The sequence below is a fragment of the Streptomyces sp. NBC_01089 genome, from assembly GCF_045162975.1.
Classification (GTDB): Bacteria; Actinomycetota; Actinomycetes; order Streptomycetales; family Streptomycetaceae; genus Streptomyces.
In genome coordinates this window covers 5166474-5281816 of the sequence record NZ_CP108660.1, presented here as the reverse complement: position 1 = coordinate 5281816, position 115343 = coordinate 5166474, and the positions used below count along the sequence as shown (strand labels likewise).

General features: G+C 70.9%; 102 protein-coding genes, 1 tRNA gene, 1 pseudogene and 1 riboswitch (2 of these 105 cut by a window edge). Of the genes and pseudogenes, 49 read left to right on the top strand and 55 right to left on the bottom strand.

The window, feature by feature from the left end; all coding sequences use genetic code 11:
- The 3 genes in view from OG510_RS23780 to OG510_RS23770 are tightly spaced (at most 33 nt apart) and all read left to right on the top strand, a layout consistent with a single transcriptional unit that may run on beyond the window.
- Nucleotides 1-394, top strand: the 3' portion of a protein-coding gene (locus tag OG510_RS23780) for a cysteine dioxygenase (RefSeq protein WP_406139407.1). It extends 155 nt beyond the left edge of the window; 394 of the gene's 549 nt are visible here — the last part of the coding sequence; its start codon lies beyond the left edge, outside the window; its stop codon occupies nt 392-394.
- 33 nt (nt 395-427) lie between these two features.
- Nucleotides 428-1384 (top strand): 2-phospho-L-lactate transferase, encoded by a 957-nt coding sequence (gene cofD, locus OG510_RS23775; RefSeq protein WP_406139405.1) that lies wholly within the window; start codon nt 428-430, stop codon nt 1382-1384.
- Nucleotides 1381-2724 carry a coenzyme F420-0:L-glutamate ligase gene (locus OG510_RS23770; protein WP_406139403.1) on the top strand — a complete coding sequence of 448 codons (1344 nt, stop codon included), beginning with the start codon at nt 1381-1383 and terminating at the stop codon, nt 2722-2724. The genes cofD and OG510_RS23770 overlap by 4 nt, the downstream gene beginning before the upstream one ends.
- 160 nt (nt 2725-2884) lie before the next feature.
- On the opposite strand, the gene OG510_RS23765 is transcribed toward OG510_RS23770, so the two are convergent.
- The 3 genes from OG510_RS23765 to OG510_RS23755 form a co-directional block, all read right to left on the bottom strand.
- On the bottom strand, nt 2885-3790 hold the full coding sequence (locus tag OG510_RS23765; protein WP_406139401.1) for a DNA-3-methyladenine glycosylase family protein: 906 nt from the start codon (nt 3788-3790) through the stop codon (nt 2885-2887).
- 10 nt (nt 3791-3800) lie between these two features.
- A complete protein-coding gene (locus OG510_RS23760; protein ID WP_406139400.1) occupies nt 3801-4883 on the bottom strand; it encodes a sugar phosphate nucleotidyltransferase in 1083 nt (360 codons plus the stop codon).
- A 163-nt stretch (nt 4884-5046) separates the two neighbouring features.
- Entirely contained in the window at nt 5047-6513 is a 1467-nt protein-coding gene (locus tag OG510_RS23755) for an N-acetylmuramoyl-L-alanine amidase (protein WP_406139399.1), read from the bottom strand.
- 149 nt (nt 6514-6662) lie between these two features.
- Here OG510_RS23755 and OG510_RS23750 point away from each other — a divergent pair, with 149 nt between their 5' ends.
- The 5 genes from OG510_RS23750 (at nt 6663) to OG510_RS23730 (ending at nt 14260) form a co-directional block, all read left to right on the top strand.
- Nucleotides 6663-7418, top strand: a complete 756-nt coding sequence (locus tag OG510_RS23750) for a TIGR03089 family protein (protein ID WP_406139398.1) — start codon at nt 6663-6665, stop codon at nt 7416-7418.
- A gap of 149 nt (nt 7419-7567) precedes the next feature.
- Nucleotides 7568-8806 (top strand): LCP family protein, encoded by a 1239-nt coding sequence (locus OG510_RS23745; protein WP_406139397.1) that lies wholly within the window; start codon nt 7568-7570, stop codon nt 8804-8806.
- Nucleotides 8807-9024: 218 nt separating this feature from the next.
- On the top strand, nt 9025-10800 hold the full coding sequence (locus OG510_RS23740) for an LCP family protein (protein WP_406139396.1): 1776 nt from the start codon (nt 9025-9027) through the stop codon (nt 10798-10800).
- 48 nt (nt 10801-10848) lie between these two features.
- Nucleotides 10849-12531: an LCP family protein gene (locus OG510_RS23735; protein ID WP_406139395.1), complete on the top strand. Its 1683-nt coding sequence runs from the start codon at nt 10849-10851 to the stop codon at nt 12529-12531.
- Nucleotides 12532-12889: 358 nt separating this feature from the next.
- Complete coding sequence (locus tag OG510_RS23730; RefSeq protein WP_406139394.1) at nt 12890-14260, top strand: LCP family protein; 1371 nt, start codon at nt 12890-12892, stop codon at nt 14258-14260.
- A 15-nt stretch (nt 14261-14275) separates the two neighbouring features.
- On the opposite strand, the gene OG510_RS23725 is transcribed toward OG510_RS23730, so the two are convergent.
- On the bottom strand, nt 14276-14800 hold the full coding sequence (locus OG510_RS23725) for an acyl-CoA thioesterase (protein ID WP_164261483.1): 525 nt from the start codon (nt 14798-14800) through the stop codon (nt 14276-14278).
- Between the two features lie 118 nt (nt 14801-14918).
- On the opposite strand from OG510_RS23725, the gene OG510_RS23720 reads away from it, so the two are divergent.
- Complete coding sequence (locus OG510_RS23720; protein ID WP_406139392.1) at nt 14919-16172, top strand: LCP family protein; 1254 nt, start codon at nt 14919-14921, stop codon at nt 16170-16172.
- Nucleotides 16173-16274: 102 nt separating this feature from the next.
- Here the strand turns inward: OG510_RS23720 and OG510_RS23715 are convergent, their stop codons facing one another.
- Together OG510_RS23715 and OG510_RS23710 are read right to left on the bottom strand one after the other, a co-directional pair.
- Nucleotides 16275-17294, bottom strand: a complete 1020-nt coding sequence (locus OG510_RS23715) for a DUF5954 family protein (protein ID WP_406139391.1) — start codon at nt 17292-17294, stop codon at nt 16275-16277.
- A 186-nt stretch (nt 17295-17480) separates the two neighbouring features.
- Nucleotides 17481-18638, bottom strand: a complete 1158-nt coding sequence (locus tag OG510_RS23710) for an acyl-CoA dehydrogenase family protein (protein WP_164261492.1) — start codon at nt 18636-18638, stop codon at nt 17481-17483.
- A gap of 165 nt (nt 18639-18803) precedes the next feature.
- Here OG510_RS23710 and OG510_RS23705 point away from each other — a divergent pair, with 165 nt between their 5' ends.
- The gene (locus OG510_RS23705) at nt 18804-20147 is read left to right on the top strand and encodes a UDP-glucose dehydrogenase family protein (RefSeq protein ID WP_406139389.1); all 1344 of its coding nucleotides are present in this window, start codon (nt 18804-18806) and stop codon (nt 20145-20147) included.
- Here the strand turns inward: OG510_RS23705 and OG510_RS23700 are convergent.
- On the bottom strand, nt 20144-20683 hold the full coding sequence (locus OG510_RS23700; protein WP_406139387.1) for a CGNR zinc finger domain-containing protein: 540 nt from the start codon (nt 20681-20683) through the stop codon (nt 20144-20146). The genes OG510_RS23705 and OG510_RS23700 overlap by 4 nt on opposite strands.
- A gap of 92 nt (nt 20684-20775) precedes the next feature.
- On the opposite strand from OG510_RS23700, the gene OG510_RS23695 reads away from it, so the two are divergent.
- A complete protein-coding gene (locus OG510_RS23695; RefSeq protein ID WP_406139386.1) occupies nt 20776-21138 on the top strand; it encodes a VOC family protein in 363 nt (120 codons plus the stop codon).
- Nucleotides 21139-21199: 61 nt separating this feature from the next.
- Here OG510_RS23695 and OG510_RS23690 read toward each other — a convergent pair whose 3' ends face one another.
- The 3 genes from OG510_RS23690 to OG510_RS23680 are packed head-to-tail and all read right to left on the bottom strand — an operon-like array spanning nt 21200 to nt 24096.
- On the bottom strand, nt 21200-22387 hold the full coding sequence (locus OG510_RS23690) for a dipeptidase (protein WP_406139385.1): 1188 nt from the start codon (nt 22385-22387) through the stop codon (nt 21200-21202).
- 9 nt (nt 22388-22396) lie between these two features.
- The gene (gene purE / locus OG510_RS23685) at nt 22397-22948 is read right to left on the bottom strand and encodes a 5-(carboxyamino)imidazole ribonucleotide mutase (RefSeq protein ID WP_406139384.1); all 552 of its coding nucleotides are present in this window, start codon (nt 22946-22948) and stop codon (nt 22397-22399) included.
- Nucleotides 22945-24096: a 5-(carboxyamino)imidazole ribonucleotide synthase gene (locus tag OG510_RS23680; RefSeq protein ID WP_406139382.1), complete on the bottom strand. Its 1152-nt coding sequence runs from the start codon at nt 24094-24096 to the stop codon at nt 22945-22947. The genes purE and OG510_RS23680 overlap by 4 nt, the downstream gene beginning before the upstream one ends.
- Nucleotides 24097-24260: 164 nt before the next feature.
- On the opposite strand from OG510_RS23680, the gene OG510_RS23675 reads away from it, so the two are divergent.
- Nucleotides 24261-24743, top strand: coding sequence for a GtrA family protein (locus OG510_RS23675; protein ID WP_406139381.1), 483 nt, complete (start codon nt 24261-24263; stop codon nt 24741-24743).
- Nucleotides 24744-24777: 34 nt separating this feature from the next.
- On the opposite strand, the gene OG510_RS23670 is transcribed toward OG510_RS23675, so the two are convergent.
- Both OG510_RS23670 and OG510_RS23665 read right to left on the bottom strand, forming a co-directional pair.
- The gene (locus OG510_RS23670) at nt 24778-26073 is read right to left on the bottom strand and encodes an ATP-binding protein (protein WP_406139380.1); all 1296 of its coding nucleotides are present in this window, start codon (nt 26071-26073) and stop codon (nt 24778-24780) included.
- 30 nt (nt 26074-26103) lie between these two features.
- The gene (locus OG510_RS23665) at nt 26104-26781 is read right to left on the bottom strand and encodes a response regulator transcription factor (RefSeq protein ID WP_164261518.1); all 678 of its coding nucleotides are present in this window, start codon (nt 26779-26781) and stop codon (nt 26104-26106) included.
- A 463-nt stretch (nt 26782-27244) separates the two neighbouring features.
- On the opposite strand from OG510_RS23665, the gene OG510_RS23660 reads away from it, so the two are divergent.
- On the top strand, nt 27245-28726 hold the full coding sequence (locus OG510_RS23660) for a peptide MFS transporter (RefSeq protein ID WP_406139378.1): 1482 nt from the start codon (nt 27245-27247) through the stop codon (nt 28724-28726).
- A 146-nt stretch (nt 28727-28872) separates the two neighbouring features.
- Here OG510_RS23660 and OG510_RS23655 read toward each other — a convergent pair whose 3' ends face one another.
- The 6 genes from OG510_RS23655 to OG510_RS23630 all read right to left on the bottom strand — a co-directional run bounded on the left by OG510_RS23655 (nt 28873) and on the right by OG510_RS23630 (nt 34339).
- Nucleotides 28873-30261, bottom strand: coding sequence for a hypothetical protein (locus OG510_RS23655; protein WP_406139377.1), 1389 nt, complete (start codon nt 30259-30261; stop codon nt 28873-28875).
- Nucleotides 30262-30275: 14 nt separating this feature from the next.
- Nucleotides 30276-31394, bottom strand: a complete 1119-nt coding sequence (locus OG510_RS23650) for a hypothetical protein (RefSeq protein WP_406142512.1) — start codon at nt 31392-31394, stop codon at nt 30276-30278.
- A 2-nt stretch (nt 31395-31396) separates the two neighbouring features.
- Complete coding sequence (locus OG510_RS23645) at nt 31397-32392, bottom strand: hypothetical protein (protein WP_406139375.1); 996 nt, start codon at nt 32390-32392, stop codon at nt 31397-31399.
- A 63-nt stretch (nt 32393-32455) separates the two neighbouring features.
- Nucleotides 32456-33181, bottom strand: coding sequence for a peptidase (locus OG510_RS23640; RefSeq protein ID WP_406139374.1), 726 nt, complete (start codon nt 33179-33181; stop codon nt 32456-32458).
- Between the two features lie 180 nt (nt 33182-33361).
- Nucleotides 33362-33853, bottom strand: coding sequence for an ATP-binding protein (locus OG510_RS23635; protein ID WP_406139372.1), 492 nt, complete (start codon nt 33851-33853; stop codon nt 33362-33364).
- Between the two features lie 117 nt (nt 33854-33970).
- A complete protein-coding gene (locus OG510_RS23630) occupies nt 33971-34339 on the bottom strand; it encodes an STAS domain-containing protein (RefSeq protein ID WP_164261531.1) in 369 nt (122 codons plus the stop codon).
- A gap of 236 nt (nt 34340-34575) precedes the next feature.
- Here OG510_RS23630 and OG510_RS23625 point away from each other — a divergent pair, with 236 nt between their 5' ends.
- Nucleotides 34576-35469, top strand: coding sequence for an RNA polymerase sigma factor SigF (locus OG510_RS23625; protein WP_203599341.1), 894 nt, complete (start codon nt 34576-34578; stop codon nt 35467-35469).
- A 167-nt stretch (nt 35470-35636) separates the two neighbouring features.
- On the opposite strand, the gene hutI is transcribed toward OG510_RS23625, so the two are convergent.
- Genes hutI through hutU form a run of 4 tightly spaced genes read right to left on the bottom strand, consistent with a single transcriptional unit; the run spans nt 35637 to nt 41069 of the window.
- On the bottom strand, nt 35637-36815 hold the full coding sequence (gene hutI, locus OG510_RS23620; RefSeq protein ID WP_406139371.1) for an imidazolonepropionase: 1179 nt from the start codon (nt 36813-36815) through the stop codon (nt 35637-35639).
- 32 nt (nt 36816-36847) lie between these two features.
- Nucleotides 36848-38197, bottom strand: a complete 1350-nt coding sequence (locus OG510_RS23615) for a formimidoylglutamate deiminase (RefSeq protein ID WP_406139370.1) — start codon at nt 38195-38197, stop codon at nt 36848-36850.
- Nucleotides 38188-39387 carry an allantoate amidohydrolase gene (locus OG510_RS23610; protein WP_406142511.1) on the bottom strand — a complete coding sequence of 400 codons (1200 nt, stop codon included), beginning with the start codon at nt 39385-39387 and terminating at the stop codon, nt 38188-38190. The genes OG510_RS23615 and OG510_RS23610 overlap by 10 nt, the downstream gene beginning before the upstream one ends.
- A gap of 17 nt (nt 39388-39404) precedes the next feature.
- A complete protein-coding gene (gene hutU, locus OG510_RS23605) occupies nt 39405-41069 on the bottom strand; it encodes a urocanate hydratase (RefSeq protein ID WP_406139368.1) in 1665 nt (554 codons plus the stop codon).
- 305 nt (nt 41070-41374) lie between these two features.
- Here hutU and OG510_RS23600 point away from each other — a divergent pair, with 305 nt between their 5' ends.
- The 4 genes from OG510_RS23600 to OG510_RS23585 all read left to right on the top strand — a co-directional run bounded on the left by OG510_RS23600 (nt 41375) and on the right by OG510_RS23585 (nt 43663).
- On the top strand, nt 41375-41938 hold the full coding sequence (locus OG510_RS23600; RefSeq protein WP_406139367.1) for a hypothetical protein: 564 nt from the start codon (nt 41375-41377) through the stop codon (nt 41936-41938).
- Nucleotides 41938-42744, top strand: coding sequence for a transcriptional regulator (locus tag OG510_RS23595; protein ID WP_406139365.1), 807 nt, complete (start codon nt 41938-41940; stop codon nt 42742-42744). Before OG510_RS23600 ends, OG510_RS23595 begins: the two co-directional genes overlap by 1 nt.
- Nucleotides 42745-42782: 38 nt before the next feature.
- Complete coding sequence (locus tag OG510_RS23590) at nt 42783-43205, top strand: roadblock/LC7 domain-containing protein (protein WP_406139364.1); 423 nt, start codon at nt 42783-42785, stop codon at nt 43203-43205.
- 83 nt (nt 43206-43288) lie between these two features.
- Nucleotides 43289-43663 carry a hypothetical protein gene (locus OG510_RS23585; RefSeq protein ID WP_406139363.1) on the top strand — a complete coding sequence of 125 codons (375 nt, stop codon included), beginning with the start codon at nt 43289-43291 and terminating at the stop codon, nt 43661-43663.
- A gap of 10 nt (nt 43664-43673) precedes the next feature.
- Here the strand turns inward: OG510_RS23585 and OG510_RS23580 are convergent, their stop codons facing one another.
- The 3 genes from OG510_RS23580 to OG510_RS23570 form a co-directional block, all read right to left on the bottom strand.
- The gene (locus OG510_RS23580; RefSeq protein ID WP_406139362.1) at nt 43674-44213 is read right to left on the bottom strand and encodes a hypothetical protein; all 540 of its coding nucleotides are present in this window, start codon (nt 44211-44213) and stop codon (nt 43674-43676) included.
- 290 nt (nt 44214-44503) lie between these two features.
- The gene (locus tag OG510_RS23575; protein WP_406139360.1) at nt 44504-45340 is read right to left on the bottom strand and encodes a MurR/RpiR family transcriptional regulator; all 837 of its coding nucleotides are present in this window, start codon (nt 45338-45340) and stop codon (nt 44504-44506) included.
- A gap of 90 nt (nt 45341-45430) precedes the next feature.
- Entirely contained in the window at nt 45431-46909 is a 1479-nt protein-coding gene (locus OG510_RS23570) for an aromatic amino acid ammonia-lyase (RefSeq protein WP_406142509.1), read from the bottom strand.
- Nucleotides 46910-47050: 141 nt separating this feature from the next.
- On the opposite strand from OG510_RS23570, the gene OG510_RS23565 reads away from it, so the two are divergent.
- Genes OG510_RS23565 through OG510_RS23550 form a run of 4 tightly spaced genes read left to right on the top strand, consistent with a single transcriptional unit; the run spans nt 47051 to nt 50539 of the window.
- A complete protein-coding gene (locus tag OG510_RS23565; protein WP_406139359.1) occupies nt 47051-48262 on the top strand; it encodes an ABC transporter ATP-binding protein in 1212 nt (403 codons plus the stop codon).
- The gene (locus tag OG510_RS23560) at nt 48259-48918 is read left to right on the top strand and encodes an ABC transporter permease (protein ID WP_406139357.1); all 660 of its coding nucleotides are present in this window, start codon (nt 48259-48261) and stop codon (nt 48916-48918) included. The genes OG510_RS23565 and OG510_RS23560 overlap by 4 nt, the downstream gene beginning before the upstream one ends.
- Nucleotides 48919-48921: 3 nt before the next feature.
- Nucleotides 48922-49593 (top strand): ABC transporter permease, encoded by a 672-nt coding sequence (locus OG510_RS23555; RefSeq protein WP_406139355.1) that lies wholly within the window; start codon nt 48922-48924, stop codon nt 49591-49593.
- Nucleotides 49594-49609: 16 nt separating this feature from the next.
- Complete coding sequence (locus tag OG510_RS23550; RefSeq protein ID WP_406139354.1) at nt 49610-50539, top strand: ABC transporter substrate-binding protein; 930 nt, start codon at nt 49610-49612, stop codon at nt 50537-50539.
- Nucleotides 50540-50695: 156 nt separating this feature from the next.
- On the opposite strand, the gene OG510_RS23545 is transcribed toward OG510_RS23550, so the two are convergent.
- Entirely contained in the window at nt 50696-51712 is a 1017-nt protein-coding gene (locus OG510_RS23545; RefSeq protein ID WP_406139352.1) for a LacI family DNA-binding transcriptional regulator, read from the bottom strand.
- A gap of 258 nt (nt 51713-51970) precedes the next feature.
- On the opposite strand from OG510_RS23545, the gene OG510_RS23540 reads away from it, so the two are divergent.
- From OG510_RS23540 to OG510_RS23520, 5 genes are all read left to right on the top strand, one after another.
- Nucleotides 51971-52867, top strand: a complete 897-nt coding sequence (locus tag OG510_RS23540; RefSeq protein WP_406139351.1) for an amidohydrolase — start codon at nt 51971-51973, stop codon at nt 52865-52867.
- Nucleotides 52864-53367, top strand: a complete 504-nt coding sequence (locus OG510_RS23535) for a cysteine dioxygenase (protein WP_406139350.1) — start codon at nt 52864-52866, stop codon at nt 53365-53367. Before OG510_RS23540 ends, OG510_RS23535 begins: the two co-directional genes overlap by 4 nt.
- A 132-nt stretch (nt 53368-53499) precedes the next feature.
- Entirely contained in the window at nt 53500-54921 is a 1422-nt protein-coding gene (locus tag OG510_RS23530) for a purine-cytosine permease family protein (protein ID WP_406139349.1), read from the top strand.
- A gap of 175 nt (nt 54922-55096) precedes the next feature.
- Nucleotides 55097-55531 carry a hypothetical protein gene (locus tag OG510_RS23525; RefSeq protein ID WP_406139347.1) on the top strand — a complete coding sequence of 145 codons (435 nt, stop codon included), beginning with the start codon at nt 55097-55099 and terminating at the stop codon, nt 55529-55531.
- 424 nt (nt 55532-55955) lie between these two features.
- Nucleotides 55956-56522 (top strand): TetR/AcrR family transcriptional regulator, encoded by a 567-nt coding sequence (locus OG510_RS23520; protein ID WP_406139345.1) that lies wholly within the window; start codon nt 55956-55958, stop codon nt 56520-56522.
- Nucleotides 56523-56906: 384 nt separating this feature from the next.
- Here OG510_RS23520 and OG510_RS23515 read toward each other — a convergent pair whose 3' ends face one another.
- Nucleotides 56907-58298, bottom strand: a complete 1392-nt coding sequence (locus tag OG510_RS23515; RefSeq protein ID WP_406142507.1) for a cystathionine beta-synthase — start codon at nt 58296-58298, stop codon at nt 56907-56909.
- Between the two features lie 132 nt (nt 58299-58430).
- Between OG510_RS23515 and OG510_RS23510 the strand changes: the two are divergent.
- The 3 genes and pseudogenes from OG510_RS23510 to OG510_RS23500 all read left to right on the top strand — a co-directional run.
- Nucleotides 58431-59405: pseudogene (locus tag OG510_RS23510) on the top strand (SGNH/GDSL hydrolase family protein); the annotation flags it as partial.
- A 433-nt stretch (nt 59406-59838) separates the two neighbouring features.
- Nucleotides 59839-61059, top strand: coding sequence for an acetyl-CoA C-acetyltransferase (locus tag OG510_RS23505; RefSeq protein WP_406139343.1), 1221 nt, complete (start codon nt 59839-59841; stop codon nt 61057-61059).
- Nucleotides 61060-61490: 431 nt separating this feature from the next.
- The gene (locus OG510_RS23500; protein ID WP_406139342.1) at nt 61491-62342 is read left to right on the top strand and encodes a hypothetical protein; all 852 of its coding nucleotides are present in this window, start codon (nt 61491-61493) and stop codon (nt 62340-62342) included.
- A 149-nt stretch (nt 62343-62491) separates the two neighbouring features.
- On the opposite strand, the gene OG510_RS23495 is transcribed toward OG510_RS23500, so the two are convergent.
- Nucleotides 62492-62809 carry a hypothetical protein gene (locus tag OG510_RS23495; protein WP_406139341.1) on the bottom strand — a complete coding sequence of 106 codons (318 nt, stop codon included), beginning with the start codon at nt 62807-62809 and terminating at the stop codon, nt 62492-62494.
- 110 nt (nt 62810-62919) lie between these two features.
- Here OG510_RS23495 and OG510_RS23490 point away from each other — a divergent pair, with 110 nt between their 5' ends.
- A complete protein-coding gene (locus tag OG510_RS23490) occupies nt 62920-63150 on the top strand; it encodes a DUF4287 domain-containing protein (RefSeq protein ID WP_164260891.1) in 231 nt (76 codons plus the stop codon).
- Between the two features lie 274 nt (nt 63151-63424).
- Here the strand turns inward: OG510_RS23490 and OG510_RS23485 are convergent, their stop codons facing one another.
- Nucleotides 63425-64306, bottom strand: a complete 882-nt coding sequence (locus OG510_RS23485) for a Bax inhibitor-1/YccA family protein (protein ID WP_406139339.1) — start codon at nt 64304-64306, stop codon at nt 63425-63427.
- A 45-nt stretch (nt 64307-64351) separates the two neighbouring features.
- On the opposite strand from OG510_RS23485, the gene OG510_RS23480 reads away from it, so the two are divergent.
- Nucleotides 64352-65101, top strand: a complete 750-nt coding sequence (locus OG510_RS23480) for a hypothetical protein (RefSeq protein WP_406139337.1) — start codon at nt 64352-64354, stop codon at nt 65099-65101.
- On the opposite strand, the gene arsB is transcribed toward OG510_RS23480, so the two are convergent.
- On the bottom strand, nt 65059-66117 hold the full coding sequence (gene arsB / locus OG510_RS23475) for an ACR3 family arsenite efflux transporter (RefSeq protein ID WP_406139336.1): 1059 nt from the start codon (nt 66115-66117) through the stop codon (nt 65059-65061). The two genes, OG510_RS23480 and arsB, sit on opposite strands and share 43 nt — an antisense overlap.
- A 71-nt stretch (nt 66118-66188) precedes the next feature.
- Nucleotides 66189-66596 (bottom strand): ArsR/SmtB family transcription factor, encoded by a 408-nt coding sequence (locus OG510_RS23470; protein ID WP_406139334.1) that lies wholly within the window; start codon nt 66594-66596, stop codon nt 66189-66191.
- Between the two features lie 79 nt (nt 66597-66675).
- Here OG510_RS23470 and OG510_RS23465 point away from each other — a divergent pair, with 79 nt between their 5' ends.
- On the top strand, nt 66676-67152 hold the full coding sequence (locus tag OG510_RS23465) for an ArsI/CadI family heavy metal resistance metalloenzyme (RefSeq protein ID WP_406139332.1): 477 nt from the start codon (nt 66676-66678) through the stop codon (nt 67150-67152).
- Nucleotides 67153-67309: 157 nt separating this feature from the next.
- Here OG510_RS23465 and OG510_RS23460 read toward each other — a convergent pair.
- Nucleotides 67310-67395, bottom strand: a tRNA-Leu gene (locus tag OG510_RS23460).
- A 399-nt stretch (nt 67396-67794) separates the two neighbouring features.
- On the opposite strand from OG510_RS23460, the gene OG510_RS23455 reads away from it, so the two are divergent.
- Both OG510_RS23455 and OG510_RS23450 read left to right on the top strand, forming a co-directional pair.
- Entirely contained in the window at nt 67795-68565 is a 771-nt protein-coding gene (locus tag OG510_RS23455; protein ID WP_406139330.1) for an ABC transporter ATP-binding protein, read from the top strand.
- Between the two features lie 79 nt (nt 68566-68644).
- A complete protein-coding gene (locus OG510_RS23450) occupies nt 68645-71164 on the top strand; it encodes an ABC transporter permease (RefSeq protein WP_406139328.1) in 2520 nt (839 codons plus the stop codon).
- 95 nt (nt 71165-71259) lie between these two features.
- On the opposite strand, the gene OG510_RS23445 is transcribed toward OG510_RS23450, so the two are convergent.
- Entirely contained in the window at nt 71260-72555 is a 1296-nt protein-coding gene (locus tag OG510_RS23445) for a class I SAM-dependent methyltransferase (protein WP_406139326.1), read from the bottom strand.
- Nucleotides 72556-72757: 202 nt separating this feature from the next.
- The gene (locus OG510_RS23440; RefSeq protein WP_164260950.1) at nt 72758-74173 is read right to left on the bottom strand and encodes an NAD(P)/FAD-dependent oxidoreductase; all 1416 of its coding nucleotides are present in this window, start codon (nt 74171-74173) and stop codon (nt 72758-72760) included.
- 612 nt (nt 74174-74785) lie between these two features.
- Here OG510_RS23440 and OG510_RS23435 point away from each other — a divergent pair.
- Both OG510_RS23435 and OG510_RS23430 read left to right on the top strand, forming a co-directional pair.
- A complete protein-coding gene (locus OG510_RS23435; RefSeq protein WP_200692811.1) occupies nt 74786-75058 on the top strand; it encodes a type II toxin-antitoxin system Phd/YefM family antitoxin in 273 nt (90 codons plus the stop codon).
- Nucleotides 75055-75324 (top strand): type II toxin-antitoxin system RelE/ParE family toxin, encoded by a 270-nt coding sequence (locus OG510_RS23430; RefSeq protein WP_406139325.1) that lies wholly within the window; start codon nt 75055-75057, stop codon nt 75322-75324. The genes OG510_RS23435 and OG510_RS23430 overlap by 4 nt, the downstream gene beginning before the upstream one ends.
- A gap of 50 nt (nt 75325-75374) precedes the next feature.
- Here the strand turns inward: OG510_RS23430 and OG510_RS23425 are convergent, their stop codons facing one another.
- From OG510_RS23425 to OG510_RS23380, 10 genes are all read right to left on the bottom strand, one after another.
- On the bottom strand, nt 75375-76304 hold the full coding sequence (locus OG510_RS23425) for an exopolyphosphatase (protein ID WP_406139323.1): 930 nt from the start codon (nt 76302-76304) through the stop codon (nt 75375-75377).
- A 46-nt stretch (nt 76305-76350) separates the two neighbouring features.
- Complete coding sequence (locus OG510_RS23420; RefSeq protein WP_406139322.1) at nt 76351-76905, bottom strand: DUF501 domain-containing protein; 555 nt, start codon at nt 76903-76905, stop codon at nt 76351-76353.
- 103 nt (nt 76906-77008) lie between these two features.
- Nucleotides 77009-77485, bottom strand: coding sequence for a septum formation initiator family protein (locus OG510_RS23415; RefSeq protein ID WP_164260959.1), 477 nt, complete (start codon nt 77483-77485; stop codon nt 77009-77011).
- A 147-nt stretch (nt 77486-77632) separates the two neighbouring features.
- Nucleotides 77633-78922, bottom strand: coding sequence for a phosphopyruvate hydratase (gene eno / locus OG510_RS23410; RefSeq protein WP_164260962.1), 1290 nt, complete (start codon nt 78920-78922; stop codon nt 77633-77635).
- Nucleotides 78923-79167: 245 nt separating this feature from the next.
- Nucleotides 79168-79860, bottom strand: coding sequence for a transglycosylase family protein (locus OG510_RS23405; protein ID WP_406139320.1), 693 nt, complete (start codon nt 79858-79860; stop codon nt 79168-79170).
- Nucleotides 79861-79863: 3 nt separating this feature from the next.
- Nucleotides 79864-80050: riboswitch (cyclic di-AMP (ydaO/yuaA leader) on the bottom strand.
- A 257-nt stretch (nt 80051-80307) separates the two neighbouring features.
- Nucleotides 80308-81387, bottom strand: coding sequence for a transglycosylase family protein (locus OG510_RS23400; RefSeq protein ID WP_406139319.1), 1080 nt, complete (start codon nt 81385-81387; stop codon nt 80308-80310).
- A gap of 136 nt (nt 81388-81523) precedes the next feature.
- The gene (locus OG510_RS23395) at nt 81524-82789 is read right to left on the bottom strand and encodes a cytochrome P450 (RefSeq protein ID WP_406139318.1); all 1266 of its coding nucleotides are present in this window, start codon (nt 82787-82789) and stop codon (nt 81524-81526) included.
- Nucleotides 82786-83838, bottom strand: a complete 1053-nt coding sequence (locus tag OG510_RS23390) for a nucleoside triphosphate pyrophosphohydrolase (RefSeq protein WP_406139316.1) — start codon at nt 83836-83838, stop codon at nt 82786-82788. The genes OG510_RS23395 and OG510_RS23390 overlap by 4 nt, the downstream gene beginning before the upstream one ends.
- A 9-nt stretch (nt 83839-83847) precedes the next feature.
- Nucleotides 83848-84522, bottom strand: coding sequence for a SurA N-terminal domain-containing protein (locus OG510_RS23385; protein ID WP_406139314.1), 675 nt, complete (start codon nt 84520-84522; stop codon nt 83848-83850).
- An 84-nt stretch (nt 84523-84606) separates the two neighbouring features.
- Nucleotides 84607-85059, bottom strand: coding sequence for a GtrA family protein (locus tag OG510_RS23380; RefSeq protein WP_406139312.1), 453 nt, complete (start codon nt 85057-85059; stop codon nt 84607-84609).
- 106 nt (nt 85060-85165) lie between these two features.
- Here OG510_RS23380 and OG510_RS23375 point away from each other — a divergent pair, with 106 nt between their 5' ends.
- Complete coding sequence (locus tag OG510_RS23375) at nt 85166-87748, top strand: YfhO family protein (protein WP_406139311.1); 2583 nt, start codon at nt 85166-85168, stop codon at nt 87746-87748.
- Here OG510_RS23375 and OG510_RS23370 read toward each other — a convergent pair.
- Nucleotides 87711-89150, bottom strand: a complete 1440-nt coding sequence (locus tag OG510_RS23370; RefSeq protein ID WP_406139309.1) for an ATP-binding protein — start codon at nt 89148-89150, stop codon at nt 87711-87713. The genes OG510_RS23375 and OG510_RS23370 overlap by 38 nt on opposite strands.
- Nucleotides 89151-89440: 290 nt before the next feature.
- Between OG510_RS23370 and OG510_RS23365 the strand changes: the two genes are divergently transcribed.
- Nucleotides 89441-90376: a class I SAM-dependent methyltransferase gene (locus tag OG510_RS23365; RefSeq protein ID WP_406139308.1), complete on the top strand. Its 936-nt coding sequence runs from the start codon at nt 89441-89443 to the stop codon at nt 90374-90376.
- Nucleotides 90377-90419: 43 nt separating this feature from the next.
- Here OG510_RS23365 and OG510_RS23360 read toward each other — a convergent pair whose 3' ends face one another.
- The 6 genes from OG510_RS23360 to OG510_RS23335 all read right to left on the bottom strand — a co-directional run bounded on the left by OG510_RS23360 (nt 90420) and on the right by OG510_RS23335 (nt 95795).
- The gene (locus OG510_RS23360; protein ID WP_406139306.1) at nt 90420-90821 is read right to left on the bottom strand and encodes a winged helix-turn-helix domain-containing protein; all 402 of its coding nucleotides are present in this window, start codon (nt 90819-90821) and stop codon (nt 90420-90422) included.
- Nucleotides 90822-91435: 614 nt separating this feature from the next.
- The gene (locus OG510_RS23355) at nt 91436-92503 is read right to left on the bottom strand and encodes a serine hydrolase domain-containing protein (protein WP_406142505.1); all 1068 of its coding nucleotides are present in this window, start codon (nt 92501-92503) and stop codon (nt 91436-91438) included.
- Between the two features lie 266 nt (nt 92504-92769).
- Complete coding sequence (locus OG510_RS23350; protein ID WP_406142503.1) at nt 92770-93747, bottom strand: DUF6895 family protein; 978 nt, start codon at nt 93745-93747, stop codon at nt 92770-92772.
- Nucleotides 93748-93857: 110 nt separating this feature from the next.
- Nucleotides 93858-94865, bottom strand: coding sequence for a DUF6895 family protein (locus tag OG510_RS23345; protein ID WP_406139305.1), 1008 nt, complete (start codon nt 94863-94865; stop codon nt 93858-93860).
- A gap of 44 nt (nt 94866-94909) precedes the next feature.
- Nucleotides 94910-95596, bottom strand: coding sequence for a hypothetical protein (locus OG510_RS23340; protein ID WP_406139303.1), 687 nt, complete (start codon nt 95594-95596; stop codon nt 94910-94912).
- Between the two features lie 10 nt (nt 95597-95606).
- Nucleotides 95607-95795: a hypothetical protein gene (locus tag OG510_RS23335; RefSeq protein WP_164266621.1), complete on the bottom strand. Its 189-nt coding sequence runs from the start codon at nt 95793-95795 to the stop codon at nt 95607-95609.
- A gap of 178 nt (nt 95796-95973) precedes the next feature.
- On the opposite strand from OG510_RS23335, the gene OG510_RS23330 reads away from it, so the two are divergent.
- From OG510_RS23330 to OG510_RS23295, 8 genes are all read left to right on the top strand, one after another.
- Nucleotides 95974-97557, top strand: coding sequence for an FMN-binding glutamate synthase family protein (locus OG510_RS23330; RefSeq protein ID WP_406139302.1), 1584 nt, complete (start codon nt 95974-95976; stop codon nt 97555-97557).
- A gap of 69 nt (nt 97558-97626) precedes the next feature.
- Nucleotides 97627-99363 (top strand): thiamine pyrophosphate-dependent enzyme, encoded by a 1737-nt coding sequence (locus tag OG510_RS23325; protein ID WP_406139301.1) that lies wholly within the window; start codon nt 97627-97629, stop codon nt 99361-99363.
- A 193-nt stretch (nt 99364-99556) separates the two neighbouring features.
- The gene (locus tag OG510_RS23320; protein ID WP_406139299.1) at nt 99557-101059 is read left to right on the top strand and encodes a glycoside hydrolase family 3 protein; all 1503 of its coding nucleotides are present in this window, start codon (nt 99557-99559) and stop codon (nt 101057-101059) included.
- 399 nt (nt 101060-101458) lie between these two features.
- Nucleotides 101459-102523: a phytanoyl-CoA dioxygenase family protein gene (locus OG510_RS23315; RefSeq protein ID WP_406139298.1), complete on the top strand. Its 1065-nt coding sequence runs from the start codon at nt 101459-101461 to the stop codon at nt 102521-102523.
- Entirely contained in the window at nt 102505-103812 is a 1308-nt protein-coding gene (locus OG510_RS23310; RefSeq protein ID WP_406139296.1) for a DUF6271 family protein, read from the top strand. Before OG510_RS23315 ends, OG510_RS23310 begins: the two co-directional genes overlap by 19 nt.
- Complete coding sequence (locus tag OG510_RS23305; RefSeq protein ID WP_406139294.1) at nt 103802-105022, top strand: type III PLP-dependent enzyme; 1221 nt, start codon at nt 103802-103804, stop codon at nt 105020-105022. The genes OG510_RS23310 and OG510_RS23305 overlap by 11 nt, the downstream gene beginning before the upstream one ends.
- The gene (locus OG510_RS23300; RefSeq protein ID WP_406139292.1) at nt 105019-105513 is read left to right on the top strand and encodes a GNAT family N-acetyltransferase; all 495 of its coding nucleotides are present in this window, start codon (nt 105019-105021) and stop codon (nt 105511-105513) included. Before OG510_RS23305 ends, OG510_RS23300 begins: the two co-directional genes overlap by 4 nt.
- Nucleotides 105514-105598: 85 nt before the next feature.
- Nucleotides 105599-106801: an MFS transporter gene (locus tag OG510_RS23295; RefSeq protein ID WP_406142502.1), complete on the top strand. Its 1203-nt coding sequence runs from the start codon at nt 105599-105601 to the stop codon at nt 106799-106801.
- A gap of 39 nt (nt 106802-106840) precedes the next feature.
- Here OG510_RS23295 and OG510_RS23290 read toward each other — a convergent pair whose 3' ends face one another.
- On the bottom strand, nt 106841-107551 hold the full coding sequence (locus OG510_RS23290; RefSeq protein ID WP_406139290.1) for an HNH endonuclease family protein: 711 nt from the start codon (nt 107549-107551) through the stop codon (nt 106841-106843).
- A 160-nt stretch (nt 107552-107711) separates the two neighbouring features.
- Nucleotides 107712-111251, bottom strand: coding sequence for a transcription-repair coupling factor (gene mfd / locus OG510_RS23285; RefSeq protein ID WP_406139288.1), 3540 nt, complete (start codon nt 111249-111251; stop codon nt 107712-107714).
- A 248-nt stretch (nt 111252-111499) separates the two neighbouring features.
- On the opposite strand from mfd, the gene OG510_RS23280 reads away from it, so the two are divergent.
- Together OG510_RS23280 and OG510_RS23275 are read left to right on the top strand one after the other, a co-directional pair.
- On the top strand, nt 111500-111991 hold the full coding sequence (locus tag OG510_RS23280) for a SigE family RNA polymerase sigma factor (RefSeq protein ID WP_406139287.1): 492 nt from the start codon (nt 111500-111502) through the stop codon (nt 111989-111991).
- Entirely contained in the window at nt 111984-112529 is a 546-nt protein-coding gene (locus tag OG510_RS23275) for a hypothetical protein (RefSeq protein ID WP_406139285.1), read from the top strand. The genes OG510_RS23280 and OG510_RS23275 overlap by 8 nt, the downstream gene beginning before the upstream one ends.
- A gap of 180 nt (nt 112530-112709) precedes the next feature.
- Here the strand turns inward: OG510_RS23275 and OG510_RS23270 are convergent, their stop codons facing one another.
- A complete protein-coding gene (locus OG510_RS23270; protein WP_406139283.1) occupies nt 112710-115283 on the bottom strand; it encodes an ABC transporter permease in 2574 nt (857 codons plus the stop codon).
- A protein-coding gene (locus OG510_RS23265) for an ABC transporter ATP-binding protein (RefSeq protein WP_406139282.1) crosses the window boundary here: on the bottom strand, nt 115280-115343 show its end. Its footprint extends 725 nt past the window's final position; 64 of the gene's 789 nt are visible here — the last part of the coding sequence; the start codon falls outside the window, past its right edge; its stop codon occupies nt 115280-115282. The genes OG510_RS23270 and OG510_RS23265 overlap by 4 nt, the downstream gene beginning before the upstream one ends.

Sequence of the window (115343 nt, the reverse complement as noted above, 5' to 3'; positions counted from 1 at the left end):
GTACGACGCGGTGTCCCGCTGGTACCACCGGCTGCGCACCGTCCCCCAGGCCCCGGGCCCCGCCCGGGCAGGGCAGCCGCAGACCCCGGTCGGCTACGAGATCTGGCTGCTCAGCTGGGTCCCCGGGCAGGGCAGCGGGCCGCACGGCCACGGGCGTTCGTCCGGTGTCATGACCGTCCTCGACGGCAGGCTGACCGAACGTACGGAGCGGGGCGGGCGCGTACTGGAGGCGGGCGCCCAGCGGGTCTTCGCGCCGGGGTACGCCCACGAGGTCGTCAATGACTCACTGGAACCGGCCGTGAGCCTGCACGTCTACTACCCGGGTCTGACCGAGATGCCGATGCACAGCCCCCAGTGCGCGATCCCGGCAGTACAAGACCCCGTTCCCGCCTGACAGGATTCAGGCTTCGCCTGACAGACTGTCCGCATGCGCATTGTGGTTCTGGCCGGCGGCATCGGTGGTGCCCGATTCCTGCGTGGCCTCAAGCAGGCCGCGCCTGACGCGGACATCACTGTCATCGGCAACACCGGTGACGACATCCATCTGTTCGGGCTGAAGGTCTGCCCCGACCTCGACACGGTGATGTACACCCTCGGCGGTGGCATCAACGAGGAGCAGGGCTGGGGACGTACCGACGAGTCCTTCACCGTCAAGGAGGAACTCGCCGCGTACGGCGTGGGACCCGAGTGGTTCGGGCTCGGCGACCGTGACTTCGCGACGCACATCGTGCGGACCCAGATGCTCGGCGCGGGCTATCCGCTGAGCGCCGTCACCGAGGCGCTGTGCGAGCGGTGGCAGCCGGGGGTGCGGCTCATCCCGATGTCCGACGACCGTATCGAGACGCATGTCGCCGTCGACCTCGACGGCGAGCGCAAGGCCATTCACTTCCAGGAGTACTGGGTGCGGCTGCGCGCGTCCGTCGACGCCGCGGCCGTCGTGCCGGTGGGCGCCGACCGGGCGAAGCCCGCGCCTGGCGTGCTCGAAGCCATCGCCGCCGCCGACATCGTCATCTTCCCGCCGTCCAACCCGGTGGTCTCGGTCGGCACCATCCTCGCCGTGCCCGGCATCCGGGAGGCCATCGCCGACGCGGGTGTGCCGGTCGTCGGGCTCTCCCCCATCGTCGGGGACGCGCCTGTGCGCGGGATGGCCGACAAGGTCCTCGCCGCGGTCGGCGTCGAGTCGACAGCGGCAGCGGTCGCCGAGCACTACGGTTCGGGCCTGCTGGACGGCTGGCTGGTCGACACCGTCGACGCCGCGTCCGTGGCCGGGATCGAGGAGGCGGGGATCCGCTGCCGGGCCGTGCCGCTGATGATGACGGATCTGGACGCGACCACGGCGATGGCCCGTGAGGCGCTCACCCTGGCCGAAGAGGTCAGGGCGTGACGTCCTTCACCGTCCGGGCCGTGCCGGGACTGCCCGAAGTCGGCGAGGGCGACGACCTGGCCAAGCTGATCGCCACCGCAGCGCCCGACCTGGCGGACGGCGATGTCGTCCTCGTCACCTCCAAGATCGTCTCCAAGGCCGAGGGCCGGATCGTGCAGGCCGTCGACCGCGAGGCGGCGATCGACGCCGAGACGGTACGGGTGGTGGCGCGGCGCGGCACGCTCCGTATCGTCGAGAACCGGCAGGGCCTGGTGATGGCCGCCGCCGGGGTCGACGCCTCCAACACCCCTGCGGGGACCGTCCTGTTGCTCCCCGAGGACTCCGACAGGTCGGCGCGGGCGATCCGCGCGGGTCTGCGGGACGCGCTGGGCGTGGAGGTCGGCGTGATCGTCACGGACACCTTCGGGCGGCCGTGGCGCAACGGCCTCACCGATGTGGCGATCGGGGCCGCCGGGGTGCGGGTCCTCGACGATCTGCGCGGCGGCACGGACGCGTACGGCAACCCGCTGAGCGCCACGGTCGTCGCCACCGCCGACGAACTGGCCGCCGCCGGCGACCTGGTGAAGGGCAAGGCGGCGGGCCTGCCGGTCGCGGTGGTCCGCGGTCTGCCGCAGGTCGTGGTGGACCCGGCCGGTGGTGGTGGCGCTGACGGTGACGCCGACGGCGCGTCCGGGGGCGCTTCCGGGGGTGCGCGCGCCATGGTGCGCGTCGCCGCCGACGACATGTTCCGGCTCGGTACGTCCGAGGCGGTACGGGAAGCGGTCACCCAGCGGCGTACGGTCCGCGACTTCACCGATGAGCCGGTGGACCCGGGCGCGGTGCGCCGCGCGGTCGCCGCGGCGCTCACCGCGCCGGCCCCGCACCACACGGTGCCGTGGCGTTTCGTCCTCCTGGAGTCGGCGGCGGCGCGCACCGGGCTGCTGGACGCGATGCGGGACGCGTGGATCGCGGATCTGCGCCGCGACGGCAAGTCGGACGAGTCCATCGCCAAGCGGGTGCGCCGCGGTGAAGTGCTGCGGCGGGCGCCGTACTTGGCGGTGCCGTGCATGGTGCTCGACGGGGCGCACACGTACGGGGACGACCGGCGGGACGCGGCGGAGCGCGAGATGTTCACCGTCGCGGCCGGTGCGGGCGTACAGAACTTCCTGGTGGCGCTCGCGGGTGAGCGGCTGGGGTCGGCGTGGGTCTCATCGACGATGTTCTGCCGTGACGTGGTGCGGGAGGTGCTGGGGCTGCCCGCCGGGTGGGAGCCGATGGGGGCTGTGGCGGTCGGTCATCCGGCCGCTGCGGCGGGGCCTCGGCCGGGGCGTGCGGTGGAGGAGTTCATCACGGTGCGGTGAGGGGGCGGGTGCGTGTGGCTGCGCCGCTTTTCGGGGCTCCGCCCCGGACCCCGCTCCTCAATCTCCCCCAGCTACCGCTGGGAGGTGGCCCGTGGCCCCGATGGCGCTTGAAGGCGGCCTCACACGCCGGCCGGGCTGAAGGGACTTCGCGCTGGACGTGTCACAGCCGGGCGATGTCCGTGCGGGGCATCTTCGGGGTGCGGCGCTGCGGGACCCGGCCCGTCAGCAGGATCAGCCGGACCGCGCGGTGGCGCTGGCCCGCGTACGGCTCCAGGAGTTCCAGCATTCCGTCGTCGTCGACGCCCCGGCGGCCGGTCAGCGCGTAACCGACGATGCCCGGCAGGTGCAGGTCGCCGACCGTGACCGCGTCCGGGGCTCCGATGGCGCGCTGGAGTGTCTCAGCCGAGGTCCAGGGGCCGATGCCGGGGATCAGTTCCAGGCGGCGGGCCGCGTCGGCGGGCGCCATCCCGGCCGCCTCCTCCAGGCGGCGGGCCACCCGTACCGCGCGCAGGATCGTGGATGCGCGCTTGTTGTCGACGCCCGCGCGGTGCCACTCCCAGGACGGGATGAGCGACCAGCCACGCGGATCGGGCATCACATACATGTGCTCGGGCGCCGGGCCGGGTGCCGGTGTGCCGGACGCCCGGAGGAGGCGGCGCCAGGCGCGGTACGCCTCGTCCGCCGTCACCTTCTGCTCCAGGACCGACGGGATCAGCGACTCCAGGACCAGACCGGTGCGGCAGAGCCTGAGATGCGGGCGGCGGCGGTGCGCGTCGGCGACCACCCGGTGGCGCGGCACGAAGTCCGACGGGTCGTCCAGCTCGCCCAGCAGCCCCGGAAGCCCCGCGAGCAGCCAGTCGGCTCCGGGGCCCCACGCCTCCGCGCCGTCCGCCGCGATCCGGAGCGTGCCGGGCCCGTCCGGCGTGCGGCTGGCCCGCCACACCGCGCCGTCGGGCGTCGTCCGGTACGTGGGGTCCCAGGGGCCACGGCGGAGCACCCCGAGGACCAGACCGAGGTCGACGGGGCCGTGCGGGCCCGGGACCCGGGCGGTGAAACGTCCTGCCACTCCGTAGAGGCTACTGGTCGGACGAGAAGCGCACGGAACCGTCCGGCAGCACGGCACCGCACCAGATCCTTATCCCGGCGCGCAGCTCGTTGTCCGCGCCCACCCGTGCGCCGTCGCCGATCACCGCGCCGGTCAGTACCGAGCGGGCCCCGATCCGGGCCCCGGCCCCGATCAGCGAGTCGGTGACCACCGCGCCCGGCTCGACGACCGCGTGGTCGAGGACGGTGCTGCCGTTGATCCTGGCGCCCTCGCCGACGACCGCGCCCGCACCGATCACGGTGCCGCCGGTCACCTTGGCGCCGGGGGCCACCGTGGCGCTGTCCAGGATCAGCCGGTCGCCGCAGCGGCCCGGCACCGCGGGCGACGGGGCGTGGCCGAGTACGAGGTCGGCGGAGCCGCGTACGAACGCCTGCGGGGTGCCCAGGTCGAGCCAGTAGGTGGAGTCGACCATGCCCTGGAGGTGGGCGCCCGAGCCGAGCAGACCGGGGAAGGTCTCCCGCTCGACCGATACGGGGCGCCCGGCCGGGATGGTGTCGATGACCGAGCGCGTGAAGACGTACGCCCCGGCGTTGATCTGGTCGGTGACGATCTCCTCGGGCGTCTGCGGCTTCTCCAGGAAGGCCGTCACCCGGCCGGTGCCGTCGGTGGGGACGAGGCCGAACGCGCGTGGGTCGTCCACCCGCGTCAGATGCAGGGAGACGTCCGCGCCCGAGGTCTCGTGGGTGGTGACGAGGGCCTCGATGTCCAGTCCGGTGAGGATGTCGCCGTTGAAGATGAGGACCGGTTCGTCCGGCCCCGAGTGCAGGCGTTCCGCGACGTTGCGGATGGCGCCGCCGGTGCCCAGCGGCTCCTGCTCGGTGACGTACTCCAGGTGCAGGCCCAGGGCGGAACCGTCGCCGAAGTACGGCTCGAAGACCTCCGCGAGGTACGAGGTCGCGAGCACGATGTGGTCGACCCCGGCGGCCCGCGCGCGGACGAGCTGATGGGTGAGGAACGGGACTCCCGCCGCCGGGACCATCGGTTTGGGTGTGTTGACCGTGAGCGGCCGTAGCCGCGTGCCCTTGCCGCCGACCAGGAGAATCGCTTCTGTCACCTTGACGTCTCTGCTTCCTGCTGGGGCGGGCCTTCAGGGTCATCGGGCTATGGGTGTCCCGATGACCCCTTGAACGGGCTGGCCAGTGTATGCAGACGGTGCGGCACGGGGTGCGGGCAGGCCGTACGGGGGCCGTACGGACGGGCCGTACGGGCAGCCGGGGTCAGCGGCCCTGGTAGCGGGCGGCCGCGCTGCGGATCGCGCCGAGCTTGTCGTAGAGCTTGGCTCCCGGGCACTCGGTGGCGAATCCGTCGCGGTGTCCGGAGATGACGTTCAGCTTCGCCTCGGTGCCCTTCTCGTAGCGGTTGCCGCCGTCGGACACCAGGGTGGTCTTCCCCGCCGGGTCGGCGCCCGTCAGGCCGAGCTTCCACGCGGTGAAGCGGGAGAGCGCGGTGATGACGGGGGCGGGCGGTTCGGCCGATGTGAAGGTGCCGAGGACGGCGACGCCGGTGCTGTCGGTGTTGAACCCGAGGGTGTGGGCGCCCATCACGGGCTTGGTCACGCCGCCCGCGCGGCCCTCGTAGAGGGTGCCGCACTTGTCGATGACGAAGTTGTAGCCGATGTCACGCCAGCCCAGGCTCTTCACGTGGTAGCGGTAGATGCCGCGCAGCAGCGAGGGGGCCTCCGCGCAGGTGTAGTTGTTGCCCGTCGCGGTGTGGTGGACGAAGGCGACCTTCACGGTGTCCGTGTAGAGGAAGGCCGACTCGCGGACGCTCTCGTCGGCGCCCCAGCCCTTGCGGGTGACGATGCGCGGCCTGGGCGCGACGTAGGGGCCGGCCTTGGCTCCCGACTGCTCCAGCTCGGCCACCGTGGCTTCCTTGCTGAGGGCGGGCAGCTCGGTGGGGGCGGCCTGGGCGGCGGACCCGGACTCGGGGCCGGGGGTGCTCGGGTCGGCGGTGGTGGGGTCGGCCGCGGTGGGATCAGCTGCGGTCGGGTCAGCTGCCGTGGGGTCGGCCGCGGTGGGATCAGCTGCGGTCGGGTCGGCTGCGGTCGAGTCAGCTGCCGTGGGATCAGCGGACGTCGGATCAGCCGCCGTCGGGTCGGCAGAGGTCGGATCAGCCGCCGTCGGATCAGCCGGCTGTGGGTCCGGGTCGGGGCCCGGGTCGACGAGGTCCAGGCGCAGTCCCTTCGGGAGCGCGGGGGCCGCCGCGCGGGTGGATCCGGCGGGCGCCTTCGTACGTACGCGGACCTGGACCGCGTCCGAGTCGCCCACCCAGAGCGGGGCGGTGGACCCGCGTACCGCCGATGACTCGGCCTCCGCCGTACCGGGGTCGGGCGCGTGGTCGTCGTTGCGGGTCTCGACCGACTGCCAGCCGGTCCAGGCCGTCGAGCCCACCCGCCGGGTCCGCACCTGGACGGTGCCGTCGAGGTGGGCCTTCTTGTCGTTCCAGACCACGCCGACCAGTGAGAACGGCTTGACCTTCTGCCGGGACAGCCCGGCACCGGCCACATGGTCCGTGGAGCGGTCGGCGGACACCGCGTCGAGCCGCAGCGACTGGGTGGAGCCGGGGACCGGCGCGGCCGCCGGGCCGGCCAGGGGCGTGGCCGCGCCGGCCGGTGCGGCGAGCGGCAGGGTGAGCGCGGCGGCACACGCGACGGCGATCGAGGCGGAGAGCACAGAGGCAGTCATAGGAGCACGCATAGCTACGATTTGGACATACCCTCCGGTCCCTGTCCATCCCGGAACTGACGCCGCATCGGCCGGCCGGCACGGCCGTCCCGCCCGGGAATCCGCGGCGGCGTCCGTCCCCGGCCGGCCCCGCGACGTACGCTTCCCGCATGACTGCCAGCGACCACACCCCCGCCGACCTGCTGCTATCCGCACTCGCCCTGGAACCGGCGCGTCCCCTTGTCACGTTCTACGACGACGCGACCGGCGAGCGCGTCGAACTTTCCGTGGCGACCTTCGCCAATTGGGTGGCCAAGACCGCGAATCTGCTCCAGGGCGAGCTGTCGGCCGAGCCGGGCGACCGGCTCGCCCTGCTGCTCCCGGCGCACTGGCAGAGCGCCGTGTGGCTGCTCGCCTGTTCCTCGGTCGGCGTGGTCGCGGACGTCGGCGGCGACCCGGCCAAGGCGGACCTGGTGGTGAGCGGCCCCGACACCCTGGAGCAGGCGCGTGCCTGCGGCGGGGAGCGGGTGGCGCTGGCGCTGCGCCCGCTCGGCGGCCGCTTCCCGGAGCCGCCGGCCGGCTTCGCCGACTACGCGGTCGAGGTCCCGAGCCAGGGTGACCGCTTCGCGCCGTACGCGCCGGTCGACCCGGACGCGCCGGCGCTCGCGGTCGGCGGGACCGAGCTGTCCGGCGCGCAGGTGGTGGAGCGGGCCATGCACGACGCGGCGGGTGTCGGACTCGCCCCGGGCGCACGGCTGCTGTCGGGGCGGCCGTACGACAGCTGGGACGGTCTGTCGACCGGGCTGTACGCCCCGCTGGCGGCCGGTGCCTCGGTGGTGCTCTGCCGCAATCTCGGCCTGCTGGCCGACGGCGGTCTCGAAAAGCGCGTCGAGAGTGAGCGGGTCACCCACTCCGTCACGCACTGATGGGCCACTCGTCTGGCCCACCCCAGGACGAGCCCCCGGGAACAGGCGCGCTCCGAGGTACATGATCAGGAGAAAGCACCACCAAGCGCGCGGTTCAGTCGTCCATCCGTTTCGATCGGCGGCGCAGCGCGTCGCCGACTCCGTGAAGGATGGACGCAGACGTGACGGACAGTGCTGGCACGCCGGACGACGAGCCGCAGACGGGCGGCCCGGACGAGGATCCGTCGAAGTCCGCCCCCGAGCCGCCGGCCGGGCGCAAACGGCACTGGGTGCGATGGACCGCACTGGGCGTCGCGTTCGTCGTGCTCGTCGCCGCGGGCGTCGGCTGGTGGCTCTACAACAAGCTCGACCACAACATCAGGACGGACAACACGGCGACCGCCGAGCTGCGGGCGTACGAGAAGGAGCGCCCCCCGCCCGTCGCGAACGGCGCCGAGAACATCCTGCTCATCGGGTCGGACTCGCGGGCGGGCGACAACAAGAAGTACGGCAGGGACGAGGGTTCGCAGCGCTCCGACACCACGATCCTGCTGCATCTGTCCACCGACAAGAAGAGCGCGACGGCGGTCTCCCTGCCGCGTGACCTGATGTCGCACGTGCCGAGCTGTATCAAGGCGGACAAGACCCGTACGAAGAAGCAGTTCGTGCAGTTCAACTGGGCGTTCGAGTACGGCGGCACCGCCTGCACCGTCCGCACCGTGGAGAACATGACGGGCATCCGGATCGACCACTACATGGTGGTCGACTTCGAGGGCTTCAAGGGCATGGTCGACGCGGTCGACGGCGTCCAGGTGTGCCTCAAGAAGCCGGTGGACGACAAGGACGCCCATCTCAAGCTGCCCGCGGGCCGGCAGACACTCGACGGGGAGCAGGCGCTCGGTTACGTACGCGTCCGGCACTCCATCGGCAACGGCAGCGACACCGAACGCATGCAGCGCCAGCAGGAGTTCCTCGGTTCGCTGGTGAAGAAGGTGCAGAGCGACGGCGTCCTGCTGAACCCGACGCGGCTGTACCCGGTGCTGGACGCGGCGACCAAGTCGCTGACCACGGATCCCGGTCTTGACACGCTCAAGGACCTGTACAACCTGACGCGGCGGCTGCGGGGCATCCCCACGCACCGGGTCCAGTTCCTGACGGTGCCGCGTGAGCCGTACGTCAACAACCGCAACCGCGATCAGCTCGTGCAGCCGGCCGCCGACCGGCTCTTCAAACGGCTCCGTGACGACGACCCGGTCACCGTGACGAAGGGCGGCACCGGGACAGCCGCCGGGACCCAGGGCGGGCGGAGCGCGGGAGACACATCGGGCACCGGCGGGAAAGGCAAGCCGTCGCCGTCGCCGCAGGCCACTTTTCCGGGGACGAATGCGGCTTCGGCTGCCTGTGGGTAAAACAATTCTCAAACCCGTATCCGCAGGGCATGTGGATTGGGTGGTATGCCCAGTTGTAAGCGCCAAGGAATGTGTCCTGGACGTCGCTCGACATTGATCCGGGCAGATAGTGTGACGCGATCCGGTGCATCCGGCCATGCGGCCGTGCACCAGAGGACGAAAGACCGAGCGCTCGGGGGGAGAGCGCCTCGCGTGGCACCGACGGAGGACAGGCAACCGTGGACGCGCATAGCCGTGGGCGGGACGATATCGACCCCGCAGACCAGTGGGTGCTCAACCCGGAAACCGGCAATTACGAACTGCGACTGAACCCCTCCGGACCGCAGTCGGGAGACAGATCGCCTTCGGATTCCGCTTCCGCTCCCGGCCGCTCACGGCGCAGGGACACGGTGCCCGAACAGTCCGCCGGCAGGCGCTCGCAGCAGCAGTCGCCCCCGCAGTCGCCGCGCCGTGACGTACCGGGCCAGCGCAGCCGGCGGGCGTCGGGCAACGGCCAGGACGGCCGCGCCGGGGGCGGGCCGCAGACGCAGGCCGGCCGCCGCAAGCGCAAGCAGCAGAAGTCGCGCCGGAAGAAGGCGCTGATGTGGACCGGCGGTGCGGTGGCCTTCGTCCTGGTCGCCGGCTCCACCGGGGCGTATCTGCTGTACCAGCACTTCAACGGCAACATCAACAAGATCGATGTGGTCGGCGGCACCTCGGGATCCACCAAGGACCGGGCCGTGAACATCCTGTTGATCGGTACGGACAAGCGCACCGGCAAGGGCAACGAGGGCTACGGAGACAAGGGGAGTGTCGGCCATGCCGACACCAACATCCTCTTCCATGTCTCCAAGGACCGGACGAACGCGACCGCGCTCTCCATCCCCCGTGACCTGATCACCGACATCCCGGACTGCCAGGTCAAGGAGCCTGACGGGTCGACGAAGACGATCCCCGGCACCCAGCAGGTCCGCTTCAACACCAGCCTGGGGCAGGACTCGCGGGACCCGGGCTGCACCATGAAGACGGTCAAGGAGATCACCGGTCTGACGGTCGATCACTTCATGATGGCCGACTTCAACGCCATCAAGACGCTCAGTACCGCGGTGGGCGGCGTCGATGTCTGTGTGGCGCACCCGGTGGACGACCCCGAGTCCCATCTCAAGCTCCCGGCCGGGAAGTCGAAGGTCGAGGGCGAGCAGGCGCTGGCCTTCGTCAGGACCCGGCACAGCTTCGGCAACCAGGGCGACCTGGACCGCATCAAGGTGCAGCAGCAGTTCCTGGCCTCGCTGATACGCAAGATGACCTCGGGTGACACCCTCACCAGCCCCACCAAGCTCTACAGCCTGGCGAATTCGGCGACCAAGGCACTCACCGTCGACAGCGGCATCGGCAGCATCGACCGTCTCAAGAGCCTCGCGATGGACCTGAAGTCGGTGAACCCGAAGAACGTCACCTTCACCACACTGCCGGTCCTCGACAACCCGGCGGAGAAAATACACGCCACGGTCGTCGTGAACCCCACCCAGGCCGACCCGCTGTTCTCGATGATGCGCGACGACGTCTCGCTCACCGAGGTCAAGAAGAAGAAGAGCGAGGCCGCGAGCAAGCAGGAGGCGCTCCTCAAGGGGAAGCAGGCAAACGCCTCCGACGTGCGGGTGAAGGTGCTCAACGGCGGGGCCCAGGCAGGATCGGCGCAGACCACGCTGACCTGGCTGCAGAACACCGAGGGCGTACTGAAGTCGGAGAACGGCGGCAACTACAAGCCCGATCTGGCCAAGACGACCCTCACCTACGGGCCGAACCAGGCCGACCAGGCCCGCAAGCTCGCCGACATCATGGGCCTGCCCGCGTCGGCGCTCAAGCCGGGTACGAAGGACTCCGTCGGGCTCGCCCCGATGACCCTCGTCCTCGGTGCGGACTTCAAGGCCGCCGGCACACCCATCACGGCGCCGACCAAGGCGCCGGCCGATATCCAGAAGGTCGAAGCCGACAAGACCGTGTGCTCCAAGTGACACCAGGTCACCGGGGAATACGCATACCTGAGTAGCAGGGGGGACCTGGTGGGAAAGAGCAGCACGCGAGGGGAGGGGACTCGGCCTCGCGTTCCGGGGGCGGGGCAACCCGGCCGGCACGACAGCGCGTCCGCGTCCACGTCCACCGTGTCGCCGGGGGCCGGCCGGAGGGCCCCGGACAGCGCTCCGGGCGGGCGCGGGAAACGCAGACAGCAGACGTCGCGGCGGCGGGCCCGGCGCGGGAAACGCCGAATACTCGGCTGGGTGGCGGGAACCGTGGCACTGCTGATCGTCGGCACCGCGGGCGCGGGATATCTCTACTACCGCCACCTGAACGGAAATCTGCAGAAGAGCGCCCTCAACCTCGGCGCCCACCAGGCCCCGAAGCCGACGGCCAACGCGGCGGGCCAGACCCCGCTGAACATCCTGCTGATCGGCTCGGACGCGCGGGACTCCAAGGAGAACCAGAAGCTCGGCGGTGCCAAGAACACCTTCGGCGGCACTCCCCTGGCCGATGTGCAGATGCTGCTGCACGTCTCGGCCGACCGCACCAACATGTCGGTCGTCAGCCTGCCGCGCGACACCGTACTGAAGATCCCCCAGTGCACCGCCGAGGACGGCAAGACCTATCAGGCGACGGGCTGGACCCTGGCCAACGAGTCGCTCGGCCGCGGTGGCCCCGGCTGCACGGTGGCCACCTGGGAGTCGCTCACCGGCATCCACATCGACCACTTCATGAAGATCGATTTCTCCGGTGTGGTCTCCATGGCGGACGCGATCGGCGGGGTGCCGGTCTGTGTGGACGCCAATGTGTACTCGCACACGCATGACGGCCACGGCTCGGGGCTCAAGCTGAAGAAGGGCACCACGTCGGTCAAGGGGCAGCAGGCGCTCCAGTGGCTGCGGACGCGGTACGGATTCTGGCCGGACACCGACGTCATACGGACCAAGGCCCAGCACGAGTACATGAATTCGATGGTCCGCCGGCTGCGCGAGGGCACCAAGCTCACCGACCCCGGTGAGCTCATGGACCTCGCCGAGTCGGCCACCAGGGCGCTCAAGGTCGACGACGGGATCGACACGGTCAAGAAGCTGTACGACCTGGCCGGGGAGCTCAAGAAGGTCCCGACGTCGCGGATGACCATGACGACCATGCCGAACGTGAACTCCACCCGCCCCGGGTTCGAGGAGAAGGTCGACCCGAAGCCGGGCGACGCGGAGAAGCTGTTCGCGATGATCAGGAACGACACCCCGCTGGACGGCAAGGGGGCGAAGAAGAAGCCCGCCGAGAAGGTCTCCGACGACCCCGCCGCGCCCAAGGCCGACATCGGTGTCACGGTGCGGAACGGCACCGGGGGCGACGGCGGGCAGCCGGCGCCCGGCCGGGCCGGTTCGGTCGCGTCGCTGCTGACCGGGCAGGGCTTCACCCGGGCCGTCGCCGATCAGACCCTTGACCCGCAGAAGACGACCGAGGTGCTCTTCCCCAGCGCCGATCTGGAGGGCGACGCCCAGGCGGTGGCGAAGGCGCTGGGTGTGCCGCTGAAGTCCGTGAAGAAGTCCACCGATGTCAGCGGGGTCACGATGGTCGTGGGAAGCGACTGGCGCGAGGGCACGACGTACCCCAAGTCCACGGCGGACGACGGCAAGACACCGGACTCGGCCAACGCGCTGCACGGGGACGACAAGTCGGCGTGCATGCATGTCGACCCCGCCTACACCTGGACCTCGTAGGCGCGAGCGCACACCGGAAAGGGCCGGACCTGCTGCCTCGCGGCGGCGGGTCCGGCCCTTTCCCGGAGTTCGGGCGGTGACGCCGGCCGGGACCGGGAAGGCCCGGCGGGCGACACCATGACGGACCGGCATGATCACAGAGACAGCGGGCGCGGCGGCCGCAGGACGGTCACGTTAACGCGAACGAGGGACACCGGGCGCGGCGGCCGGACGGCCTGCCCGGGATGTTGATCACAGCGGCTTACCGTGGTCGCTTCCCCCGTCCGCCCCTCGCGGAGGTGTCCCAGTTTCCCCCGTGCCCCCGCCGCCCCGCCGCAGAAGGCCGCCGCCGCGCCGCCCGCCCCGCCCCCGCTGGGGCATGCGCCTCACCACCGCCCTGTCCGTCCTGGTGCTCGGCGCCGGCGGGATCGGCCATGCCCTCATCGGTGAGCTGGACGGGATCGGGCGCATCGACCCGTTCAAGGACATGAAGAACCGCCCGGCGCCCGGCCGCGGCATGAATGTGCTCCTCGTCGGCACCGACGGCCGCGACAAGATCACGCCCGCTGAGAAGAAGAAGTACCACCTGGGCGGCGCCCCCTGCCACTGCACCGACACGGTGATGCTCGTCCATGTCTCGGCGGACCGCTCCAGGGTGAGCGTCGTGAGCCTGCCCCGGGACAGCTACGCGGTGGTGCCCGAGCACACCGACCCGGCCACCAGGAAGCGCGTCACCGCCCATCCGGTCCGGCTCAACGCCGCGTACGCCCAGGGCGGGCCCCAGCTCACGGTGCAGACCGTGGAGAAGATGACCGGCGTGCAGATCAACCACTATCTGGAGGTCGACTTCACGAGCTTCATGAAGACGGTGGACGTGCTCGGCGGCGTCGACATCTGCACCGCACGCCCGCTGAAGGACTCCTACACCGGGCTCGACCTGCCGGTGGGGACCAGCAAGCTCAACGGCGGCGAGGCCCTCCAGTACGTACGCTCCCGCCATCTCGACGCGGCGTCCGACCTGGGCCGGATGCAGCGCCAGCAGCGTTTCATGGCCTCGCTCATCGCCAAGACGACCAGCAGCGGTGTGCTGCTGAACCCGGTGAAGTTCCGCGATGTGGCGTCCACGGTCTTCGGCTCGGTCCGGGCGGACAAGGGGTTCGGACCTGACGAGATGCTCTCGCTCGGGCAGGCGATGCGGGGCTTCAAGCCGTCATCGTCGGAGTTCACCTCCGTCCCCATCGGGCAGATGAACTACCGGGTCCCGGGCATCGGCTCGACGGTGAAGTGGGACCCGGCGAAGGCCGGGAAGCTCTTCAAGGAGATCCGCGAGGACGTACCGATCGCCGTGCACAAGGCGGCGGGGACGAAGGCCCGGAAGGTTGACGTGCCCCCGAACCAGATCAGGGTGCAGGTCGCCAACGGCACATCGACCACCGGTCTGGCGGCCCGCGCGGACAAGAGCCTGCGCGCCACCGGCTTCCTCTCGTCGGTCGCGGCCGCGGTTCCCGGCAAGCCGGTGCCGTCGGACACCAAACGCACGGTCATCGAGTACGACCCGCGCTGGAACCGGTCGGTGCGTTCGCTCGCCGCGGCGCTGCCGCACGCCCAGCTGCGCTCGGTCGCCGGGATCGGCTCCACGCTGAAGGTGACGCTCGGCTCGGACTTCACGTCGGTGACGCCGGTACGGGCCGACGAACCGGATCCGAGCAGCGCCGGGGCGGTCACGGGCGACCAGGTGGTCTGCAAGTAGGCGGCCGCCCGCTGCTCAGTCGTCGATGCCGTCGGCGACGCGCTGCTCGCGGAGCTCCTTGATCGCGCGGCGCCTGGCCAGCCGGTGGGTGCGGCGGATCTGTGCCTCCTCGTAACGGCGCTTGTCGCGCTCACTGCCGGGGACCACGGGCGGCACGGCGCGCGGCTTGCCGTCGGCGTCGACCGCGGCGAAGACGAGGTACGCGGTGCCGACCTGCTGGGCCGGCGACGACTCGTTCCACCGCTCGGCCAGGACCCGGACGCCGACCTCCATCGATGACCGGCCGGTCCAGTTCACCTGGGCCTTGACATGGACCAGGTCGCCGACGCGGACCGGCTCCAGGAAGACCATCTCGTCCATCGACGCGGTGACCGCGGGCCCGCCGGAGTGCCGCCCGGCCACGGCACCCGCCGCGTCGTCCACCAGCTTCATGATCACACCACCGTGCACGGTACCGAGGAGGTTGGTGTCGTTGCCCGTCATGATGTGACTCAGGGTGGTACGTGAGGCCGAGGTGGGCTTGCCCGGAAGATCAGTCATACGTGCCAGCTTAGAGCCGCTCCGCGGCACGGCACTTTGCATCAGGTCTGCAACAGCACTGCCCCGATTCCACACCCGCCCTGTAATACATACGCACCGTGACGGCACACTGGTCCACATGGACGACAGGGACCGCTACGGACGTGGCAGCGAGAACGCACAGCCCGAGGGCGCTCGGGTCATGCGGCACGTGCAGCGTCCGACGCCACCTGCCCAGCGGCAGTACGGCGGACAGCAGCAGGACCAGGGTTACGACGACGGCTACGGCGACGCGTACGACAGTGGCTACAACACCGGCCAGGTCTACGGGCAGGGCGGCCCCGGTGTGCCCGGCGCCCGCAGAGGCCAGGGCGGTCAGGGCACCGGAGGCCCGCGCCCCGCCACCCGCCCGGCGCCGAACTGGGGCCGCCGCATCAGGATCGGTGCGCTGGTCCTGGTCATCGCGATCCTGGGCGTCTCCATCGGTACGTACTTCTGGGCCGACGGAAAGCTGCGCCGTGAGGTCGACCTGTCCAAGGTCATCGACCGCCCCGCCGCGGGCAAGGGCACCAACTACCTGATCGTCGGCTCGGACAGCCGCGACGGCATGTCCGCGGCCGACAAGAAGAAGCTGCACACCGGCTCCGCCGAGGGCAAGCGCACCGACTCCATGATCATCCTGCATGTCGGTGACCACGGGGACACGATGGTCTCGCTGCCCCGCGACTCGAACGTGACGATCCCGTCGTACAAGGGCTCGGACTCCGGGAAGCTCTACCCGAACACCGGGCGGCAGACGAAGCTGAACGCCGCGTACGCGGAGGACGGCCCTGAGCTGCTGGTGCGCACCATCGAGTACAACACCGGGCTGCACATCGACCACTACGCGGAGATCGGCTTCGACGGCTTCGCGAGCATCGTGGACGCGGTCGGCGGGGTCCAGCTGGACATTCCGCAGGCGTTCAAGGACAAGGACTCGGGCGCCGACTTCCCGGCGGGCAAGCAGACACTCAACGGCAGCCAGGCCCTGGCCTTCGTCCGTACCCGGCACGCCTTCGCGGCCAGCGACCTGCAGCGTACGAAGAACCAGCAGAAGTTCCTGTCGGCCCTGGCCTCGCAGACGGCCACCCCGTCCACGGTCCTGAACCCCTTCAAGCTCTACCCGGTGATGGGCGCGGGCCTGGACACGGTGATCGTGGACAAGGACATGAGCCTGTGGAACCTGGCGTCCATGTTCTGGGCCATGAAGGGTGTGCAGGGCGGCGACGGCAAGCAGATGAACATGCCGATCTCGGGCTCCACCGGCGGCAACCTGGTCTGGGACAAGACCAAGGTCAAGCAGCTGGTGCAGGAGCTGAAGGACGACGACACGGTGACAGTCTCGGGCAACTGAGCCCCTGTCGTCCTGTCTCGTCCTGGACCGGAAGAGGCCCCCGGAGCCGCTGGGCTCCGGGGGCCTCCGCCTGTCCGCTGTCCCCTGCCGCTGCCCGCGGCGCTACTCCGCGTGCGTGATCGTGCCCCACTCGTCCATGGTGGGGCGGATCTTCATGGGCTCCTGGATGTCCGTGTCCGACCGCCGCGGCGGCTCGGGGCCGTCAGGGCCGATGCGCATCATGCGCTCCACCCGGACGATCTGGAAGCAGCGCCCCCGCACCCGCAGTTCATTGGGCCTGAGCTGCTGGGTGAACCGCTCGGCCGCCCGCGCGTACACCGCGGCGTCCCGTTCGCCGATGTCCTCGAACATCGGCAGCGACTCGGTCAGATAGCTGACGAGCCGGCGCCGCGCCTCCTGCGGGGTGTCGCACTGCACGCCCACCATCGACCAGGAGTGCTCCTTGTGCTCCATGATCCGGAAGGCGACGGGCAGCAGCACCAGACCGGGGTGGGTCGTCACCGCACGCCGGGAATCCGCCAGTACGTCGGGCGGGAAGCGCCGTGAGGTGTACGAGAGCGACAGCAGGCCGACCCGGTCCAGGCCCTCGGTCAGCCCGACCGCCGCGCTGTGGTCGATGACGAAGCCCCGGGTACGCGCCCCCTGACGTACGGGCGTCTCGTCCCAGCCGTCCGTGTCGACGTCGGTGGGCCGCGGCGGCTCCAGCCGGCCCCCGCCGATCCTGGCGAACTCGTCGGCGCGCACGATGCGGTAGCGGGTGCCGCAGGCGGACACGGCGTTCACCGGCTCGGTCTCCAACCGGGCCACGGCGGCGAGGAGTTCGCGCCGCTCCAGGTGGTCGTCGGTCTCGTCCTTCGCCTTGAGCCAGAGGTACGAGTTGAGCTCGTCCCTGGCGTCCTGCGGATACCCGGTGTCCATCCCGCCGAGCAGCCGCCACCGCGGCCGCTCACCGCGCCGCTGCTCGGCGAAGCCGAAGAGCGGCCCCCTGACCACGATCTCGCCGTAGGTGCGCGCCGCGGCCATCGCGTCCAGCTCGGTGACTTCGGAGACGGGGTCGTCCCGGCGCTGCACATTGATGAAGAACCGCCCCGGCGTCTGCGTCTCCTGCTCCTGCTCCTCCATGGCGACAGTCTGCAGGCGACCGGTCACACCGGGCGAGGGAAATGCGGAAATCGGTCCGCGCCGGTGCGTGCTGCCGTATATCTGTACGTTTCGCGGCAGCGGATGCCGGGGCAGCACCGGGGCAGCGCGGAGGGAGCCCCGGCGGCGGCCGGGGCTCCCTCGGTTCCGGGGTGGAACCGGTGGTGATTACGGCAGGTTGCGGGCCATCACGATCCGCTGGACCTGGTTGGTGCCCTCGTAGATCTGGGTGATCTTCGCGTCGCGCATCATGCGCTCCACCGGGTAGTCGCGCGTGTAGCCGTACCCGCCGAGGAGCTGGACCGCGTCGGTGGTGACCTCCATCGCGACGTCCGAAGCGAAGCACTTGGCGGCCGCGCCGAAGAACGTCAGGTCGCCGTCGAGGCGCTCGGACTTGGCGGCGGCCGAGTAGGTGAGCTGGCGGGCCGCCTCCAGCTTCATGGCCATGTCGGCGAGCATGAACTGGATGCCCTGGAAGTCGCCGATCGGCTTGCCGAACTGCTTGCGCTCCTGGACGTAGCCCTTGGCGTAGTCGAGTGCGCCCTGGGCGATGCCGATGGCCTGGGCGGCGATCGTGATGCGGGTGTGGTCCAGGGTCTTCATCGCCGTGGCGAAGCCGGTGCCCTCCTCGCCGATCATGCGGTCGGCGGGGATCCGGACGTTGTCCAGGTAGACCTCGCGGGTCGGGGAGCCCTTGATGCCGAGCTTCTTCTCGGGGGCGCCGAAGGAGACGCCCTCGTCGGACTTCTCGACCACGAAGGCGCTGATGCCCTTGGAGCGCTTGGTGGGGTCGGTGACCGCCATCACCGTGTAGTACTCGGAGACGCCCGCGTTGGTGATCCAGCGCTTCACCCCGTTGAGCACCCAGAAGTCGCCGTCGCGCACGGCCCTGGTCTTCATGCCCGCCGCGTCCGAACCGGCGTCGGGCTCGCTCAGGCAGTACGAGAACATGCCCTCACCCTTGGCGAGGCGGCTCATGTACTTCTTCTTGAGGTCTTCGGAGCCGGAGAGGATCACCGGGAGCGAGCCCAGCTTGTTCACGGCCGGGATCAGCGAGGAGGAGGCACAGACACGGGCGACCTCCTCGATGACGATGACCATGGCCAGCGCGTCGGCCCCGGCGCCGCCGTACTCCTCGGGCACATGGACGGCGTGCAGGTCGGCGGCGGTCAGCGCGTCCAGCGCCTCCTGCGGGAAGCGGGCCTCCTCATCGACCGCGGCGGCGAAGGGTGCGATCTTCGCCTCGGCCAGGGCACGGACCGAGTCGCGGAGCATGTCGTGCTCTTCGGCCGGGCGGTACAGGTCGAAATCGGGCGAACCTGCCAAGGTCACTCACTCCCCAAGATGCTAACTACCGTTAAGTAACCCAATTTTAGGGGCTGCCCGCCCCCAGGGATACGTGAGGTTGGCGACAGGGGCGGGGCAGGGTGTCGAACAGCCCGACTATGCTCGGGCGCGCACCCGATCCCGTAGGCACCCTGGAGCTCCCCGATGGCCCTGAAAATCACCGTGATCGGTACCGGCTACCTCGGTGCCACCCACGCCGCGGCCATGGCTGAGCTGGGATTCGACGTGCTCGGTCTTGACATCGTCCCCGAGAAGATCGAGATGCTCTCGCAGGGCCGCGTCCCCATGTACGAGCCCGGTCTCGAAGAGATCCTGCAGCGGCATGTCGCGGGGATCGAGGGGTCGACCGGGCGGCTGCGCTTCACCACGTCGTGGGAGGAGGCCGGCGAGTTCGGCGATGTGCACTTCGTGTGCTGCAACACCCCGCAGAAGCACGGTGAGTACGCCTGCGACATGTCGTACGTCGACAACGCGTTCCGCTGGCTCGCACCGCATCTGAAGCGGGACGCCCTGGTCGTCGGCAAGTCGACCGTGCCGGTCGGCAGCGCGGCCAGGCTCGCCGGGGTGCTCAGGGAGCTGGCCCCCGCGGGCGAGGGGGTGGAGCTGGCGTGGAACCCGGAGTTCCTGCGCGAGGGCTTCGCCGTCAAGGACACCCTGCACCCCGACCGGATCGTCGTCGGCGTGGAGAGCGACCGCGCGGAGAAGCTGCTGCGCGAGGTGTACGCGGGACCGGTGGGTGAGGGGTCGCCGTTCGTGGTGACCGACTTCCCCACGGCCGAGCTGGTGAAGACCGCGGCGAACTCCTTCCTCGCCACGAAGATCTCCTTCATCAACGCGATGGCCGAGGTCTGCGAGGCCGCCGACGGCGACGTCGCGAAGCTGGCGGAGGCACTCGGGCACGACGAGCGCATCGGCAAGAAGTTCCTGCGGGCCGGGATCGGCTTCGGCGGCGGCTGTCTGCCCAAGGACATCAGGGCCTTCATGGCCCGCGCGGGCGAGCTGGGCGCCGACCAGGCGCTGACCTTCCTGCGCGAGGTGGACTCGATCAACATGCGGCGCCGCGGCCACATGGTGGAGCTGGCCCGGGAGGCCGTGGGCGGCGGCTCGTTCCTCGGCAAGCGGGTGGCGGTGCTCGGCGCGACCTTCAAGCCGGACTCGGACGACGTACGGGACTCCCCCGCGCTGAACGTCGCGGGCCAGATCCACCTCCAGGGCGGCCAGGTCACGGTCTACGACCCCAAGGGCATGGAGAACGCCCGCCGCCTCTTCCCGACGCTCGGTTACGCGGAGACCGCACTGGACGCGGTACGCGGCGCGGATGTCGTCCTGCACCTGACGGAGTGGCGCGAGTTCCGCGAGCTGGACCCGGCGGCGCTGGGCGCGGCGGTATCCGAGCGGATACTGCTGGACGGCCGGAACGCCCTGGACCCGGCGGCCTGGCGCGAGGCCGGCTGGGTGTACCGGGCGATGGGACGCCCGCGGGCCTAGAGGGCGTCCGTACGATTCGGGCCGGTCGGCCCGTCCGTACGATCTGCCGTTCTGCGGGCGCGGTAGCTGCGCATCTTCGCGCGGCTGCCGCAGACCGCCATCGTGCACCAGCGGCTGCGGCCCGCCGGGCTGCGGTCGTAGTACGCCCAGTGGCAGTCCTCCGCCTCGCACGCCTTGAGCCGCTCCCAGGTGCCCTCCGTGACAGCGGTCGCGACGGCCACCGCGATACGGGAGGCGAGGGGGGCCGGGTCCGCGGGGACCAGGGCCGCCGCGCCCTTCCCGTCCACCGCGAGCAGCAGCGGCGCCCGGGACAGCAGACGGGTCAGGGTGTCGCTCCGCCCGGCCGGCATGTCCAGGCCCGCGTGGGCGAGGCAGGCGGCCCGCAGCGCCTCCCGCAGCTCCCGGGCGTCGGTCAGCGCCGCTCCGCTCAGTCCGAACTCCGCGGCCAGCCGGTCCTCGCCCGTGTCGAGGCTCACCGTGTTCACCAGCGCCTCCACGAGCGCGAGACCCCCCGGCGCGGCTGCTCTCTCACTCACCCTTGCGACGTTACCCCCCATGGGGCAGCATGAGGTAACCGTTACCGGTTGAAGCCACATACCGGTAATCATGACGAACCGGGGAGATCACCATGGCCGTAGCCAAGCTCGGTGCCATCGTTCTGGACTGTCCCGACCCGCGCGCGCTCGCGGCCTTCTACGCGGGGATCATCGGCGGCGAGGCCGAGGACGGCGACCCGGACTGGGTGGACCTCAGGGGGCATCAGGGCACACCGCTCGCGTTCCAGCGGGCGCCGGAATTCGTACCGCCGCGCTGGCCCGCGGGCGAAGGCTCGCAGCAGTTCCATCTGGACCTGGCCGTCGAGGATCTGGACGCGGCCGAGAAGGAGATCCTGGCGCTCGGGGCGACGGTGCTCGACGCGGCGGACCGGACGCGGACCTTCCGGGTCTACGCGGACCCGGCGGGCCATCCGTTCTGCCTCTGCGCCTGCTGAGTACAGCCGAAGTGGCAGGCCCGGGCCGCGCGACCCGGGCCTGCCACTTCGGATACGGCTGTCAGCCGTCCAGCTCGGCCAGGGTCGCGTTGGACGGGCCGCGCCCGGCCTGGATCCCGCGGGCCGCGTCCTCCGCGGCGCGCAGCACCCGTACCGCGTTCTGCCAGGTCAGCTTGGCCAGGTCCGGCTTCGACCAGCCGCGGCCGATCAGCTCACCGATCAGGTTCGGGTAGCCCGCCACATCCTCCAGGCCCGCCGGGGTGAAGGCCGTGCCGTCGTAGTCGCCGCCGATACCGATGTGGTCGATGCCCGCGACCTCACGCATATGGTCCAGGTGGTCGGCGACCGTCGACACCGTGGCCATCGGGCGGGGGTGCGCCTCCTCGAAGGCGCGCTGGACCTTCAGCCCCGCGGGCGTGGTGTTCAGATGGTGCAGCCCGTGGGTGCGCATGTTCTCGTCCGCGCGGGCGGTCCAGGCGACCGCATCGGGGAGGATGAACTTCGGGACGAACGTGGCCATCGCGACGCCGCCGTTGGCGGGGAGCAGCGCGAGGACGTCGTCCGGGATGTTGCGCGGGTGGTCGCAGACCGCACGGGACGAGGAGTGCGAGAAGATCACCGGCGCCGTCGATGTCGCCAGCGCGTCACGCATCGTGGACGCCGCCACGTGCGAGAGGTCCACCAGCATGCCGGTGCGGTTCATCTCGCGGACGACCTCGTGGCCGAAGGCCGTCAGCCCATGGGCCTTCACGACGTCGGTCGCGGAGTCCGCCCAGGCGATGTTGTCGTTGTGCGTGAGCGTCATGTAGCGCACGCCCAGCGCGTACAGGGCGCGCAGCGTGCCCAGCGAGTTGTTGATGGAGTGGCCGCCCTCGGCACCCATCAGCGAGGCGATACGGCCCTGGCTCCTGGCCTTCTCCATGTCGTCGGCGGTCAGCGCGCGCACCAGGTCGTTGGGGTAGCGGGTGAGCAGCTGGTCCACGACGTCGATCTGCTCCAGCGTCGCGCTGACGGCGTCCTCGCCCGCCATGTCGCTGCGGACGTAGACCGACCAGAACTGCGCGCCGACGCCGCCCTTGCGCAGCCGGTGCAGGTCGGTGTGGAGGTGGCCGGTCTGGTCGCGGGCGATGTCCAGCGCGTCGAGGTCGTACCGTACGTTCTCGCGCAGCGCCCAGGGCAGGTCGTTGTGGCCGTCCACGACCGGGTACTCGGCGAGCAGGTCCAGCGCTTCGGTGAGGTGATGGCTCATGACGACCGCCTACTTTCCGAATCCGAAGGTGTCCGCGCCCGATGCCCTGGCGCGCAGCCGGGTGCCCTTCTCCGTCGCTTCGTCGTTCAGCTTCTGCTGGAAGTCCCGCATCCTGTCCTGGAGCCCGGGGTCGGACGCGGCCAGGATGCGGACGGCGAGCAGCCCCGCGTTGCGCGCGCCGGCCACCGAGACCGTCGCCACCGGGACGCCGGCCGGCATCTGCACGATGGAGAGCAGCGAGTCCATGCCGTCCAGGTACTTCAGCGGCACCGGGACGCCGATGACCGGCAGCGGGGTCACCGAGGCCAGCATGCCCGGCAGATGGGCGGCTCCCCCGGCGCCCGCGATGATCGCCCGCAGCCCCCGGCCCGCGGCCTGCTCGCCGTACGCGATCATCTCGCGCGGCATCCGGTGCGCGGAGACGACGTCCACCTCGTACGCCACCCCGAACTCGTCCAGGGCCTTGGCCGCCGCCTCCATGACGGGCCAGTCGGAGTCGGAGCCCATCACCAGGCCGACGGCGGGGGCATCGGCTGCTGCGGAAGCTGACGGAGAGGTCATTCGGTGATCGTCCCTCGCAGATATCCGGCGGCGTGACGGGCGCGCTCCAGCGCTTCGTCGAGGTCGTCGCCGTAGGTGTTGACGTGGCCGACCTTGCGCCCCGGCTTCACGTCCTTGCCGTACATGTGGATCTTGAGCTGGGGGTCGCGGGCCATGCAGTGCAGATATGCCTGGTACATGTCCGGGTAGTCGCCGCCCAGGACGTTGCACATGACCGTCCAGCGGGCGCGCGGGCGCGGGTCGCCCAGCGGCAGGTCGAGGACCGCGCGCACATGGTTGGCGAACTGCGAGGTGATCGCGCCGTCCTGGGTCCAGTGGCCGGAGTTGTGCGGGCGCATCGCCAGTTCGTTGACGAGGATGCCCGGGGTGCCGTCGGGGCCGCGGACCTCGAAGAGTTCGACGGCGAGGTGGCCGGTCACGTCCAGCTCGGCGGCGATCCGCAGGGCGAGCTGCTGGGCCTCGCCCGCCAGCTCCTCGGCGATGCCGGGCGCGGGGGCGATCACGGTGTCGCAGACGCCGTCGACCTGCTGGGACTCCACCACCGGGTAGGCCACGGCCTGGCCGTGCGGGGAGCGTACGACGTTGGCCGCCAGCTCCCGTACGAAGTCGACCTTCTCCTCGGCCAGGACCGGGACGCCCGCCTTGAAGGGGGCTTCGGCGTCCGCGAGGGAGCGTACGAACCAGACGCCCTTGCCGTCGTAGCCGCCCCTGACCGTCTTGAGGATGACCGGGAAGCCGCCCACCTCTCCGGCGAAGGCGACCGCGTCGGCCGGGTCGGAGACGATGCGGTGGCGGGGGCAGGGGGCGCCGATCGCCGTGAGTCTCTCGCGCATCACCCCCTTGTCCTGGGCGTGCACCAGCGCGTGCGGGCCGGGGCGTACGGGGATACCGTCCGCCTCCAGGGCGCGCAGATGGGCGGTGGGCACCTGCTCGTGGTCGAAGGTGATCACGTCGCAGCCGCGCGCGAACGCGCGCAGCGTGTCCAGGTCGCGGTAGTCGCCGACGACGACATCGCTGACCACCTGGGCCGCCGAGTCCTGCGGGGTGTCACTGAGCAACTTGAATCTGAGGCCGAGGGGGATACCCGCCTCGTGGGTCATCCGGGCGAGCTGTCCGCCACCGACCATGCCGACTACGGGGAACGTCACGTACCCCAGGGTATCCGCAGGCCCGTGGCCCGCATGCCAGCACGTCACGGCCTTGACCGGGCACCCGAACGGAGCACTGGCTAGCATGGTCGCGTTGACTCACCGAACCGAAGCAGACCGAAGCGAACGTCGACCTACTCGAACGAACGGGGCTATCGACCACCATGAGCGATTCCGGCGGGATGCGGACGCGGGTGCAACGGCTCTGGCGCGAGGTCGCCAAGTTCGGCGCGGTGGGGGCGCTGGGCCTGCTGGTCAACATGGCGGCGTTCAACCTGCTCCGCCACACGACCTCCCTGCAGGTGGTACGGGCCAGTGTGCTGGCGACCGTCATCGCGGTCGTCTTCAACTACGTCGGTCTGCGCTACTTCGCGTACCGGGACCGCGAGAAGAGCGGCCGGGCCAGGGAGATGGGGCTGTTCCTGCTGTTCAGCCTGGTCGGCGCGGTGATCGAGAACGGGATCCTCTACGCGGCGACCTACGGCGCCGACTGGAACTCCCCGCTGCAGAGCAACTTCTTCAAGTTCCTCGGTATCGCCGTCGCGACGCTCTTCCGCTTCTGGTCCTACCGCACCTGGGTGTTCCGGACGCTGCCGGCGTCGGAGCCCGTCCCGGCGCCGGCCCTCGTGGAGGCGGGCCCCGAGTAGGGCCCGCCCTGCCCACCCTGGATCCACGCCCCCGTCACCGGATCGTCGGCTCCGGCGGCTCCTCAGGACCCGGCAGGCTGTTCTGCTTCAGCGGGTCCTTCGACACCCGGCTCAGGAAGAGCGCGAAGACCGGCGGGTGCTGCTGGAGCATTTCGAGCCGCCCGCCGTCCGCCTCCGCCAGATCGCGGGCCACCGCGAGACCGATACCGGTGGAGTTGCGCCCGCTGATGGTCCGCTCGAAGATCCGCGCCCCGAGATCGGGCGGCACACCCGGCCCCTCGTCCGTCACCTCGACGACGGTCTGGGTGCCGGTGACCCGGGTACGGACCGCGACGGTGCCGCCGCCGTGCATCAGCGAGTTCTCGATCAGGGCCGCCATCACCTGGGCCACCGCGCCCGGCGTGCCGATGGCCCGCAGCCCGCGCTTCCCCGACCGTACGATCGCCCGCCCCGCGCTGCGGTACGCCGGGCGCCACTCCTGGAGCTGCTGGGTGACGACCTCGTCCAGGTCGAAGGTGACGGCGGAGCCGGTGCGCGGGTCGCGGGAGTTGGTCAGCAGCCGCTCCACGACGTCCGTCAGCCGCTCGACCTGGGTCAGCGCGATGGTCGCCTCCTCCTTCACCGTGTCCAGGTCCTCGGTGAGGGTGATCTCCTCCAGCCGCATGGAGAGCGCGGTCAGCGGCGTACGGAGCTGGTGCGAGGCGTCGGCGGCCAGCCGGCGCTCGGCGGTCAGCATCCGGGTGATCCGCTCGGCCGACGCGTCCAGCACATCGGCGACCCGGTCCAGCTCCGGCACCGCGTACCGCTTGTGCCGGGGGCGCGGGTCGCCGGAGCCGAGACGTTCGGCGGTCTCGGCGAGGTCGGTGAGCGGCGAGGTGAGCTTGTTGGCCTGGCGTACGGCGAGGAGCACCGCCGAGACGATCGCGAGGAGCGCCACCGCGCCGATGATGAGCAGGGTCCGGCCGACCTCGCGGGTCACCGTGGAGCCCGCTTCCTCGACGGTGACCTGCTCGCCGTCGGCGCCGGTCGCCTTGCCCCTGATGACGCTGCCCTGCGGCTCGGTGCCGAGCCTGATGGTGTCCCGGCCGGGGATCTTGATCACCGAGTAGCGGTGGGCGTCGACCTGGTCGTGCAGGATCGACTCGGTGACCCGTTCGTCGCCGAGGATCCGGCTCTCGACGATGCTCGCGAGGCGCAGCGCCTCGGAGTCCACGCTCTCCTGGGCACTGCTGCTGATGGTGCGTGTCTCGACGATGACGAGCGAGACGCCGAAGACGGCGATCACGACGAGTACGACGGCGAGCGTGGAGTTGATGAGTCGGCGGCGCATGCGGCAAGTGTCGCAGTCGCGCCGCGGGCCTCAGCTCTTCTCGAAGCGGAAGCCGACGCCCCGCACGGTGGCGATGTAGCGCGGGTTCGCCGCGTCGTCGCCGAGCTTCTTGCGCAGCCAGGAGATGTGCATGTCGAGGGTCTTGGTGGAGGACCACCAGGTGGTGTCCCAGACCTCGCGCATCAGCTGGTCCCGGGTGACGACCCGGCCCGCGTCCCTGACCAGGACCCGCAGCAGGTCGAACTCCTTGGCGGTGAGCTGGAGTTCCTCGTCGCCCATCCAGGCACGGTGCGACTCGACGTCGATCCGCACGCCGTGGGTGGCGGGCTGCGGGGCGGTCTCCGCGGCGCCGCGCCGCAGCAGCGCCCGTACGCGCGCCAGCAGCTCGGCGAGCCGGAACGGCTTGGTGACGTAGTCGTCGGCGCCGGCGTCCAGGCCGACCACCGTGTCGACCTCGTCGGCGCGGGCGGTGAGCACCAGGACCGGCACCGTGTGCCCGTCGGCGCGCAGCCGCCTGGCCACCTCGAGACCGTCCATGCCGGGCAGCCCCAGATCCAGGACGACCAGGTCGATCCCTCCTTGAAGGCCGGCGTCGAGCGCGGTCGGTCCGTCTTCCCGCACCTCGACCTCGTAACCCTCCCGACGCAGTGCGCGGGCCAGCGGCTCCGAGATGGATGCGTCGTCCTCGGCGAGCAGTACACGGGTCATGAAGGTGATGGTAGACCGCGACGGGTCATGCTCGTGAGGTGATCGCCAAGGGCTGCGGGTCTGGGTGGCTATCCGGATTACCACCTTCGAATACAGTGGCCAGTTCCGGCATTCACCTGTGATCCATGTCTCAACCCCTTTCAAATGCCGCAGCTGCCTCTTTATGGTGGCGATACGCCTGTAGCAGTACTTGGGGTTCTTTGGCCTGCCTTGATGCGCCAAAGACCCTTTATCTGTGCGCGGTTGGTACCCCGGCCGCGCGGACAGTGAATGACCTAGCGGCCGGGCCCCGTGTGCGAGGAAGCGCACGGAGCGTGGATCCCGGCGTGGTCTCCCCCCTCGGTACGGAACCCATCCGGCTGGCCCCTCTGGCGTGGGGCGGGGACGGACCATGCCGGTGCCGGCCACCCCCCACCGGGCGCGTCACCGATCTGCGGCGCGTCCCGAAAAGCAAGGAACGACCATGGCGTCAAGCCTGACGAAGGCTCCGGACACCCCGGAAAAGACCTTCTTCGGCCACCCCCGCGGCCTGGCACCGCTCTTCATGACGGAGATGTGGGAGCGTTTCAGCTTCTACGGCATGAGGGCTCTGCTCCCGCTGTACCTGGTGTCCAGCGACGGTCCGCATCTGAGCATGGCCACCGCGACGGCGATCTACTCGATCTACCTGGCGATGGTCTACCTCCTCACCATGCCGGGCGGCTGGTTCGGCGACCGCGTCTGGGGGGCCCGCAAAACGGTCACCATCGCGGCCTCGGTCATCATGGTCGGGCATCTCACACTGGCGCTGCCCGGCACGGGCTCGTTCTTCGCCGGTCTGGCGCTCGTCGCGTTCGGTTCCGGACTGCTGAAGGCCAACATCTCGACGATGGTCGGGCATCTGTACAAGGGCCCCGACGACCCGCGCCGTGACGGTGGCTTCACCGTCTTCTACATGGGCATCAACATAGGTTCCTTCTTCGCGCCGCTGGTCATCGGTACGGTCGGCGAGAACGTGAACTGGCACCTCGGCTTCGCCCTCGCGGCGGTCGGCATGGCGCTCGGTCTGCTGCAGTTCCTCATCGGCACCCGCCACCTGAACGAGCGCAGCAGCATCGTCCCGAAGCCGCTGTCGGCGCAGGAGCGCAGCTCGGTCCTGACCAAGGGCCTGATCTGCCTGATCATCGCCGCGGTCTTCTACGGCATCGTGGTCTTCAGCGGCGCCTTCACCCAGAACTGGGCGCTCTACCCGATCACCGTGCTCGGTCTGCTCATCCCGATCGGTGTCCTGGTGCGCATGAAGCGCGACCGGGAGCTGTCCGGCCTGGAGCAGAAGAAGATCTCCGGGTACATCTGGTTCTTCGTGGCCGCCGCCGTCTTCTGGATGATCTACGACCAGGGCGGCTCCACGATGTCGCTCTTCGGCGAGAACTCCACGACGAACAGCCTGCTCGGCTTCCACTTCCCGACGTCCTGGTACCAGTCGGTGAACCCGGTCTTCGTCATGGCGCTGGCCCCGGTCGTCGCCTGGATATGGCTGGCTCTCAACAAGCGGGGCAAGGAGCCGAGCACGGTCGTCAAGTTCGTCTCGGGTCTCTTCCTGATAGGCGTCTCCTTCTTCGTCTTCATGCTGCCGCTGATGTCGACGACGGACGGCTCGCGGGTCAGCCCGATGTGGCTGGTGGCGATCTACTTCGTCCAGACCGTCGGTGAGCTGTGCCTCTCCCCGGTCGGCCTCTCGGTGACCACGAAGATGGCTCCGGCGAAGTACGCCAGCCAGATGATGGGTGTCTGGTTCCTCGCCGTCACGGCCGGTGACTGTGTCACCAGCCTGATGTCGCTCTCGGGCGTCAACCTCAACAAGTCCGGCATGGTCGGCCTCGAAGCGGGGCTCGCGGTGGTCGCGGCCATAGCGGTCTGGATGTACCGCGGCAAGGTCAGGGAGCTTATGGGCGACGTCCGCTGACGCCGTTCCCGCCTGCTGTACGACGAGGGCCCCGCCGCACCGGTCAGGTGCGGCGGGGCCTTTCTCGTAGGCGTCTCGTACGGGTTCCCGTACGCGCTCTCGTACGCGCCGGGAGCCTGCCCGGGGGTGTGCGCCCGGGGCAGGGGTCAGCGGGTGCCGCGCAGCCTCCTCCACGGGGTGAAGGTGAACACGGCGCCGCCCAGCAGGATCACGGTGCCGGCCACCAGGCCGAGCGCCCGCAGACCGCCGTTGTCGCTCGCACCGGTCTCGGCGAGCCCGCCGCTGCTGCTGGTGCTGCCGCCCGCACCGCCGGCCGCCGTACCGCCGGTGCTGCCGCCGGTCGATGTGCCGCCGGACGCGCCGCCCGGCTGGGCCGATGTGTCGAGCTGCAGGGAGACCGCGACGTTCGCGGGCGGGGTGCAGGTGGTGGTCGTACCGAGCGCCTTGACCGTCAGTACGCCGGGGCTGAGCGTCGCCTTGCCGTCGGCGCCCGGCTTGTACGTACCGGTGAGGTCGGGGATCTCGATCGGTGCGCCCGACTTGATGGCCGACTTGTTGGCCGGGCCGACCACATGGACCGTGCCCTTGTCGGCGCCGCCGAGCTTGACCTCCATGGACGGGACGACCGAACCCGCGGGGATGTCGGCCGGGCTGTCCATCACGGACTTGCTGAACTTCACGTCGAGGCCGTAGTCCCCGCCGCTCTTCTTCGCGTTGATCTGCACCGGCGATGTGGCGTTCTTGTCGCCGATGGGCGTCTTGCAGGCGTAGGGGACGGAGACCTGCTTGCCGGTGAAGTCCGTCGCGCCACCGGTACCGCCCGTGGTGCTACCGCCCGTGGTGGTCCCACCGGTGCTGGTGCCGCCCGTGGTGGTGCCACCCGTGGTCGTCCCCGCGGTGGTGCCCCCGGTCGTGGTGCCGGCCGTCGTGCCGCCGGTGGTGGTGCCACCCGTGGTCGTACCGGCGGTCGTGCCGCCCGTGGTGGTGCCGCCGGTGGTCGTACCGCCGCCGTCCGTGACCTTGATGGTGGCCGACGACTTCACCGTCTCCTTGGGCGAGCACTTGGTGTCCGTGGAGATCGGCTTGCTGACGTTGATGTTGTACTTGTCGGCCGTCAGCGTGACGTCACCGGCCTTGGTGAGCTTCAGCTTGCCCGTCATGTCCGAGAGGATCATGGGGGCGCCCTTGGGGATGGCCGGATTGGTCCTGGGCCCCTGCATGTCCAGGTCCGCGGTCTGCGCGCCTGCCACCTTGACCGTGCCGGTCGGCTGCACGGTGTTGGCGTCCAGATCGAGGATGTCCGGGTTCTTGGAGGCGGCCGAGACCGTCTTCCAGACGACGTCGACCTCGTCGCCCACCTTCGCCGTGGCGGGCGCCGTGATCGCCACCTCGGTCGTGCCCTCGATGGCCGGCAGACCGGAAATCGCGGGCGGTATGCACTCGGTCTTGTACGAGACGTCCGCGGCCTGGGCGGGGCCCGCGGCCAGCATGATTCCCGCACCGCCGAGCATCAGCGCTAATCCCGCAGCGCTCATCCTCCGTTGTCTGATCACGAGTTTCCCTTCGTCGTCGGGTGCTTCTCGACCGGGTGGTTCTCGGACGGTGCGGTGTCCGGGGTGAACCACGGCAGAGCCGTGGCCGTCGGGGGCTGCGGCCCGCCGGCGGGCGGCGGCGCCGCCCGCTCGGGCCTGCGGAGCGAGGGCACGCGCACGGCCAGTCCCGGCAGCAGCGCGTTCCGGTGACGGCCGGCGCCACCGGCCGTACCGCGTGCGGACCGCGGCCTGACCTTGTCGACGACGGCCATGCCGATACGGAACACGGCGGCCGGCACGACCACGCACAGCAGCAGCCAGAAGAACGTGACACCCCACGGGCGCCCCACCCCCCAGGGCTGCTCGATCAGCACCTTGCCCGCGTACTTGACCGCGATCTGGTAGTCGCCGTGTGCGCCCGTGGTCAGTTCGGCGTCCAGCTTGATCCGCGCCTTCTTGCCGGGCGCGATCGTGCCGTGCCACTGCCGGTCCTCCCACTGCGGCGCGAACACACCGTGCGAGGTGCCGAGGGAGAAGAGCGGGTCCTTGACGGGCGTCGAGCCGAGATTGCCCACGGTGAAGACGACGGTCCTGCTGGGCGGCGCCCCGAACCAGGTGAGGACTCCGCTCGACCCTTCGAGGCGGGCACCGGACAGCACCGCGAGCCGGCCGCCGGGCGGCGGCTTCGGCAGCGCCGCGACCGGGTGGCCCGCGACCTTGAACACGACGTCGGTGGAAGCCTGTTCACCGGTCACCGTGGCGATGTGCACCACGCACGGGCAGGGCTTGGGCGGCTCGGCCACCGGCAGCTTCTTGCTGAAGGCGCCCTTGGAGTCGGTGGTGACGGCGCGCCCCTCGGAGTTGGCGCAGGCGTTGGTGCCGCCGATCACGCCGCGCGCCGGGCTTGACTGACCGCAGATCAGCATCATGAGCAGCGCGTCGGGGCGCCAGCCGGTGCCCTTGACGGTGATGTCGCCGCCCTTGCCCGCCTGTTGCTGGGAGAGCGTGGCGCCCGGTTTGCCGGCCGCGGCTGCGCCGGTGGCCGGGGCCAGCACCAGGGCGGGGACGAGCGCGACGAGGAAGGCCAGTGCCGTTCCCCAGCTGCCGATGGCCCGCAGCCACCGGGCGGGTTCGATCTTCACGTTGCCGCTCCCGCCGTCGCCGGTTCGCTGTCGGTGTGACTGGTGTCGCCGCTGTGTTCGGTGTCGCTGTCACTCATGTACGGGTCCGGTCCAGCCCCGGTCCCCCGGGCGCGTCTGCGCCGTACGGCGAACCAGCCGGCCGTACCGGCCGACACCAGGGCCACCAGCCCGGCCAGCCGCCACCACGGCACGAACACCGCCGAAGCGGAGCCCGTCCCGCGCGCTCCGCCCCCGGCCGTCACCACGAGGTGCACGGACGCCGAATCGAGCGCCGGCGTGTGCGGCCACTTCTCCGTGAGCTGTACGCGCCGCCCCGGCAGCAGTTCCACCGGCAGCGTGCGCCCCGCGATGTGGCGGGCGCCGCTGACGAGCCCGTCGGCGCGTACGTCGAGATGCGGGGTGAGCGTGGTGTTGCCGCGGTTCACGAGCGTGTAGCGGATCAGCCCCGGCCCCTTGTCGACCCGGACGTCCTCCACGGTCAGCGCCGAGAGTGTCGGCCCGCTGACCCGCAACTGCACCCGTACTCCGGCCTGGTGCCCGCCGGACGACGCCACGATCGCGGCCGGGTGGTCGCCCGGTTCGGCGGTGGCGGGGACCGTGACGCTGAAGGGGACCCGGGCGCCGGTGTGCGCCGGGACCTTCACCGTGCGGGCGGCCGGCGTGATCCAGGTGTCGTCCGCGGCGCGGAGCGCGGACCCGCCCGACGCCGTGTTGTACGCCTCGGCCCCCCGCAGCCGTACGGTCACCGGCTTCTTGCCCGGATTGGTCAGCGCCAGAGTGTCCTCAAGGACGGTGCCCGGCGCGCCCTCCAGATAGAAGTACGGCCGGCCGTCCGCGCTGGGCCTGGTCCCCCCGCCGGTCGCGGGCGCGGCCGTCCACCCCGGCCCGCCGGACGCCGGCCCGGCCGCGGACGCGGGTACGAGCGCGGGCCCGGCGGAGCAGAGCAGTACGGCAGCCGTGAGCACGGCGGAACGGATGGTGCGCGTGAGCATGAAAGGACTCCCTGTTGCCCTGTGGCCCTGGTGTTCAGCCCGCCTGCCTGTTTCCGGCAGGTCTCACGCGGACCGCTGGCCCCGCCGGGTCAGCCACAGCACGCCCGCGGCCCCGCTGAGCAGCACGGTCCCGCCGAGTGTGCCGAGCGCCATCGTGGAGTCGAGCGGCCCGGTCTTCGGCAGGCTGCCGCCCGATGTGCTCGACGTACCGGAGCCGCCGCTCGTACCGCCGCCGCCGGATCCGCCGGTGGAGCCGCTGCCTCCGCTCGTACCGCCGCCGCCCGATCCGGCGACCGTCAGCTCCAGTGAGGGCTTGGGGCTGTTGGACGGGGTGCAGGTGGTGGTCGTGCCGAGCGCCTTGATGGTCAGTGTCGACGCGGTGAAGGTGACCTTGCCGCTCTTCTTGGGCGTGTAGGTGCCCGACAGGTCGCTGATCTTGATGGGTGAGTTGGCGGGTATGGCCGCCGAGTTGGTCGCGCCCGAGACCGGGACCGTCCCGCTCTCGGCGCCGCCCAGCTTGATGAGCGCGCTGGGCTTCATGGCCCCCTTGCCCAGTTCGACCGGGCTGGACGAGACGCCCTTCTGGAAGGACATGGTGAGGGTGTAGCCGCTGCCGCTCTTGACGCCCTTGATGTCGATGGGCGAGACGGCTCCCTTGTTCCCGATCGGCGTTTTGCACTGGTAGTTGACGTCCACTACGTCGGCCTGGGCTGCCGGTGCGGTCATCAGCACCACCGAGCCCGCGACGGCCGCCGCCAGCGCAAACGCTGTCCGCTTCTGGTACGACACCTCGAAACCCCTTATGCCGGATGCCGCCGCTAAGTTACTGACGACACATCAGATTGGGCGCTCAAGGTACGCCGGAGCCCTTGCCGAGGGAAGACAAAGAGCGCACCGGATCGGTGCGCTCTGGGGAAGGGGGAAGAGAAGGGGTACGGAGGGAGAGCGGACGGGGCGTCGCCGCCGCCCCTACGCCGGTGCGGCCAGCTCGGCCCAGACCATCTTGCCGGGTGTGCCCGGCGTGCGGACCACGCCCCAGTCGAGGCAGAGCCGCTCCACGATGAACATGCCGTGCCCGCCGGGCCGGCCCGCCCGGTGCGGGCTGCGCGGTGCGGGCTGGCCCGCGCCACGGTCGACGACTTCGAGACGGAGCACTTTCTGTCCGTACGAGACGCGGAGTTCCTCGGGACCATCGGCGTGCAGGCACGCGTTGGTGACCAGCTCGGACACGACCAGCAGGACGTCCTCCGCCGCGGCGCGCCGGTCGGCGCTCTCCGCGGGCAGCCAGGCCCAGTCGTAGAGCGCCTGGCGCGTGAAATCACGCGCCAGCGGGACGATGCCGCTCGCGCTCAGCAGGGAGAGCGTGCGACTGCGGCCTTCGGCGGACACGGTAAAGGCTGGTCCGGCGCCGTCGCGCTCGGGGCCGAGGTCCCCCGGCGGCTGCTGCCGGGTGGTGCTCATCAGCGCTTCACCTCACCGATTCACCAGTTCAAAAAAGTCAGCGGTACAGAGATTGCGGAGGGACTCCTGCCCTGCTTAATGGTGACAACACTCATTTCTTTCTACAGAGTGTGCGGATCAGTCGCGCAGTGCATCCTCAAGAGAATCGTGCACGGTGAAGACCGCCTCGGCACCTGTGATCTCGAACACCCTGGCCACCACGGGAAGCATCCCGGCCAGATGGACCCCTCCCCCGGCGGCTTCCGCCTTGAGGCGGGCCCCGAGGAGCACATTCAGCCCCGTCGAGTCGCAGAACTCCAGCTGGGAGCAGTCGATGACCAGCCTCGACCGGCCCTGCTCCAGCGCCTTGTCCAGCGGCTCACTCAGCAATCCGGCCGTGTGGTGATCCAGCTCACCCGCCGGAGTCACGACCTCGCTCGGGCCCGCGGACCTGACTTCGACCCGAAGCCGGCCCCGGTTCGTGCTGCCGACCGTCCCGCGGTCCATGTCCGTCCCTCTTCGCCGTGTTGGAGATGTCGCTGACGTGCGACGAAGACTACGCCTTCCGCACGCCGACCGGTAGCCGAACAACCCCAACGAACCGTAATAATACGGACATTTAACACTTGCGCTTGTGCATCCCGAGCCGATAGGGGTAGTAGCGACAACATTCGAACATGGCCGGCTTTGGAGGCGCCGCTACACCGCTGAACACAGGCATCGGCAGCCATATGCCGAGAACCATGGAGGACACCATGTCACCCCAGCTCGACGAATCCCGCAGCGATACGTCGACTGCACGTCCTACCCCGTCCGACCCGATCGAGTCCGGGATCGAGGATTTTCCTGAGATCCCGCCGTACGGCGAAGTGGGTCCGCTGGACGCCAGGGCACTGTCGAAGACGCTGTTCTCGCGGCTGGAGTCCCTCGAAGAGGGAACGCACGAGTACGCGTATGTCCGCAACACGCTCGTCGAGCTCAACCTGGCCCTGGTCAAGTTCGCCGCCTCCCGGTTCCGCTCGCGCAGCGAACCGATGGAAGACATCATCCAGGTCGGCACGATCGGCCTGATCAAGGCGATAGACCGCTTCGAGCTCAGCAGGGGCGTGGAATTCCCCACGTTCGCGATGCCGACGATCATCGGCGAGATCAAGCGGTTCTTCCGCGACACGTCCTGGTCGGTGCGGGTGCCGCGGCGGCTCCAGGAGCTCCGCCTCGACCTCGCCAAGGCGGGCGACGAGCTCGCTCAGCAGCTCGACCGCGCCCCGACCGTGGCGGAGCTCGCCGCGCGCCTCGACCTGACCAAGGAAGAGGTCGTCGAGGGGATGGCGGCGAGCAACGCGTACACCGCGAGCTCGCTCGACGCCCAGCCCGAGGAGGACGAGTCCGAGGGCGCGCTGGCCGACCGCATCGGCTACGAGGACCACGACCTCGAAGGCGTCGAGTACATCGAGTCGCTCAAGCCCCTCATAGCCGGGCTCCCCGCGCGCGACCGGCAGATCCTGTCGCTGCGCTTCGTCGCCAACATGACGCAGTCGGAGATCGGCGACGAGCTGGGTATCTCGCAGATGCATGTGTCGCGGCTGCTGTCGCGCACCCTGGTGAAGCTGCGCAAGGGGCTGACCCTGGAGCAGTGAGGCGCCGCCGCGAGGAGCGTACGTCCGGCACACCGGCCGGACAGCGCCTCGGCGGAAGAGCCGGTCCCGCTCGCCGGGACCGGCTCTTCCGCGTCCGGCCCCCGGCAGCGTGCGCGCATGCCTGAGCCCCGGCCGCTGTGTGCGGCCGGGGCTTTACGGATGACGGGTCAGACCACCCGGGCTCCGCGCTGCCACACCCCCGAGACCAGGGGCACACCGGGCCGGTAGGCGAGGTGGACGTGGGAGGGGGCGTCGAGCAGGGTCAGGTCGGCCCTGGCGCCCGGTACGAGCCGGCCGATGTCCGTACGGCGCAGGGCCCGCGCGCCGCCCGCTGTGGACGCCCACAGCGCCTCGTCCGGGGTCATCCCCATGTCACGTACCGCCAGGGCGATACAGAACGGCATGGAGGACGTGAACGACGAGCCCGGGTTGCAGTCGGTGGAGAGCGCGACGGTCGCTCCGGCGTCCAGGAGACGGCGGGCGTCCGGCCAGGCGGCGCGGGTGGAGAACTCGGCGCCGGGCAGCAGCGTGGCGACGGTGTCGCCGTCGGCCAGCGCCGTGACGTCCTCGTCGGTCAGGTGGGTGCAGTGGTCGGCCGACGCTGCGTCCAGCTCGACGGCGAGCTGGACCCCCGGGCCGTAGCTGAGCTGGTTGGCGTGGACGCGCGGGTGCAGGCCCCTGGCCCGTCCCGCGGTGAGGATCGCGCGGGCCTGGTCGCCGTCGAAGGCGCCCTTCTCGCAGAACACGTCGACCCAGCGGGCGTGCGGGGCGCAGGCGTCCAGCATCGGGCCGGTGACCAGATCGACGTACCCGGCGGGGTCGTCGGCGTACTCGGGCGCCACGATGTGCGCGCCCAGGTAGGTGACCTCGTCGGTGTGGCGGGCCGCGACCCGCAGGGCCCGCGCCTCGTCCTCGACGGTCAGGCCGTAGCCGGACTTCGTCTCCAGGGTCGTGGTGCCCTGACGGAGCGCCTCGTGGAGATACGCGGCGACGTTCGCCGAGAGCTGCTCGTCGGTGGCCGTGCGGGTGGCGGCGACCGTGGTGCGGATACCGCCCGCCGAGTAACTGCGGCCCGACATGCGCGCGTTGAACTCGGCCGTCCGGTCGCCCGCGAAGACCAGGTGGGAGTGCGAGTCGACGAACCCCGGAATCACCGCCCGGCCGCCCGCGTCGACCGCGTTGTCAGTGGCGGGTGCTTTGCTGGATTCACCGACCCAGGCGATGCGGTCGCCATCGATGACGAGCGCCGCGTCCTGGATCAGACCGAGCGGGGATCCGTCCCCGAGGGAGGGGTCGTTGGTGACCAGACTGCCGATGTGGGTGAGGGCGGTGGCGGGGTTCGTCATCGCGTGGTGCTCCTCCGGATACGGGTTCGGGGTCAGGGGCGCAGCGCCGCGATGGACTCGGCCAGCGCGTGCGGGACGTCCGGCACCAGGGCGTGGACTCCGTCGCGTACGACATGGCGGCCGCCCACGACCGTGTGGCGTACGTCGGCCGCGGAGCCGGCGAATACGGCGGTCTCCGCTCCGAGGTGCGGCACGGGGCCCGCTGTTCTGACCGTGTCGAGCGCGATCGTCGTGAGGTCGGCGAGCGCGCCGGTCTCGATGGCACCGCCGTCGGACCAGCCGAGCGCGTGGTAGCCGTCGGCGGTGGCCGCGCGCAGCAGGGCCGCAGCCGTCCAGTGGCCGCGGGTGCGCGAGCGCAGCCGTTCGTTGAGCTCCATGGCGCGCGCCTCTTCGAGGATGTCGATCACGGCGTGGCTGTCGCTGCCCAGGGAGAGCGGGCTGCCCGCGTGCTGCAGCCGGACGGCGGGGCCGATGCCGTCGGCGAGGTCGCGTTCGGTGGTGGGGCACATACAGGTGCCGGTCTCCGAGGAGCCCAGCAGGCTGATGTCCTCGTCGGTGAGATGGGTGTTGTGGACGCCGACGGTGCGGGGGCCGAGCACCCCGTGGTCGGCGAGCAGCCGGGTGGGGGTGCAGCCGTGCGCCGCAAGACAGGATTCGTTCTCGGCGGTCTGCTCCGAGAGGTGGACGTGCAGCGGGGCCTGCCGTTCCTCGGCCCAGGCGGCGACGGTGGCGAGCTGCCCGGCCGGGACGGCGCGTACGGAGTGGACGGCCGCGCCGATCCGGGCGTGGTCGCGGTCCTTGAGCAGGGAGGCCCGCTCGGCCCAGCTCTGCGCCGAGCCGTCGGAGAAGCGCCGCTGGTGCTTCTCGGGCTCCGCGCTGCGGTATTTGTCGATCATCCCGGACGCCAGGTAGGCGGTGTCGAGGAGTGTGATGCGGACGCCCGCGTCGGCCGCGGCGGCGATCAGTGCCTCGCCCATCGCGTTCGGGTCGTCGTAGGGGGTGCCGCCCGGTGTGTGGTGCACATAGTGGAACTCACCGACCACGGTGATCCCGGCCATCGCCATCTCGGCGTACACGGCGCGGGCGAGCGCGTGGTAGGTGTCCGGGGTCAGCCGGCAGGCCACGCCGTACATCACGTCGCGCCAGGTCCAGAAGGTGCCGGAGCCGACCTGGGCCGCGGACCGCAGGGCGCGGTGGAAGGCGTGGCTGTGGGCGTTCGCCAGGCCCGGGAGGGTCAGGCCGCGCAGGGCGGTCGCGCCGGGCGGCGGCGCCGGTACCTCCTTGCGGACGGCCGTGATCCGGCCCTGGTCGGTCTCCAGGACGACGCCCGGCTCGACATGCGTGCCGAGCCAGGCGTGCTCCAGCCAGTACGTCACCTGCACGCCAGGCCCTCCAGTACATCGGCGAGTGCGGTCACCCCGGCCAGGCAGTCGTCCTCACCGGCGGTCTCCGCCGGTGAGTGCGAGACACCCGTGGGGTTGCGTACGAACAGCATGGCGGTCGGGACGGACGCGGAGAGGATCCCGGCGTCGTGTCCCGCGCCCGTTCCGAGAACGGGCACCGTGCTGCCGTCGCCGCCGAGGATCTTGGCGAGCTCGTCACGCAGGGCGTGTTCGAACTCGACGACGGGGGTGAAGGACTCCCGGGTGACGCGTACGTCCACGCCGTCCCGCTCGCCCCGTTCCCTGGCCGCCTGCTCGATACCGGCGATGACCGTGTCCAGGGTGGACTGGTCGGCGGCGCGCGAGTCGAGCCAGCCGCGCACCAGGGAGGGGATCGCGTTGACGCCGTTCGGCTCGACGGAGACCTTGCCGAAGGTGGCCACGGCGCCCGCGAGTTCCGCCTGGCGGCGGGCGGCGATGACCGTCTCCGCGTACGTCAGCATCGGGTCGCGGCGGTCCACCAGACGGGTCGTCCCCGCGTGGTTGGCCTCGCCGTGGAAGTCGTACCGCCAGCGGCCGTGCGGCCAGATCGCGGAGGCGATACCGACCGGGTCGCCGCTGAGGTCCAGGGCGCGCCCCTGCTCCACATGGAGCTCGACGAAGGCCCCGATGCGGGCGAGCCGCTGCGGGTCGGCGCCGATGGCCGCCGGGTCGTACCCGGCCTGCTCCATGGCCTCGGGCAGCGAGACGCCCGCGCCGTCCTTGAGCTGGTGGGCCCGGTCGACGGTGAGCTGCCCCGCGGTGAGCCGGGAGCCGACGCAGGCGAGCCCGAAGCGGGCACCTTCCTCGTCACCGAAGTTGCTGATCGCCAGCGGCCTGGTGAACTCGGCTCCCCTGCGGCGGAGTTCGTCCAGCGCCGCGAAGGAGGAGACCACACCGAGGGGGCCGTCGAAGGCGCCGCCGTCCGGTACGGAGTCCAGGTGCGAGCCGGTGACGACGGCGTCGGTGCCCAGCGGGTCACCGAGCCAGGCCCACTGGTTGCCGTTGCGGTCGAGTTCGTAGCTGAGGCCGCGGGCCAGCGCCTGGTCCTTGAACCAGGCGCGGCAGTCGGCGTCGGCCGCGGTCCAGGCGTACCTGCGGTACCCGCCGGAGTCGGAGCTGCGGCCGATGGGCAGCAGCTCCGCCCACATCTCGTGGAACGAGGAGGTCACTGCTGCCCGCCCTCGCGCATCGGCACCCGGACGCCGCGCTCGTCGGCCACCCGCTCGGCGATGTCGTATCCGGCGTCGACATGGCGGATGACACCCATGCCGGGGTCGTTGGTGAGGACCCGGCGGATCTTCTCGCCCGCGAGGGCGGTGCCGTCGGCCACCGAGACCTGTCCGGCGTGGATGGAGCGGCCCATGCCGACCCCGCCGCCGTGGTGGATGGAGACCCAGGAGGCACCGGAGGCGACGTTGACCATGGCGTTGAGCAGCGGCCAGTCGGCGATGGCGTCGGAGCCGTCGAGCATGGCCTCGGTCTCGCGGTACGGCGAGGCGACGGAGCCGCAGTCGAGGTGGTCGCGGCCGATGGCCAGCGGGGCGGCGAGGGTGCCGTCGGCGACCATGTCGTTGAAGCGGGCGCCGGCCTTGTCGCGCTCGCCCTGGCCGAGCCAGCAGATACGGGCGGGCAGGCCCTGGAAGTGGACGCGCTCACCGGCCATCTTGATCCAGCGGTGCAGCGACTCGTTCTCGGGGAAGAGCTCCAGGAGCGCCTTGTCGGTCTTGTGGATGTCCGAGGCTTCGCCGGAGAGCGCGGCCCAGCGGAACGGGCCCTTGCCCTCGCAGAAGAGCGGGCGGATATAGGCGGGCACGAAGCCGGGGAAGTCGAACGCCCGGGCGTATCCGGCCAGCTGGGCCTCACCGCGGATGGAGTTGCCGTAGTCGAAGACCTCGGCCCCGGCGTCCATGAAGCCGACCATCGCCTCGACGTGCCGGGCCATCGACTCGCGGGCGCGCTGGGTGAAGTCGGCGGGCTTCTCGGCGGCGTACGCGGCCATGTCGTCGAATTCGACGCCGACCGGGAGGTAGGCGAGCGGGTCGTGGGCGGAGGTCTGGTCCGTCACGATGTCGATCGGCGCGCCTTCGGCGAGCATCCGGGGCAGCAGCTCGGCGGCGTTGCCCAGGAGGCCGATGGAGAGCGGCTTACGGGCGTCGCGCGCCTCGACGGCGAGCTGGAGCGCGTGCTCGAGCGAGTTCGCCCGGACGTCCAGGAAGCGGTGCTCGATACGGCGCTCGATGGCGCGCGGGTCGACGTCGATGCAGATCGCGACGCCGTCGTTCATCGTCACGGCGAGCGGCTGGGCGCCGCCCATGCCGCCGAGTCCCGCGGTGAGCGTGATGGTCCCGGCGAGCGTGCCGTTGAAGCGCTTGGCCGCGACGGCGGCGAAGGTCTCGTAGGTGCCCTGGAGGATGCCCTGGGTGCCGATGTAGATCCAGGAGCCGGCCGTCATCTGGCCGTACATGGTGAGCCCGAGTGCTTCGAGCCGCCGGAACTCCTCCCAGTTGGCCCAGTCGCCCACCAGGTTGGAGTTGGCGATCAGCACCCGCGGCGCCCACTCGTGGGTCTGCATCACGCCGACCGGTCGCCCGGACTGGACGAGCATCGTCTCGTCCTGCTTGAGGTTCTGGAGGGTGCGCACCATGGCGTCGAAGGAGCGCCAGTCGCGGGCGGCCTTGCCGGTGCCGCCGTAGACGACGAGCTTGTCGGGGTGCTCGGCGACCTCAGGGTCCAGGTTGTTCTGGAGCATGCGCAGGGCGGCCTCCTGCTGCCATCCCAGGGCGCTCAGCTCCGTACCGCGCGGTGCCCGTACCGGCCGGGGTCCTGACATGGTTGCCTCCTCGATCCCACACTATTGCATGAACTATTCACATCCTGACGCTCTGAATAGAGCTAGTCAATACACTCGGGCACCCCGCCTCGCCCCGGGGGCTGGATTGGCTGGATCACGCGCCCCGAGGACGGCTGGATCGCCCGGCGCCAGGAACGGGGTGCGCGGACCCTAATCCCGCCGGGCATGTTCCGCTGGAAAATGCCAGAACTCCCCTCAGGGGGCTGAACGTTGCGTAACTTGGCCGTCACTGCCGCACGGCCGCCCCCGCGGCCACGCGCATCACGCTGGGAGGGGAGTTCCGCGTGCCCGGAATCGACGAGTGTCTGCTGGAAGCCATGCGGCTGCCCGGCTCCCGCGGTGCCGCCGTGGTCGACTGGACCAGCGGGCTCGCACTCGGCACCATCGGCGAGTCACCGAACAACGACCACGAGGCGACCGCGGCCGAGACCGCGGAGCTGGCCCGGATGGCCGCGGAACACCAGGCGTTCGCCCCGGACCCGGCCCCGGACCCCGACCCGGCCCCTGCTGCCTCCGCCCCGGCCCCGACGGGCGTACCGGCGGACGGGCAGCCGGACGCGCCGACCGGCGGCGACGGACCGGCCGACGGACCGCCCGGCGCCGACGGAGCGCCCGGCGCATCGGCTCCCATCGTCTCAAGTCCCGCCGTCTCAACTCCCGCCGCACCAGCGGGCCTTCCGGTCGAGGACGTCATCGTCACCAACCGCACCGGCTACCACATCCTGCGCTTCGTCGAGACGACCTTCGACAGCAGCGTCTTCCTGCACCTCTGGCTCGACCGCGACGAGGGGAATCTGGCGCTCGCCCGATTACGGCTGCGGGACCTGGCCGAGCGACTGGTGCTGTGATGACCACCGCGACCGGCCCCAGACCCCCGGCCAGACCCGCGGGCGTCTCGCCGATGCTCGTCCGGCTCGCGGGCGAACGCGCCACCGGCGCACTGCTGCGGGACCGCGGCACTCTCTATCTGGTCGACGGTCAGGTGGTGCACGCCGAGAGCCCGGCCGCCCCCGGTATAGACGTCCTGCTGACCACATCGGGGCGGCTGCGCCCCGAAGGGTGGCGGCAGGCCCTGGACCGGGCCGGGGCCCACGGCCGGGTCGGCCGGTTCCTGGTCGAGAGCGGCCAGGTCGCGGACGGTGAGCTGGAGATCTGCCATCTCGGCGCCCTGCACGACGCGGCGTACTTCGCACTCGCCCCCAGCAGCGGCCCCACCCGTTTCCGTTACGGCGTCGCCCACTGGATCGGCCCCGTGCACCCCGTACCGGCGGACGCCGTGGAGCGGGAGGCCGCCCGCCGCAGGGAACTGCTCGACCGGCTCTGGCCGTACCCGGACATCGACACCGCCCCGGTCGTACGGGCCCGCAGCCACCCCGACACCCCGGTCACCCCGCGCCAGCGCGCCGTGCTCGACCTGGCGGACGGGGTCCGTACCCCGCCCGGCATCGCACGGGCGCTGGGCCGCCCGGCCTTCCACACCCTCATCGACGTCCGCAGGCTGGCAGCCGCCGGTGCCGTCGAGACCCCGCGCGCGCCCGCACCGCGGACGTCGGCGGTCCCCGCCCGGTTCGCCGACGCGGTCGCCGGGGTGTCGCCCGACCCGGATGTCGCCCTGCTCCGCCGGCTGCGAGACGCATTGGAGGCCACGCTGTGATCCGCGCTCTGCGGCAGCGCGCCGAGAGGAGACAACTGATGTCCGCGGAGGCCGAAGTGCTGGACGAGCTGCGCCGGCTGAGAGCCCGGGTGCCCCTGATCAGCGGGGCACTCGCGGCCAGCGCCGACGGTCTCGTACTGGCGCAGGACACCACGTCGGCCGAGGGCGAGTCCGTCGCCGCGCTCACCGCGGCGGCCCTCGGCGTCGCACAGCGGCTGACCGAGACGACGGGCCAGGGCGCCTTCCGTGAGCTGCTGGTACGCGGCGAGCACGGCTATGTGGCGACGTACGCGGCAGGCCCGTCCGCCGTGCTCACCCTGCTCGCCCAGCCCCGTATCAACGTGGGCCGGCTGCATCTGGAGGCCCGCAGGTCGAGCACCCGGATCGGCGAGCTGGTCGACGGCGCCCTCGACCGGACGGAGAGCCCACGGCCGGACAGCCCACGAGCGGAGAGCCCATGACCGTCAAGCCTCCCTCCCGTACCCGTACGACACCGCGAACGACCCGTTCCGCCACCCACAGGAAGAAAGGAAGTGCGCCTCCCATGGCGAACACCGAAACCGCACTCAAGGACGCGATGAGCTCGATCGAGGGCACCATCGGCGTGGCCCTCGTCGACTACACCAGCGGCATGGCCCTCGGCACGCTCGGCGGCGGCAAGGAGCTCGATCTGGCCGTGGCCGCCGCCGGGAACACGGATGTGGTGCGTGCCAAGGTGCGGACCATGGAACACCTCGGGCTCAAGGACGAGATCGAGGACATCCTGATCACGCTGGGCGGGCAGTACCACCTGATCCGGCTGCTCAAGGGGCGCGGGAACAACGGCCTGTTCCTCTATCTGGCGCTGGACAAGTCCCGGTCGAACCTCGCGATGGCCCGTCACCAGCTGAAGAAGATCGAAGCCGAACTGGAGGTGTGACCCGGCCGCGTCAGCGACGCCGCGCCCCGCCGGGTGCGGCGTCGCCCGCGAGGACGCCCGTCGAGCTGTAGCCCTTGACCGGCTTCCCCGCGGGGCCCCGTGCGATCCAGTCGGTACGGACCCAGAAGAGGACGTCGTCGGCGCGTTCGCGGCGGCCGAGGCGTACCGCCTTGAGCCAGAGCCCGGCGCCCGCTCCGGCGAGCGTCAGACCGCCGGCGGCCGGGAGCGCGAACGACGAGCCGAGCGCCGCGACGAAGGCCACGAGCAGCCACCAGCGGTGCGCGCGCCGCCAGTTCCTCACGGTCACGGCGCGGTCCTGGAGGAAGTCCGACCGGCCCGCCCGCGAGGGCGACTTCGACAGATGGACGAAGCGGCGGCCACGGACCAGGGCGACCACCGCGCAGGTGATCAGTGCGAGCGCCGCCCCGGCCAGGAGGCCGATCCTGCGCCCGGTCAGCCCGGGCAGCAGCGCCCCGGCCGCCGCGGCCACCAGTCCCAGCCACCACAGCGGTGCGGCCCCGGCCCGTACCAGCACCGCGACCCGCGCCACGGTCCGCGGCCGGCCCTTCCCCGACCGGCCCGGCCGCCCCGGCCGCCCCGGCCGCCGGCCCTGATCCCGTTCCCTGCCCTGTGCCCGCTGCTGTGTCTGTGTCTGCGCCTGTCCCCGCGTCTGAGTCTGTCCCCGCGTCTGCGTCTGCGCTCTGCCGCGCCCCACGTCCGTACTCCTTCCGCACGCCTGCTCCGGACCGAGCGGAGATTAGCGACGGTTTCTGAGTACGCCGTGAGAAGCCGCAGAGCGCCGGGCACCTCGCGGCCCCGCCCGGTACTCCGGTGCGTCCCCTACTCCACGAACAGCCCCCGCGCCGCCGCCCGTGTGTCGAACTCCTCCAGGCGTGACTGCGCCTCCGGCAGGTCGTCGCACATCGCTTCGAGGAGCACCCGCCCCAGCAGCATCGGCCCGCACACCGTGTCGAAGGCCAGGCCGGTACCGACAGCGGCCGGGACCAGGATGTCGCTGTGCCGGGCGACCGGCGCGAAGGCCGAGTCGGCGACCGTCACCACGGTCAGCCCCGCCGACTGCGCGTACGCGAGCGCGTCGACCACCTCACGCGGGTGGCGGGGCAGCGCGAAGCAGAGCAGCACCGTGGCCCCGGCCCGTACCGCGGCGTCGATACGGTCGGCCAGCATCGTGCCGCCCTCGTCGAGCAGCCGGACGTCCCTGTGGACCTTGGCGGCGAAGTACGCGAACCCCCTGGCCTGCGACGACGCGGCGCGCAGCCCCAGCACCGGCAGGGTCGGAGACTGCGCGAGCAGCCGGCCGGCCCGCTCGACCAGCGAGGGATCGGCCAGGACCTCGGCGAGCCGGCGCAGATTCTCCATCTCGGCGTGGACGGCCTGCTGGTACTCGTTGAGGCTGTCGTCGTCCGCCTCACGCCCGGCCGGTGCGACCTCCCGCAGATGGCGGCGGAGCGCCGGGTAGCCGTCGAAGCCGAGCGCCACCGCGAACCGGGTGACGGACGGCTGGCTGACCCCGGCCAGCTCGGCCAGTTCGACGGACGAGAGGAAGGGTGCCTCGGCGGCCTGCCGCACCATGCAGTGCGCGATGCGCCGCTGGGTCGGTGTCAGCCGGTGCCCTTCGAAGAGCTGTTGCAGCCGTGTGGCCGGGCTGTCGCTCATGCCGTCGTCCCCCTCAAGTTCCACATCCACATCAGAGTTCATTGAACCGCCCGCATCGCAGAGCCCCGCACTCCGGCCCCGGAAACCCCCTCAGAGGTCATTGAACCGGTCGAGCAGCGCGGCCGCGGTGTCGACGTCGTCGGTGAGCGGCCGGTCCGCGACATCCGGGTCGAGCGCCTCGTCCGCCAGGGCGAAGGCGCGGCCGACCGGCAGACCGGGGTCGATCCGCAGCTCGCGCAGGCGCAACGCCCTGATGACGGCGACCAGTTCGCAGCCCACCACATAGCGGTAGACCCGGGCGGCCCGCAGCGCCTGCCGGGCCGCGAGCGACGCGAAGCTGGCCTGTTCCTCGACACCCCGGGAGAGGACGGCGTGCCCGAGCGTGGCCGGTGCGGACAGGGCGCTCAGCTCACCGAGCGCGGCCCCGGCCGCGTACTCCAGGATCATCACGCCCGACGACGCGGCCTCACCGTCGGCGAGGAAGGGCCTGAGCCGGGTGAACCCGGGCTCGTTCAGCGCGGAGAGCCGGGAGGTGGAGAGCCGGGCGGTCTGAGTGAGGGCCAGTCTGAAGTGATCGAGCGCCAGGGCGAGTTGGGCCATGTAGAAGCCGCCGTGGTGGTAGGCCGCCATGTCGTCGGCCCGGATCAGCGGGTTCTCGGCCGCCGCGTTGATCTCGACGGCGATGGTGCGCTCCAGCAGATCGGCCGCGTCCTGCGCGGGTCCGTGGATCTGCGGCACACAGCGGAAGCCGTACGGGTCCTGGATGCGGCCCAGCGGCGGGGTGGGCCGCTCGGGTGCGCCGAGCAAGCGGCGGCTGCGGGCGGCGACGGCGTACGAACCGGGGTGCGGGCGGGCCGCGTGCACCGGCTCCGCGTATGCCTCGAACGAGCCGTCCACGGCGAGCAGGGACAGCGCGGCCACCATCTGCGTGGCGTCGACCAGGCCGCGCAGCTCGTCGAGTGCGAGCGCGGCCTGGCCGAGCGTGAGGGCGTTGCTGCTGATCAGGGCGAGTGCGTCGTTGTTGTCGAGGCGCAGCGCCGCGGGCGGCGGGCCGCCCTGCCAGGGGTGCTCGCCGGCCAGCGCGAGGCCCATCTGGGCGAGGGCCGCGATATCGCCGGTCCCGACCGAGCCGAACTCGTGGACGACGGGGTGGGCGCCGGACTCCAGGGCTTCGCAGAGCGCGGTGACGACGGTGGGCCGCAGTCCGGCCCCTCCGGCGAGCAGCTGGTTGGCGCGTACGGCGAGCATGGCCCTGACCTCGTGGCCCGGCAGCGGATCCCCGATGGCCCCGGCGTGCGAGCGCAGCAGCCGCAGCCCGTGGTCGGCGGCTGCGCCGGACGGCACCGACTCGTTACGGTTGGCGCCGACACCCGTGGAGCGGCCGTACACCCGGCCCGACGCGGCGAGCTCACGTGCCGCGTCCCACGACTGTTCAGTACGCTTCATCGCCTCGGTCCCGGGTACGGGCCTGGCCGTGCCGCGGGCGAGCCGGACCACATCGGCGACCGGAAGGGACTCACCGTCGAGGACCACGATGCCGGTCTGGGTATCCACCGTGCGGTACGGCATCATGCGCGAACGCCTCCTTATTCCGACATTCGGTCTTGCCTGCTGGACCTACGTCATCAGTGTTTTAGCGCAGCCCATTGACAAATTATTCAGACACCGAGAACTCTGCATGACCATATGCAGCCGGGCAAGGGATGACCGATGATCAAATTCGACTCCGTGCACAAACGCTTCCCGAACGGCACCACAGCGGTCCACGACCTCAACCTGGACATGCCCGAAGGACAGATCACGGTCCTGGTCGGCTCGTCCGGGTGTGGCAAGACCACCACCCTCCGCATGATCAACCGCATGGTCGACCCGTCGTCGGGGACCATCCGCCTCGCGGACAAGGACATCCTGGAGGCGGACGCCGCCGAGCTGCGGCGCGGCATCGGCTACGTCATCCAGCAGTCCGGGCTCTTCCCGCACCGGACGATCCTGGACAATGTGGCCACCGTCCCGCTGCTGCTCGGCTGGGGCCGCAAGAAGTCCCGCGCCCGCGCAGCCGAGCTGCTGGAGACGGTCGGGCTGACCGCCGACACCGGCAAGCGCTACCCGCACCAGCTCTCCGGCGGCCAGCAGCAGCGCGTCGGGGTGGCCCGCGCGCTCGCGGCCGACCCGCCGGTGCTGCTCATGGACGAGCCGTTCGGCGCGGTGGACCCGGTGGTCCGCACCCAGCTCCAGGACGAGCTGCTGCGGCTGCAGAAGGACCTCAACAAGACCATCGTCTTCGTCACCCACGACATAGACGAGGCCGTCCGGCTCGGCGACCGCATCGCGGTCTTCCGTACCGGCGGCCATCTCGTCCAGTGCGCCGAGCCCGCCGAGCTGCTCGCCCGGCCCGCCGACGACTTCGTGGCGGACTTCCTGGGCGCCGAGCGCGGGCTGAAGCTCCTGTCGCTCTCCACGCTCGCCGGGATACCCCAGACCTCCGCGCCCGTCGTCCGCGCCGACGAGCGGATATCCGCGGCGAAGCGGACCGGCCGCTGGCAGCTGGTGACATCGGCCGACAACAGGCCGCTCGGCTGGCTCGACGCGGACGCCGCACCGGCCGCCGGGGCCGGGACCGCGGGCGACGCACCGCTGCTGCCCGTCCGGGCGCTGCGCGACTCCGACTCGCTGCTCTCGGCGCTCAACGAGTCCGTCTCGTCCCCCGCCGGGCTCGTGGCCCGGGTGGACGCCGACGGCGCACTGACCGGCGTCACCTCACGCGACGCCATCCACGACCGTGCGGGCGAGGCCCACACGAGCGCGGGAGCCGGCGAAGCCCCCGCGCGGACCGGGACCGGGACGACCGAGAGCGCGAAGACCGCGACAGCGCAGACCGAGAGCGCGCAGACCGGCACCACCCAGACCGGCACCACCGCATGACCATCGACTGGGGCTGGTTCCCCGACCACACCGGTGAGATGGCCCACCTCACCGCCGACCATCTCTCCACCGCGGTGCCCGCCGTCCTCATCGGCCTGCTGATCGCGCTCCCGCTGGCGGTCGTCGCCCACCGGGTACGGGCGCTGCGCGGCTTCGTACTCGGCCTCTCGAACATCCTCTACACGATCCCCTCGCTGGCCTTCTTCGTCCTGCTGCTGCCCCTCACCGGGCTCACCAGGACCACGGCGATCACCGGACTGACCGCGTACACGCTGGTCGTGCTCGTACGGAACACCGTCGAGGGCCTGGACGCGGTGCCCGCCAGGGTGCGCGAGGCGTCCACCGCCATGGGCACCAGGCCGCTGCGCACCCTGCTCACCGTGGAACTGCCGCTGGCGCTCCCGGTGATCATGGCCGGGATCCGGGTCTCCACCGTGATGTCGATCTCGCTGGTGAGCGTCGCCAGCTACATCGGGTACGGCGGCCTCGGCCAGCTCTTCACCGACGGCTTCCAGCGCAACTACCCCACCCCGGTCGTCGCCGGTGTGATCCTCACCCTGCTGCTCGCGCTGGTCGCGGACGCGCTGCTCGTCACCGTCCAGTGGCTGTGCACGCCCTGGACCAGGCAGCGCCATTCCATGAAGAGGGGCGCCTGACCCATGCTGGAACTCCTCAAGAACCTCGCGTCCTGGCTGACCAGCTCAGCCCAGTGGTCCGGCGACGAAGGCATCGCGCACCGGCTGGTCGAGCATCTGCAGTACTCGCTGCTCGCCACCGTCATCGCGGCCGTCATCGCGCTGCCCATCGGCATGCTGATCGGCCACACCGGACGCGGCGCCTTCATCGCGGTCAACCTGGCGTCCTTCGGCCGCGCGCTGCCCACCGTCGGCCTGGTGACCCTGGTCTTCCTCGCGGGCGGGCTCTCGATCTGGCCGGTGTACATCTCCCTGGTCGCCCTCGCCGTACCGGTGATCATCACCAATACGTACGCGGGCATGGCCGCCGTCGACCCGGAGGTCAAGGACGCGGCGAAGGGCGTGGGGCTCCGCGGCCACCAGGTCCTCTGGCAGGTCGAACTCCCGCTCGCGCTGCCCCTGATCATGACCGGCATCCGGCTGGCGACCGTGCAGGTCGTGGCCACCGCCACCATCGCCGCCTACGTCAGCTTCGGCGGCCTGGGCCGGTACGTATTCGACGGGCTCGCCCAGCGCGATCTGGTGCAGGTGCTCGGCGGCGCGGTGCTCGTCGCCGTCCTGGCCGTCCTCGCCGACCTCGCCCTGGGCGGGGTGCAGCGGCTGCTGCTGCGCGGCCGACCCGACACCGCCCGCTGACTTCCTGGAGACCGAGATGAACCGACGTACCGCACTCACCGCCCTGCTGGCCGGCGCTTCGGCGCCCGTGCTGGCCGCCTGCTCGTCCGGCATCACCTCCCTCAACGGGGACAGCTCGGGCGGCGACGCCGGGAGCAGCTCGGGCGGGCTGGTCATCGGCACCGCCAACTTCACCGAGAACCAGATACTCGGCTACCTCTACGCGGGGGTGCTCAAGTCCGCGGGCATCAAGTCCACGGTCAAGCCGAACCTGGGCTCCCGCGAGATCATCGTCCCCGCGCTGAAGGGGGGCGACATCGATCTGCTCCCCGAGTACCAGGGCAGTCTGCTGCTCTATCTGAACAAGAAGGCCACCGAGACGGAGGCGGGCGCGATGCAGAACGCGCTGGCCGCCGTGCTGCCCGCGAGCCTGGAGGTCCTGCCGTACGCGGCGGCCGAGGACCGGGACAGCTTCGCGGTGACCCGTGAGACGGCCGACAAGTACGGGCTGAAGACCCTCGCCGATCTGAAGAAGGCCAACGGGAAGCTGGTGTTCGGGGCGGCCGCCGAGATGAAGAAGCGGGTCGTGGGGGTGGTCGGCCTCAAGGACCAGTACGGCGTGGAGTTCAAGGAGTTCAAGGCGCTGGACTCGTCGGGGCCGCTGGTCAAGGGCGCGCTGAAGAAGGGCGATGTGGATGTCGCCAACGTCTTCACCACGGACGTGGATGTCGCGGCGAACAAGTGGGTCGTCCTGGAGGACCCGAAGCACCTGGTGCCCGCGCAGCACATCGTCCCGCTGATCGCCGCCCGCAAGGCGGACGGCAAGGTCCGCAAGGCGCTGGCCCTGCTGGGCAACGCGCTGACGACGGACGAGCTGACGAAGCTGAACCGGCTGGTCGACAAGGACAAGAAGGACCCGGACCGGGTCGCGGACGCGTGGCTGAAGCAGCACCGGCTGATGGCGTAACGGGGGCTGCTTCTGCTCGGGGGCGCTGCCCCGGGCCCCCGGTCCTCAAGCGCCGGACGGGCTTGGTTTTCAAGCCCGTCCGGCGCTTGAGGACACAGCCAAGTCCGTCCGGCGCTTGAGGGCACCATCACGCCCGGCCGGTGATGGAGGCCACCGTCAAGCCGGACCCGACGGCGATGCCCCCGCAGCCGACCCGCGCTCCACCAGCCGCGGCGCGCACAGGATCCGCTTGCGCCGCACCCGCCGCCCCTCGATCGCCGCCACCGCCAGCCGCGCCGCCTCCGCCGCGATCTCCGCGAGGCCCCAGTCCAGCGTCGTCAGCGGGGGCGTCAGGACCCGGGAGACCGGGTGGTCGTCGAAGCCGACCACCGACAGGTCCCGGCCGATCGTGAGGCCCGCTTCGGCGGCCGCCGCGTACACCCCGTACGCGATCGAGTCCGAGAAGCAGAAGACCGCGGTGGACCGGCCGCCCACCACCCCGCGCGCGACCCCGGTCGCCTCCCCCAACTCCTGCGCGCACGGCACCACTTCGACATCGAGGCCGAGCCGGTCCGCGGCCTCACGCACATAGACGTCGGCCGGGCGGTCCGGGGTGCTGGGGCCCGTCGGGGTCAGCACCGTCACCCGGCGGTGGCCGAGCTGCGCCAGATACGTGAGCACCGCGCCGATCCCCGCGCGGTTGTCGAAGAGCACCTCCCCCGCCGTCCTGGCCTGCTGGAGAGAGTCACCGATGGAGACCACGGGCACCGCGTCGGCGATCTTCGCCCAGCCCTCGGCCGAGGGGTCGACGGGCGAGACGAGCAGACCGTCCACCCGCTGGTCACGGAGCTGCTTGGCGAGGACCAGCTCCCGCGCCGGGTCGCCGCCCGCGTCGAGGATCAGCGCATAGCGGTCCCCCGCGAGGAGTTCACGCCCTATGGCCGCCATCAGCTGCTGCTGCCAGAGGTCCTGGAGGTCGCCCGCGAGGACGCCGACCATGCTCGTACGGCCGCTGGCGAGGGCGCGGGCGATCGGGTCCGCCTCATACCCCAGCTCGGCGGCGGCCTTGCGGACCCGCTCCTCGGTCTCCTTGGAGACCTGCTTGCCGCGCAGTGCGTACGAGACGGCGGCAGTGGAGAGGCCGGTGGCCTCTGCCACCTCGCGGAGGGTGGTGCGCTTGCTCGGCCTGGCCATGACGGGAAGCCTACCGGCCGCGTCCGACAGCCCGCCGTGCCAATGGACACACCGGTGACGCCCGTTCCGGGCCCGTCACGAGCCCCTGCCGGGCCCGCCCGCGGCCCGCCCCGGACCGCGTCCCGGCATCCGGCGTTGACACACACCCTCGTTAAGCGTTTCACTGAAGCGCATCACTTAATCGCTTAACAGGCATGGAGCGGACCGCTCGGCAGACCGCACGACAGATCGGCAGACCGCACGACAGAAGGGTGAGCCTTGCTCGCAGACGTCCATCAGCACCTCTGGCCACCGGCCTTCACCGAGCTGCTGCGCGCCCGCACCACCGCCCCGCACCTCGACGGCTGGACGCTCCACCTGCGAGGAGAGCCGCCGTACGCGGTCGACCCGGCCGATCACGACATCGCGGCCCGCACCGCCCTGGCCCACACCGACGGGCTCGGCCTGGCGCTCGTCTCGCTCTCCAGCCCGCTCGGCATCGAATATCTGCCGCCCGCCGAGGCGGCCCCCCTGCTGGCCGCCTTCCACGACGGCGCACTGGCCCTGCCCGCGCCCTTCGGGGTCTGGGCATCGGCAGGACTCGTCGCCCCGGACCCCGAAGCGCTGGCCCGCACCCTGGACCAGGGGTGCGCCGGGCTCCAACTGCCCGCCACCGCACTGCTGGACGAGGCGGGCTGGGCGCACTGCGCGCCGCTGCTCGACACCCTCGCCCGCGCCGGCAAGCCGCTCTTCGTCCATCCCGGCGCGGCCCCGCCGAGCGGACCCGGCGCGCCGCCGTGGTGGCCCGCGCTGGTGCCGTACGTCCAGCAGCTGCACGCCTCCTGGTTCGCCTTCCGCGCGTTCGGCCGGCCGCGCCATCCCCGGCTGCGGGTCTGCTTCGCCGCCCTGGCGGGCCTGGCCCCGCTGCACGGCGAGCGGCTGGCGGCCCGGGGCGGCGGCCGGGGCACGGTCGATCCCGACGTCTTCTACGAGACCTCCTCGTACGGCACCCGGGCCGTGGACGCCCTGGTACGGGCGGTCGGCATCGACACCATCGTGACCGGCAGCGACCGTCCGTACGCCCTGCCAGTGGTCCCCGATCTCGGCGCCGAAGCCGCCGTCCACGCGCTGCGCGCCGCCAACCCCGCCCGCCTCCTGAAAGGAGCAACCCCGTGACGTACGACGCCGCGCTGCCCGACCGTAATCTCGACAAGCGCGAACTCCAGGCGCTGGTCGACGACTTGGCCACCCGCCCGGAGCTCTGGCGCTCCGAGGTCGCCTTCTCGGACACCGACCGGCACTACGCCTCGCTGCACCGCGACGAGTACGTGGACATCTGGCTGCTCTGCTGGACCCGGCAGAACGACACCGGCTGGCACGACCACGACATCTCGTCGGGCGCGGTCCGGGTGGTCCAGGGCGTGCTGACCGAGGCGAATCCGCGGATCGGCGGCCGGCACCTCGCGACGGCCGTCGGCGCCGACAGCTCCTTCTGCTTCGGCCCCGACCACATCCACCGGCTGACCGGGGCGACGGACGACGCGGTGTCGATCCACGCGTACTCGCCGCCGCTCTGGCGGCTCGGCCAGTACACCATCAGCGACGACGGACTGATGCGCCGGATTTCCGTCTCATATGCGGACGAACTACGCCCAATGGACAGCCCAGCTGCCTGAAGAAGCAACTAAAAATCCTGCACCTATTGACCTTCCATTCATCAAGACACACTCTGCATAGATCGATACATCGCCGGTCGGCACATACACCGGCCGATGATGGCAACGCAGTGGTGAGAGGGAGGCCCTCCGGTGGCAGACCTGGTGGAACAACGGTCGATCGATGTCGTCCCCGACGAGGAGCGCCACGGCAACGCCTTCTCCCAGTTCACGCTCTGGGTGGGCGCGAACCTGCACATCACCGCCGTCGTGACCGGGGCGCTCGCCGTGGTCTTCGGCGGCGGCGCGCTCTGGTCGATCGTCGGGCTGCTGCTCGGCAATCTGCTGGGCGGCACGGTGATGGCGCTCCACTCGGCGCAGGGCCCGCGGCTCGGACTGCCCCAGATGATCTCGTCCCGTGCGCAGTTCGGCGTCAAGGGCGCGGTGGTCCCGCTGGCCCTGGTGATCCTGATGTACATCGGGTTCTTCGCCAGCGGCACCGTCCTGGCGGGCCAGGCGGTGGGCAAGCTGACCCACCTCGGCGACACCACGGGGATCGTCATCTTCGCCGTGCTGACCGCGGCGATGGCCGCCATCGGCTACCGGGTCATCCACACACTCGGCCGGGTGGCGAGCATCATCTGCGCCATCGCCTTCATCTACCTGGGCATCCGGCTGCTCGACCGCATCGACCTGGGCACGGTCCTGCACGACCACAGCTTCTCGTTCCCGCTGTTCCTGCTCGCGGTCTCGCTCTCGGCCTCCTGGCAGCTGGCGTTCGGCCCGTATGTGGCGGACTACTCGCGCTATCTGCCCCGTACGACCAGCGGCCGCGCCACGTTCTGGTGGACGCTCGGCGGTACGACGCTGGGCTCGCAGTGGTCGATGACCTTCGGTGTCCTGGTGGCGGCGACGGCGGGCGACGCCTTCCTGAACAGCCAGGTCGGCTATGTGGTCGGCCTCGGCGGCGCCGGGCTGATGGCCTCGGTCCTCTACTTCGTCATCGCGCTGGGCAAGCTCACGATCAACGTGCTCAACACCTACGGCGGCTTCATGTCGATGGTGACGTGCGTCAGCGGCTTCCGCGGCCAGAAGACCCTCACCCCGCGCGGCCGCACGCTCTACATCATGGTCATCATGGTGGCCGGCACGGCGGTGGCCCTGGCAGGCAAGGACAGCTTCCTCGACTCCTTCAAGGACTTCCTGCTCTTCCTGCTGTGCTTCTTCACTCCGTGGTCGGCGGTCAACCTGGTCGACTACTACCTGATCTCCCGCGAGCGCTACGACATCCCGGCCCTCTCCGACCCGAAGGGCCGCTACGGCGCCTGGCGGTGGGACGCGCTGGTGGTGTACGGGATCGGCCTGGTGGCCCAGTTCCCCTTCCTGGCCACGTCCTTCTACACCGGACCGCTGGTCAGCAGCCTCGGCGGCGCGGACATCTCCTGGATCGTGGGGCTCGTGGTCCCGGCGGCGCTGTACTGGCTGCTGGCGCGGCGCAACACCTCGCACATCCCGGAGGCCACCATCCTGACCCCGGCCGCCCAGCCCGTACCGGAGCAGGTGCCGGCCCCGTAGCCCCAGGGCGGCGCGGTACGGATCCGGGGCGCTACGGACACCGGGCCGGTACGGATCCGGGGCGGCGCGAGGCCGGTGAGGTACCTCCGCGCCGGATGCGGGTGGGGTACCCCCCGTGCCGGATTGGGGGGTTAGCCCCACTGCTCAGCGCGCCCCGGATTCGTACCGTGGACCCATGGAAGCCAGCGACCCGGAGTTGAAGAAGGAACTCGACGCCGCCCTGCACGCGCGCAGGGAACTGGGCGAGGATTACGACTCGGCTCTGGTCGAATCGTTCCTGGAGAAGGTCGAGCAGCGGCTCGACGGCACGGTGGACCGGCGGGTGCGCCGGCAGATGGCCGAACAGCAGATGGTGGTCGCCCGGGGCAGCAGCCGTCCGCAGCAGCCCGAGAGCGGGTTCGGCGAGCGGTTCGGGTTCGGGATCGTCACGATGATCCTGGCCGTCCCGCTGTCGGCGATCGGGGTGGTCAACGCGGGGCTGCCGGGGCTCATCGTCACCTGGGTGGGGATCGTGGGCGTCAACACGGTCCATGCCGCGCGCGACGGCGGCCTGTTCCAGCGTCTGCGGTCCCGCTCGAAGTCCCGGCCGGAATCCGACTGGGAGGGCTGACCCGGCCGGTGGCGGGGCCGACCCGGCCGGTCCGGGCCGAGGCGGCTGCCGTACGGTCACCGGCCCCGCACACGGATGATCGCGGGGACCGCCGCACCCCCGGCGGACCGGGGGGCGGGACGACGGCGATCCCCGCGAGGGACGCGGGGCCGGGTCAGGGCCGGCCTACCGCGTCCATGGCGTCCTGGAAGCCGGGAGCCGCTCCGGAGGTCCGTGACGCCGTTCGTGGTGCCGGCTGGTCTCCCTTCCGGCACCCACCAATCTGCCGCAACCGTGTTAAGACGGTGCTGCGCGGGCGTGTCACCCGTGTACCGCTTGGGCGAATCCTGCTGCTCCCGCGCCGCCCTCTCCGCGCTCCGGCCGCTCCGTACCCCTCTCACGAGGACAACGATGTCAGCCTCTGTCGTCACGTAGGATCGGCGCCATGAGTCGCTGGGAGCCGAACGGGCGCGGGCGCCTGGAGCAGGCCGCACTGGAGCTCTACGTCGAGCGGGGCTACGAACAGACCACGGTGGCGGAGATCGCCAAGCGGGCCGGGCTCACGGAGCGCACGTTCTTCCGGCACTTCGCGGACAAGCGCGAGGTGCTGTTCGGGGGCGCGGAGGCGCTGCAGGAGCTCCTCGTGAGCAGGCTGGCCGAAGCGCCCGCCTCCGCCGCGCCGATCGACGCCGTCGCCGCCGCGCTCGATCCGCTGGGCGCCCATTTCCGTGCGCTGCGTGAGCCCGCCCGGCTGCGCCAGAGCGTCATCGCCGCGAACACGGAGCTCCAGGAGCGCGAGCTGATCAAGCTCGCATCACTGGCAGCGGCGCTGGCCGGCGCGCTGCGCGGGCGCGGCGTGGGGGAACCGGCCGCGAGCCTGGCCGCGGAAGCGGGGGTGGCTGTCTTCCGGGTCGCGTTCGAGACCTGGATCGGCGGAAACGGCGAACGCGATCTGTCGGAGATCGCCAGGGAGTCGCTCGCCGAGCTGAGGTCCGTGACCGCGGGCACCTGACCTCGCCGCCCGACCCGTCGACCTCGTCCGCCCCGCCCGGCCTCGTCCGCGACCCGGAAGACAGCCACCCCCGCCCGAATACGGCGGCCGGGCCCCCGGGGGCGGGCGCGAAGCCGCACCGCACCGGGCCCGGCACGGGCCGGCACAGACCGGGCCGGGCCGGGCCGACCGGAAGCCGACCGGCCAGGCGGGCCGACCAGCAGCCGACCCACCCGGTCAGCGACCGGGCCACCGGGCCGGCAGCCGGGCCACCCGATCAGCGACCCAGCGACCAAACCAGCAGCGCGGCCGCCCGACCAGTGCCCCCGCAGCCCTGTCACCCGACCGCCCGACCAGTGCCCCCGCAGCTCGGCGCCCCCGCAGCCCGGCCGCCCGTCCGCCGCCCTACGCCGTGCGGGCCCTGCGGGCCAGGTACGACAGCAGGTCCTGGCGGCTGACCACGCCCGTCGGCTTCCCCTCCACCAGCACGATCGCCGCGTCCGCCTTGCCCAGCACGGCCATCAGATCGGCGACCGGCTCGCCCGAGCCGACCAGCGGCAGCGGTGACGACATGTGCTTCTCCAGCGCGTCGTCCAGCGAAGCCCGCTGGGCGAACAGCGCGTCCAGCAGCTCGCGTTCCACCACCGAACCGATGACCTCGGCGGCCATCACGTCCGGGTGCCCGGCCCCCGGCTTCACGATGGGCATCTGGGACACGCCGTACTCACGCAGCACGTCGATCGCGTCGCCGACGGTCTCCTCCGGATGCATGTGCACCAGATGCGGGATGCCGTCCTCCTTCCCCAGCAGCACGTCCGAGACGCGCGGGTCGGTGCCGGGCTGCTCCAGGAACCCGTAGTCGTTCATCCACTCGTCGTTGAAGATCTTCGAGAGATAACCGCGCCCGCTGTCCGGCAGCAGCACGACCACGATGTCGTCGGGCCCGAGGCCCTCGGCCACCCGCAGCGCCGCCACGACCGCCATCCCGCAGGAGCCGCCGACCAGGAGGCCCTCCTCCTTGGCGAGCCTGCGCGTCATCTGGAAGGAGTCCTTGTCGGACACGGCGACGATGTCGTCGGTCACCGTCCTGTCGTACGCGGACGGCCAGAAGTCCTCACCGACGCCCTCGACGAGGTAGGGCCGCCCCGAGCCGCCCGAGTACACGGAGCCCTCCGGGTCCGCGCCGATGATCCTGACCCGCCCGTCGGACACGTCCTTGAGGTACCGCCCGGTCCCGCTGATGGTGCCGCCCGTGCCGACGCCCGCGACGAAGTGCGTGATCCGCCCCTCCGTCTGCTCCCACAGCTCGGGCCCGGTGGTCTCGTAGTGCGAGCGCGGGTTGTTCGGGTTGCTGTACTGGTCGGGCTTCCACGCGCCCGGCGTCTCCCTGACCAGCCGGTCGGAGACGTTGTAGTACGAGTCGGGGTGGTCGGGGTCGACGGCCGTGGGGCAGACGACGACATCGGCTCCGTACGCCCGCAGCACGTTGATCTTGTCCGTCGACACCTTGTCCGGGCAGACGAAGATGCACTTGTAGCCCTTCTGCTGGGCCACGATCGCCAGCCCGACACCAGTGTTCCCACTGGTCGGCTCCACGATCGTGCCGCCGGGGAGCAGTTCGCCGCTCTGCTCCGCCGCCTCGATCATGCGGACGGCGATACGGTCCTTCACGGAGCCGCCGGGGTTGAAGTATTCGACCTTGGCCAGGACGGTCGCCCTGAGTCCTGCGGTCACCTTGTTGAGCCTCACCAGCGGGGTGTTGCCGACGAGGCCGATCATCGAGTCGTGGATGTGCACCATGGCGGTCAGCGTATTGGACAAGATTGAGCGGCACCGGTCTCCGGGCAGTTAGCTGTTGTACAGCTCGGCCGGCCGGACACCGTACGGCAGGTGCACGGCTATGAGGAGGTGGCAGTGTCGAGGGCGAGGGTGGCGCGACGGATCGCAGCGGGCGCGGCGTACGGAGGGGGGAGCATCGGGCTGGTCGGAGCCGCCGCGGTGGGGGTGCTGCTGGCGGAGGTCCAGCTGGCGAAGCGTTCCGTCGGCGGCGGGCGGGCCCCCTGGGCGCCGAGCGCCGACGGGCGGTACGGGCTGGCGTTCGCGGGCCGTACGGGGCATCTGGAGCCGTTACGGCTGGCCATGCTCGGCGACTCGACGGCGGCGGGCCAGGGCGTACGGCGGGCGGGCCAGACCCCGGCCGCGCTGCTCGCCTCAGGGCTCGCGGCGGTGGCGGAGCGGCCGGTGGATCTGCGCAATGTGGCGCTGCCCGGCGCGATGTCGGACGATCTGGACCGGCAGGTGGGGCTGGTGCTCGCTGATCCGGGGCTGCTGCCCGAGGTCTGCGTGATCATGATCGGCGCGAACGATGTGACGCACCGGATGCCGGCCACGCAGTCCGTGCGTCATCTGGCGACCTCGGTCCGCAGGCTGCGTACGGCGGGCGCCGAGGTCGTCGTCGGGACCTGCCCCGACCTGGGCACGGTCGAGCCCGTCTACCAGCCGCTGCGGTGGCTGGCCCGGCGGGTCTCCCGGCAGCTGGCGGCGGCCCAGACGATCGGGGTGGTCGAACAGGGCGGGCGTACGGTCTCGCTGGGCGAGATGCTGGGCCCGGAGTTCGAGGCCAACCCCCGTGAACTCTTCGGCCCGGACAACTACCACCCGTCGGCCGAGGGATATGCGACGGCCGCGATGGCGGTACTGCCCACGCTCTGCGCGGTGCTCGGCCTGTGGCCGGAGACCGACCACCTGGACGCCACCCGTGACGAGGACATGCTGCCGGTGGCCAAGGCCGCTTCGGCCGCGGCGTCGGAGGCGGGCACCGAGGTCACCGGGGTCCGTGCGCCCTGGGCACTGCTGAAGCACCGCAGGCGGCGGCGCCTGCCGGAGACGGCGGAGGCCGCACCGCCCAGCGAGCGCCGGCACCGGCACTGGCCGCCCGGAAACCACACGCCGGGGAACCATCCGGACGGGGACCACCCTGACGGAGGCCATCCAGGCGGAAGCCACCCGGACGGACACCACCCCGTCGAGGACCACCCTGACGGAAGCCACCGGGACGGAAACCACCCCAGCGGAAGCCACCCGTCCGGGAACCGCCCGTCCGGGCCGCAGCCGCCGGTCGCTCCCGGTCAGGGGCCGGGCCGGGAGCCGGGGGTCGCGCAGCCGCCGGCCCCGCCATCCTGAGCGGTCGCTTAGAAAAGAGTCCCGCATCACACGCCGCCCCCGGTGACCTCGGCGGTACGTCCGGGTAACTTCCAATCAGCCCTGCCGCCGACCCGTAACGCCCGACCAGTAGCGCCGCCTGCCCAGCCCGCCGTCTCAGCCTCATGGAGCCGTGATGCCCGAAGCCGTGATCGTCTCAACCGCCCGCTCCCCCATCGGCCGCGCCTTCAAGGGTTCGCTGAAGGACCTGCGCGCCGACGACCTCACCGCCACCATCATCCAGGCCGCCCTCGCCAAGGTCCCCGAGCTGGATCCCCGGGACATCGACGACCTGATGCTGGGCTGCGGGCTGCCCGGCGGCGAACAGGGCAACAACCTGGGCCGCATCGTCAGCGTGGCCATGGGGATGGACCACCTCCCCGGCTGTACGGTCACCCGCTACTGCTCGTCCTCCCTGCAGACCTCGCGGATGGCGCTGCACGCCATCAAGGCCGGCGAGGGCGACGTCTTCATCTCGGCCGGTGTCGAGATGGTGTCGCGGTTCGTGAAGGGCAACTCCGACAGCCTCCCCGACACGCACAACCCGCTCTTCGCCGACGCCGAGGCGCGCACCGAGGCCGTGGCCAAGAGCGAGGGCGCCTCCTGGCACGACCCGCGCGAGGACGGCCTGGTCCCGGACGCGTACATCGCGATGGGCCAGACCGCCGAGAACCTGGCCGGGCTCAAGGGCATCACCCGCCAGGACATGGACGAGTTCGGCGTACGGTCGCAGAACCTCGCCGAGGAAGCGATCAAGAACGGCTTCTGGGCCCGGGAGATCACCCCGGTGACGCTCCCCGACGGCACGGTCGTCTCCGCGGACGACGGCCCGCGGGCCGGGGTGACCCTCGAAGGCGTACAGGGCCTGAAGCCGGTCTTCCGCCCCGACGGCCGCGTCACCGCGGGCAACTGCTGCCCGCTCAACGACGGCGCGGCGGCCCTGGTGATCATGAGCGACACCAAGGCGCGCGAGCTGGGCCTGACCCCGCTGGCCCGGATCGTCTCGACCGGCGTCACCGGCCTCTCCCCCGAGATCATGGGATACGGCCCCGTCGAGGCGTCGAAGCAGGCGCTGAAGCGGGCGGGCCTGACGATCGGCGACATCGACCTGGCCGAGCTGAACGAGGCGTTCGCCGCCCAGGTCATCCCGTCCTACCGGGACCTGGGCCTCGACCTGGACAAGGTGAACGTGAACGGTGGCGCCATCGCCGTCGGCCACCCCTTCGGGATGACGGGTGCGCGCATCACCGGCACGCTGATCAACAGCCTGCAGTTCCACGACAAGCAGTTCGGCCTGGAGACGATGTGCGTGGGCGGCGGCCAGGGCATGGCCATGGTCATCGAGCGCCTGAGCTGACCCCGCCGGAGCCCCCGGGCTCCACCGCCGCACAGCGAACCCTCGGCAATTCCACAGGAATCCCACAGCAATACGACAGATAAGCACGCAGCGAATTCAGCCAATGACGCTGCGTCGAAAAAAGCGCCCCGATTCCTCCGCGAGAGGGGTCGGGGCGCTCGCCATTCCATTACCCAGAGGCACCTTTGATGACGCCACTGTCACAACTCGGCACCGCTCACGCCTCTCGCCACTCAGTCGTGACCGAATCTCCCCCAGGATGTGACCTATATCCCGGGGTTACTTCATCCCCGCAGGTCACAGCCGAATCAGTGGGCAAACCAGGGCCCAAAGACCTGTCCAATTCATGACGTAATGCACTGACAGCGGACACACTCTCACGACAAGCTGATGTAGGAAGTCGGGGAACGATTGAATCCGGGAGTAAGTCAGTGAGCACTTTGTCGATTGCCCTGCTGCTGACGACGGCCGCCGCCACGGCCGTCGGCGCTGCGTCCCTGCATGCCGCACACGGCCTGCGCCGCCAGATCGCCGCCCTGCGCGACGACCTCGCGGGTGCGTCCGGCGGCACCCGGGGCGCGACCGTACCGGCCGCCCGCGAGGAGACCCCTGCCGCCGAGATACGCGCGGCCGTGGCCGAAGCGCTGGCCGAGGAGCGCGAGCGCGAGCTGGCCGAGGCGCGCGCCTTCTGGGCCGCGCAGGAGTCCCGCGACGCCGCGGACGCCCCGTCCCTGCTGGGCGGCCTGACCGGACTCGGCGAGGACGCCGCGTTCTTCCTGCCGCGCCAGACGGACTTCACCGGCATCGACCCGGCCTTCGAGACGGGCTTCGGTCCCGAGCTGGAACCGGCCGTCGAGGCGGGCGCCGACCTGGACGACGAGCCGGGCGCGGACGAGTACGCGCCGGACAGCGCCGAGCTGGCCGCGGCCCGCCGCAGGCACCCCTCGCACCCCGACTTCGTCCCGGTGCAGACACCTGTGGTGACCGAGCACGAGCGGATGGTCAACCGCCTCGAAGAGCTGGCCGAGACCCGCACCGCGCTCTCCGACGTCCGTCCCGGACCGCTCGGGACGCTCGATGTGTACGTCTTCACGGACGGCACCACGCTCTGTATGACGCCGGGCCACCGCGAGACCGCCGAGCGGCTCTCCGAGGCGCTGCGCGCGGGCGACAACCCGGTCCTGCTGGGCGGTTCCGGCATCTCCGGTGCGTACGCGCTGACCTTCACCTGCGGCGAGGAGAACGTCTACATCCTCGCGGACCGCGTCATAGCGTCGCTGTAACACCGCCCTCCCGGCACAGCCACAGCCGGCACAGCCACAGCCGCCGCGCACACCCCGGGCCGTCACAGCCCGGGTGTCACAAGACCGGGAGTCACAGCCCGGGTGTCACAGCTCGGAGAGTCAGCGCCCCGGGTGTCACAGCCCCGGTGTCACAGCCCCGATCCGGCCTCGGCCGCCTTCACCGACTTCACGGCCTCGTCCAGCTCGACGGACGGGGCCGTTCGCAGCTCTTCGGCCAGGTCATGCGCCGCGACGGCCACTTGGTCGGCGACGGCGAACACCCCGGCGTCCGGCATGATCCGTACGGCGGTGCCCGGAGACTCCAGGCGCTGGGCGCGCGCCGACAGTTCCCTGGCCAGCTCCAGCCCGACGGCGGCGGCGCCGCGCTGGAGCCGGCTCTGCGGGGCGGAGCGCAGCCGGTCGGCGAAGCGGTCCGCTGCGGCGGTGAGGGGCGTCGTATCGAGCACGCCGCGACCCTACGCGCCCGCCCCGGACTGTTGCCAACGGGCCTGAGCTGAGGCACGGTGCAGTGAAGGCACAGCAATACCGACTCAGCGCAATGCCTCCGGAGGCGCCGATGTCCCAAGTCTTCTCCGAAGAGACCCATCGCAACATGCTCTCCCGCATCCCCGAGTGCACGGGCCGTGAAGTGTCGGACTGGCTCCGCGCCGTCGACGAAGGCCCCACCCTCGTCCGCTTCGACGAGAAGGTCAGCTGGCTCAGGACGGAACACCAGCTTGCCTATGGCCATGCCAAGGCGATCATCCACGAGTACGACCTGCGACGAGCCGCACGCCGGCTCGTCTAGGTCCTGTCCGGTCGGTCCTCGTGGATCAGCCCGCGGCGTCTGGTGCGGTGCCTCGCAAGGCGGAGGATCGCCCCCGTACTGGACGTACTGGGGCGAATCCGACAACGCCGCGAGGTGCCGTGCCAGGCGTCGCGGGCCCACGAAGACCGACCGGACAGGGCCTGGGCGCCCCCGGCGAATACGAAGGCGAACCATGAAGGGGCCCGCCCGGACGTATCCGGGCGGGCCCCTTCGCCGACAGCTGCGCCGTCCAGCCGTCTGACCGTCCAGCCGCCTAGTCGTTGCCGCTGAAGATCGCGACCAGCCGCAGCATCTCCAGATAGATCCAGACGAGTGACATGGTCAGGCCGAAGGCCGCCAGCCATGACTCCTGGCGCGGGGCGCCGTAGGTGATGCCGTCCTCGATCTGCTTGAAGTCAAGCGTCAGGAAGAAGCAGCCGATCAGGATCGCCAGCACCCCGACGAGCGCGCCGAGCGGACCGAAGTCGCGCAGCCCGCCGTTACCGGCGATGCCGAAGGCGACCAGCAGCAGATTGACCACCATCACCATCAGGAAGGCCATCGCGATGGTCATGCCGATGCGGGCGTACCGCGCGGTGACCCGGATCCAGCGCTGCTTGTACGCCAGCAGGCTCGCGGCCGACACCGCCATCGTGCCCAGCACCGCCTGGAAGGGCGCACCGGACCACTGGCTGTTGTACATCTCGCTGATCACGCCGAGGAAGACGCCCTCGAAGAACGCGTAGCCGAGGATCAGCGCGGGTGCCGGTGTGCGCTTGAAGGACTGCACCATCGCCAGCACGAAGGCCACCAGCGCGGCGCCGATGGCCAGCCCGTAGCTGGTCGAGGAGACCGGCAGCAGCACCCAGGCCAGAGCCGCGCCGACAGCGACCGTGCCGAGCGTGACGGCCGTACGCGAGACGACGTCGTCCATCGTCATCGCGCCGGCGCGGGCGGGCGCCTGGGGGCCGTACGGGTCGGTCGCGTACGGATTCGTCGCGTACGGGTTGGCCGCGTAGGGGTTCTGTCCGGGCGGGGTCTGCGCGTACGGGTTACCTGCCGCTGGGCCCCCGGCCTGCGGCGCCGCGTTGAATCCCGCGTAGCCGTTGTCGCGGCTGAAGCCCCGTCGCGAGAAGACCGGGTTGCTGCTCCTCATCTCACTCCTCAGTGGCCACGGTGCGTGGCCTCGTGCACCAGAGTAATGGGACAGCAAAGAGAAGGGTGTAGTGCCTGGGAAGGATCTTTCCCCGATACCGGCCCGGCCGAAGGTGGCTGTGACGGCGGCACGGCGCCCCGAACTCCGGCTCGTTCTTCCGCAGCCCGCACCATCCACGCCCGCAGATACTGCCGGTCATGGACAGACCAAAAACTGAACGGCTCTTCGCCACACTCGCCGCATGCGCGGCCGGCGTCTCCCTGCTCGTGGGCGTCCAGGCCACCCCCGTCCGCAGAGACCTTCTGCGGCTCCCACTCGGTCGATGGCGCCATCTGGACCGAGTACACCCAGACACCCGGTGTGCAGCAGTCCCTCGGCTGTCCCACCAGCGATGAACTCGGCTTCCCCGACGGGGTCGGCATCCGCCAGCAGTTCCAGAACGCCACGGTCTACTGGTCCCCCGGCACCGGAGCGCACGCGGTGCACGGCAACATCGGATGGTGGTGGGGACAGTACGGGTACGAACTTCCAACAGCTGATGTGCCACGCGGAGTTCTCCTACCCCAACACCAGCGGTGGGCACTTCGGCGGTCCCATGACGGGAATCGTCGCTGGTGGCGGGCTTGTTCGCTACGGAGGACCGATACCTTCGGGGAAACGCACGGGGTATCCGGTCATGATTCGTCCGGTCCTATGAACCACCCGGGAAACAGCCCGCGTTGTGACGCCGACGAACAAGACCTCGGGCAGGGTCAGGCACGGGCGGGGTCTTCGGCAGCGGTGCCGGTGAAGTAGCGGCGGGCGTACAGCGCGACGTACACGAGGCCGATCAGCACCGGTACTTCGATGAGCGGGCCGACCACGCCGGCCAGGGCCTGCCCGGAGGTGGCGCCGTACGTGGCGATGGCGACCGCGATGGCGAGCTCGAAGTTGTTGCCCGCCGCGGTGAAGGCGAGCGTGGTGGCCCGCGGGTGGTCAAGGCCGACGGCCCGGCCGAGTGCCATGGAGCCGGTCCACATGAGCGCGAAGTAGACCAGCAGCGGCAGGGCGATGCGGGCCACGTCGAGCGGCTTGGAGGTGATGGCGTCGCCCTGGAGGGCGAACAGGATGACGATGGTGAACAGCAGGCCGTAGAGGGCGAAGGGGCCGATGCGCGGGATCAGCCTCGCCTCGTACCAGGTGCGGCCTCTGGCCCTCTCGCCGACGCGGCGGGTGAGGTAGCCGGCCGCGAGCGGGATGCCCAGGAAGATCAGTACGCTGCGGGCGATCTCCCACACCGAGACGTTGAGGCCGCTCTGCGCAAGGCCGAGCCAGCCGGGCAGGACACTCAGGTAGAACCAGCCGAGGGCCGAGAACGCGATCACCTGGAACACGGAGTTCAGGGCGACCAGGACGGCGGCCGCCTCACGGTGCCCGCAGGCGAGGTCGTTCCAGATGATGACCATGGCGATACAGCGGGCCAGGCCCACGATGATCAGGCCGGTGCGGTACGCGGGCAGGTCCGGCAGGAAGATCCAGGCCAGGGCGAACATGAGCGCGGGGCCGATGACCCAGTTCAGCAGCAGCGAGGGCAGCAGGAGCCGACGGTCCCGGGTGACGGTGTCGAGGCGGTCGTAGCGGACCTTGGCCAGCACCGGGTACATCATCACGAGCAGGCCCAGCGCGATCGGCAGGGACACCCCGCTCACGGTCACCGTCGCCAGCGCGTCCCCGAGCCCGGGCACCAGGCGTCCCAGGCCGAGCCCGGCCACCATCGCGGCGAGGATCCACAGAGCCAGGTAGCGGTCCAGGAACGACAGGCGCCCGGCCACGCCCCGATCGGGCCGCCCGGCCACGCTCCGGTCAGGCCGCCCGGCCGCGCCCCGGTCAGGTGCGCTCCGGTTCATGACGCGACTCCGCCGGTCTCCGCGTGGACGCGCAGGGCTTCGCCCGCCGGGCGGGTCAGGATGCCCGCGAGACGGTCGGTCATCTCCGGCAGCAGCCAGTAGTAGACCCAGGTGCCGCGCCGCTCGCAGTCGATCAGCCCCGCCTGCCGCAGCAGCTTGAGGTGGTGGGAGATCGTCGGCTGGGACAGGTCGAAGGCCGGGGTGAGGTCGCAGACGCAGATCTCGCCGCCCTCCCGCGAGGCGATCATCGACAGGAGGCGCAGCCGGACCGGATCACCCAGCGCCTTGAACACCTTCGCCAGCTCAACGGCCTGGTCCTCGCCCAGCGGCGCGGTCAGGAGCGCCGGGCAGCAGCCATTGTCCCCGGCGGCCCGACCCCGCACGGCACATTCTTGCTTCGACATACGTCTATATTGACAGGCTTCGATCCAAGGCGCAATGCTGAATCGACAGACATCAATGCAAGCCGATGGGAGTACCGCCATGTCTCGCGCTCAGCTCGCCCTGCGCGTCAGCGACCTCGAAGCGTCGATCACCTTCTACTCGAAGCTGTTCGGCACCGGACCCGCCAAGCGGCGCGAGGACTACGCCAACTTCGCGATCAGCGAGCCGCCGCTCAAGCTCGTCCTCATCGAGGGCGAGCCAGGACAGGACACCCGCCTGGACCACCTCGGCGTCGAGGTCGACTCCGCCGACCAGGTCTCCGCCGCGACCGGACGGCTCAAGGACGCCGGCCTGGCCACCTTCGAGGAGAACGACACCTCCTGCTGCTACGCCCTCCAGGACAAAGTGTGGGTCCACGGCCCCGGCCAGGAGCCCTGGGAGGTCTATGTGGTCAAGGCCGACGCCGGCACCCTCGGCAAGAGCGCCGACCCCGGCCCCACCGGCAGCAGCCGCTGCACCGGTCAGACCGACGGGACGGCGCCGGAAGCGGCGGCCGGCTGCGCCTGCGGCAGCTGACGCAGCTGCCTCGGCAATGACTTCGCGGTGCCTCAGGGGACACCGCGGAGTCCGAAGGAGGGGAAGCGGGCCGGCCGTACGCGCCCACGGCACACCCAAGGACACAGCAGGTGAGCCGGTTCGGGTCGCTTCCGCGGGTCAGGTTCCGTTTGCGCGGTGGTGCCCGGAACCGGACTTGAACCGGTACGCCCCCGAGGGGCAGCGAGGTTTAAGCTCGCCGTGTCTGCATTCCACCATCCGGGCAAGACGCGCGGCACCGCATTCGCGATTCAGAGACTATCCGGACGCGCCGCCCGGACAGCGGACCCTTAACCCGATGTTGTCTTATTTTATTGATGCCTGAAGGTCCGTCAGCCAGTGGATGCGCCATCGGCACATGCCGCACGTGGTGGCGGGCCCGTACCGGGGGGTACGGGATTGACGGAAAGTCGCCGTACCCCGCCGCCCGTACCGGCCGGGCCGCCCGGCCCGTGTGCCCCCGGCGGGCCGTCTCGGGGGTGGTGTCATACCGGAGGAGGAGGCGGCGCCCTCCCGGTCCCTCTCAAGAGGGCTACGGGAACGGGTATGCGGAGTGACGTTCCGGCGCCGGGCGGCAGACAGGATGAAGAGGTCCCCGCATCCCGTTCCGAACAGGAGCTCCACGTGACCTCGACCACCACCGCCCGCCGCGCCACCGCGGTGGCTGCCCGCGCCACCGACCTCTCCAAGGTGTACGGCCACGGGGAGACCCAGGTGGTCGCCCTGGACGGCGTCTCCGTGGACTTCCGGCAGGGCGAGTTCACCGCGATCATGGGCCCGTCCGGTTCCGGGAAGTCGACGCTGATGCACTGCGTCGCGGGCCTCGACACCTTCACGGCGGGATCCGTACGCATCGGTGAGACCGAGCTGAGCACCCTGAAGGACAAGCAGCTCACACAGTTGCGCCGGGACAAGATCGGCTTCATCTTCCAGGCGTTCAACCTGCTGCCCACGCTGACGGCCGCCGAGAACATCACGCTGCCGATGGACATCGCGGGCCGCAAGCCCGACAAGGCGTGGCTGGCGAACGTCATCGAGATGGTGGGCCTCAAGGACCGGCTCAGCCACCGCCCCACCCAGCTCTCCGGCGGCCAGCAGCAGCGCGTCGCGGTGGCCCGCGCGCTGGCCTCGCAGCCCGACATCATCTTCGGCGACGAGCCCACCGGGAACCTGGACTCGCGCTCGGGCGCCGAGGTACTCGGCTTCCTGCGCAACTCCGTGCGGGAGCTGGGCCAGACCGTCGTCATGGTGACGCACGACGCGATGGCCGCCGCCTACGCGGACCGGGTCATCTTCCTCGCCGACGGCCGGATCGTCGACGAGATGCTGGCGCCCGGCGCCGACGCCGTACTGGACCGGATGAAGGAGTTCGACGCCCGGGGCCGTACCAGCTGACCCGGGCCCGGCCGGCCCCACTCCGTACGGGCGACTCCGCCCGCTCCGCCTGCTCCTCACCTCAGGACTGACACCCACCATGTTCCGTACCGCCCTGCGCAATGTGCTCTCGCACAAGGCCAGGCTGCTGATGACCGTCCTCGCCGTGCTGCTCGGCGTGGCGTTCGTCTCCGGCACCCTGGTCTTCACCGACACCCTCAGCCACGCCTTCCGCAACCAGTCGGCCAAGAACTACTCGGACATGGCCGTGTCCGTCACCTCCTACTCCGACCAGGACAACCCCAAGGAGCCCCCCGGGGTCAGTACGAAGACCCTGGACCGGATCAGGGGCCTGGACGGTGTCACATCGGCCACCGGCCGCGTCAGCGGGTTCGCCGGCGTCGCCGACCACAAGGGCAAGCTGATCGGCAACGGCTGGTCGAACAAGGGCGGGAACTACTCCCCCGGCGCCCACGGCAAGGACAGCCAGTACGCGATCACCGACGGCTCGGGCCCGGCGCGGGCCGGCCAGATCGCGCTGGACCGGGACACCGCGGACAAGGGCGGCTACCACGTGGGCGACTCCGTGCGGGTCGCGACGAACGGACCGGTCCGTACGTACACCCTCGCCGGGATCTTCACCACCGACGACGGAGCGGTCGGCGCGGGCGGCAGCCTGGTCCTCTTCGACACCGCGGTCGCGCAGAAGCTCTATCTGCAGCCCGGCTGGTACCAGGACGTCAACATCGCGGCCTCCCCCGGCACTTCCGAGTCGAAGCTCCTCGCCTCGGTCAAGCCGCTGCTCCCCAAGAACGCCGAAGCCCAGACCGGTAAGGAGCTGGGCGACCAGCAGGCCAAGGACATCGAGCGGGAGATGTCGGGGCTGAGCCAGATGCTCCTCGGATTCGCCGCGGTCGCGCTCTTCGTCGGGATCTTCCTGATCTCCAACACCTTCACCATGCTCGTCGCCCAGCGCACCAAGGAGCTGGCCCTGCTGCGCGCCGTCGGCGCCTCCCGCAAGCAGGTCACCCGCTCGGTGCTCGCCGAGGCGCTGGTGGTCGGCACGGTCGCATCCGTGGTCGGCTTCGTACTCGGTATCGGCCTGGCCGTTGGACTGCGTTCCGCGATGGGCTCGTTCGGGGCGAAGGTGCCCGGCGGTCCGCTGATCGTGGCGCCCGGCACCGCGCTGGCCGCGCTGCTCGTCGGCGTGGTGATCACGGTGCTCGCCGCCTGGCTGCCCGCCCGCCGGGCGGCGAAGATCCCGCCGGTCGCTGCCATGGGCAGCGCCCATCTGCCCGCCACGACCAAGTCCCTGGTGGTACGGAACTCGATCGGCGCCGTCATCACCCTGCTCGGCGCCGTGGTGATCCTCGCCGGTGCGTCGGCCGGCTCCGGCGGCCGGATGATGATCGGTGCCGGTGCCTTCCTGGCCCTGATCGGTGTGATCGTGCTGATCCCGCTGCTCTCCCGGCCGGTCATCGCGCTCGTACGGCCGCTGCTGACCCGGGTGTTCGGGGTGTCGGGCAAGCTCGCGGGCCAGAACGCGGTCCGTAACCCGCGCCGCACCGGGGCCACCGCATCCGCGCTGGCGATCGGTCTGACGCTGGTCACCGGGCTCACGGTGATCGGGGTCACGGTGGGCCAGTCCGTGGACCGGATGACCACCGATAACTTCAAGGGCGACTACATGGTCGAGATGGCCAACGGCATGTCGCTCACCCCCTCCACCGTCACCGCGCTGGAGAAGGCGAAGGGCGTCACCGCGGTCTCCCCGCAGGCCGGCAGCCAGATCGTCATCGACGGCAGCGACCAGGCGGTCTCCGGGGTGAAGCCCGGCGACATCCAGCAGGTGCTCAGCCTCCCGGTGGTCTCGGGCTCGCTGGACTCGCTCGCCCACGGCCGGATCGCCGTCGAGCAGAAGACGGCGGAGAAGAAGGGCTGGAAGCCCGGCAGCAAGGTGTCCGCGAAGTACCTGGACGACAAGAAGGGCTCGCTGACGGTCGGCGCGGTCTTCGAGGAGAACCAGTTCGTCTCGCCCGTCCTGGCCCCCATGACGGTGCTCACCGCACACGAGAAGAAGCCGGAGATCCAGCAGATCTTCGTGAAGACGGACGGCGGCTCGGGTGAGCAGACCCTGGTCGACGCGATGGGCGGCAACCCGGCCATCTCCGTCCTGAACCAGCAGGACATCCGCAACGCCATGGGCGGCATGATCAACACCACCCTGAACGTCATGTACGGGCTGCTGGCGATGGCCCTGATCATCGCGGTGCTCGGCGTCATCAACACCCTGGCGATGTCGGTGTTCGAGCGTCAGCAGGAGATCGGGATGCTGCGGGCCATCGGCCTCGACCGGGCCAAGGTGAAGCGGATGATCCGGCTGGAGGCCGTGGTGATCTCGCTGTTCGGCGCGGTGGTCGGGATCGCGCTGGGGACCTTCCTGGCCTGGGCGGTCGGCCAGACCATCAAGTCGAGCATCCCGCACTACGTGCTGGTCATGCCGTGGGGCCGGATCGCCGTCTTCCTGGCGCTCGCGGCGGTCGTCGGAGTGCTGGCCGCCCTCTGGCCGGCCCGCAGCGCCGCACGGCTGAACATGCTGACGGCGATCAAGACGGAGTAGACGGTCCGCCACAGGTCATACGCAGGCGGGAGGCCCGGGACATCGACAGTGTCCCGGGCCTCCGTGCTGCGGTGTACCTCGCGTACCCCGGCCGGTCAGCGCCAGTCGCGGGTCCGGCGCGGCAGGCCGGAGGCCCCGCCCTCCGGGGTCTTCACGGCCAGCACCTGGTTGACGCCGATCCGGTTGTTCTCGAAGGCGAGCGCGGAGGCGGCCATGTACAGCCGCCAGACCCGGGCCCGGCCCGGACTCGTCAGCCGGACCGCCTCCGGCCAGCGCGCCTCCAGATTGGCGACCCACTCACGCAGCGTCAGCGCGTAGTGCTCGCGGAGCATCTCGACGTCACGGGCCTCGAAGCCGGCCTCCTCCAGCAGCTCCACGGTCCGGCCGATCGGTGACAGCTCGCCGTCGGGGAAGACGTAGGAGTCGATGAACGCGTCGATCTCGTACGCCGATTCGTCCCGTTCGGGGCGGCGGCCGATCTGGTGGTTCAGCAGCCGGCCGCCCGGCTTGAGGAGCGCGAACAGATCGTCCGCGTACTCCCGGTAGCGGACGGAGCCGACGTGCTCGGCCATCCCGATCGACGAAATCGCGTCGTACGGGCCGTCCTTGACGTCCCGGTAGTCCTGGACGCGGATCTCGATACGGTCGGTCAGGCCCTCGTCGGCGATGCGCTTGCGCGCGTACACGGCCTGCTCGCGGGAGAGGGTGACACCGGTGACCCGGGCGCCGTACTCGCGGGCGGCGTGGATGGCCATCGAGCCCCAGCCGCAGCCGACATCGAGCAGCCGCATGTCCTCCTTGAGCGCCAGCTTGCGGCAGACCAGGTCGAGCTTGTCGCGCTGGGCGGTCTCCAGCGTGGAGTCCTCGGCCCAGTAGGCGCAGGAGTAGACCATCGAAGGCCCGAGCACCAGTTCGTAGAAGTCGTTGCCGACGTCGTAGTGGTGACTGATCGCCTGCTGGTCGCGGCGCTTGGTGTGGACCGGGCCCCGGCGGCGTCTGATCTCCTCGGCGGGCGGGGGCGGCGGGGGCAGCAGCCCGCCGATGTCGAGCAGTCCGCGGGCGGCGGCCCGCAGCTTCGGGTCGAACAGCGGGAGGCGCGCCTTCTTGAGCTCCGCCGGGTCGTCGCGCTCCCAGATGAGACCGGCGAGCAGATCGAGCGCCGCGTACAGATCGCCGTCCACGTCGATCTCGCCCGCGACCCAGGCGCGGGCCAGGCCGAGCTCCCCCGGCTTCCACAACAGCCGCCGCAGGGCTCGCCGGTGACGGATCACGAGAACGGGCGTACCCGGCGGCCCTGACTCGCTGCCGTCCCAGGCCCGGATGCGGACGGGGAGCGGGGCTCCCAGCAGCTCCTCGGCGAGAGTGGTCAGCCGCAGCGCGGCGTCGGCCATGGCGCACACCTCCGTACAGATGGAAAAGGCTCAGCAGTAGGTAAACACCGAACACCCGCTGCCACAGTCCCAATACCACGTAACGGGAGCGTAAAATCCATGGTGGATACATGTACATCTGTCCCGGAACGCCGAAAGGGCCGCCCGCACCACGGATGGCGGGCGGCCCTTCGGGCCTGAACGGACCTGCTGTACTACGGGGTCAGGCCTTGGCCTTCTCGGCGTCGGCCTTCGACCCGGCATCGGGCTTGCCCGCTTCGGACTTCGCCGCGGCGGGACGGGGCGCCGGCTTGGCCGCCTCGTAGAACTCCTCGCGCGGAGTCTCCATGGCGCCGAGCGAGACGACCTCGCGCTTGAGGAACATCGCGAGCGTCCAGTCGGCGACGACGCGGATCTTGCGGTTCCAGGTCGGCACCGCGAGGCCGTGGTAACCACGGTGCATGTACCAGGCGAGACGGCCCTTGACCTTGATCTTCATCTTGCCCATGACGATCATCGCGACGCCCTTGTGGAGGCCGAGGCCCGCCACCGCACCCTTGTTGGCGTGCTCGTAGTCGCCCTGCGGGAAGCCGCGCATGCCCGAGATGACGTTGTCGCCGAGGACCTTGGCCTGGCGCAGCGCGTGCTGGGCGTTCGGCGGGCACCAGGCGTTCTCGACACCGGCCTTGCGGGCGGCCATGTCCGGGACCTGCGCGTTGTCGCCCGCGGCCCAGATGTAGTCCGTGCCCTGCACCTGGAGCTTCTCGGATGTGTCCACGTGGCCGCGGGGGCCGAGCGGCAGACCGTAACGGGCCAGGACCGGGTTCGGCTTGACGCCGGCGGTCCAGACGAGCGTGTCGGCGTCGACCTCGAGGCCGTTGTTCAGCACCACGTGGCCGTCGACGCAGGAGTCCATGCCGGTCTTGAGGTAGACCTCGACACCGCGGGACTCCAGGTGCTCCTTGCCGTACGCGCCGAGCTTCGGCCCGACCTCGGGAAGGATCTTGTCCGCCACGTCGACCAGCAGGAAGCGCATGTCCTCGCGCTTGACGTTGGTGTAGTACTTCGCGGCGTCCCTGGCCATGTCCTCGACCTCGCCGATGGTCTCCGCTCCCGCGAAGCCACCGCCGACGAAGACGAAGGTGAGCGCCTTGCGGCGGACGTCCTCGTCGGTCGTCGAGTCGGCCTTGTCGAGCTGCTCGAGGACGTGGTTGCGCAGGCCGATCGCCTCTTCGACGCCCTTCATACCGATGCCCTGCTCGGCGAGGCCGGGGATCGGGAAGGTGCGGGAGACCGCGCCGAGCGCGATGACCAGGTAGTCGAAGGGCAGCTCGTAAGCCTCGCCGACGAGCGGCGCGACCGTGGCGACCTTGCGGTCCTGGTCGATCGTGGTGACTCGGCCGGTGAGGATCTCTGCCTTGGGCAGCACGCGTCGCAGCGGGACGACGACATGCCGAGGCGAGATGCTGCCGGCAGCAGCTTCGGGGAGGAAGGGCTGGTACGTCATGTACGAGCGCGGGTCCACGACCGTGACGGTCGCTTCGCCGTAGCGCATCTTCTTGAGAATGCGTCGAGCTGCGTACAGGCCTACGTACCCGCCTCCAACTACGAGGATCCTGGGACGCTCCGTGGTGCTCATGGCAACGAGTATCCACCTCATGGGAGGGGGTACCTCGTGCGCCCCTTCACAAGGTCCCTGGACACCTCTGCTACACTGCGCGACCCGCATGACGCAGGTCACTCCCGCACAGGGGAACCAGCATGCCTCGGCGGACGTTGTCCACCCCTCTTGAGCTGGCCCTCACGGTGTCGCACCGGGTGGACCACCGCCCGGTGTCATCCGCCCGCAACACGCAGGACACCGCCCGCGAAGGACGCGACAGGGGCTTACGGGCACCCGCCGGGGGCGAATGTCCACGGATCTTCGGCCGACAGGCCCCAATTCCTTGTGAAGAACTTCACGAACTTTCTCGCGGCCGGTCGCCGGAACGGCCACCGAGGGCGCCCCGGAAGGCTGACAACGCTGTCAGAGCGCCCCCCGAAGGGGCCTCGCGAAAGCCGCCAGGGCGGGGCTCCGGCCGGCGTATCGCGAGGGCGGTACGCCTACGGTGATCACCCGCACCGGCGGGCCCGTCGCGCCCGGAAGGTCACTCGCCGGCGACGCTCCACGCGATGCCGTCGGGCATCGCCTCCAAAGCGTCACTCAATCCCGAGTCGTGTACGTGTACACGATCGTGCGTACACTTCCTTTATGGCCGAGAGCACTGTGACTGTACGGGAAGCCCGCGCACACCTGGCGGACCACATCAATCGTGCCGAGGAGGGCACACCTACGGTGATCACCCGCAACGGCGAGCCCGTCGCGGCCGTGGTGCCGATCGCGGACTTCAACGCACTGGAGGAAGCAGCCGACGTGTTGCTGGCCCGGGAGGCGGAAGCGGTCCTGGCCCAGGGCGGCCCGACGGTGCCTATGGCTGAGCTGCTGGCAGACCTGTTCGCCGAGCGCACCGACGACGCGGCGTGAAGTACGAGTTCCGGTTCACCACAGCCGCACAGCGGCAACTTCGGGCCATCGACCGGCCTGCCGCCATGCGCATCCTGGCGGCGCTGACCGCGCTCGGCGACGATCCGTACCGTGAGGACGCCGACATCAGGAAACTCACCGGCCCGTCGGGCCTCTATCGGCTCCGGGTCGGCAGCTACCGGGTCGCCTATCAGGTCGAAGACGGCGAGCTCATCATCCTCGTCGTCAAGATCGGCGACCGGCGCGACGTCTACCGCACCATCTGAGATCAGGCGGCCCGGAGCCCTGAGACTCCGGGCCGCCTCACAGCAGAGGGTCACTCGTCGTCGAGTGCGGCATGCCAAGCAATGCCGTCGAGGATGTCGTGCTCGCTGACGACCACCTCGCGGGCCCCGGTCCGCTTCATCACGGAGTGCAGGATCATCGCGCCCGCGCCGATGACGTCCACCCGCCCCGGATGCATCACCGGGATCGCCGCCCGCTCCTCGTGGGACGAGATCAGCAGGGTGCCGGCGATCTCGCCGACCTGCGCCGCGGTGATCCGGGAGTGGTGGATCGCGGTCGATTCATAGGCGTCGAGCCCCAGCGCGATGGCGCCGACCGTGGTCACCGAACCGGCGAGGCCGACGAGCATGCGGTTCCCGGACAGCGGGACCGTCTCCGCCGCCTCGTCCAGCGCGGCGTCGATGTCGGCACGCATCGCGGTGATCTCGCCGAGCGTCGGCGGGTCGTGGCGGACGTGCCGCTCGGTGAGCCGTACGCAGCCGATGTTCACGGAGCGGGCCGCCCTGACGTGCTCGTCCCCGACGACGAACTCGGTGGAGCCCCCGCCGATGTCCACGACCAGATACTCACCGCCCTGCCCCGCCAGCTCCTTCGTCGCGCCGGTGAAGGAGAACTCGGCCTCCTGGTCGCCGGTGATCACCTCGGGTTCGACGCCGAGGATGTCGCGCACCCCGCTGACGAACTCGTCGCGGTTCTCGGCGTCGCGGGACGCGGACGTGGCCACGAAGCGGAGGCGCTCGGCGCCGTGGGCCTTGATGACCTCGGCGTACTCCTTGCAGGCCGCGAAGGTCCGCTCCAGCGCCTCGGGGGCGAGCCGGCCCGTCCTGTCGACGTCCTGGCCGAGCCGGACGATGGTCATCCGCCGGTCCAGGTCGACGAGTTCACCGGTGGCGGGGTCGGCGTCCGCGACGAGCAGACGGATGGAGTTCGTACCGCAGTCAATGGAAGCGACGCGGGTCATATGGGTGTCCTCTCGTGGAGCCGGGGTTCCGTCCCGGCCCGGATCCTCAGAGACTGTCGCCGAGCGGGGCGGAGCCCTCGCCGTCCCGCGCCCGCGGCACGCACGGGCCCTTCGCCCACCACTCGGGCAGCATCGCGATCGCCTCGTCGCCCAGCGGGTTGACGCCGGGTCCCGCGGCCAGCGAATGCCCCACCAGGACGTGCAGGCACTTGACCCGGTCCGGCATGCCGCCCGCGCTCGGGAAGCCCTCCAGGACCTCGATCGCGTCGCGGCGCGCGAGGTAGTCCTCGTGTGCGGCCCGGTAGGCGGCGGCCAGTTCGGGGTCGGTGCGCAGGCGCTCGGTCATCTCCTTCATGACGCCGTTCGCCTCCAGCGTGCCGATCGCGGAGGCGGCACGCGGGCAGGTCAGGTAGTACGTCGTCGGGAACGGCGTGCCGTCCTCCAGACGCGGGGCCGTCTCGACGACGTCCGGGTTGCCGCACGGGCAGCGGTGCGCGATGGCGCGCAGCCCGCGGGGCGGGCGGCCGAGCTGCTCCTTGAACGCGCTGATGTCCGCGTCGGTGGGCTCGGTATGTTCGGTCTGCGGAGGGGGCGTTTCCATGCCTGCCTTGGATCTGAGTACGTGTGAGGTGAGTGCCTGTGAAGTGAGTGCCTGTGAAGTCAGGTGCGTGGCCGGAGGCGGAGGCGCGTGGCGTACGGCGTGGCTAGGGGCCCTTGGTACGGTCCGCGCTGTCCACGCCGTCCCACAGGTTCGAGTACCACGGCCGGTCAGCCGCGCCCTTGCCGCCGGAGCGCTGGGTGCGGGAGTCGGGATCGACCATCGTGTAGTTGGTCTCCCCCGGCCGCACATAGTGCAGTTGCTCGCGGGCCAGCCGCTCCACGTACGCGTTGTCCTGGAGGCGGGCCTTCTCGTCCCGCAGCTCCTCGACGCGCGCCTTCGCGTCGCTGACCTGGCGCCGCTGGTCGGCGATGTCGTTGCGCTGGGACACGTACTGCCGCATCGGATACGCGAGCGCCACCACCAGGGTGCAGAGCACCATCAGCAGTATCGCCGCCCGGCCGGTGAGCCGGGGCCTGCGCGCCTGGCGCCTGGACTGGGAACGGTAGACACGGGCCGCGGTCTGCTCGCCGAGCACCCTGAGCCTGGTCGCGGTGGAGAACCGGTCCCGGTTCCCTGCCATGCCGCCTCCCCGTTACACACGCACGTCCGTCCCCGGACACGGTACGGGACCGGGTACGGGGACGGCTGCGCGTGGCTGCGCCTTTACTGCTGATTCAGCTGATTCAGCTCTTTATTCAGTTCTTCGGCCGTGCCGGCGCCCGCCGTGTCAGCTGGAGCGGAAGCGCGGGAACGCCGAGCGGCCCGCGTACACCGCGGCGTCGTCGAGGATCTCCTCGATGCGCAGCAGCTGGTTGTACTTGGCGACGCGGTCCGAGCGGGCCGGGGCGCCGGTCTTGATCTGGCCGCAGTTCACGGCGACCGCGAGGTCGGCGATGGTGACGTCCTCGGTCTCGCCGGAGCGGTGCGACATCATGCACTTGAAGCCGTTGCGCTGGGCGAGCTCGACGGCGTCGAGGGTCTCGGTCAGCGAACCGATCTGGTTGACCTTGACGAGCAGGGCGTTGGCGGAGCCCTCCTCGATGCCACGGGCCAGCCGCTCCGGGTTGGTGACGAAGAGGTCGTCGCCGACGATCTGGACCTTGGCGCCCAGCTTGTCGGTGATGACCTTCCAGCCGTCCCAGTCGTCCTCGTACAGCGGGTCCTCGATGGAGACGAGCGGGTACGAGGCGACGAGCTCCTCGTAGTACTCGGTCATCTCGGCGGCCGAGCGGGACTTGCCCTCGAACTCGTACTTGCCGTCCTTGTAGAACTCGGAGGCGGCGACGTCGAGCGCGAGCGCGATGTCCTTGCCCGGCGCGTAACCGGCCTCCTTGATGGCCTCCAGGATGAGGTCGAGGGCGGCGCGGTTCGACTCCAGGTTCGGCGCGAAGCCGCCCTCGTCACCGAGGCCGGTCGACAGACCCTTGGTCTTCAGGACCTTCTTGAGGGTGTGGTAGACCTCGGCGCCCCAGCGGAGCGCCTCCGAGAAGGACTCGGCGCCGATCGGCGCGATCATGAACTCCTGGATGTCGACGTTGGAGTCGGCGTGCGACCCGCCGTTCAGGATGTTCATCATCGGAACGGGCAGCAGGTGCGCGTTCGGGCCGCCCAGGTAACGGAAGAGCGGGAGGTCGGAAGCCTCGGACGCGGCGTGCGCCACGGCGAGCGAGACGCCGAGGATGGCGTTGGCGCCGAGCGAGCCCTTGTTCTCCGTCGCGTCCAGGTCGAACATCGCCTGGTCGATCAGGCGCTGCTCGGTGGCGTCGTAGCCGACGAGCTCCGGGCCGATCTGCTCGATGACGGCGAGGACTGCCTTCTCGACACCCTTGCCCTGGTAACGGTTGGGGTCACCGTCGCGGAGCTCGATGGCCTCGAACGCACCGGTGGAGGCGCCGGACGGGACGGCGGCACGGCCCGTGCTGCCGTCGTCGAGGCCGACCTCGACCTCGACCGTGGGGTTGCCTCGGGAGTCCAGGATTTCCCGGGCTACGACGACGTCGATGGACGGCACTAGCATCTCCTTCTGGGATGTGACGCTATGGGCGCAGGGTCTCTTTGTCCTTGGCCTTGCGACAAGAGCCTAACCGGCTCGGGGGGATCAACCGGCAGGGCGCCCGGACCCTGGGACGAAAAAGGGCCCAAAAGATCGTATGACGGTGTGAAAGTCAGCAAATTTACTGACTGGTAACCGGCGGACAGGCCCCCGGCCCGGCGCGTACGGGGGAGTCGCGCCGGGCCGGGGGTGCTGGGGGAGAGCCGATATCAGCTCAGGTGGAGCTGCTGACCGGGGAAGATCAGGTTGGCGTCCTTCACGATGTCCTTGTTCAGGTCGTAGACCTTCTTCCAGCCACCGGAGACGTGCTCGGCCTTGGCGATCGTGGAGAGGGTGTCGCCGGCCTTGACCTTGTACTCGCCGTCGCCCTTCTGGATCGTCCGCGGCGCGGCGTGCTTCGGAGCGGCCGGCGCACTGGTGCGGGCCTCGCTGCGCGAAGCGGCCTGCTGGTCGCTGTGGCTGCTCTGCTGGTCGGCGCTCGACGAGGAGGAGCTGTTCGACGAGGTCGAGACGTCCGGGCTCGGGCCACCGCTGGTCAGGTTGCCGGCACCGGCGCAGGACCAGGCGCCCGGGCCCTGCATGGCGAGGAGCTTCTCGGCGGTGGCGATCTGCTGGCCCTTGGTGGCGAGGTCGGCACGCGGGGCGTACTGCGTACCACCGGCGGCGGCCCAGCTGGAGTTGTTGAACTGCAGGCCACCGTAGTAACCGTTGCCCGTGTTGGTGGACCAGTTGCCACCGGACTCGCACTGCGCGACGGCGTCCCAGGTGGAGACCGAGGCGGCGGACGCGGAGGTCGCACCGATCAGCGGCACGGCCACGGCCGCACCGGCGACACCGGCGAGCGTGGCGACACGGACGGCCTTCGAGGGGCGACGGTGCTTGGACTTGCTGGAAAACAGCATGAAGAATCTCCTCACCGACGCCTACGAGGTGAGCTGTCGGGTTCGGGCCAATGAGTTGCCCGGCTGCGCGGCCTAGCGCACAGCTTCACCCCAAGCCGGTCCCGGTTCGTGCCGTTCTCTGACTCTGAACGGACGGCCGGCCCCGGCGCTTACCTGGGTCCCCCGCTCCTGCCTGCGGCGCTTCTTAGCGTCAACTGCTTCCCTTCGACCGATGGCAGGATTCGGCGTGGCGATCGAAGAGGCCCGCGGTGCGAGCGGTCTGACCGTAATCACAGGACCCCCCGATATTCAAAGATGAACATCGGCGAGCAAATCCCTGGTTTACGACCACGCATGTCCCGTTTTCGCAGGTGAGGGGCGGCGTGCGCCGGGCGGACAGTCCGGACATTCAGCAGGACCGACGAGAGCCATGTCTCACTCGAACAGAAGCGGACATACAGGAGCTAACTACCCCTGTTTTGGGTCGAGATCAAGGCTCTGGCCAGGAACGATGAAGTCCGGGTCGTCTCCGACCGTCTGATGGTTCGCCGCATAGAGCGCGGGCCATCCGCCGGGCAGATCGTGCGCCTTGGCGATGGCCCAGAGGTTGTCACCCGCGCGGACGGTGTAGCTGCCGTCCGTACGGGCGTCATCCCGGGAGGGGTTTCCGCCGCGCGAGGCATGGCGGCCGGCCTCGTCGCGGCTCGTGCCCGACCCGTCGTCGGCGCCACCCCGGTGCTTACCGGCCCCCGAGTCGGCGGATGTCGCCGAGTCAGAAGGCGCGGGCGTCCCGGAGTCGGGCGTGTCGGGCGTGTCGGACGCACTGGAGTCCACGGTTCCCGAAGTACCCGCCTTGCCGGTCTTGCCCGTCTTGCCTGAATCAGGCGAAGAGTCCGAACCGCCCGTTGCGTCCGAAGAAGAGCCGGATGACGGAGATGACGGAGATGACGGAGATGCGGAGCTGGAAGGGGAGCCCGAGGGCGAATCGGACGGGCTCGGGCTCGCCGATGACTGCTTCGACGGTGTCTGCCCCGTATCGTCCGCATTCGCTCCGGCAGTCGCATCCGCGCTCGCGTCCGGGTCCGCCGCGTCCTTCCCCGAGCCGGCCGAAGCCGAGGGGGTCGGGCTCGCGGTGTCCGGGGAGCCCGGGTCCACGGTGGCCGTGTCCGCGTCCCCCTTCGTCAGCCCGGCGATGGCCGCGCAACTGGCCCAGGGCGTCGCACCCTCGGCCGCGTACACCTTCTGGGCCACGGCTATCTGCTGGGAGCGGCTGGCCAGGTCGGGGCGGGCCGCGTACTGCCCGCCGCCGTACTTGTCCCAGGTCGTCTGCGAGAACTGGAGTCCGCCGTAGTGGCCGTTGCCGAGGTCGGCGCTCCAGATGCCGCCGCTCTCGCACAGCGCCACCCGGTCCCAGGTCGTGGCGTCGGCCGCGTGGGCGCCGGTCGATGCCAGCAGCGGAAGGGCGATGGCCGAGCCCGTAACTCCTGCCGCTACGACAAGAGCTGGAGCCTGACGGGGGCGGCGGTGCCGACCGTTCCCGGTGCGCATGCGGTGGCCTTCCGTGTGACGGATGAGTCGAGGGGTGAACGTAGCCGCACTCGAACGCCAGTCACAAGTCGATGCAGCGGAGATCACGTGAAAGTCACATTCTTGACGGCACGTCAGTCATGTACTGGTCAGGCCGTCAGACCGGCGGGTCACCGGCCCGGGTGCCGAACTCCACCGGAAGCGTGCGCAATCCCCGCATGATGAGCCCGCCGCGCCAGCGCAAATCCCCCGGTTCCACCGCAAGTCGCAGCTCCGGAAGGCGCCGCAGCAGGGTGGCGAGCGCGGTCTGTGCCTCCAGCCGGGCGAGTGGGGCGCCCAGGCAGTAGTGGATGCCGTGTCCGTAGCCGAGGTGCTGGTTGTCGGTGCGCGAGAGGTCGAGCGTGTCGGGCTCGGTGAAACGCTCGGGGTCGCGGTCGGCGGCGGCCAGCACGACGAGTACGGGATCGCCCTCCGCGACGGCCTGCCCGCCCAGGGTCAGCGCCTCGGTGGCGAACCGCCAGGTCGCCAGCTCCACCGGTCCGTCGTAACGCAGCAGTTCCTCGACACCGGTGGCGAGGAGGCCGCTCTCCCCCGCCGCCAGTGACGCCTCAAGGCGTTCGCGCTGGTCCGGGTTGCGGAGCAGCGCGTACATCCCGTTGCCGATGAGGTTGACCGTCGTCTCGAACCCGGCGAAGAGCAGGATGAACGCCATGGCGGCCGCTTCGTTCTCGGTCAGGTGCTCGCCGTCGTCGCTCGCCCTGATGAGCCCGGAGATGAGGTCGTCGCCGGGGTTCTCGCGCTTGCGGTGGATGAGTTCGGCGAGGTAGTTCCGCATCTTCTTGACCGACCTGGCGACCCCGCCGCGCGGGCCGCCGCCGTGACGGATCATCATGCCCGCCCAGTCGCGGAAGTCGTCCTGGTCCTCGCGGGGGACGCCCAGCAGGTCGCAGATGGCGTAGATGGGGAGCGGGAACGCGACGTCATGGATGAGGTCGGCCTGCCCGTCCGCCACGAAGGCGTCGATCAGCTGGTCCGTCAGCTCCTGTACGCGCGGGGCGAAGAGCGCCACGGTGCGCGGGGTGAACGCCTTGGAGACCAGGCGCCGCAGCCGGGTGTGGTCCGGCGGGTCGATGTTCAGCAGATGCGTCATCAGCTCCGCCTTGCGCTCGCCCGGAATGCCGGTCTTGCCCTTGGCGTGCGGGGACTCCGCGTGGTGGGCGGGGTTCTTCGACAGCCGGGGCTCGGCGAGTGCCGCCCGCGCGTCCGCGTACCGGGTCACGAGCCATGCCTCCACGCCGCTGGGGAGCGCGGTCCTGTGGACGGGCGCGTTCTCCCGCAGCCAGGCGTAGGCGGGGTACGGGTCGGTCGCGAACTCCCAGGTGAAGAGGGCGGGGGCCGGGCCTGCGGTGCTGTTGTCGGTCACTCCTCGACGGTAGTCGTACCGGGTGCGGCCTTCTCCGCGGCCCGGATCGCGTCCCGGTACGCCCGTGCCGCGGCGCGCAGTGCCGCCTCCGGGTCCGTGCCGGCCGCCTCCGCGCTCGCGGCCAGGGCGAGCAGCCGGTAGCCGACGCCCTCGCCCGTCGGCAGCGGTACGTCGAGCTGCGAACCCCGCACCCGCGAGGTCAGCTTCGCCGCGAGCGCGAGGGCCGGCTGGCCGACCGGGACGCCGTCCGTCACCGATGTGCGCTGCTTCTCGATCGCCTTGGTCCGGTTCCAGTGGGCGTGGACGTCCTCGGCGGTCTCCGCCGTCTCGTCGCCGAACACATGCGGGTGGCGGCGGATCAGCTTCTCGACCAGGCCGCCCGCGACATCGTCGATGGAGAAGGGCTCGTCCCCTTCTCCATCCTCTCCTTCTTCGCCGGTGCCCTCCTGGGCGATCCGGGCGTGGAAGACGACCTGGAGCAGGACGTCACCCAGTTCCTCGCGCAGTTCGTCGCGGTCGCCGTCCTCGATCGCCTCGACGAGTTCGTACGCCTCCTCGATCAGGTACTTGGCGAGCCCCCGGTGGGTCTGCTGGGAGGTCCACGGGCACTCGCGGCGTACCCGGTCCATCACCTGCACCAGGTCGAGCAGGCGTGCGCCGGGCAGATCGTACGAACCGGGCAGCAGCTCCAGATCCGGCATCCGCACCCGGCCACTGCCCGCGAGCCTGGCCAGGCCGTCGGTCAGCTGCCGGTCGCCCTCGCCCGACGGGAGGACGACGACCGTGCGGCCGCCCGCGCACTCCTCGACCAGCCGGTGCGCGTCGGGTGCCGTCTGCTCGACGGTCACGCCTGCCTCACGGAGATACGGCAGCTCCGGATGGCCCGCGTCCGCGCAGAGCACCCGGTCCGCCGTGTGCAGCAGCTGCCAGGCCGGCCAGGACAGCAGTCCCGGCGCGACCCGGTGGCTGGTGGTCAGCAGCACGACCCGGCCGGGGGCGGCCGCGTCGTCAGAGGCGGAAGAGGCGTCGGGGGTGTTCTCAGCGGTCACCCGTCGAAACTACCCCGCCGCGCTGACTCCGGTCCCGGCGGACTGCGCGGTCTGCTCCTTGGTGACCTCGGTGATCCACGGCGTCTTGTACGCGCCGAGCTGGCTCTTCTTCGCGTCCCAGACCCCGTAGCGCGGATTGACGTCCACGCCCATCGCCCTGGAGGTCTTCATCATCGCCTGGAGCACGGCGCTCTGGCCCTGCGGAGTACTGAGCGAGGCGCCGCCCAGCTTCGCGGCCAGCTTCGACGCGGTGACCTGCTCCTGGAGTGCCTGGTCGATCTGGCCGGGGGCGATGCCGTTCTGCTGGAGGTAGACCTGCTGGAGCCGCTGCTCGCTGCCCGCCTGCTTGACCAGCTGGGCGCGCGCGTCCTGGACGTCCTTGCGGGTGACCTTCGCCCCGGCGTCCGACGCGGCCTTCGCCAGCACCCGGTCGAAGATCATGGTGCCGAGCTTCATGCCGCTGAGGTTGTTGCTGCTCTTGATCAGCTCGGCGGCCTGCGGCGACTTGTTCTGCGCCGCGCGCACGTCGTTCACCTGCGTCTGGAGGGCGGCGACGGTGATCCGGTCCTTGCCCACGACGGCCGCGGCACCCGGGTGGGGCTGACTGCCGCAGGCGGCGAGGAGCGGTGCCGCGGCGACGAGGGCGACGGACACGGAGAGCGCAGTGCGACGACGGCGGTGCAAAGGAGCCTCCTGGCGGGCGAGTCTGTGCTTCGGTGCACCGGGCGGGTTTGTGCTTCGGTGCACAAGACCTTGCGTTGATCGATGTTAGGCACTTGGTGTGGCCGGGGCCACTGGTTCGACCAACGATTCAGGGGCTTCCCGGTTGTCGGGGCGGAGCATGATCATCCGGGAGATGACAAAAGTGAGCGGAATGGCCGCCGCCGCGGCGACCAGCGGCGCGTAGTGCGCGCCGATGTGCCCCACATCCACCAGCAGGTACACCCCGCCGGTCGTGATCACGAAATTCGCCGCGTTGGTCAGCGGGAAGAGCAGGAACTTCCGCCAGGTCGGCCGGATCCGGTAGGTGAACCTGGCGTTCATGAAGAACGAGCCGACCATGCTGAGGCAGAAGGCGACCGTGTGCGCCGCGAGGTACGGGAGCCGGGTGAGCAGCAGCAGGTAACAGCCGTAGTACGTCCCGGTGTTCACCACGCCGACGAGGGCGAAACGGACCAGCTGGCCCAGCTTGGCCGAAGCGGCCGGCCGTGCGGTGTTCATCTGCGTACGCGCTCCTGAGAACGGGCGGGGGTGAAGTCCCGGCGACGGTTGGGTGAACTCACCGTATTTCAGGCCGATTCAGCACATTCGCTGCCATATTCGGAGGATGAACCCCCGCCGTCCGGCAGTGACGCCCCGTCTCCGCGCCACCGTACTGGCCATGCTGCTCACCGTACTGGCCGTGTTCGCCGGGGACGCCGCGGCCCGGATCTACCCCTACGGGCCCCGCCACCGCAGCATCAGCGACCTGGGCAACCAGTACATCCCCTTCCACGCCCATCTGCAGGACCTGCTGCACGGCAGGGCCCACGGCGGGCTGTTCGTCAACTGGCAGTCGGGGTACGGCACATCGTTCCTGCCGGATCTGGGGACCTATCTGAGCAGCCCGTTCGCGCTGCTGGTGGCGGCCTTCCCGAAGGACCGGATCGACCTCGCGGTGTATCTGGTCACGCTGCTCAAGATGGCGGCGGCGTCGGCGGCGATGACCTCGCTGCTCCTCACTCTGCGCCCCGGCCGCTGGTGGGCGGCCGGGCTGTTCGGCGCCTCGTACGCGCTCTGCGGCTGGTCGGTCCTGGAGGCGTCATACAACCTGATGTGGCTGGACGGGCTGATCGCCTTCCCGCTGCTGTGCCTGGTCGGCGAGTGGGTACGGGGCGGGCGCAGACCGCTGCTCGGGCCGGTGGTCGTCGCGCTCGCGTGGACCGCGAACTTCTACACCGCGTACATGGCGACCATCGGGGCCGCACTGGTGCTGCTCGTACGGCTGCTGCTCACGGAGACGGGGGCGCGCCGCCGGATCCGGGTGCTGCTCAGGGCGGCCGGGACGGTCCTGCTCGGCATCGGTCTGGCCGCGCCGCTCCTCTGTACGGTCTTCCTCGGCACCCGGCACGCGTACCCGGGCTGGACCCGGGACTTCGCGCCCGCCGCCTGGACGGATGTGTTCGCCCGCACGCTCCCCGCGACGTACAGCTTCTCGACCCCGGCGCTCTTCCTCGGCACGGGCACCCTGCTGTTCGCGTGCGCGCTGGCCTTCCACCGGGCGGTGCCGCGCCGCGAACGGGCCGCGTGGGCGGGGCTCGTGGTGCTGGTGGCGCTGTCGATGCAGTGGAAGCCCACGCATCTGCTCTGGCATCTGTTCGCGACACCGAACGGCAGCCCGTACCGCCAGACGTTCGTACTGAGCGGTCTGCTGGTGATCGCGGCCTGGACAGCGCTGTCGTACGGGCTGCCGGGCCGCCGGGCACTGGCCGGCGGGGCGGGGGTGCTCGCGGCCGGGGCGGCCTGCGCGGCCTTCTCGCGGACGGTCACCGTATATACGTATCCGCTCTTCGGCCTGGGCCTGGCAGCGGTGGTAGGCGGACTGCTCCTGCTGGGGCGGGCGGGGCGGGTGGGGCGGGCCGCCGGGGCGGCGGGCAAACAGCACGCGGGCACAGAGCAGGCAAGCACAGAGCACGCGGGGCGGCCCCGGGTGCTCCGCTGGCAGCCGGTTGTCGCCGTGCTGCTGCTGGTGGGCGCGCAGGCCGGGCAGGCCGCGGCGACGACGGCGTACGCGGACCGGGTCAAGATCCACCGGCTCGACGACTACGCACCGTGGGGCCGCCACCTGGACGAGGAGGCGGCCGCGGTCGCCGGGGCGGACGGCTGGCCGCGCTACCGCACCGACCCGGGGCGTCAGCAGACCACCGGGAACGACCCGTTGCTGGTCGGCGGCGAGGGCGGCTCGTACTACAGCAGCATGACCCCCGACCCGTACACCCGGACCATGGCCGCGCTCGGGGACGGCTGGACCTCGCGCGGCCGGAACATCCAGTCGCTGGACAACCCGGTGACGGACGCGATCTTCTCGGTGGGCGCGCGCGTCAGCTCCGCGCCGGGCGCGAAGGGCGCGGGCGCGGTGACGGTGCGGCGCCAGGCCGCGCCCCCGCTGGTGACCGTACGGCCGCCGGGCCCGGTGCCGCACTTCGGGCGCTCCCCGTTCCGGAACCAGGAGCTGCTGCTCGGCGCACACGTATATACGTACGCGGACATCTGCCCGGCCGGCACCGACGTCTTCTACTCGGCCCCGGACTTCACCGGCCAGGCCCGGCTCGGCGACGGCGCCCCGGTGGAGCTGCGCGGCGGGCAGCGGGGCAGGCGCGCCGCGCTCCAGCCGATGGGCCGGGCCCCGGGCGACACGGCGGTCACCCCGGACCCGCACGGCAGGACGGGCTGTCTGTCCCGCCCGAAGCTGGCCACGGCGGTGGCCCGTCTGACGGCGACGGGCGCACGGTCGGTCCGGGTCACCGACGACACCGTACGGGCCCAACTCCCCCCGGGCTCCAAGGGAACGGCGGTGTTCGCGATGCCGCGCATCTCGGGCTGGCAGTGCCACCCGGGCACCGCGGCCGACCGCCCGGCCCGCTCCTATCTGGGCCTGGTGGCGGTGCCACTGCCCGCGGGCACGACAACGGTGAGCTGCGCCTTCCACCCACCGGGACTACGGCTCGGATCGGCGGCAGGGGGCCTGGCCCTGGCGGTACTGGTGGGGGCGGCCGTCGTACGGCGGGTGCGGGGCGGGGGCCCCGGCCGGGGAGCTGCCGCGTCGGCGGCAGCGTCAGGACCGCCGCCCCCCGCGCCAGAACCCTTTGTCCGGGGCGGTGTTGCGGCGGCGGTCAGCGCTGCCAGGCTGCCAGCAGGTCGGCGGGAGTGAGGGTGAGGTCGGGGCGTACACCGTCGGCGAGTCCGGCCGGGCACACCGCCAGCAGGCGGGCGGCGTCGGCGCCGGGGACGTAGTGCCTCGCGTCGGCGAGACGCTCCAGTTCCCGTGCGCCGAACCGCTTGTTCTCGCGCCACTTCACCGATCCGACGAGCAGCACCTCCTTTCCGGCCGCGGCCGGCAGGACGACTTCGTACTCGACGCTGTTGTCGCGGTTCCACCAGCTGCCGCCCTGGCCCGCGCCCCCCAGCCCCGGCATCCCCGGGCTGAGGCGCGACACCGCGTCCTGGACGAGAGGTTCGACCGCCCGGCCCCGCCAGCTGGGCCAGCCGCGGTCGAAAACGCCACGGGCGATGTCCGGGCGGCCCCGCGCGATGTGGGGCAGTTGCTCCTCGACGAAGCGGAACCAGAACCGGAGACAGGGGTCGGCGATGCGGTAGCGGCGGAGCCTGCTGCCAGGGCTGCTCCCGACAGGGACGTCGACAGTCACCACCCCTTTCTCCGTCAGCACTCTTATGGCACGCGTCACCGCTGTCTGCGCGGCGGAGCCCGCCTCCGGGAGTCTCCCGACGACCTGGCTGAAGGTGCCGGAGCCGATTTCCGTACCGCCGATCGCCGAGAGCACCCGGCGGGCCTGCTGGGCATCGGGGAACTCCGCGTCCAGCGAGCGCTGGCCCATCACCGCGAGATCGCTGTTCTCGTCGCTCAACTGCTCGTGCACAAAAGCTGTGGTGCTCGCCGTACGCGCGCGGTCCGCCACGAGGCGGGGGTACCCACCGGTGACCAGCGCGGTGTCGAACGCGGCCATGGGATCGGCGCCGGAGCCCAGCGCCTCGGCGCACTCGGCCGGATTGAACGGCAGGATCGTCCGGTTCTTCGCCCGCCCGTACAGGGGCCGGTCGTGCTCGGTGAGCCGTTCCATCATGGTGACGTCCGAGCCGATCAGAACGAAGAGCACAGGCGTGTGCTCGAGTTGCCGGTCCCAGGCGTTCTGCAGCTGCCCTTCGAGGGCTGGATCAGCTCCGGCGGCCCACGGGAACTCGTCGATGACCACGACGGAGGGCGTATCGCGGCAGGCGACGGCGATGCGGCCGAACGCATCACGCCAGTCCGCCGGCGGGGCGGCGAACAGAGTCTCCGCGTCCTTCAGCGGAGTGGTCGATGTGTGCAGATCCGCGGTGAGAGTCTGCAGCTGTGCCGCGGGCAGCGCGTTCTTGACCGCCGTGAAGTAGAGGTACGGCAGTCCGGCCCGCTCGACGAAGCGTGTGAAGAGGCGGGACTTGCCCACCTGACGCCGCCCCCGCACGGCGAGCAGCCGACCGGTGCCGGTCTCGCGGATGTGGTCCAGACGGCGGCCGAGGTCGTCGAAGACGTGTCGGCGTCCGTAGAAGTCCATGGTGCTCCGTATCCCAGCCGCGTCGTCCCAGCTCCGTGCCACCTGCCGGGCCGGCTCACTCAACGGCTCCCTCAACATACAGGGAAGTATCATACATCGATGTATGTTCGCTGCCGTGACCGTCCCGCGCACCGCTCATTCACGGGGCGGACCGGTGGATCTCACCGTGAGGACACCGGCGACTGGCAGGCTCCACGGCAACCGGCGCGGCCCGCCGAGCACACCGGCGGCGTATCCCGCTCCCGGCGCACACGTACGGGCGGGTTCAGCGATCTCCGAACGGATCCCTCATGACCAGCAGCACACCCGGGGCCACGCCTCAGGACGGCACCGAGCAGCTTCCGGCGCCTGCCGGGCTCGATGATGTGAAGGGGTGGTTCTTCGCGGCGGACCAGTTGCTCTTCGACTGGCTCCTGACCCGGCAGAAGGATCTCGCCGAGGCCGGCGATCTGCTGGAGGTGGGCGCGTATCTGGGCAAGAGCGCGATCTTCACCGGTTCCTATCTGCGCCCCGGTGAGCGCTTCACCGTCTGCGATCTGTTCGACGGGCCCGCCGACGACTCCGCGAACGGCGCCGAGATGGCCAAGTCGTACTCGACGCTCACCCGGCGGGCGTTCGAGGCCAACTATCTTTCGTTCCATGACGAGTTGCCGACCGTGCTGCAGGGTCTGTCCTCGATGGTGCCCGGCCGGGTCGCCGAGGGCAGCTGCCGCTTCGTCCATGTCGACGCCTCGCATCTGTACGAACATGTCCACGCGGACATCGCGACGGCCCGCGCGGTCCTGAAGCCGTACGGAGTCGTCGTCCTGGACGACTTCCGGGCCGAGCACTGCCCCGGCGTCGCCGCAGCGGCCTGGCAGGCCGTGACCAGCGGGGGGCTGCATGTCCTCTGCATCACCGGCACCAAGCTCTACGGGACCTGGGGCGACCCGGCCGCGCTGCGCGCCGGGCTGGCGGCGTGGCTCAGGACCCGTACGGACCTCTGGCACGGCGAGGAGTCCGTCGCGGGCGAACCGCTCATCCGCATCAGCGGCAAGAAGGCCCAGCTTCCGCCGCAGCCCGTGTCCCGCCATCCCGCTCCGCCGCGGGCCGCGCCGTCCCGTACGCCAGGGGCGGCCGCCGCGCCCCGCAGTCACCCGCCGCTGCACCGGTTCGCGGCGAACGTCCTGCCGCCGTTCCTCACCAGGGCCGCCGTGTCCGCGAGGCGGCGCGGGCAGGGAAGGTAATGCGAGGGCGTAGCCGGCTGCTACCCGTGCAATTGCATTCCTCTTAGCCGGCGAGCGCGGGAACGTACTTGTAACCCACCCCTACGACGGTCGCGATGACCTTTCGGTACTGCGGGCCGAGCCGTCGGCGCAGCCGGGCGACATGCACATCCACCGTGCGCTCACTGCCGGTGGAACCGGGCCAGAGCGCCGCGATGAGCTGAGGGCGCGCGTGGACGTGCAGCGGCCGGGAAATGAAGTAGGCCAGCAGGTCGAACTCCAGTTTAGGCAGTTCGAGTTGGCGTCCGGCGACATGAACGGTGCGGGCGTCGAGATCGACTCGGACCGGGTCGGCGGGCGGGCCGGGCGGTGCCGCCGCGGCCATTGCGGCGGCGCGCTCAGGAATGGCGCCCTGTTCGGGCGAGGGCGCGAACACGAGGTGGACCTCCGAGGATGTCTGGCGCACCGAGACGGGAACATAGCCCTGGGCCGCGAGCATCCACCGCCCGCGGGAAATCGGTTCGACGGTCACCGCCGGGCCGGCCGGCGGGCGACCCGACACAGTGTGCCAACCGGTCCTGGCGGGACCGTGTGCTGTGAAAGAGCCTGTGGACATTGGCTACTCATTCCCATCGGGGCGTGCAGAGCAGACGTTCACGGAATACGACCGCGTCGACAGCGGGCCCGGCAAACACTACACGTGAGGACTTAAGTTCGGAAAGTAACCTCCGCATGGTGGAGGTTTACGGGGTCCGGGTCCCGAAATGCGGTGCGAGGTAGCCGAGGGGCGCCCGCCTGCGTATCCAGTGAAATCAGCCCGTGATCCCTTCCGATCCCTCGCGATCCCCCGTGATCCGTAGTGCCGGGGCTTTCCCGATAAAAGGCGGGCGCCCGCCGGGGCCGAGCGCCTGGTATCGGACAATCCCCCGCTGCGGCGCACTGATCCAGATCTTGTGGGATGTGCGCCAACCAGCTTGCTTTCCACGGCAGTTGACTAACTCCTTTACGGGCTTGTTTTCGGCCGTCCTTTACCGCGTCAGTACGCTCGGACAAACAGAACCCGCCGCACATGTGCGGTCCTCAGCCCGGGTCCTCGCTGAGCAGGGCATAGGCGGTCGCGACGAAGGTGTCGCGGAGGCGGATACGGCGGGTGGCCACGGCCGCCACCGCCGTGCGGGTCGCCGGGCGGAAGCCGATGAATGCCTGCTGCCCGGTGGTGGCACCGGCGTGGAAGTACAACGGGCCCTGTGGCGAGGGGTGCTGGAACCAGGTGAGGGTGTGGGTGTGGCGGTGGCCGGCTCCGCGCCGGAGCAGCGGGCGGCGGACCACGTGGAGTGCGGACTCCAGTGGGGTGCCGGCCGGGTCCAGGTGTGCTTCCAGATAGGTCAGGAGGTCGCCGGGGGTCGCGCGTACGGCACCCGCGGGCTGGAAGCCGCCCATGACCAGGCCCGGTACGGGTGTCAGGCCGTTCGGTCGGTGCCCCGTGGCGTCGGTGCCGGGCCCGGCCGTACCCGGTGCGCGGGGCTCCGGTCCGTCCCGGCCCGGGTCCTCCGGGTCTTTCCGGTCCTCCGGGTCCTCCGGGTGCAGGCGGATGCCGGTCAGGGCCAGTGGGGCCAGGACATGGCGGGCGATCAGCTCCTCCCACGGGGTGGCCGTGGCGGCCGCGAGGGTGTGGCCCAGCACCGAGGCGCCGAAGTTGGAGTAGTGCCAGCGGGTGCCGGGGCGGTGGCGCGGCCGGTGACGGAGGTAGGCGGCCACGACGCGTTCGGCCGGGTAGCCCCCGTACGGGTCGGTCGACCAGCGTCTGAGCGCCTGCGGGTAGAAGTCGGCCGGCAGGGCGGGCAGCCCGGCGGTGTGCGTGATCAGGTGCCGCAGGGTCGCCGGGTTTCTGGGGGTGGGGTACGGCGCCCGGCCGGGTGACAGGTGGTGGGCGGCCACATCGTCGTACGAGAGGCGGCCGGCGCCCACGAGCTCCGCGAGGAGGAGGCCGGTGAACGTCTTCGACGCCGAGCCGATCTCGTACCGCTGCTCGTCGCGCGGGACGGCGGGCGGAGCGGCGCTGCCCCCGCAGTGGACCGTGCGGCGGCCACGGTGGCTGACGGCGATGACGATGCCGGGGGCGTCGACCGCTTCGGCCGCCTCGGCCAGGCGGGCCGCCGTTCCGGTCCGGGGGCGGGGCTGGGTGCGAGGCCGCGTGCGCGTCGGGCTCGGGGTCGCCCTGACCTCTGCCCCGGCCCGGGCCCCTGCCCCTGCGCCGGCTCCGGCTCCGGCTCCGGCTCCGGCTCCGGCTCCGGCTCCGGCTCCGGCTCCGGCTCCGGCTCCGGCTCCGGCCACAGTCCCCTCCCCCGCCTCCGGCCCAGCGCCCGTATCCGGCGGTGGTCCCGTCTCCGGCGGTGGTCCCGTCTCCGCTCCCGTCATGAGGCGGCCGGTGCTGCCAGGTCCGCCATGGCGCGGGAGACCGCCAGCGCGGAGGCGAACGCGGCCACCAGGGTCGGGTGGTAGACGAGATCGAAGACGTGCCCCTCGTCGCCCTCGGGCATCCCGCCCAGAACCGGCATCGCGCCGTCGGGCTGCTGGGCGGCGGCGAAGCCGCGCCACGCCGCCGGGTCCAGCGTCGGCTGCGGCAGGCACGCGTCCACCACGAGCAGCTCGCCGAGCAGGTCCCACCGGCCCAGGTCCAGCCAGTCGTCGAGCCAGACCGGCAGCCAGGTGGCCAGATAGCCGGCGGTCTCCGGGGGCAGCCCTGCCGGGTTCTCGCCCCAGTCGGTCAGATGGAAGACCGTGTGCGTGATGTCGTAGCCGATGTGGCCCTCCACCGTCCATGGCTCCGGGCGGTGCGCGAGCCAGGTGCGGGCGGCGGCCTCGTCCTCGGGCATGCCGGGCCGCAGGCCGAAGCGGCGTTCCATGGCGGAGAGCCCCAGGCGGCGGACCGGCAGCACTTCCAGGGCGCGCCCGCTGACGAGCCGGTGGTTGAGCCGGGCCGCCGCCTCGACCTGCGGGCTGCTGTAGCCCAGCTCCTTGAACGGTACGTAGACCTCGAAGGGCACCGGCGACAGCGGCTCATGGGTCTGGCCCTCGGCGAGCCTGGCCCCGGAGCCCAGCAGTTCGTGCCAGGCGTGGTCCAGCAGCTTGTGCGCGGTCGCGGCCTGCTGCGAGCCCGCGACGCCCTCACGGAAGATGACCTTCCCGATGAGGGCCAGCTCGCCGAGCGGCTTGAAGCGGTCCAGCATGCCGGTCTCGGGGGCCGGGTCGTCCTCCAGCCGGAAGCCGTCCCGGTGGCGGTACAGCCACTCCAGGGCGCGTGACCCGACATCGTGGATCTCCCGGATACCCGCGCCGGGACCGGTGCCGGCACTGCTGCCCGTGCCAGTGCTGCTGCCGGGGCTGCCCATGCTGCCGGTGCCGCTGCCCGTGCTGCCGAAGCCGGTGCCGCTGCCCGTGCTGCCGGGACCGCCGGAGCCGCCCTCGGCATCGCCGCCGTTCTGGTTCCGCGGGGTGTCGTTCATACGGAGCCTCCTGGGTCGGAGTCCGGGTCCGCCGGGCTGTGCCGGGCCAGGGTCAGGGCCGCTGCGAAGGCCGTGACCAGCGTCGAGTGGTAGCAGTTCAGGAACTCACGCGGCGCCTCACGCTCCCCTGCCCCGCCCCCCGGCGCACCACCGTCCCGTACCCGCGGTGCACCCGGCCGTACGCCCGGCCCGCCCGCCTCATCCCGTACGAGCGGCGGCCCCGTCTCCGGGACGGCGCCCGTGCCGTCCTGTACGGCGGCGAGCACCGGCCAGCCGGTCTCCACCAGGGCCGCCGGCGGCGGGTCGGGCAGACAGGCGGCGACGGCGAGCAGTTCGCCGCCCAGGTCCCAGCGGCCGTTCTCGAAGCACCCGTCGATCCACGCCGGAAGCCAGGTGCTGAGGTATCCGGCGATGTCGTCCGGCATACGGTGCGGTGCGTTGCCCCAGTCGGTGACGTGGAACACCACATGCGTCAGGGCGTACCCGGAGGCGCGCTCGAAGGTCCACGGTTCGGGCAGCCCGCCGAGCCAGGTGCGGCGCAGGACCTGCTCCGCCTCCGTGTGCGGGGGGACCCCGATCCGGCGCTCGGAGTTGAGCAGCCCCAGTTCGCGGTTGGCGTGCTGTTCGGTGAGCGCCCAGCCCCTGGTGGTGGCGACGACGGATGCGAGGCGCTCGAAGCCCTCGTGGCGCAGACCGTCGCCCGCGAAGGCGGCGTAGATCTCGAAGGGGTAGGTGGCGAACGGCTCGTTGCGCGCCAGGTCGAGGAGCAGCTCCCCCTCGCGCACCTGCTGCCAGGCGAACCGTACGAGCGAGGCGGCGATGGTGTGGTGCGGGTCGCCGGGGTGCGTGCGGCGGCTGACGGTGGTGCACAGCTGCGCCAGCTCCCCGAGGGGCTTCATGGTGCGGTTGACGTCGGTGTGGGGTTCCAGGACGTCGTCGGGGAGCACGAATCCGGCGCGGTTGTCCCGTACCCAGTCCAGGGCGGCGCCCGCGACTCCGTGCACAAGTCCGTTGCCCGGGGCACGCGTTCGCGCTTCGGGGGCGGCCGTCACCGCGCCTGTCCCGCCCTGATCAGTGCCGCGGCGCGCAGATGCAGGGCCACCCGGGGGTCCTGGCCGCCCATGAGCTGGACGAAGTCCAGGCCGGCCGCCAGGCCGAGGGTGTCGGGCACTCCGTCGAGTGTGGCCAGCCAGCGGCCGGCCCCGGCCGCCTGGAGCCAGTCGCGGCGCCGTACGGCACGGACGAATCCGCGGGCCACATCGACCGGCCTGCGGGCCGCGACCCGGTTGACCGCCGACGCGGAGCTGGGGCGGGCGAGCGGGGCAAGTACGGAGAGCTGGTGGGTGAACGCCTGCCAGGGCGCCTGTTCCAGCCACGCCGCCGCGGGTTCCACCGGCGCGGCGCCGGTGTCGGGCGCGCCGATGGCCGACTCCATCGCCCAGTGACTCCAGGCGGTCGCCGCCGGTGCGCCCGCGCGCGGCGGGAAGTCGATCACGGCACGCTGGAGCGCCGCCACGTCGCCGGGGTGCGGGTCACGTCCGTACAGCAGGCTCGGCAGCAGCAGGTCGGCCCCGATCACCCTGACCGCGGCGATCCCGGTGCTGTCGTCCTCGCCGATGCCGGCGGCGCCGCACACCGTGGAGAGGTGGTCTTCGCTCTGCAGAGCGAAGACCACCTCGGACGCCAGGTCACGCACAGCTCCCGCGATGCGGGAGGACGCACTTGACTGGTCCATGTGCGACCGCTTACGCCTTCTTCGGGCGCGGGGTGGGCGGCGAGAGCAGCAACGCGCCCGATCCGCCGATCAGTGCGAGGCTTGCGCACTCGCGCGAGTCACGGAAGACGCCTTCGGCCTCGCCCGGGTTGAGAGCGGCCTCGACATCCTCGTCCAGGTCCGTCGCCAGGCGGTCGGTCACCGGTTCAGTGGAGTTCATGACGCTTCCCATCCTTATGGGGTGATTCGTTCCTTGCGGTTCCAGTCAAACCCACGACCGGGAGCCACGCAAAGGGAGCCAGGAATCCTGGTCCTCAAGGCTTCAATTGAACGGTGAACAGCGCGGAGATCCTGCTCTTCACAGGTGTGGAAGAACCGAACCGGGCAAGCTGTCCCAAGTGAAACGAATCGGTTGTGTCGGTCTGACGGTCCTGGCAGCTCTCGCCGCATGGGGAGCCGCCGGGTGGGTCTCGTGGTGGTGGCTGTTCGCCGCTGTGCCGCTCGCCCTGCTCGGGCTGCTCGGCGTGTGGGACCTGACCCAGCGCAGACACACGGTGCTGCGCAACTACCCGGTCATCGGGCACGCCCGCTACCTCCTGGAGCGCGTGCGCCCCGAGTTGCAGCAGTACTTCGTGGAACGGAACTACGACGGGCGGCCGTTCGACCGCGACACCCGCAGCATCGTCTACGAACGCGCGAAGGGCACCGCGGCCGAGGAGCCGTTCGGCACCGAGCGCGATGTCTACGAGACGGGCTACGAGTCCCTGGTGCCGTCGATGGCGCCCTGCCCGGTGCCGCAGACCACGCCCCGGGTGCGGATCGGCGGGCCCGACTGCACCCGCCCGTACGACATGGCGCTGCTGAACGTGTCGGCGATGAGCTTCGGCTCCCTGTCGGCGAACGCGGTCCTGGCGCTCAACGGCGGTGCCGCGGCAGGCGGTTTCGCCCATGACACGGGCGAGGGCGGCCTGTCCGAATACCATCTGCGGCCGGGCGGCGACCTCGTCTGGGAGATCGGCACCGGGTACTTCGGCTGCCGCACCCACGACGGCGGGTTCGACCCGGCGCAGTTCGCCGACACGGCGGCGCACGACCAGGTGAAGTGCGTGTCGCTCAAGCTGTCGCAGGGCGCCAAGCCGGGGATCGGCGGGGTGCTGCCCGGCGCCAAGGTGAACGCGGAGATCGCCAGGGCCCGTGGCGTGCCGCAGGGCGAGACCGTCATCTCGCCCCCGTACCACCGGGAGTTCTCCACCCCGCGCGAGCTGGTGCGCTTCCTCGTGCGGATGCGGGAGCTGTCCGGCGGCAAGCCCACCGGGTTCAAGCTCTGCCCCGGGTCGCGGCGCCAGTTCCTCGCGGTGTGCAAGGCCATGCTGGCGGAGGGCACCGCACCGGACTTCATCATCGTGGACGGCGCCGAGGGCGGCACGGGCGCGGCCCCGCTGGAGTACGCCGACCAGCTCGGCACCCCGCTCACCGACGGCCTGCTCGACGTGCACAACGCCCTCGTCGGCACCGGGCTGCGCGACCGCGTCAGGATCGGCGCGAGCGGCAAGATCGCCACCGGCGCCGATCTCGTCAAGCGGCTGCTGCAGGGCGCGGATTACGGCAACGCGGCGCGCGCGATGATGTTCGCCGTCGGCTGCATCCAGGCGCAGCGCTGCCACACCAACACCTGCCCCACGGGTGTCACCACCCAGGACCCGCGGCGCGCCCGCGCGCTGCACGTCGGGGACAAGACGCTCCGGGTCCAGCGGCTCCAGCAGGCCACCGTGGCGAGCGCCCAGCAGATCATGGCGAGCATGGGTGTGGCGGACCCGGCGGACCTGCGCCCGCACATGCTGCGGCGCCGCATCGACCCGTTCACCGTCCGCTCGTACGAGGAGATGTACGAGTGGCTGACCCCCGGGCAGCTGCTCGCGGAGGCGCCCGGGTCCTGGGCCGCGGACTGGCGGGCCGCCGACCCCGACCGCTTCACCGTCTGAGCATTCCGGGCTCGTCGCCGAGCGCCGAGCCCGTTTCCCGTACGCAAACCGTTCGAACCGGAGGCTTCTGTGAGCCGTACTGTTGCCCGTGCCATCGTGGACGCCCTGAGTGAACTCGACGTCCGCCAGGTGTTCGGCGTCGTCGGGGACGCGCTCAATCCCGTCACCGATGCCATCCGTACCACCGAGGGCGTCGAGTGGGTGGGCTGCCGCCACGAGGAGGCCGCCGCCTTCGCCGCGAGCGCCCAGTCCCAGCTCTCCGGCCGCCTCGGTGTCTGCATGGGCACCGTCGGCCCCGGCTCCGTCCATCTGCTCAACGGCCTGTACGACGCAGCCAAGAGCCGCACACCGGTCCTGGTGATCGCGGGCCAGGTGGCGCTGGCCGACATCGGCAGCGACGCCTTCCAGGAGGTCGACAACGACGCCCTCTTCAGCGATGTGGCGGTCTTCCGGGCGACCGTCTCCTCGCCCGACCAGCTGCCGCAGCTGCTGGAGACGGCCGTACGGAACGCCTTCGGGCACCAGGGTGTCGCCGTGCTCACCGTGCCCGCCGACATCGGGGACCGGAAACTGGGCGCCGACCGCAAGGCCCGCTTCCCCGTCGGCCGGGCGGTGACCCGGCCCGAGGAGCCGGCCACCCGTGCGGCGGCTGAGCTGCTCGACCGGGCCGGGCGCGTCACCCTGCTCGTCGGCCGGGGCGCCCGCGCGTCCCGTACGGACGTGCTGGCCCTGGCGGACCGGCTCGCCGCGCCGATGGTGCTCACGCTCAAGGCGAAGGAGGGCTTCGAGGGCGCGGACAACCCGTACCAGGTCGGGCAGACCGGGCTGATCGGCAATCCGGCCGCCGCCTCGGCCCTGCACGACGCCGACACCCTGCTGCTGCTCGGCACCGACTTCCCGTACCGCGAGTGGTATCCGGAGGGGAAGACCGTGATCCAGGTGGACACCGAGCCCACGCACATAGGGCGGCGCGTCCCTGTGGAGGCCGGCCTGGTCGGGGATGTGGGCGCCACCGTGCGGGACCTGCTCCGGCATCTGGGCGCCGGGAGCGACCGCGACCGCGGCCATCTGGACCACGCCCGCAAGCAGTTCGAGTCCTGGCGCGAGGGGCAGGCCGCGCTCGCCGACCCGGAGCACGACAAGAAGGCGGCCGGGCAGGCCCGTTCGGCCCTGGACAATCCGGAGCACGGCATCAGGCCCGAGGCGCTGGCGGCCGCGGTGGACCGGCTCGCCGCGGACGACGCGGTCTTCACCTCCGACACCGGGATGGCCACCGTGTGGCTCTCGCGCTTCGTCGAGATGCGCGGGGAGCGGCGGCTGCTCGGCTCGTACAACCTGGGCTCCATGGCCAACGCCATGCCCCACGCGCTCGGCGCCCAGTGCCTGGACCGGGAGCGGCAGGTGGTCGCCTTCTGCGGTGACGGCGGGCTGAGCATGCTGCTGGGCGATCTGATGACGCTCCGGACGAATGAACTCCCGGTAAAACTTGTGGTGTTCGACAACCGCCGGCTCGGCATGGTCAAGCTGGAGCAGGAACAGGCGGGCCTGCCGGAGTTCGGCACGGTGCTCGACAACCCGGACTTCGCGGCTGTCGCCACCGCGATGGGCATCACCGGGATCCGGGTGACCGACCCCGCCGACCTGGAGGACGCCGTCCAGCGCGCCCTGAACACGCCGGGACCCGTCCTGCTGGACGTGCTGACGAACCCGGACGAGATCGCCGTACCGGCCAAGCCGACCGTCGAGCAGGGCTGGGGCTTCGCGGTCGCCAAGGTGAAGGAGATCATCCGGGGGCACGGCGAGTAGCCGACCCCCTGGCCGAACCTGCGGGCAGCGGGGTGACCACTCTTGACGGAGAGTCATTTCGGGCGAACAGGGGCGAGCCCCAACCATCACGGCACTTGACGTGACGCGTGGTCCAGGCCAATATCCAATTGGTCTGGACCAAGCACGTGGTGGCTCGGTCCCCTATCGGCACGCCAGGAAGGCCCGGCTGACCTTGCCCAGCACACCAAGCAGTGAACTGACGCACCTCGCCTACAAGATCCTCCAGCCTGGCTTCAAGGGCACCGAGGCACCGGACTGGCTGCTCCGCCGGATCGGTGAGGGACTGTCCAGTGTGGTTCTCTTCTCCCGCAACATCGCCAACCCGGGACAACTGATCCGGCTCACCCGGCAACTGCGCGCCGAGAACCCCGACCTGATCATCGCCATCGACGAAGAGGCCGGCGACGTCACCAGGATCGAGTCGCTGACCGGCAGCACCCGCCCGGGGAATCTGGCGCTGGGCGCGATCGACGACACGGACCTGACCGAAGCGGTCGGCCGGGACATCGGCCACGAGCTGCGCTCGGCCGGCATCAGCCTGACGTACGCGCCCAGCGCGGACGTCAACTCGAACCCCAACAACCCCGTCATCGGCGTCAGGTCCTTCGGCTCAACCCCGGACCTGGTGGCCCGGCACACCGGAGCCTGGATCCGCGGTCTGCAGTCCGCCGGAGTGGCGGCCTGCGCCAAGCACTTCCCCGGGCACGGCGACACCGCCGTCGACTCCCACCTCGGACTGCCCCGCTACAACGCGACCGCCGACGACATCAGGGAGCAGGCACTGCCGCCGTTCCGTGCGGCCATGGAGAGCGGTGTACGGGCCGTGATGAGCGGCCATCTGCTCGTCCCTGCCTACGACGCCGACCTCCCCGCCACCCTGAGCCCGCGCCTCCTCGTCGACCTGCTCCGCAAGGAGATGGGCTTCGACGGGCTGGTCGTCACGGACGCCATCGAGATGGGGGCCGTCAGCGGTCTCTACGGCATCGACGGCGCCACCGTGCGGGCCGTGGCCGGCGGCGCGGACGCGGTGTGCGTCGGCGGGGAGAGCGCCGACCCCGAGGTGGTCGGCCTGCTGAGCGCGGCCCTGGTGTCCGCCGTACGGAGCGGTGAGCTTCCCGAGGAGCGGCTCAGGGACGCCGTCGCCCGGGTCGAGGCGTTCTCCGCCTGGTCGAACGGCATCTTCCACGCCACACCTCCCCACCGGATCAAGTCGGACATCGGCTTCGTGGCCGCCCGGCGCGCGCTGCGCCTGACCGTGACGGATGGCGGGGCCCTCCCGCTCGGCGCGGCCCCGCACGTCGTGGAGCTCATCCCGACGATGAACCTCGCCATCGCCAAGGAGACCCCCTGGGGTGTCGCCACACCGCTGCGCGAGCGGCTGGCCGGTACGACATCGGTGGGGATCCACGAGGAGGACGTGGCGGCAGGCCCGGCCGTGCTCGACCAGTACGGACTGAAGCCCGCCGCGGGACGGCCGCTGGTCGTCGTGGTCCGGGACGCCTACCGGCACACCTGGATGACGGACTCCCTCAAGCACCTGCTGGGCGCCCGGCCCGACTCCGTGGTGATCGAGATGGGCCTGCCGACCTCAGGCACGCAGGGGGCGGTGCACATCGCGACCTACGGAGCCACCACCGCATCGGGGGTGGCCGCCGCCGAGGCCCTGGCCGGCTGACCCCAACACCGGCCGGCCCCGCCCGCCACCACCACTGACCCGCACCCGCACACCACCACACCGGCCACCTGCACCTCCGTACACGCACACCACCACGCACACGTACACACACCACCACGCACCCACACGCACGCACCCCCCGGCACCCACACGCACCCCCTGGCTGCCGCCCCCGCCGTGCGGTGCGGGCCCGGAGAACGTACGCGGCAGCACGCCGCCGCATCCGCCGTCGCGCGGATGAACTCCCCGCCCCCGCACCGCCGCCGTCCCGCCGGACCCCGTCCGCCGACGGCACCTTCCCCCCGCGGCCCCGCCCCCGGCTGCGGCCGCGCGTGACGCGCCGCCGCACGGCCGCGCCCGATCCATTCAGAACCAGCACCTCATACCTGGAGTGGTTGCATGCCGACGTCCGACCCCTACCTGTATCGAGCCGCATCGGACATCCCCTATTTCAGTACGGACGGGGAGGCGTACCTGGCGCAGACACCGTTGCGCGACATCAAGAAGTCGCAGCCGCTGCGCGTCCTTTCGGAGGAGGACTTCGCCTTCTGGCAGACCTACGGCTACGTCGTCGTGAAAGAGGCGATACCGGCGGCCGCCGCGCGGCGCCTGCTGGACTTCACCTGGGACTTCCAGGGGCTCGACCCCAACCGGCCCGACACCTGGTACGCCGACCGGGAGTTCCGCTCCGACCTGGACCGGGAACTGCACATCTACGGTTTCGTGGAGGCGTACCACCACCAGCTGATCTGGGACAGCCGCCAGGCGCAGCGCGTCCATGACGCGTTCACCGATGTGTGGGACTGCGAGGAGCTGTGGGTCACCCTGGACCGGCTCAATCTGAACCCGCCGAACATCAAGAACCGTGACCGCGCGCTGATCGCGCCCACGGACGAGGGCTTCGACATCGAGCTGCACTGGGACGTCGACACCACGCTCAGTGTGCTGCCGCAGCGTGTCCAGGGCATCATCGCGCTGAACGACACCGAGCCGGAGCGGGGCGGCTTCCAGTGCTCGCCCGAGCTCTTCCGCCAGTTCGACCGGTGGAAGCTCGCGCAGCCGGCGGGCCGGGACCCGATCAGGCCCGGCACCGACCGCGCTGAGTTCCCCGTCGTCCAGCCGGAGCTCAAGGCGGGCGATCTGCTGATCTGGAACGGCCTGCTCGCCCACGGGGTCGCGCGCAATATCTCGGAGAGCGGCGTCCGCGCCGTCCAGTACCTCTCGATGATGCCCGCGCTGGAGTCCCACCAGGAGATGCGGAAGTCCCGGATCGAATCCTGGCGCACCCTCTCCACACCGGACTGGAACAAGACGCTGGTCGGCGACGCCGTCCAGCACGAATCCCTCAGGTACGGCGCAGCCGAACTGAGCGGCCTCGGCGCCCGGCTGCTGGGGCTCGAATCCTGGGGCGACCGGAACACCGAGCGGTCAACCGGAGAACTGGCATGCACCGAATCTGTCTGACCCTTCCCACCAACAGGGCGTGCGCCGACACGATTTCGGCGATGCGCGCCGAGGCGCGGTACGCGGCCGACCACTTCGGCGTCGAAGCACATCTGCTGATCCTGGACTCGTCGGACGAGCAGGACTTCGCCGAGCACGCGGACGCCGCCGGCCGGCCCACCGGGACGCCGCGGGTGATCGTGCACCATCTGGGCGAAGCCCAACAGCGTTCCTTACTGCGCCGGTTGATCAGTGCAGCCGATGTGCCCAAGCCCGATCTGCTGCTCGACCTGATGCTGCCCTCCGGGGTCTCGTACGGCGCCTGCACGAACCGCGCGTTCCTGTTCGCCGCCGCGCTGGGCTGTGACTCCGTGCACCGCAGGGACTCGGACAGCACCTATCAGACGCTGGACGGCGAGCCGGTGTTCCCCGTCCACCATGAGCTGATGTCGCTCGGGAAACGGGCGCTCGACGCGGTGGACGGGGTGTCCGGGACCCGGCTGGACCCGGCCCACGCACAGCGGACGGTGTCCCTGGTGGGCGCCTCCTTCGTGGGCGAACTGTCCGTCGACATCAGCGAGATCCAGCGGCTCGACCCTGCCGTCTACCGAGACGTCGTCGGTCTCTGGGCGCCGCGCGAATGGCCGGACGAGGCGAAGGACCAGCTGGTCGCCGAGGCGTTCACCGGGGCGGGCACCGAACCGTTCACCGGGGACCACTCGGTCGTCGGACCGGTCGACCCGATGCGGGTGGACATGTGCAACATCAGCTTCCACCGCGACGTCTACGAGAGTGTGCCGCTGCCGCCGGCCACCGACACCATCGGCAGCGACTACTTCCTCATGCATCTGGTCCATGACGCGGGGCTGCCGGGCGTCCTGCACAACCGGCACATCGTGAACTACTACACCGGGGAACGGCGCACCGACGCCGGATTCATGGCGTACCAGCTGCGGTTGGTGAAGTTCTTCCTGTCGATGCTCTATTTCAACTCCGTGTACGACCGGCTGGCGGCGGCGGGCGACGCGCTGCTCGACGGCGAGCTGCGGCTCCGCGCCGACACGGTCGTCGAGTTCGTCCGGGACAGCAGCTGGCTGGACCGGGAGGAGAACGAGGAGCGGCTGCGCACCATCGACCGCTCCTACCGGAAACTCGGCGACCGGTACGCCGAGTTCGCCGGTCTGCTGGCGGCACGCGGCGACCGGCTCCTGAACGAGGCCCAGCAGGACATGGAGGATTTCGCGCTGCTGATCCAGGCGTGGGGACCACTGATACGGGTGAGCACAGAAGCGGGCATCCATGAGCACTAGGCATCTGAACACTCCCTTGCGGGAAGCACTGGCCGCGGCGTCCGACGACCGGATCATCTTCGATCTCGGCGGAATCCGCGAGCGGTACACGACGCTGACCTGGGAACTGCCGGGCGTAGCCGTCCGGTTCGCGATGAAAGCCTGCCCGGTGGACGAGGTACTCGACTGTCTGGCCGAGCAGGGCGCCGGGTTCGACGCGGCGGGGCCGCACGAGATCGAGCGGGCCATCAGGACCGGGGTGCCGGTCGGCCGCGTCCACTACGGCAACACCATCAAGTCCGACCGGAACATCGCCGACGCGTACCGGCTCGGCGTCCGGGACTTCGCCACCGACAGCGTGGAGGACGTGGCGGCCATCGCCGCCCACGCCCCCGGTGCGCGGGTGTTCTGCCGGCTGGCCACCAGCGGCGACGGCGCGCTCTGGGGGCTCAGCAAGAAGTTCGGCTGCTCGGGGACCGACGCCGTACGCGTGCTGGAGACGGCCCGGGCCGCGGGGCTGACACCTGCCGGGCTCTCCGTGCACGTCGGCTCGCAGCAGATGACCGCCGAGGCATGGGAGAGCGCGTTCGCGCGCCTCGCCGCCGTCCTGGTGGACCTGCGGGACCGCGGGATCCACCTCGACCACATCAATCTCGGCGGCGGGCTGCCCGCGCTCGGCTATCTCGACAGCCGGGGCAGACCGCTGGACCCGCCGCTGGACAAGATCTTCGCGGCGATCCGGGAGGGCATGCGGCAGCTGCGGGCGGTGTCCGCCGCCCCGCTGGACTTCGTCATGGAGCCGGGCCGCCATCTGGTCGCCGACCAGGGCGCCATCCGGGCCCATGTGGCCCGGCTGTCCACCAGGGAGCAGCTGAACGGCGAACGCCAGCACTGGCTGTATCTGAGCTGCGGCAAGTTCAACGGGCTGTACGAGATGGACCAGCTCCAGTACCGGCTGGTCTTCCCCTCCCACCCGGGGGCGCCCACCGTGCCCGCCGTCGTCGCGGGCCCCACCTGCGACAGCGACGACGCCTACGCCCATGAGCACCGGCTCGTCCAGGTCCCCGAAGGCATCACCTCGGGGGACCCGGTGTGGGTCCTGTCGTCCGGCGCCTACGCCACCAGTTACGCGACACAGGGCTTCAACGGCTTCAGCCCGCTGCCGTACACCGTGATCCGCGGACTGCCGGCCGGCGCCGGAGCACCGGCGGCGAAGGGGCTGCCGTCATGAGCCCGGACATCGAGATACGCAACATCACCGCCGACGACTGGAGCAGCATCGCGGCGCTGGAAGCCCGTACGTACGCGGACGACGCCCTCTCGGAGGGACGGGCCGCACTGGAGTCCCGGGCCCGCCCCTCACCGGCCACCTGCTTCGTGCTGCGCCTCGACCGCAGGACGGCGGGCTATCTGCTGGCACTGCCCTACCCGCTGTTCCAGTACCCCGATCTGACCCGGACCGAGAAGACCGTCTTCCACTCACCCAATCTGCATCTGCACGATCTCGTCATCGCCGAACGGCTGCGCGGCAGAGGGCTGGCGAAGCGGCTGCTGCAGCACCTCACGGCGACCGCCCGCTCGAAGACCCACGAACGCATCTCCCTCATCTCCGTCGCGGGCAGCGAGACCTTCTGGTCGGCGAACGGATACGCGGCCCATCGCGACATCGCGCTCCCCGGAAGCTACGGGACGAACGCGGTGTACATGTCCAAGGCGGTATGAAGTGACCCACCAAGACGTCGAGACCGGCCCGCGCCCCGCGGACCCGGCCGCCGCCACCACCGGGGAGCGGCGGCGCCCCGTCGACCTGATCCGCGCACGCGATCCCTTCCGCAGGGCGCAGCTGGCGATCGCCGCGCTCTTCTGCTTCCTGGGCTTCCAGTACGGGACGTGGGCGTCGCGGCTGCCCACGCTCAAGGCGCGGCTCGACCTGTCCGAGGCGGATCTCGGCCTGCTCCTGATGGCCTGCGGTGCGGGCGCCGCGGTGTCGTTCCCGCTCGTCACCGTACTGATGAGGCGGCTCGGCTCCCGCCGTCTCGCCTCACTGTCCGCGCTCTGCCTCGGGCTGCTGCTGCTGGCGCTGGCCGTGGTGCCGAACTATCCGGTCGCCGTGGCCATCGTGGGCTGCGACGGAATCGCCGTCGGCTGTCTGAACGTCGCCATGAACGCGCAGGGAGCCGCGCTGGAGACCGCGTACGGGCGTACGGCCATGGCCAGGCTGCACGCCACGTTCAGCGCCGGGTCGCTGGGGGCCGCGCTGCTGGCGTCCGGGGTGAACACACTGACCGGTTCGCTGGCCGCCCACTTCGGTGCGGCGGCCGTGATCCTGCTGCTGCTCGTCGGGTACGCCCAGACCGGCCTGCTGACGAAGGATCAGCAGCCTGGGGAGCCCGTGGAGTCCGGGGAGCCCGTGGAGCCCGGGGCGAAGAAGAGCAGGAGCCGGGGCCGCCGCCGGCTGGCCATGCCGGCGCGGATGACGCTGTGGATGGGGTGCGCGATGGCGTTCGGCACCGTGACCGAGGGCGCCATGAACGACTGGTCGGCGCTCTACATGAAGGACGTACTCAAGGCGGCGGCGTCGGTGGCCCCGCTGGGCATCGCCGTGGTCTCCGTGATGATGGTGCTGGCCCGTATCTTCGCCGACGGCTGGCGGACCCGCTGGGGCGACGGACGGATCGTCCTGACCGGCAGTGTGCTGGCGGGCGCGGGGCTGGCGCTCGCCCTGCTGGTCGGCGGGGTGGTTCCGGCGCTCGTCGGGTTCGCCTGCGTCGGTCTGGGCGTAGCGGCCGTGACGCCCTGTGTGTACGTCGCGGCCGCACGGCAGGGCCCTGAGGCGCTGGCGCTGGTCGCCGCGATGGGGACCGTGGGCCTGCTGGCCGGGCCCGCGGTGATCGGTTTCATCGCCAACGCCGGCGGCCTGGTGTGGGGCATGGGCGCGGTGGCGGCAGCGGCGCTGCTGGTCTCCGTGTGCGCCACCCGGATCCGCTGGGTACCGGTGGCCGAGAACTGACCGAACGGGCCGGTCGGGCGGGCGACCGCCACGGCCGGCTCAGCCGGTGGGCAGCTTCTCGGACGGGCAGCCGGAGAGGACCCGCTTCATCGCGTTCTTCTCCGCGCCCGTCACCCACAGCGCGTACTTCTTCTTCACCGCCACCTGCCGCGCGACATAGCCGCACCGCGCCGGCTTGTACGCGGGCAGCCAGGTCGCCGTGTCACCGTCGCCCTTGCTGCGGTTGGTGGAGGAGTCGACGGCCAGCAGGTTCAGCGGATCGTTCGCGAGGGCGGTCCGCTTCGCCTTGTCCCACTGCTGGGCGCCCTTCTGCCAGGCGTCGGAGAGCGCCACGACATGGTCGATGTCGACCTTGCTGTGCCCGCGTACGAAGTCGATCGTCGTCCCGGTGTACGGGTCCTTGACGAGCGTTCCCGACGCGACCTGGCAGTCACCGCTCTTGTACCTCACGTCCCGCAGATCGCGCTTGAGTACGTCGTCCCGGGTCGGGCAGTGGTTGTGGTCGGTGTCCGTCCAGGCGCTGCCGAACTCCTTGCGCGCGTAACCGGTCTTGGGCGCACGCCCCTTGACGGTCAGGGCATCGGCGGCGGCGAGCGCGGACCCGTGCGCCGCCTTCCCCGCGGGCCCGGCGGGAGCGCCGGACGAGCCGGATGAACCAGCCGATCCCAGGTCACCGCTCTTGCAGCCACCGAGGGCGAGCGCGGCGGCGACGGCCATGACTGCGGGGAGGGCGGAGCGCGTACGTATCAAGGAGAGCCGTCCTGAGGACTGGGGAGCATGACCGCACAATCCTAGAGATGACTGCCCGGGGCACTCGACGGCACACCTGACTGACGAACGCACGGCCGGCCCGCGGCCCGGCGCAGGGTCAGGCCGCGGGCCGGGTAACGGAGAAGGCCCTCCCCCTGCGTCACGACCCCAGGATCGACGCCAGGAACTCCCCTGTCCACGACAGGAGTTCGCGGCCCACCACCGGCTTTCCGCCGATCTTGCCCGCCGTCGGGCGCGGTACCAGGATCTGGTGGGCCGCCGCCTTGATGACCGTACGGGGGTAGAGCCGCTTGAGGCGCAGCTCCTGGGACTCCCTCAGTTCCACCGGCGCGAACCGGATGTTGGGGCCCTGGAGGACGATCTCGCCGACCCCGCACGCGCGTGCCAGCATCCGCAGGCCCGCCACGAGCAGCAGGTTCTCGACCTGCTCCGGCAGCTTGCCGTACCGGTCGGTCAGCTCCTCGCGTACCGCCCTGATGTCCTCGTCCGTCGTCGCGGACGCGATCGAGCGGTACGCCTGGAGGCGCAGCCGCTCGCCGGGCGCGTACGCGTGCGGGACGTGCGCGTCGACCGGCAGCTCGATCTTGACCTCCAGCGGCTGCTCCTCCTCGACTCCCCCGTCGACCGCCGTGCGGTAGTCGGCCACCGCCTCGCCGACCATCCGGATGTACAGGTCGAAGCCGACGCCCGCGATATGGCCGGACTGCTCGCCGCCGAGCATGTTGCCCGCGCCGCGGATCTCCAGGTCCTTCATCGCGACGTACATGCCCGCGCCCATCTCGGTGTGCTGGGCGATCGTCGCGAGCCGCTCGTGCGCGGTCTCCGTGAGCGGCTTCTCCGGCGGGTACAGGAAGTACGCGTACCCGCGGTCGCGGCCGCGGCCGACCCGGCCGCGCAGCTGGTGCAGCTGGGACAGGCCGAAGTTGTCGCCGCGCTCCACGATCAGCGTGTTGGCGTTCGCGATGTCGATCCCCGACTCCACGATCGTCGTGGAGACCAGCACGTCGAACTTCTTCTCCCAGAAGTCGACCACGACCTGCTCCAGGGCGCTCTCGCCCATCTGCCCGTGCGCGGTCTGGATGCGTGCCTCCGGGACGATCTCGCGCAGCCGGGCGGCGGCCCGGTCGATCGAGTCGACCCGGTTGTGGATGTAGAACACCTGCCCCTCGCGGAGCAGTTCACGGCGGACCGCGGCACCGATCTGCTTCTCCTCGTACGGGCCGACGAAGGTCAGCACCGGGTGCCGCTCCTCCGGGGGCGTGGTGATCGTCGACATCTCACGGATGCCGGTCACCGCCATTTCGAGGGTCCTGGGGATCGGGGTCGCGGACATCGTCAGGACGTCGACATTGGCGCGCAGCTTCTTCAGCTGCTCCTTGTGCTCGACACCGAACCGCTGCTCCTCGTCCACGATGACAAGCCCGAGGTCCTTGAACTTCGTCTCCGACGAGAAGAGCCGGTGCGTGCCGATGACCATGTCGACCGAGCCGTCCCGCAGCCCCTCCAGGGTCGCCTTCGCCTCGGTGTCCGACTGGAACCGGCTCAGCGCCCGTACGACCACAGGGAACTGCGCGTACCGCTCGGTGAACGTGCCGAAGTGCTGCTGTACGAGAAGGGTTGTCGGCACCAGGACCGCCACCTGCTTGCCGTCCTGGACGGCCTTGAACGCGGCGCGCACCGCGATCTCGGTCTTGCCGTACCCGACGTCGCCGCAGATCAGCCGGTCCATCGGGACCGTCTTCTCCATGTCCTCCTTGACCTCGGCGATCGTGGACAGCTGGTCGGGCGTCTCCACGTAAGGGAAGGCGTCCTCCAGCTCCCGCTGCCAGGGGGTGTCCTGGGCGAAGGAGTGGCCGGGAGCCGCCATCCGCGCCGAGTACAGCTTGATCAGGTCCCCGGCGATCTCCTTGACGGCCTTCTTGGCGCGCGCCTTGGTCTTCGTCCAGTCGGAGCCGCCGAGCCGGTGCAGCGTGGGGGCCTCACCGCCCACGTACTTGGTGACCTGCTCCAGCTGGTCGGTGGGGATGTACAGCCGGTCGCCGGGCTGGCCGCGCTTGGCCGGCGCGTACTCGACGAGGAGATACTCACGGGTCGCGCCCTGCACCGTGCGCTGCACCATCTCGATGTAGCGGCCCACACCGTGCTGCTCATGGACGATGAAGTCGCCCGTCTCCAGCGTCAGCGGGTCGATGGTCTTCCGGCGCCTGACCGGCATCCGGCCCAGGTCCTTGGACGCGGTGCGCTGTCCTGTGAGGTCGGTCTCGGAGAGCACCGCGAGCTTGATCGCCGGGTCGATGAACCCGTGGTCGACCGAACCGCACGAGACATGCACGACCGAGGGCGTCAGCTCGCCCAGGTCGGTGTCGAGCCGGGCCGCGATGCCCTCGCCGCCGAGGACCTCGACCGTACGGGCCGCGGGGCCGTGGCCCTCGGTGAGATACACCGTGCGCCAGCCGTCCGCGATCCAGCCCTTGGTGTCGGCCAGGGCCCGCGCCGTGTCACCCCGGTAGGTCTCGGGGGCGTGCATGCCGAGCTTGATGGTGTCGTCGGCGATCTCCTCGTCGGCGGCGAACGGGCTCACCGTCCACCACATCATGCCCAGCTCACGGGCGTGGTCCCGGACATCGGCGATCCCCCGGAGCGAGGCAGCGCCCACATCGATGGGGGCGTCGCCGCCACCGGCGGTGGCCGCCCAGGACGCCTGCAGGAACTCCTGCGATGTCGCCACCAGATCGGCCGCCCGGCTGCGGACCCGCTCCGGGTCACAGACCACGGTCATCGAACCGGCCGGCAGCACGTCGAGCAGCAGCTCCATGTCGTCCACCAGAACCGGAGCCAGCGACTCCATGCCCTCGACCGCGATCCCCTGGGCGATCTTGTCGAGCAGCTCGCCCAGCTCCGGGTGGGCCAGCGCCAGCGCGGCCGCCCGCTCCCGTACGTCGTCGGTCAGCAGCAGCTCACGGCAGGGCGGCGCCCACAGCCCGTGCTCGGCGATCTCCAGGGAGCGCTGGTCGGCGACCTTGAAGTAACGGATCTCCTCGACCTCGTCGCCCCAGAACTCCACCCGCAGGGGGTGCTCCTCGGTCGGCGGGAACACATCGAGGATGCCGCCCCTGACGGCGAACTCGCCGCGCTTCTCGACCAGTTCCACCCGGGCGTACGCGGCGGCCGCCAGCGCCTCGGTGATCTCCGGCAGATCGGCGGACGAACCCGACCGCAGCGAGACGGGCTCCAGCTCACCGAGCCCCTTGACCTGCGGCTGGAGCACGGACCTGATCGGCGCGACGACCACGCTGACCGGGCCGGCGGACGGGTCGTCGGCGCGCGGGTGCGCCAGCCTGCGCAGCACCGCGATCCGCCGGCCCACGGTGTCGGAGCGGGGCGAGAGCCGCTCGTGCGGCAGCGTCTCCCAGGACGGGTACTCCACCACCGCGTCCTCCTGGTCCGCGGGGAGGAACGAGCGCAGCGCGGCGGCCAGATCCTCGGCCTCACGGCCGGTCGCGGTGACCGCGAGCACCGTGCGCCGGGTCTCGCGGGCCAGCGCCGCGACGGCGAAGGGCCGGGCGGCGGGCGGGCCGACCAGATCGACATGCATCCGGTGCCCGTCGCCGGCGGCCTTCACCGCTTCGGCGAGCGCGGGGTCCGAGATGGCGGCATCGAGCAGACCGTGCAAGCTCATGAAGAACGCTTTCCGTCCGGGGTGGTGGTGCGGGTGGTGCGGGGTGCAACGCGAAGGGCCCGACACGTCGCACGGGCCGGGGGGCTCTCCAGCGTACGACTTCACGAAGAAGTCGGCGTCCCATGTCAACCGGACCGGCCTCCCCGTCGTATTCACCCATGAGACCTGTGCACGACCAGGACGAGACCCGTGCACGCCCGAGACCACGACCGAGACACCGTCGAGACCTGTCCACGCCTGGGAGCCGCATGACCGTCGAGGAGTTCGAGGAGTTCTACGCTCACTCCGCGAAACAGCTGGTGGGACAGGTGTACCTGATGACCGGCGACCTCCATGAGGCCCAGGACGTGGTGCAGGAGGCGTTCGTACGGGCCTGGGGCCGGCGCTCCGCGCTGTACCGGGACGCGGGACCCGAGGCATGGATACGCACGGTGGCCTGGCGGCTCGCCGTGAGCCGCTGGCGCAGGCGGGGCCGGAGCGCCGACGCCTGGCGCCGGCACAGCGACAGCCGCCCCTCGACCGTGCCCGAGCCCGATCCGGGCACCGTCGCCATGGTCTCGGCCCTGCGCCAGCTGACCGAGCGGCAGCGGCGGGTGGCGGTCCTGCACTACGTGTGCGACCTCACCGTCGAGCAGGTGGCCGCCGAGACGGGGCTGTCCGCGGGGACCGTCAAGACCCATCTCTCCCGCGCCCGGGCCTCGCTCGCGCCGCATCTCTCCGAGGAGGAGCACGGTGTCTGAGACCGAGTACCAGCCCGCGTACGAGGACGGGCTCCGCGCCCGCCCCGGGGCCGATCACGCGCTGGCCCGGGCCATGAAGCAGGCCGCCGAATCGGCCGGCCGGGCAGCCGCGCCCGCACCGGCCGCCCATGTCTCGGCGCGGGGTGCCAGGCGCAGGCGTCGGGTCCTGGCGTCGGCCGCCGCGGGCACCGTGTGCGTCCTGGCGAGCGGCGCCGCACTGGCCGTACTGCAGCTCAGGCCCGCCGCGCCCGCGCTCCCCGCGGCGCCGCCGAGCCCCCGGCACGCCCCGCTGCACTCCGCGGACGGCGGGGGTACGAGCCCGACGGACCGGCCGAGCCCGACGAGCCCGTCCATGGGCTACAGCTCGGCCACACCGGGCACGCCGTACCGCACCACCGCCACGGAAACGGTGCGGGGTGATCCCAGCGGTACGCGTACGGGTCCAGGTACGGGGACGGGGACAGGTCCGGGTACGGCGGCGGGGGCGCCCACGGCGCCGGCCACCTTCCCGCAATCGTCCCTGCCGCCGGCCGGCTGACCGTGCTTGGGCCGGCCTGACGATCCGGTGCGCCCTGCCGGACACGATCCAGCCCCGGCGGACGCGCCTGGCGCCCACCGGGGCTGATCCGTCCCCGTTCCCCCGTTCCCCCGGTGCTCCCCCGTGGTCCCCCGCTCCCCGTATCCCCCGGTCACTGGGCCCGGAACGGGCCTTCGCGGGTCAGTCGGTCGCGATCGCGTTCAGTACGTTCATCCGGCCCGCCCGGAACGCCGGGATCAGGGCGGCGAACAGGCCCACGAACGCCGATGCGACGAAGACCCCGATGATCGTGGGCCACGGGATCTCCAGGACCCCCATGCCCTCCAGCGCGAGGATCTTCTGGGCCGATGTGCCCCAGCCCATCCCGAGCCCCAGACCGAGCAGCGCACCGAAGAGCGCGATGACCACCGACTCCAGCCGGATCATCCGGCGCAGCTGCCTGCGCGAGAGGCCGATCGCCCGCATCAGGCCGATCTCCCTGGTCCGCTCGACGACCGACAGGGCCAGCGTGTTCACCACGCCGAGCACCGCCACGATGATCGCCAGGGCCAGCAGGCCGTAGACGATGTTGAGCAGCTGCCCGATCTGGTCCTTCAGCTCCTGCTTGAAGTCGGTCTGGTCCTGCACCTTGTACTGCGGGTACTTGGCCAGCGACTTCTTCAGCCCGGCGTACGCGGCCTTCTCCTGGCCGTCCTTGGCCTTGGCGAACATGATGACGTTCGGCGGCATCCTGTCGGCCGGCACATACCGCGCGGCCGTCGTGATGTTCAGATACATCGCGCCCTTGTCGACGCTCGTGTCGTCCGAGGTGATGGCCGCGATCCGCAGCTTCGCCGTCCGTCCGCTCCTGAACGCCACCGACATGGTGTCGCCGACCTTGATGTGGTGCCTCGTGGCGTAGGCGTCGCCGACGGACATGGCGTCCTTGCCGTACGCCGCCGAGAGGTCACCCGAGACGGTCTCGCGCCGCAGGTCCTGCGCGTACGTCGGGTCGGCCGCGATGACCGACTCGTCCTCGCTCTTCCCGTCGGGCGCGGTCAGCCTGGAGTCGATGGCCTTGTAGTTGGTGACGTGCTCGATGTCCGGCGCCGCTTCGAGTGCCTTCTGCGCCTGCGGCACGATCAGCTGGCCGCTGCCGCTCTGGATGATGAAGTCGGCACCGACCGACTTGTCCAGCTCGTCGGTGGCCGAGGCCACCATCGAGGAGCCGACGACCGACAGACAGGCCACCAGCGCCAGGCCGATCATCAGGGCCGCGCCCGTGGCTCCCGTACGCCGCGGGTTGCGCAGCGCGTTGCGCTCTGCCAGCCGCCCGACCGGGCCGAAGATCCGCAGGACGACCGAGCTGATCGCCCTGACCACCACACCCGCGAGGAGCGGGCCGATGACCACGAAGCCGATGAGGGTGAGGACCACGCCGGCGCCGAGGTAGAGCGAGCCCTGGCCCGACTTGTCCGCGCCGGCCGCGGCGAACAGGGCCGCCCCGCCCGCGCCGGTGAGCACCAGGCCGATCGCCGCCCTGAGCCATCCCGCCCTGCCGTCGGCGGGCGTACCCGAGTCCCGCAGCGCGGCCATCGGGGAGATCTTCCCGGCCCGGCGGGCCGGGATGTACGCGGCGACGATCGTCACGATGACACCGAGCAGCATGCCGACGAGCGGGGTCGTCCACTTGACCGTCAGGTCCTCCGTGGACAGGTCCATGCCGATCGAACCCATCACCTTCATCAGCCCGACCGCGAGGCCGACACCGGCGCCGACACCGAGGACCGAGCCGAAGACACCGAGCAGCAGCGCCTCGACCAGCACCGAGCGGTTGACCTGCTTGCGGCTGGAGCCGAGGGCCCGCATCAGTCCGATCTCGCGGGTGCGCTGGGCGACCAGCATCGAGAAGGTGTTGATGATCAGGAAGATGCCGACGAGGAAGGCGATTCCGGCGAAGCCGAGCATCGCGTACTTCATGACGTCGAGGAACGAGCCGACGTCCGAGCGGTTGGCGTCCGCGTTCTCCTTCTGCGTCTCGAACTTGTACGGGCCGTGCAGCACCGCCTGCACGTTCTTCTTCAACTGCGCGTCGCTCACACCGGATTCGGCGTTGACGGAGATGTTCGTGAAGAGGCCGGGGCCGCCCAGCAGCTCGTGCTGCGCGGTGGCGGTGTCGAAGTACACGACGGCCGCGCCGGGGTTGGTCACCTTGAACGTGGCGATCCCGGATATCCGGGCCCTGACGTCACCGCTGACGGCGATCGTGCGCAGCTCGTCACCCAGCTTCAGGTGGTGCTTCTTCGCGGTGTCCGCGTCGACCATCACCTCGGTGGGGCCGCGCGGGGCGTGGCCCGAGGTGATCTCCATCGACTTGGTCTCGTCGGAGGTCCAGTTGCCGGCGATCGTCGGGGCGCCGTTGCTGGAGCCCATGTCCTTGTTGTGGCCGTCGACGACCGTCACGCTCATGCTGCTGACGCCGCCCTGCACCGACCGCACCCCGTCGGCCTTCGCGACCTGCCGCACCGCCGATGCGGGCAGCGTGTCCGGCTTGCCGTTCTGGGTGCTGTTGTCGGTGCCCTTGGCCGACTTGGGGCTGACCGTGACATCCGACGCGGTGGCCGCGAAGAGCTTGTCGAACGTGGTGTTCATGGTGTCGGTGAAGACGAGCGTGCCGCACACGAAGCCGACCGACAGCAGGACCGCGACGGCGGAGAGCGCCATCCGTCCCTTGTGCGCGAAGAAGTTGCGCAGGGAGGTCTTCCAGACGGTCATGACGTCCGCCCGCGCGCGTCGAAGTCCTTCATCCGGTCGAGGACCTGCTCGGCCGTCGGG

Excerpts from the sequence above, each read along its gene's own strand:
- cofD (WP_406139405.1), top strand. The coding sequence starts at position 428 with ATGCGCATTGTGGTTCTGGCCGGCGGCATCGGTGGTGCCCGATTCCTG.
- OG510_RS23755 (WP_406139399.1), bottom strand. The coding sequence starts at position 6,513 with ATGACTGCCTCTGTGCTCTCCGCCTCGATCGCCGTCGCGTGTGCCGCC.
- OG510_RS23750 (WP_406139398.1), top strand. The coding sequence starts at position 6,663 with ATGACTGCCAGCGACCACACCCCCGCCGACCTGCTGCTATCCGCACTC.
- OG510_RS23745 (WP_406139397.1), top strand. The coding sequence starts at position 7,568 with ATGGACGCAGACGTGACGGACAGTGCTGGCACGCCGGACGACGAGCCG.
- OG510_RS23730 (WP_406139394.1), top strand. The coding sequence starts at position 12,890 with ATGCGCCTCACCACCGCCCTGTCCGTCCTGGTGCTCGGCGCCGGCGGG.
- OG510_RS23725 (WP_164261483.1), bottom strand. The coding sequence starts at position 14,800 with ATGACTGATCTTCCGGGCAAGCCCACCTCGGCCTCACGTACCACCCTG.
- OG510_RS23720 (WP_406139392.1), top strand. The coding sequence starts at position 14,919 with ATGGACGACAGGGACCGCTACGGACGTGGCAGCGAGAACGCACAGCCC.
- OG510_RS23715 (WP_406139391.1), bottom strand. The coding sequence starts at position 17,294 with ATGGAGGAGCAGGAGCAGGAGACGCAGACGCCGGGGCGGTTCTTCATC.
- OG510_RS23705 (WP_406139389.1), top strand. The coding sequence starts at position 18,804 with ATGGCCCTGAAAATCACCGTGATCGGTACCGGCTACCTCGGTGCCACC.
- OG510_RS23695 (WP_406139386.1), top strand. The coding sequence starts at position 20,776 with ATGGCCGTAGCCAAGCTCGGTGCCATCGTTCTGGACTGTCCCGACCCG.
- OG510_RS23690 (WP_406139385.1), bottom strand. The coding sequence starts at position 22,387 with ATGAGCCATCACCTCACCGAAGCGCTGGACCTGCTCGCCGAGTACCCG.
- purE (WP_406139384.1), bottom strand. The coding sequence starts at position 22,948 with ATGACCTCTCCGTCAGCTTCCGCAGCAGCCGATGCCCCCGCCGTCGGC.
- OG510_RS23675 (WP_406139381.1), top strand. The coding sequence starts at position 24,261 with ATGAGCGATTCCGGCGGGATGCGGACGCGGGTGCAACGGCTCTGGCGC.
- OG510_RS23670 (WP_406139380.1), bottom strand. The coding sequence starts at position 26,073 with ATGCGCCGCCGACTCATCAACTCCACGCTCGCCGTCGTACTCGTCGTG.
- OG510_RS23665 (WP_164261518.1), bottom strand. The coding sequence starts at position 26,781 with ATGACCCGTGTACTGCTCGCCGAGGACGACGCATCCATCTCGGAGCCG.
- OG510_RS23660 (WP_406139378.1), top strand. The coding sequence starts at position 27,245 with ATGGCGTCAAGCCTGACGAAGGCTCCGGACACCCCGGAAAAGACCTTC.
- OG510_RS23655 (WP_406139377.1), bottom strand. The coding sequence starts at position 30,261 with ATGAGCGCTGCGGGATTAGCGCTGATGCTCGGCGGTGCGGGAATCATG.
- OG510_RS23645 (WP_406139375.1), bottom strand. The coding sequence starts at position 32,392 with ATGCTCACGCGCACCATCCGTTCCGCCGTGCTCACGGCTGCCGTACTG.
- OG510_RS23635 (WP_406139372.1), bottom strand. The coding sequence starts at position 33,853 with ATGAGCACCACCCGGCAGCAGCCGCCGGGGGACCTCGGCCCCGAGCGC.
- OG510_RS23630 (WP_164261531.1), bottom strand. The coding sequence starts at position 34,339 with ATGGACCGCGGGACGGTCGGCAGCACGAACCGGGGCCGGCTTCGGGTC.
- OG510_RS23625 (WP_203599341.1), top strand. The coding sequence starts at position 34,576 with ATGGAGGACACCATGTCACCCCAGCTCGACGAATCCCGCAGCGATACG.
- hutI (WP_406139371.1), bottom strand. The coding sequence starts at position 36,815 with ATGACGAACCCCGCCACCGCCCTCACCCACATCGGCAGTCTGGTCACC.
- OG510_RS23610 (WP_406142511.1), bottom strand. The coding sequence starts at position 39,387 with ATGTGGGCGGAGCTGCTGCCCATCGGCCGCAGCTCCGACTCCGGCGGG.
- hutU (WP_406139368.1), bottom strand. The coding sequence starts at position 41,069 with ATGTCAGGACCCCGGCCGGTACGGGCACCGCGCGGTACGGAGCTGAGC.
- OG510_RS23595 (WP_406139365.1), top strand. The coding sequence starts at position 41,938 with ATGACCACCGCGACCGGCCCCAGACCCCCGGCCAGACCCGCGGGCGTC.
- OG510_RS23590 (WP_406139364.1), top strand. The coding sequence starts at position 42,783 with ATGTCCGCGGAGGCCGAAGTGCTGGACGAGCTGCGCCGGCTGAGAGCC.
- OG510_RS23585 (WP_406139363.1), top strand. The coding sequence starts at position 43,289 with ATGGCGAACACCGAAACCGCACTCAAGGACGCGATGAGCTCGATCGAG.
- OG510_RS23575 (WP_406139360.1), bottom strand. The coding sequence starts at position 45,340 with ATGAGCGACAGCCCGGCCACACGGCTGCAACAGCTCTTCGAAGGGCAC.
- OG510_RS23570 (WP_406142509.1), bottom strand. The coding sequence starts at position 46,909 with ATGCCGTACCGCACGGTGGATACCCAGACCGGCATCGTGGTCCTCGAC.
- OG510_RS23565 (WP_406139359.1), top strand. The coding sequence starts at position 47,051 with ATGATCAAATTCGACTCCGTGCACAAACGCTTCCCGAACGGCACCACA.
- OG510_RS23560 (WP_406139357.1), top strand. The coding sequence starts at position 48,259 with ATGACCATCGACTGGGGCTGGTTCCCCGACCACACCGGTGAGATGGCC.
- OG510_RS23555 (WP_406139355.1), top strand. The coding sequence starts at position 48,922 with ATGCTGGAACTCCTCAAGAACCTCGCGTCCTGGCTGACCAGCTCAGCC.
- OG510_RS23550 (WP_406139354.1), top strand. The coding sequence starts at position 49,610 with ATGAACCGACGTACCGCACTCACCGCCCTGCTGGCCGGCGCTTCGGCG.
- OG510_RS23545 (WP_406139352.1), bottom strand. The coding sequence starts at position 51,712 with ATGGCCAGGCCGAGCAAGCGCACCACCCTCCGCGAGGTGGCAGAGGCC.
- OG510_RS23525 (WP_406139347.1), top strand. The coding sequence starts at position 55,097 with ATGGAAGCCAGCGACCCGGAGTTGAAGAAGGAACTCGACGCCGCCCTG.
- OG510_RS23520 (WP_406139345.1), top strand. The coding sequence starts at position 55,956 with ATGAGTCGCTGGGAGCCGAACGGGCGCGGGCGCCTGGAGCAGGCCGCA.
- OG510_RS23505 (WP_406139343.1), top strand. The coding sequence starts at position 59,839 with ATGCCCGAAGCCGTGATCGTCTCAACCGCCCGCTCCCCCATCGGCCGC.
- OG510_RS23490 (WP_164260891.1), top strand. The coding sequence starts at position 62,920 with ATGTCCCAAGTCTTCTCCGAAGAGACCCATCGCAACATGCTCTCCCGC.
- OG510_RS23485 (WP_406139339.1), bottom strand. The coding sequence starts at position 64,306 with ATGAGGAGCAGCAACCCGGTCTTCTCGCGACGGGGCTTCAGCCGCGAC.
- OG510_RS23480 (WP_406139337.1), top strand. The coding sequence starts at position 64,352 with ATGGGACAGCAAAGAGAAGGGTGTAGTGCCTGGGAAGGATCTTTCCCC.
- OG510_RS23470 (WP_406139334.1), bottom strand. The coding sequence starts at position 66,596 with ATGTCGAAGCAAGAATGTGCCGTGCGGGGTCGGGCCGCCGGGGACAAT.
- OG510_RS23465 (WP_406139332.1), top strand. The coding sequence starts at position 66,676 with ATGTCTCGCGCTCAGCTCGCCCTGCGCGTCAGCGACCTCGAAGCGTCG.
- OG510_RS23450 (WP_406139328.1), top strand. The coding sequence starts at position 68,645 with ATGTTCCGTACCGCCCTGCGCAATGTGCTCTCGCACAAGGCCAGGCTG.
- OG510_RS23445 (WP_406139326.1), bottom strand. The coding sequence starts at position 72,555 with ATGGCCGACGCCGCGCTGCGGCTGACCACTCTCGCCGAGGAGCTGCTG.
- OG510_RS23440 (WP_164260950.1), bottom strand. The coding sequence starts at position 74,173 with ATGAGCACCACGGAGCGTCCCAGGATCCTCGTAGTTGGAGGCGGGTAC.
- OG510_RS23435 (WP_200692811.1), top strand. The coding sequence starts at position 74,786 with ATGGCCGAGAGCACTGTGACTGTACGGGAAGCCCGCGCACACCTGGCG.
- OG510_RS23425 (WP_406139323.1), bottom strand. The coding sequence starts at position 76,304 with ATGACCCGCGTCGCTTCCATTGACTGCGGTACGAACTCCATCCGTCTG.
- OG510_RS23420 (WP_406139322.1), bottom strand. The coding sequence starts at position 76,905 with ATGGAAACGCCCCCTCCGCAGACCGAACATACCGAGCCCACCGACGCG.
- OG510_RS23415 (WP_164260959.1), bottom strand. The coding sequence starts at position 77,485 with ATGGCAGGGAACCGGGACCGGTTCTCCACCGCGACCAGGCTCAGGGTG.
- eno (WP_164260962.1), bottom strand. The coding sequence starts at position 78,922 with ATGCTAGTGCCGTCCATCGACGTCGTCGTAGCCCGGGAAATCCTGGAC.
- OG510_RS23405 (WP_406139320.1), bottom strand. The coding sequence starts at position 79,860 with ATGCTGTTTTCCAGCAAGTCCAAGCACCGTCGCCCCTCGAAGGCCGTC.
- OG510_RS23400 (WP_406139319.1), bottom strand. The coding sequence starts at position 81,387 with ATGCGCACCGGGAACGGTCGGCACCGCCGCCCCCGTCAGGCTCCAGCT.
- OG510_RS23380 (WP_406139312.1), bottom strand. The coding sequence starts at position 85,059 with ATGAACACCGCACGGCCGGCCGCTTCGGCCAAGCTGGGCCAGCTGGTC.
- OG510_RS23375 (WP_406139311.1), top strand. The coding sequence starts at position 85,166 with ATGAACCCCCGCCGTCCGGCAGTGACGCCCCGTCTCCGCGCCACCGTA.
- OG510_RS23370 (WP_406139309.1), bottom strand. The coding sequence starts at position 89,150 with ATGGACTTCTACGGACGCCGACACGTCTTCGACGACCTCGGCCGCCGT.
- OG510_RS23365 (WP_406139308.1), top strand. The coding sequence starts at position 89,441 with ATGACCAGCAGCACACCCGGGGCCACGCCTCAGGACGGCACCGAGCAG.
- OG510_RS23350 (WP_406142503.1), bottom strand. The coding sequence starts at position 93,747 with ATGGGCAGCCCCGGCAGCAGCACTGGCACGGGCAGCAGTGCCGGCACC.
- OG510_RS23340 (WP_406139303.1), bottom strand. The coding sequence starts at position 95,596 with ATGGACCAGTCAAGTGCGTCCTCCCGCATCGCGGGAGCTGTGCGTGAC.
- OG510_RS23335 (WP_164266621.1), bottom strand. The coding sequence starts at position 95,795 with ATGAACTCCACTGAACCGGTGACCGACCGCCTGGCGACGGACCTGGAC.
- OG510_RS23315 (WP_406139298.1), top strand. The coding sequence starts at position 101,459 with ATGCCGACGTCCGACCCCTACCTGTATCGAGCCGCATCGGACATCCCC.
- OG510_RS23310 (WP_406139296.1), top strand. The coding sequence starts at position 102,505 with ATGCACCGAATCTGTCTGACCCTTCCCACCAACAGGGCGTGCGCCGAC.
- OG510_RS23305 (WP_406139294.1), top strand. The coding sequence starts at position 103,802 with ATGAGCACTAGGCATCTGAACACTCCCTTGCGGGAAGCACTGGCCGCG.
- OG510_RS23300 (WP_406139292.1), top strand. The coding sequence starts at position 105,019 with ATGAGCCCGGACATCGAGATACGCAACATCACCGCCGACGACTGGAGC.
- mfd (WP_406139288.1), bottom strand. The coding sequence starts at position 111,251 with ATGAGCTTGCACGGTCTGCTCGATGCCGCCATCTCGGACCCCGCGCTC.
- OG510_RS23280 (WP_406139287.1), top strand. The coding sequence starts at position 111,500 with ATGACCGTCGAGGAGTTCGAGGAGTTCTACGCTCACTCCGCGAAACAG.
- OG510_RS23270 (WP_406139283.1), bottom strand. The coding sequence starts at position 115,283 with ATGACCGTCTGGAAGACCTCCCTGCGCAACTTCTTCGCGCACAAGGGA.